Source organism: Arthrobacter sp. 05T47 (assembly GCF_056395825.1).
The window spans coordinates 225,650-336,824 of record NZ_JBFTKG010000003.1; the positions used below are offsets into that span (position 1 = coordinate 225,650).

The following is a 111,175-nucleotide window of genomic DNA, read 5'->3' on the forward strand; positions in this document are numbered from 1 at the left end:
TGCCGAGCCTGCTGATCGTGGCCGGCTGTCGGGGAGGGGTTGGTGCGGGTTGCGGGGCGGGAGCGGGGGCAGCGTGCGGAGACCCTTCGTGGGGGCCTGCGGACGGAGTGGGGCCGGATGCGGCGGTGGTAGCCATGCTGCCAATCTAGCCCGTGCCGCGCCCTCCCGGCTGGCGGGAATCGGCCACGTCTAGTCGAGATCCTGCCAACATGCCGGATTGCCTCAGCGCAGGAGCCGCGCCGCCGCGCGGACAGCGTCCGCGACCTCGGTCAGCGCTACCGATCCGCGACGCCATTGCTGCCAGTAGAGGGCAACGTCCACCTGAGCGCGGGGCGAGAGCCGCTCAAGCGTGCCGTTCGCGAGGTCTTCACCGATTTCGATCTCGGGCATCATGCCCCATCCCATGCCCCAGCGGATGGCATCGCCAAACTCCTGGGAGGCCGGAACGTAGTGCCGCGGCGGCTGAAGGGTCGCGCGGCGGAACCGGCGCAGCCAGCGGTCCTGCAGATCGTCTTTGCGGTCAAAGAGCACGACGGGTGCTGCGGCCAGGGTCGCGGCGGTGACCCCGGCCTCAAACCAGCGGGTGGCGAACTCCGGAGCGCATACCGGCAGATAGCGCATGACTCCCAGCCTGGTGGAGGAGCAGCCGGGCACAGGCTTGGCTGTCTCGGTGATGGCGGCGGCCGCGGCGCCCGCGCGCAGGAGGTCCAGCGAGTGTTCCTGGTCTTCGCGCAGGATCTCCAGCTGGATGTTGCTGCTGGCCGCCGCGAGGCCGGCCAGCGCCCAGGTGTGCAGTGAATCGCTGTTGATCACCAGCGTCAGGCGCGTCCCGCCCCGGGGTTCCGCCGGCTGCAGTTCCTCGGCCAGGTCCGCGGAGAGCAATTCCAGCTGCCGGGCGAACCGAACCACGGCCTGGCCGGACTCGGTGAGTCCGGGCGGACGCGCACGGGTCAGGACGGGCCGGCCGACGGCGGTCTCCAGGGCCCGGATCCGCTGGCTGATGGCCGACGGCGTGACGGACAGGTGGGCGGCTGCGGCGTCGAAGCTTCCGTGCGTGAGGATGGCGGCCAGGGTCCGGGCCTGCTCGGGGGCTATTTCCATCATTAGATCATCTTATGTATGACCAAGAACTTTAACTGGTTTCATCTCCGGCCGGAGCCTACCGTGGAGTGGTGATCCTCCCCCTGTTCTCCGGCCTTTCCGCCGGACTGTCCCTGATCGTTGCCATCGGCGCGCAGAACGCCTTCGTCCTGCGCCAGGGCATCCAGCGCTCGCACGTCGCCATGGTGGTGGCGGTCTGCGCCGTGTCGGACCTCGTGCTGATCCTGCTGGGCGTCGCCGGCATCGGAGTCCTTTTGGACCGGGCGCCCGCCGCGCTGGTGGTGATCAGGTGGGTCGGCGCCGCGTTCCTCCTCGCCTACGGGGCGCTCGCGGCTCGGCGTGCGGTCCGGGGGGAGCAGATGGAGCATCCGGGCGACAAGCCGCCAGGCAGCCGGGCGGCTGTGCTGGGCACCTGCCTGGCCTTCACGTGGCTGAACCCGCACGTCTACCTGGACACGGTGCTGCTGCTCGGATCCCTCGCTGCCGCCCAGGGCCCGTCCGGACGCTGGTGGTTCGCCGCCGGGGCCGGCCTGGGCAGCATTGCCTGGTTTGCCGCCCTCGGCGCCGGCGCGCGTTTGCTGACCACCCTGTTCCGGCGCCGGGCGGCCTGGCGCGTGCTCGACGCCGGCATCGCCGTCGTGATGTTCACGCTGGCAGTGCTGCTGCTCGCCTGAGTGCCCGTGTGCGGAACCGGTCCCGGACCATGGGCCGGCGGGCCCTTGTCCGCCCAGCGTGGCGGGTTCACGATGGGCGGTATGGCAATATCCCCAGCTTCGGCCCGCGAAAGACGGCGTGCGGCCATCGGTACCGCCGTCTTCGCTGTTGCCCCCGCAACGGCCGCCGGCGTGGTGCCGTGGCTTCTGACCCGCTGGGAAGTGGAGGACCCGGTCCCTGGAGGGGTTCCCGCACAGATCACGGGCGCCCTGCTGATCGGCGCGGGCGCCGCGGTGATCGCGAACTCCTTCGTGCATTTCGCCGTGGAGGGCATCGGGACTCCGGCGCCGTTCGCCCCACCCAGGAAGCTGGTGGTTGGCGGACTCTACCGGTACGTGCGGAATCCGATGTATGTGTCCATTGCCGCGGCCATCGCCGGGCAGGGACTCCTGCTCGGTCAGCCGAAGCTCTTCGTGGCCCTGGGCATCGGCGCCGTCCCGGTGGTGGCCTTCGTCCGGCTGTACGAGGAGCCGGCGCTGACCCGGAAGTTTGGTGCGGACTACGAGGAGTACCGCAGTAACGTCCCGCGCTGGCTGCCCCGGCTCACGCCGTGGCGGCCTGAGGATCCGGAACGGGCGCGGGGCTAGGCCGCTATTTGCCTCGTCCGGCCCACTCCAGCAGGCGATCCAGCGGCCAGGTGGTGACGATCCGCTCGGCGGGCACGCCGTTCGAGGCCGCCCGCTCGGCGCCATACTGCAGGAAATCCAGCTGGCCCGGTGCGTGGGCGTCACTGTCGATGCTGAAGAGGCAGCCGGCATCGAGGGCAAGCCGGATCAGCTCGTCCGGCGGATCCTGCCGTTCGGGGCGGGAATTAATTTCGACCGCTACGTCATTCTCGGCACACGCCGCGAACACCTGCGCAGCGTCGAACTCGGACTGCGGCCGGGTGCCCCTCGAGCCCTGCAGCAGCCGGCCTGTGCAGTGGCCGAGGACGTTCATCTGCGGATCCTTGATGGCGCCCAGCATCCGCTCGGTCATGGTGCGCCGGTCGGAGCGGAGCTTCGAATGGACACTTGCCACCACTATGTCCAGCCGCTCCAGCATGTCCGGGGACTGGTCCAGGGTCCCGTCCTCCAGGATGTCCACCTCGATCCCGGCCAGGAGCCGGAAGCCCCCGCCGTCCGCGTTGATGTCCGCGAGCACGTCCAGTTGTTCCAGGAGGCGTTCGGCGCTCAGTCCGTTGGCGATCTTGAGGCTGGGGGAGTGGTCCGTCAGGGCGAGATACTCCCGGCCCAGCGTCCGGGCGGCGTCAGCCATGAGCCCGATCGGGGACCCGCCGTCGGACCAGTCGCTGTGGCTGTGCAGGTCACCGCGGAGGGCGGAGTGCAGTTCCGCGCCGCCGTCCGCGAGGGGCTGCTGCCCGCGTTGCCGCAGGCCCTCAAGGTAGTCGGGCACGCCGCCGTCGACAGCCTGCCTGATGACTTCGAAGGTCCTGTCCCCGATCCCCTTCATGCTTTTCAGCCTGCCGTTGCGGGCCCGGGCCGCGACCTCGTCCGGTTCCAGGGCGCCGATAATCCCGGCCGCCTTCCGGAACGCCTGGATCTTGAACGTGGGGGCCAGTTCCCGTTCCAGCCAGAACGCAATCTCATTGAGGGCATCAACGGCATCCATCCGTCCATCTTGCACCCACCGTGCGCCCGCGCGTGGCCCGCGCGGGGGCGATTTTGGATAACCGGGGGTCTGCCCTTATAGTTTTATAGTCCCGTTCGGAGGAACCCGAGAGGACAAAAACGAAAGGCTTCGGCCCTTAATTTTTGCCCTGATGAGTTCAACCGGATGGCGTTCTGGCCCCCATCGTCTAGCGGCCTAGGACACCGCCCTTTCACGGCGGCGGCACGGGTTCGAATCCCGTTGGGGGTACGCAAGGAACTGGTCAAACCGGATCAAAAAGTCTGGTAGGCTAAAGGCCTTGAAAAATTGCGGAAGCGAAACCGCAGGCGGCAAGAAACGCAGTACAAGCAGTAACAAGCAAGGCCCTGTAGCGCAGTTGGTTAGCGCGCCGCCCTGTCACGGCGGAGGTCGCGGGTTCAAGTCCCGTCAGGGTCGCTCTGATTGCCGGAAGAAATTCCGGCCTTCAAGGTGACACGTCACCTAGGCTCTGTAGCTCAGTTGGTAGAGCGTTCGACTGAAAATCGAAAGGTCACCGGATCGACGCCGGTCGGAGCCACCAGCTAGAACCCCGCAGTTCCCAGTGTTTACAAGGGATCTGCGGGGTTTTTTGTTGTTGCGGAAAGCTGGCGATTCAGTCTGAATCAGGCGGAATCAGCCAAGATCGTGGGCAAACCTCTGGTATCCCTCTGGTAGATGCTCGCACTCTGTGTAGTACCGCTGGCGTAGACTCACGAGCGGCTCGTCTCATTACGTCTCGTGGCGTAGGTCCGTCCCTGCTGGAACGGGAGAGGGCGCGAACATGGCGACAGGCGCTCCCCCATCGACTATTGCCCTTCTAGAAGGCGAACCGACTCCGCAGCTCTCTTTTGCCTAGACCGGAGAGCCTTGGCGCAATCACCATGTCTATGTTGGCCCGGGCGGCTTCCGTCCATTCCGAGCCCGCAACGGCTGCCAGACGTTTGTCCAGCCGCACGAGGACGGAAAAGTGGGTGTACGGGAGCAGGACCGACTCGACGCCGAAGTGGCGCGGAATGCCAACCGTGACACCCAGGAACTGTTCATCGAAACCGGGACGGGCGGAAGGATCCTCCAAATTCAATGCGAGCTGGGCTTGCACCAGGTCATCCATCGCCAGACCGTACCCCTGCCCAGGGCAGAAGGAGGTACATGTCGCGATCACTTTCGGGGCTTCAGTGCTTCTTCTCGAAACTTGATTGGGTCTGGGGTGCCCCGTGCCCTGGAGCTCCGGTGGTGGGAGTCGCAGATAAGTGGATTCGCCGCCAACGGCGCTGCGGCCGATTCCCGATTCGGAGTGCGCTCCAAATTCCTTGGTTTGCGGCCGCCGCGGCGGCACGGACGAATGTATCGTCGGGGCCATAGTGCCTTGCTTTGGGCTACCAGAGACTACGACAATGACCAGCGAGCCGGGCCTCCGCCACCGTTCTGAAGGATTAGCACCCAGAGGACACGGGGCGGGAGCAGGCAGGGGAGATGAGGTTCGGGCCGGCGCTCAAGGGTTGCGATGTCCCAGGTCCTGAACCACTCAAGGTACGCAAGACACTCCAGCCCTCTACGGGGCTTGCAGTTGTATCGGGGATGACCATTTACGCAGGCCGACTATGAGGCTTCGGCCATCTCCAAAAGCGGGTGCCAGGAAAACCAGGTGCAACAGGAACCAATAGTGCACAGACAGTCCAGGCGCTGTGAGCAACAATAGGGCCCCTGCCAGGCAAGACGAGAAGGGGCCCACCAGAGAAATCAGAGCAACCTGCCAGCCGAACAGGGTTCCTACCGGGGAGAGCGAAAAGCGAAAGATGTTGACAGATACGTGGAGATCGACCACGCCCGGGCAGATCCGGGCGGTGACCGCGTGGCCAAGCTCATGGATGACGAAGCCGGCCAAAAGGCAACCGAAGTGCAATGCCAGCCACACACCCATCTCGAACAGATAGGAGTCGGCCGTTAGTAGTGCCGCCACAAGACAGGCGGACATCATTGCCGTGAGTCCCAGCAGGGGCCATTTACACCATGCCAGAACCTGCCGCAGTATCAACTGCGGCGAGGGCCTGACTGGCGCGATACTAGGCAGGATGTGAACTCTGCCGCTGTAGAGACTTTTTGTAGGATTTCAACCGATCGAGCATCACGGCAGTGGCTATTGAAAATACCGTGATGACTACAAAGAGGACAAGGATCGGCAGACCATTGGATACGCCGATTTCCAGTCCGGTGGCTCCGTTTTCCAGCTGATGTGGCTCAAAGAATAGTGCACCAAAAAGTCCGGTTTTTCTTACACCGATCTCGGTAGCAGAGAACATAGTCATGATGAAACTGACGACCACCACGGCCATGGTCAGAAAAAATGACACGGTAATGCCTGTCAGGGATCTAAACAGCCACTTCATTGCGTGAGATCAACTCCATTCTTTTCATTCCCAAAATACTGTAGAACACAACTGCGGCATTCAATAGAGCGAGAATCACAATATTGATGATGATGCTCAGATTAAATATATTCAGACCCAGGGCGACAATCATGATGATAATTAATGCCAGGACAACACCGATGAGAACCGTGAAGGGATTTCCCTTCTCGGGAGGGAAGGCTATGCCGATTAGTGTCGATATAAGGATGTTGCTCAGGCAGAAACCCACAATGGTCAGGATCAGAGTAAATTCTATCCCTTGGAACAATGAGAGGGCCACTACAGGAATCGCTACCGCCATGAAAAGCACGGCTTGGGAGCCAATGAGGCACAAATAGTTATGGCTGAGTTTTCCGGTATGTACTGCCATGCGCCTCAATGGTTCGGAGTTTGAGTAGGCATATATCCCCTGAAAGGTAATCAGAGCCAGGACGAAGGGCGGGATGACAATGTTCTGCAACAGCGTAAACAGTGCGTAGATGATCAAGAATGACACAGCGACTGTGGTCTCGAAACTGCGGACGAGCACGAGCAGGTACGCGCCGAACCTATGCCGGGCCAACCCCGAGGGCAGCACCTTGAAGAACCGTCGGACGGCCACATAGCCCTTGGGGGCGGCGGCAACTATCAGCGCGAGAAAGGCTGTCGATGAGGTGAGGAAAACGAGAATCGCCAGCCAGATACCTTGGTGGGCCTGGAGCGCGGCGTAGACGAGAGGCGGGGCGAAGACGTCATTGTTGTACAAGTAGCTCTCAACGATCCGGTTGCTCAGCTCAGTCGAGTACGGGAAGAGCAGAACCAGCGCGAGTGCGAGAACCATCGGTACCAGAAGGCCGCGGAGACGCGCCAAGCCGGTGACCAGAAGTAGGCGTTCGAGCAGGAAGTAGCCCAAGCTTATGGCAAGGTATGTGGATACGGCCGGGAGCCATATGGATGCCAGGACCTTGGGTATGTAGCTGGCTCCTTCGAGGAGCACTGTTGATAGTGAGAACGCACCGAAGATGAATACCGTCAGACACAATACGATGGTGGATTCGAAGAGGGTGAACGCGAGCGTTCTTTCCTTATTTGTCACCGGCAGCGTGAATGTCAGGCGAAGAAGCTCGTCTGCTTTGAGGAAGAGCACGCGAATCAGTGTGTAGACGATGAGTACCCAGAACCCGACTGATGCGTTGGCTACCTGGAGGACCGGATCCAGCAGTCCTGTTCCGCCAAGATACTGCCGGATTATCACATAGCTCATGAGGCAGAAGCCGGCAAAGGCGAACACCACCAACAGTGCAGCAGACAGCCGGGCGGCCCGGCTTCTGAGCACTCCGCGTCCAAGAACCCGGCGCAGTATAAATTGCCAAAACATCTTAGATAGCAGCAGAACGCTTGTGATTCTCATCTAGGCGATGTCCATTGCTTGAATCAATTCGCGTGTCAGGGCGCCTAGGGATCCACTGGTCTCAAGAATCTCGCGGGTCGGGGACTTCGTGATCAGTGCCCCCATGTTCAGGACCATGACCTCGTCCGCCACATGCTCGAGCATGGCGAAGTCATGACTGCAGAGCAGGACGGACCTGCCGTCGCTCGCAAGGGCCTCAACGTCCTTTTCGAAAGTGTAGACCGCATCCAGATCCACGCCGTTGAGGGTCTCGTCGATCACTGTGAGTTTGCGTTTCAGCGCAAAGGCGCCGATCAACTGGACCTTCTTTCGCATGCCGTGCGAGTAGTCCTCGATGAGATCGTGCTGCCTTCCGTTCATCGAATAACGCTCGAACTGGTCCGCGATATCAGGAAGGTTCATCGGGACGCCGTAAAGGCCGTGGATGAAGCGCAGGTATTCTTCGCCGGTCAGGAACTCGGGGAGGTAGTCGTTGCTCGACAAGTAGATCGAAGCCATTTTTGCACCGCGGTCCTGGCTGCTGCCGGCGTCGATGGTGATCTTCCCATGCTGTATCTTCAGCAAGTCCAGAATGACCTTGATCAGTGTTGATTTGCCGGATCCGTTGGGCCCGATCAGTCCTACAATCTGGTTCTCACGGATATCGAAGGAGACGTCGTGCAGCACCTGCGTGCGGGAGTTATATGAATAGTCGAGATTCTTCACGCTGAGAAGCATTGATTTCCTTTGTTAGCCCACCGTGGTGGCACCCGTAATGCTGGCAGATGCCACCACGACGTTCAGGCTATGAGCGAGTTAGCGGCATTCAACTAGGACGGATACGCCCCACTGGCTCCACTGCCAGTTGCCAGTGAAGCGTCCCTTCCCCTGCGCCAGGCACCAAATTGCCATGGCTGCGAGCAGTACGAAGGCCAGGACCATGAGGACGGCGAGGAGGACGAGGAACCAGGCGTCATACCTCACAATCATGCCGTCAAGCTTAGCCCGCGCCATCGTCATTGTTGCGTCCAGATTGCCTGCAGTTGCTGCGAGCATTGTTCCCCCATTTTTCGGTTTTCATCAAATGCCACGCCATTGTTGATGTGGCAAAGAGGAGCATAGCACCTTTTAATAAATACGGTAGATTAACATTTTGCGAACAACTCTCATGAGTCGATAGCAAAGGTTGGAGACGGCATCGACCGCAGTTCCGGGGACGTGGGGCGGTATATCACTCTTTAACACAATGCCAGATTTATATTGGTCGTCACTGTCGATTCATCCGCCGTATGCCGCCAACATGTGATCTGACCGCACAGTCTAAGAGCAGGGAATACCTGAAAAAGGATTAGGGTTCGGCATCTGTGATCCGGGGCGACTTATTGCGCGTATTCGGGAAGCCGCAAAGGCGACCTGGTCCCGTCAGATATGGTCCGGGCTCACGGCGACGATCGCTTGCTTAAGATCCGGTTAGCTGAAATATCCATTTGTCCCCCAAAGAAAATGTTGCTCGAAATCTAGCCGAAGGGCCGAAGGGTGGTCAAGTCAAACAGACCGTTCCCTGCGCTTGAACGCGCACGGCCATGGAAGACCGTGATCCTTTCGCGGCCGCCTTGGTGCCGTTGCCCGGACCCTATCGATGCTTATGCCTAGCCGGGCGCGATGGTCCGGTTGTCGAGTCCGCGCTAGATTCTGGCGGATTTGTGACGGAACAGGTCGCCGACTTGACACTCCAGGACCTCGCAGAGTGCCGTCAATGTAGAGAACCGGATAGCCCGTGCCCGGTTGTTTTTCAGAACCGAGAGGTTCACCAAACTCACGCCGACCCTGCGGCTCAGCTCCGTCAGGCTCATATCGCGTTCGACAAGCAATTCGTCGAGTCGGCAGTGAATGGCGGAGTAGTCCTCGGCCGGCATCAGACAAGTCCCTCGGTATCCTCTTGCAGCCCACGACCGAACTGGAAGATTCCTGCGACAAGGACAAGGGCAATTCCGGCGAGGAAGGGTGCGACGTTGAAGTTGGACGCGAAGAGAAGAGTTTCGCCGGTGGCTACCTGGCTCGCACCAATGAGCTCTGCGATCCGGCTTCGAGCAGCCGCATCCAGCGTCTGAGCAGCGCTTGCCGAAACGGCGAGGACTATGCCGCTGGCCCCGACAATCCATGCCGACGCCGGGGTAAACAGATTCTCTCTGCGGAGCCGAAAAGCTAGGAGGAAAAGCAGGCCCGCGACAGCGATGAAACTTACCTGATGCAGAACGCCGGCCCAAGCCAAAAGCGCTGCTTCGCCCGATGGAACAAAAGGAAGGGTGGCTTCCATCGCGCTGAATCGTGCGACTGCGTCTGTTCCCAGCCCTGTCGGAAGTTGAGGGGAAGAACGTAGGGGCAGAGTCAACGTCACCGGACCGGTGAACGTTTCAATGATCCCGCAGACAGTCGTGACGGTCGTGACGACAGCTGCCGCGGCACTGGCGATCATGATCACAAGAGCCTCAATCCTGGAGACGATTTTCTTGCTTCTGGCACGCGGGCGCTTCTTGGTCAACTTCACGTCTCCCCCAGTTTTTATCGATGATCGTTAATAACGAATATCGATACCATAGCGGCTTTTTGATGCATGCGCCAGGCCGTGACCATGGGCGGCCTCCCGTCCGGGAAGCGCTCAAAGACCGGCCGTGAACAACTAGGCGCCAATATGAGCTAGGGGCCAAGTCGAAGATTCACCAGTGCTTAGCTCCGAGGGCGGCTCAATTCCGAGGACCAGGCGCATGGATTTCCAGCACTGCCCCATGGTGAGGTCTCGAGCAAGGGCTGGGCTGGTGCGCGCGGACTACCGGGGGCAGGGCGTGGGGCAACAACTGCTGAGAATACTCGGAGCATCGCTGGCGGGAACGGACCTCGAAGGAATCTACGCCTGGGGTAAAAACCCAGGGCTCACCGGCAACGCATGGGAACAGGGGAACGAGCTGACGCTGCGTCAGCTTCGTCTTGATGAATCGGAGATGTCGTCGCCCTATTCCGTCGATGCAAATGTTCCAGTCCTGGATTTCTGCAACATACAGCAGCAGCTGGCTGCAGAGGTCCCGGGTGGTCTGTTCTTGGATGCCACCTACTACGCCAGTCTTTGCTGCGGCCCAAGTTCGGAGATTACCAATTTCGTCGTCCGGTGCGATGGCTCAGTGATCGCCTGCGGATGGGGTATCTCGTCAATCACCGCTGGATCCATAACTGTCAGTGATATTTTTGTCGCTCCCGGGCATACGGTGCGCAGTGTCCTTCTAGCTGTGCACCGAAGCGGAAGCTACGTGACCATGCGCATTCTCGACGGCGGCAACTGGGGGCACCTTGACGATTACGAGACGGAACGGGTTTTTGTGGCATACCTATACAGTCACTTCACCCGAGACGAATCGGGTGTCCGGGGCATTCATCTGAGGACACCCTTCTACTTTTAAGGCTAGGGCTGAGGGGCTACGGTGCCGGGACGGGTACTACCGCTTCCGGGTTGTCTTGTGAGTGGACGTCGAGTGCCTCGGGAAATTTCGTCCAGGACCGAATCGGTGAGAGAAGGATGGGGGTGGCGGACGCGGCGGCAACCAGCGCCCATACCCAAAGCACGGGAATGACGCCGGTTGCGAGTGCCAGGACTCCGCCGCCGATACTGGCCACAGGCATGATACCTAGGGAGAAGAGCCGGTAGGTGGACATAACTCTTCCCATCAGGTGGTGCGGAACGAGCCGGGGAATGATGCCGGCCCCCGCCAACCCGGACAGAATGACGAAGAAGGACCAGCCAAATCCCGAGACACCAATCCACACGACCGGAGCCAGCCCCAGAAAGGGTGCCACAGGGACGAGGATGACGAATCCGGCGCTGGCCAGGCTCGCGGCGATCTTGGTTCTGCCGACGCCGAGACGTCGTGTGATGCGAGTGGCCGTCATGGAAGCGACCAGACCCCCTGCTGCTGACAGTGCGCCCAGCAATACGAATTGATCCATGGGGATGTTCAGGATTTGCAGGGCGAAAATGACTTTGGCAGCGGCGCCGAACATACTTGCGGCATTGACCAGCGCAACGGAGATCATCAAGGAGCGAATCAAGGGATGGCTCAATGTGTAGCCGAGGCCATCGCGTGCCTCGGTCCAGAACTTGTCGGGGGCTTCTGCTCGTGACGACCGATCTTGTGGGAGTCTGCCGGTCATGACCGCTGAGAACAAGTAGGCTGCGCCCGCAATGAAAAGCAGGGCAGGAGCGGACACGACTTTGACAATCAGTCCCACAATCCCAGGCGTGGCTATGGCCAAGCCGCTCTGCACGGACTGCACTTTTGCGTAGCCGTCTCCCAGTTCGCTTCCTTTCAGCAGCGTCGGCATCATAGCGGACTGCGCAGTCGTGAAAACGACGTCAGCTACGCTGACGACGGCAGCGACTGCAAAGAGGTGCCAAATGCTGAGCATTCCAAGGAAATAGGCGATCGGCACCGAGGCAACTGCAGCGGCACGGAAAACATTGACTATGACCAAAGTCGATTTCTTCGACCACCGGTCCACTAGAACGCCGGCCGGCACTCCGAGCAGCAAGAATGCCGCCATGCCCAGCGCGTTCAGAACACTGGTCTGGAACGCCCCGGCGCCAAGAACGCCAACGGCGATAACCGGCAACATCGAACGAAGCACGTCGTCGCCGATTCCGTCGCCGATGCTCGCCATGAACAACTTTCGAAAAGCCGCAGGCATAACGAATTTGGCCTGTCGATCATGCCCTCCCCAGGCGCTGCTTCGATTGGCCGTATTCTTGATGAAAGCTATGAGACGTAAGGTCATACCTGACTATAGTCAGGCTGAACCTGACATTCATGCCAGGAACCCGCTTGTTTGGAGAACGTGTCGATGCCCGGAAATAACCGTCCTCGCGATTTTTGCGCCTTCTGCGGGCTGACGCCGTCCGAGCACCAGCGCCTCGTGGCCGGACCGGGCGTCACCATATGCGAACCGTGCGTGGCCGCAGCCGTCAAGATCCTCAGCGACACCAGCACCCGACGGTTACCCCAATCGATAGGTCCCGTCTGGGAACAAATGTCCGACGGGGAAATACTGCAGCACTTGCCAGAAATTTCTCGGGTAAGCGTCAAAGTCGAAGAGCAACTGCGGATCTGGGTCCGAGCCGCCCGAGAACGAAAGATTACCTGGTCCCAAATAGGAGAGGCTCTGCACATCACTCGCCAATCGGCTTGGGAGCGATTCAAGGACCATCTATGATCGCCCGAAGCAGCAGAAGCGTCGCCCCGCCAATTGCGTCAACTCTGATTAGTACTATCCGGAAATTGCCCGTTTGAAGCTGTGTGCGAGTCAGTAGGAGTGTGTGCGGGTTTCGATGATGGTGCCATTCGGTCGGCCGGTTTCTTGCTTGAATATGGGGACATGGATTTCCGGCCGCCGGTGTTCCATGATCTGAGGCACACGGCCGTCAGCCTGTATCTGTCCGTGACCAAGAACGTCAAGCATGTGCAGCGTATAGCCGGTCACAAGGACGGTACGACGACGATCAACACCTACGGCGCACTGTTCGATGACGACTTCTTCAAGGCCGCGGCCGGGCTGGATTCGCTGATCAAATGACGAAAGCCGGGAAACCTCCTCTGGTAAACCTCTGGTAGGCCGAGGGCGTTCCTTTAACGCCATCGATTGCTCCGTAGGTGCCCTTCTGACGGGTCGAAAGGGCGCTTACGGAGCAGCCGATGATGAGGCGGGCGGCGAATTCCACGGCGGCCGCCGGTTGGGGGCCGGGCCGCCGGCCGGGCTAGACTCGCACGCTGGGGAAAGAACACCAAGGCCGCCGGCAGCCCGGTCCGGGCGGGCGGCGCAATCTCAACCGAAAAGTGATTCTGCAACGTGACTTCGAAGAAAATTGCCCGTCCTCTCACAGCAGCCGCCCTCCTCGCAGCCCTGGCCCTTGCCGGCTGCTCGGCCCCGCAGGCCGGCAGCGCGCCGTCGTCCGCCGCGGCAACGTCCAGTGCCTCGGCGTCCGCTACGCCGACCCCCAGCAAGACCTCCGGGCCGTTCGGCGGTTTCACCAGTGCCGCGGAGGCGTGCGCCAAGATCTCGGAGCAGGCCACCGGTGCCACGCTCCTTCCGATGTCGGCGGCCCAGGGCAAGACGGCGGAACTGGAACAGTCCAAGGCGGAACTGGCCCAGACCGCGGAGCTCGTCCCGGACAGCCTCAAGGCCGATTTCGCCAACCTCAAGGACGTGGCCATTGCCGGCGTCACCGACCAGACTGTCTTCTCCAGCGGCAAGCTCCAGACTGCAATGGCGCCCGTGACAACCTGGATCGCCACGAACTGCAAGTAGCCCGCCCGGGGCGTCGGCGCTGATCCGCCCCCGCTGCTGACAGGCGGACGCTGATCGTGCTCCCCGCCGCACACCGCCCGCTCCCACGGCCCTCACCTGCGACGGCTGTGGGGACGGGCGCTGCAAGATTCCCCCGCGCGGCCCAAGTCAGGGACTAGGGTTGTGTCAAAAGAGAAGGGGGAGTGCGTTATGGAATACCAGAATTCTCAACCCGGGGCCGGACCTGCGGCTCAACCCGGGGCCGGACCTGCGGCCGAACCCGTGGCCGGGCTGCCGGCTGCAGCCGGTGTCCACGTTGCCCGCGCCGAGGCCGAACCCGCGCCCGGGCTGCCCGTTCCGGTGGGCACCGGGCGCACCGTCATTTCAGAAGCCGCCGTCGCCAAGGTCGCGGGCATTGCCGCCCGATCGGTACCGGGCGTCTACTCGCTCGGATCGGGACCCTCTCGCGCCCTGGGCGCCATCCGCGACGCGGTCGGCAGCGCCGACCACGCAGCGGGCGTCCGCGTGGAAATCGGCGAAACCCAGGTGGCCGTGGACATCGACCTCGTCGCGGTGTACGGCACCCCCCTGCATTCCCTCGCCAACCAGATCCGCGCCGCCGTCTACTCCGCCGTGGAGGAACTGGTGGGGCTGGAGGTGATCGAGGTAAATATCGAGATCAATGACGTTTATGTGCCCGGCCCGGCCAAACCGGCCGCGCCCGCCGAGGTCCGGCCGGTCAGGGAGGCCATCCAATGAGTCTGACGGTAGTGGGAATCGCCATCGGGGCCTTCGTGGCTTTCATGTCCTTCCAGTTCGGTGTGTGGGGCTTCCTCGGCGCCCTGTTCTTCATGGGCATCGGCGCGCTCTTTGGCCGGGCGGCCGAGGGGAAGCTGGACCTGCGCAGTGTGCTCGACGCCCTCACGGGCCGGCGTTCCTCTTCATGAGCATCACGGCTGGGACGCCGACCCGCGGCGCCGCGTTGGCCGGGCATAACCGCATCAGCACCCAGGCCCTGACCAGCGTGGCGCGGGCGGCGGCGGGTGAGGCCCTGGGTGTACCGGCGCACGACGTGCGCGCCGCGTGGTCCGACGACGACGGGCTGCTCGCCCTGTCCCTGGTCATGCCCGTCGCCGTCCCGCCCCTCACAGTGGTCCTCCGGGATCCGGGCCGTGTCGCGGGCTTCGGCGGTTCCATTTGGGAGCGTGCCGTGGCCGCCAAGGCCGAAATCCTGAGTCGCGTGACCGAACTGACCGGAGCGCAGCTGAGCCGCGTGGACATCCGCATCAGCGGTGCAACTGTGCGCGGGGGAGGTCGGGTGCATTGAGCCAGGACACCCAGAACGCCGGCATCGGCTCCGGCCCGGACGGCGCCGGCGCGGCGCCGGAGAGCGGACCGTTGGGTTCCGGTGCCGCGGGCATGGACCGGGTGCTGAAACGGGAGATGCACTCCTCGCGGGCCGTCGTCTCCGTGATCGCGGCAGCCCTGGTCATGGCCGTCTGCGCTTATGCGCTGCTCGAGACGGCGGTCCGCGCGATCGGGCAGCCGCCGTGGCTTATCGATCCGCAAACGGCAGCCGAACGGGTGGTCGCCCTCCCGGCGGGTGTCCCGCCGCTTTTGCTCTTCGTCACCGGCGCGGTGATCGCGATGGTGGGATTGTTTTTCTTCCTCAACGCCGTGCTGCCGGGCCGGAAGGCACGGCACCTGCTCCCGGACCGCCGGGCCGCCGTCGTGGTGGACGATGAGGTGATCGCCGCCGCCCTGGCCCGCCGGGCCCGGCTGGCTGCCAACGTGGCACGGGAACAGGTGATGGTGACCGTGTCGCGGAACCGGGTCATGGTCAGCGTCCGGCCAACCTCCGGTGTGCCGCTGCGCCCGGACGCCGTCCTTGAGGCCGTGCGCCGGGAATTGCAGGAAATGGGGCCATGGCCCATGCCAGAAGTGCGGATCCAGGTATCCACCGCCGGGGTGGTGGGGGCATGAACAACACTCCCCGGGTCCTTAACCGCATCCTGATCGGCATCCTTGGCATCAAGGTTTTCGCCGTTGGCATCCTCCTGATTCTGCTTGTCAGCGTCCCCGCCGTCGCCGCGTGGTGGCACGTTTGGGCGGGCGGCGTCTTGATCTTCTGGTTCGATTTGTTTGAACGGACGCAGTTGCCCCGCAGCCAGGAGAGCTGGCTGTGGATTGCCATCTGCCTGGGGCTGGTGGTGGTGCTTGGCCTGATGGTGGCTTGGGTGGCCCAGCAGGGCAAAGGCCGGACCAGCCTGATCGTGGCCGAGGAGGACCCGGGATCCGTTCCTGGCAGCGTCGGAATCGGCGGCGGCGTAGCTGAGCAGGCGATCCGTGCGGCCCTCGCGGACCGGTCCGATCTGGCCGGCGTCACGGTGGGCGCCTACGAAATCCGGGGCGAGCCGGCCCTCAAAATTTGGGTGGAGCCACGCCAGGGGGTCGCCCCGCACGCGCTCGCCGCCGAACTCTCGGCCCTGGTGGAGGCGCTCGACGCCGTGATCGGCAAGCGCACCCCGGTCCTGATCCACATCGGATCCGGGGCGAGATCGCGGTTCGGCCGGGCCGAACGGGTCCGCTGAGGCGGGTCCCGACGGGTCCCACGCAATCTCCTTTGCATAAAGGTTTCATGTAAACGCTTGCATTCCTCGCCATCTGTTGATTACTGTGATGGTCGGCACACAGACTACACGGCCGTTTTTCACCGGTACTCAGCGAGGAGCACTCCAGTATGAAAACCCGCAATTTCCTACTTCCCGTCGCCACGGCAGGCATTTTGGCTATTACCCTCTCGGCATGTGGCGGCGGCGGTGGCGGCACTACTGGCGGCAGCGACGCCGCCTCGCAGGGCCTGGACGGACGCGGCCCCATCACCTACGTTCAGGGCAAGGACAACAGCAACGTTGTCCGTCCGCTGATCGACAAGTGGAACGCAGCCCACCCGAATGAGAAGGTCACCTTCAAGGAGCAGACGGACCAGGCCGACCAGCAGCACGACGACCTCGTCCAGCACTTCCAGGCCAAGGATGCCGGCTACGACGTCGCGAGCGTCGACGTCGTCTGGACTGCGGAATTCGCTGCCAAGGGCTGGCTGCAGCCGCTCAAGGACAAGATGGCGCTGGACACCTCGGCCATGCTGAAGCCGACCGTTGACGCCGCCTCCTACAAGGGCACGCTCTACGCGGCACCGGAATCCTCCGACGGCGGCATCCTGTACTACCGCAAGGACCTGGTCCCCACGCCCCCGAAGACCTGGGACGAGATGGTCAGCATGTGCTCAGTAGCCAAGGCCAACAACATTGGCTGCTACTCCGGCCAGTTCAAGAAGTACGAGGGACTGACCGTCAACGCCTCCGAGGCGATCAACTCCGCCGGCGGGTCCGTGCTGGACAAGGACGGCAAGCCCAGCCTGAACACCCCCGAGGCCAAGGCCGGCCTGGAAAACCTGACCAAGGCCTACGCCGACGGAGACATTCCGAAGGAAGCCATCACGTTCCAGGAAGAGGAAAGCCGCCAGGCATTCCAGGACGGCAAGCTGCTCTTCCTGCGCAACTGGCCCTACGTCTACAACCTGGCCACCACTGAAGGCTCCTCCAAGGTCAAGGACGTCCTGGGCATGACCGCCCTCCCGGGCAAGGCCGGCCCGGGCGCCTCGTCCCTCGGCGGCCACAGCGCCGCTGTCAGCGTCTACTCGAAGAACAAGGCCACGGCCCTGGACTTCCTGAAGTTCCTCACCACGGAAGAGACCCAGAAGTTCTTCGCCACGCAGGGTTCGCTCGCTCCGGTGCTCGGCAAGCTCTACGACGACAAGGAACTCGTCGCCAAGCTGCCGTACCTGCCGGTCCTGAAGACCTCGATCGAGAACGCCGTGCCGCGTCCGGTTACCCCGTTCTACCCGGCCGTTACCAAGGCCATCCAGGAAAACGCGTACTCGGCCATCAAGGGTGAGAAGACCGTAGACGCTGCCCTGTCCGACATGCAGAAGTCCATCGAGTCCGCTAGCGCGGGACAGTAGGTCCATCATGGCAACTGAATTAGGCCCGACGTCGGTCAAGGCACCGACGTCGGGCGGGGCCCCGATCCACCACGCACCCAAGGGTGTTGGGGAGGACAACCGCATCGCGACGCAGGGGCGCTGGGCAGCCTGGCTCCTGGCGCCGACCATCCTCGCACTGTCGGTCGTGATCGTCTACCCGATCATCACCGCCATTGTGATGTCATTCCAGAAGGATGCCGGCCTGGACCCCGCCACGGGTCTCTTCACCGAAGGCGGCCCGGCCGGCCTCTCGAACTACTACAACTGGATTTTCCAGCAGTGCCCGGCTCCTGGCGGCGGAACGGTTGACTGCCCGCCGGGTACCCTCGGCGCACAGTTCTGGTCCGCCACCGGCACCACGTTCTTCTTCACGATCGTCACGGTGGCACTGGAAACGGTGCTCGGCTTCTGGATGGCCGTCATCATGGCACGGGCCTTCAAGGGCCGCAGCCTGGTCCGTGCAGCCGTCCTGGTGCCGTGGGCCATCCCCACCGCCGTCACGGCCAAGCTGTGGCTGTTCATCTTCGCCTTCGAAGGCATCGGCAACAAGCTCTTCAACACCACAGTCCTGTGGACCGGCAGCGAATGGCCGGCCCGGTGGGCAGTGATCATCGCGGATGTCTGGAAGACCACCCCGTTCATGGCGCTGCTGATTCTCGCCGGCCTGCAGATGATTCCCGCGGAGGTGTACGAGGCAGCCAAGGTCGACGGCGCCTCAGCCTGGCAGCGGTTCCGGATGATCACCCTGCCGCTGGTGAAGCCGGCGCTCATGGTGGCCATATTGTTCCGCACCCTGGATGCACTGCGCATGTTCGACCTGCCGTACATCCTGACGGGCGGAGCCAACAACACCACCACTTTGTCCATCCTGGTGATCAACCAAATCAGGCAGGGCTTCAACGCGGCGGCGGCCTTGTCCACCATCACGTTCATCATCATCTTTCTGGTGGCTTTCATCTTCGTACGCTTCCTTGGAGCGAACGTGGTGGAGCAGCAGACCGGCGCAGGTAAGGGGAAGAAATGACCGCCGCGACGAGCGCCGCAACCGAGCTGCGCGCAGAGCAGGACCGGGGGCGGAAGGTCGCGCAGAACCGCGAGAAGTGGGCCCAATCACGGACCTATATCAGTGCGGTCGTGATCCTCTTCTGGTGCCTGGCTCCGGCCTACTGGATGGTGGTGACGGCGTTCCGCGATGTCGGCTACACATACGACACCTCGATCCTGCCGACCCACGTGACGCTGGACAACTTCAAGACGGCGTTCGACACCTCCTTCGGCAACCACTTCGGCCAGGCACTGCTCAACAGCCTCTTCATCGGTACCGTCGTCACCATCGTTTCGCTGGTGATCGGCGTGTTTGCCGCCTACGCCCTGGCCCGCCTGAACTTCAAGTTCAAGTACCTCGTGCTGGGCTTCATCCTGGGAGCGTCCATGTTCCCCGGCGTCGCCCTCATCACACCGCTGTTCCAGCTGTTCACGAACATCGGCTGGATGGGCACCTACCAGGCCCTGATCATCCCGAACATCTCGTTCGTGCTGCCGCTGACCGTCTACACCATGACCTCCTTCTTCCGGGAGATGCCCTGGGAGCTGGAAGAATCGGCGCGGGTCGACGGATGCACGCAGGGTCAGGCCTTCCGGAAGGTCATCATGCCGCTGGCCGCCCCGGCAATCTTCACGACGGCCATCCTGGCATTCATCTCCTCGTGGAATGAGTTCCTGATCGCCAGCCAGCTCTCCAGCGACGCAACGCAGCCGGTCACCGTGGCCATTGCCAGCTTCGCCGGTGCGCAGCCCAACCAGATCCCGTACACCGCCATCATGGCGGCGGGCACCATCGTGACCATTCCCTTGGTCATCCTGGTGCTCGTCTTCCAGCGTAAGATCGTCGCCGGTCTCACCGCCGGTGCGGTTAAATGACAGAGGCGACATGACGGACGAGCAGAACCAGGGCCACGTCCCGGCGACGCGCCGGAAGGTGCGTTCGGGCGAGGACTTCGACATCATCATCGGGTTCCTCGGCTTCTGGGCCGTCGTGCTGCTGGTGGTCACCGTCTGGATGGAGGTGACCGCCCAGCCGGCCCTCTTCTGGGCCCTGGGTCTGCTCGCCATGCTGCTGGCCCTCTACGGGATGATCCGGCTGCGCCGGCGCTTGCCGCGCCGGACGGCCAGCCGGCGCGGCTAGGCAGCCAAGAGCAGGGACTATCTAACTGCCGCGGGGCGGCAGGGCGCAGCACGTCTGCGGGCAGCCGCCAGGCTCCCGCGGACCGTCAATAAGGGGATAAAAGGTGGCACGGACAGAAAGGGCGCAGCGCGGCGGCCATTCCGGCGTCAGCATTGAGGATGTTGCCGCCGCTGCCGGCGTATCCACGGCCACCGTCTCCCGGGCCGTCCGCGGGCTGCCCCGCGTATCCCCGGCGACCCGGGAGAAGATCCTCGCCATTGCCGAGTCCCTGGGCTACGTCGCCTCGTCCTCGGCGTCCGGGCTGGCGACGGGGCGGACCAAAACGATCGGTGTGCTCGCCCCGTTCGTCAGCCGTTGGTTCTTCTCCAAGGCCATCGAGGGCGCAGACCGGGAACTGCACTCCCGCCAGTACAACCTCTCCCTCTTCAACCTCGGGGGCCACGGCAGCCACCGGGAGCGGCTGTTCAGCAAGACCATGGTCTACAAGCAGATCGACGCCCTGCTGGTCCTCTGTATGGCGCTTACCCATGAGGAAATCGATCATCTGCAGAAGATCGACATTCCGCTGGTGGTGGTCGGAGGCCACGTCGAGGAGTGCCCCTATATCGGCATAGACGACTACGCCGCGGCCGCCACCGCGGTCCGGCACCTGATCGGGCTGGGCCACACCGACATCGCGCTCCTGCACGGCGACGACGAAACCGACCTCAACTTCGACGTCCCCAGGGTGCGGATCCAGGCCTTCCACGACATCATGCGCGAGGCCCGGCTGCCCATCCGGCCCGAATGGGATGTGTGGGGGGACTTCACCGTCCGCAGCGGCCAGGAGGCGTTCCGGCGCCTCTGGACCGCCGCCGGGTCCAAGCCCACTGCAATCTTCTGCGCCTCGGACGAGATGGCCATGGGCGTCATTTTTGAGGCCAACAAAGCCGGTGTGCGGGTGCCGCATGATCTGTCGGTCATCGGGATTGATGACCACGACTTCGCCGAGGCCATGGGGCTGACCACGGTGGGGCAGCGCCCGGACCTGCAGGCCGAACTGGGCACCAAGATGCTGCTGGACGAGCTCGACGGCATTCCCGGGGCCGTGCAGTCCGCGGTGGCGCCGCACCAGCTGATCGTGCGGACCACGACGGCGCCGCCGCTGCGCCGGTCGGCCGGCGTGGCCTAGGGATCTGGCCCAAAGCGCGGTCTAGGAAGCGCGGGCCTAGGAAGAGCGGGCCCAGGAAGCGCGGGTCTAGGAAGCGCGGGCCAGCTGCCGGATCGGCACCCAGCGCGAGGCCAGCCGGCGGTAGGCCGCGGCGGCGCCGGTCATGTCGCCCTCCGCCAGGCATTCGATGCCGAGCCGGACGTCCAGCGGCGAATCGTCCGGATAGACCTTGTCCGCCACCCCGCCATAGTCCAGTTCCACCGCCGAATCCGGGTGGAAAAGCTCAAGCCATTCCGTGAGCTGGGTGAGGTCCTCGAGCATGTCCAGATCGGGCGCGGCCAGGGCCAGGTGTGCCACCGCGTAGCTCACCCGCTCCAGCGCCTTGCCGATGCCCGCGCGCATGCGGACGGTCACAATGTGGCCTTCGGATTCGACCACGTCGGTGGGATCCGATTCCTGGAAGAGGCAGAACCAGCTGAAGGGAATGCCCCACGTGGACGCCCGGGTGTGGACCCGGCTCAGGCCATCGTGGGCCCGGACCTCGTCGATGCGTTCCTGGTGTTTGTCCCGCTGTTCTTCCGGGATCAGGAGCTGCGCCAGGGGCCCGTGGATGCCTTCCATCAGGGCATTGGCGGCCAGTCCGGCGCGCAGGACCAGTTGGCTGGGGCAGTACAGCAGCTTGTCGGCCTGTCGCGGGGCAGCCCCCGGGCCGGGATCGGCGGCGTCGCGCGCTGCGCCCGAGGACGCCTGCCGCGCCGGGCCCGGGACGACGCGCACGAGGTCGGTCCGGCCGGTGGGAAAAGGGTCCCCGTCGGAACGGGTGATGCGGCCCAGGGAGGCCAGGAGCTCGGCATTCTCCACGGCGGCACGGGAGGCCTGGCCGGCGCCCGCGGCCCGCAGGGTGACCTGCTGCTGCTCGGGGAACGCCTCGAGGGGCTCGTAGATCCGGAGCGCTGAAGAGAACGGCAGACCGACCTGTCCGCGGTAGATGTTCCCGGTCATTGGATCACGACGCTTCCCTGGGCGGCAGCCACTAGCCCGCCAGTTCCGCAATCACCGGAGCATGGTCCGAGGCGCCCTTGCCCTTGCGCTCCTCGCGGTCGATCATCGCACCGGTGACCCGTGCCGCCAGGGCCGGGGAGCCGAGGATGAAGTCGATCCGCATGCCCTCCTTCTTCGGGAAGCGGAGCTGCGTGTAATCCCAGTAGGTGTAGACGCCAGGTCCCGGGGTGTGCGGGCGGACGACGTCCTGGAAGCCGGCCTCCTCAAAGGCGTGGAAGGCGGCGCGTTCGGGCTCGCTGACGTGGGTCATGGCGTTGGCGCGGAAGAAGTCGATGTCCCAGACGTCCTCGTCCTGCGGGGCGATATTGAAATCTCCCATCAGCGCGATCTGCGCCTGGGGATCTTCCTTCACCCAGGTCCCGGCGTGGGTTTTCAGGATGTCCAGCCAGTTGAGCTTGTAGGGCATGTGCTCGTCATCGAGGGAGCGGCCGTTGGGGACGTAGAGGCTCCAGACCCGGACGCCGCCGCAGGTGGCGCCGATCGCGCGGGCCTCCTGCACGGCGTCCTTGCCGTTCTTGCCGAACACGGGCTGGTCCAGGAACGTGCGTTCGACGTCGTCGAGCCCCACCCGGGAGGCGATCGCGACACCGTTCCACTGGCTCAGGCCAAAGTGCGCCACCTCGTAACCCATGCTCTCGAAAAGCTCCCACGGGAAGTTCTCGTCCTTGCACTTGGTTTCCTGGATGGCCAGGACGTCACAGTCCGTGCGCTGGAGCCAGGCCTCCACACGGTCGGCGCGGGCACGGAGGGAGTTCACATTCCAGGTAGCAATCTTCACAGTCCCTAACTTACCGAACTTGGCCCCCGGGCGAAGCAGCCGGCCGATTCTGTCCTCTGGAAATTAGTAGGAAGTCCGAGTATATTCGGCTTCAGAGATGATCTGGGTCACATGCAAAGGAGCAGTTGGTCATGGTTCGAGAGCTATCCCATTACATTGGCGGGCAGCGGGTGGAAGGCACCTCCGGCCGGTTCAGTGATGTGTACGATCCCTGTACGGGCGAGGTCCAGGCACGGTTGCCGCTGGCAAGCGCCGAGGAAGTGCGCAACGTGATTGCCAACGCGGAGAAGGGGCAGGTGGAATGGGCTGCGATGAATCCGCAGCGCCGCGGCCGGATCCTGCTCAAGTTCGTGGACCTGGTCAACGAGCACATCGATGAACTCGCCACCCTGCTCTCATCTGAGCACGGCAAGACCTTCCTCGATGCCAAGGGCGACATCCAGCGCGGCATCGAAGTCGTCGAATTCTCCGCCGGCGCCCCGCACCTGCTTAAGGGCGAGTTCACCGACAGCGCCGGAACGGGCATCGATGTCCATTCGATGCGCCAGCCGCTGGGCGTCGTTGCCGGCATCACGCCGTTCAACTTCCCGGCCATGATCCCGCTTTGGAAGTCCGGACCGGCGCTCGCCGCAGGCAATTCCTTCATCCTCAAGCCCTCCGAACGGGACCCGTCTGTTCCGCTGCGCCTGGCCGAGCTCTTCACCGAGGCAGGCCTTCCCGACGGCGTCTTCAACGTGGTCAACGGGGACAAGGAAGCCGTGGATGCACTCCTGGAGGACCCGCGGGTCCAGGCCATCGGTTTCGTCGGCTCCACGCCCATTGCGCAGTACATCTACGCGACCGCCGCAGCCAACGGCAAACGCGCCCAGTGCTTCGGCGGCGCCAAAAACCACATGGTGATCATGCCGGACGCGGACCTGGACATGGCCGCGGACGCCTTGATCGGCGCCGGCTTCGGCTCGGCCGGAGAACGTTGCATGGCCATTTCGGTTGCAGTGCCCGTCGGCCGGAAAACCGCCGACGTGCTGGTGGAGAAGCTGCAGGAACGGATCGCGGACCTCAAGGTCGGCCACAGCCTCGCCAAGGACTCGGACTTCGGCCCGGTGGTTGCGGCTTCCGCGAAGGAACGGATTGAAGGCTACATCGCCTCCGGCGTCGAGGAAGGCGCCAGCCTTGTGACCGATGGCCGCGGACTGAAAGTCGAAGGCTACGACGGCGGCTTCTGGATCGGCCCGACGCTCTTCGACAACGTCACCAAGGACATGAAGATCTACAAGGAAGAGATCTTCGGCCCGGTCCTCAGCGTGCTCCGCGCCGAAGACTACGACGAAGCACTCCGGCTTTGCAGCGAACACGAGTTCGGCAACGGCGTGGCCATCTTCACCCGCGACGGCGACGCCGCCCGCGACTTCGCCAGCCGGGTCCAGGTGGGCATGGTGGGCATCAACGTGCCCATTCCGGTGCCGATCGCCTACTACACCTTCGGCGGCTGGAAGGCGTCGGGCTTCGGGGACCTCAACCAGCACGGCGCGGACGCCTTCCGGTTCTACACGAAGACCAAGACCGTCACCACCCGCTGGCCCTCGGGCGTGCGCAGCGGCGCCAGCTTCGTCATGCCGGAAGGCAGCTGATGAGGGCGGAAGTTGCGCGGGGAGTGGCCAGTGGAGCAGCGGCCGCCGAACGCGTGCCCGGGGAAGCAGAGGAAGTCCTGTTTGAGCGGCGCGGCAGCCTCGGCGTCGTGACCCTGAACCGGCCCGCGGCCGTCAACGCCCTGACGGCCGGGATGGCTGCCGCCATGCTGGAGCAGCTCGCGCTTTGGGCCGACGACGACGCCATCGCCGCGGTGCTGGTCCGCGGCGCCGGCGACCGGGGCCTCTGCGCTGGCGGCGACATCGTCGCCATCTACCGGGACATGCTCGACGGCGGGGATGCCACCGCGGACTTCTGGGCGGTCGAGTACCGGCTGAACCTGCTGATCTCCGAATACCCCAAGCCGTACGTGGCGTTCATGGACGGGCTGGTGCTGGGCGGCGGCGTGGGGATCTCGGCGCACGGCTCGGTGCGGATCGTCACCGAACGTACCCGCATGGGCATGCCCGAAACGACCATCGGCTTCGTGCCCGACGTCGGCGGCACTCTGCTGCTCGCCGGCTCACCCGGAGAGACCGGCACGCATGCGGCCCTGACCGGCGACCACCTGAGCGGCGCGGACGCGCTGTTCCTGGGCCTTGCCGACACCTTCGTGCCCTCCGAGCGGTTGCAGGAACTGGCGGCAGCGCTCGAAAACGAAGATGCGGGGGCCGCCGTCGGCCGCTTCGCCGAGCCGGCTCCTGCGTCAGTGCTCGCCGCACAGCGTGAATGGATCGACCCCTGCTACTCCAGCGACGATGCTGAGGAGATCCTGGGCCGGCTGCGCACGGTAGGCGGAGAAGCCGCCGGGGCCGCCGACACGATCGAGGCGAAGTCGCCGACAGCGGTGAAGGTGGCGCTGGAGTCCCTGCGCCGCGTCCGCGGGCTGAGCCTGGCGCAGGCGCTCGAGCAGGAGTACCGCGTGGGCCTGCACTTCCTCGCCGGACCGGACTTCCGCGAGGGGATCCGCGCCCAGGTGGTGGACAAGGACCGTAACCCGCACTGGAAGCCCGCCGTCCTCGCGGAGGTCACTCCTGGCGACGTCGCTGCCTACTTCGCCCCGCTGGACGGGCGCGAACTGAAGCTCTCTCCGAAGGAGAAGAACACGGAGAAGAACAGGGAGAAGAACAATGTCTGACGCAGGAGCCCCTGGTACGGGGACCATCGCCTTCCTGGGCCTGGGGCACATGGGCGGGCCCATGGCCGTGAACCTGGTCAAGGCCGGCTACCGGGTGACCGGCTTCGACGTGGTTCCGGCGGCCCTGGACGCCGCCCGGGAGCACGGCATTCCCACCGTCGGGACCGCAGCCGAGGCCACCGCGGGCGCAGCTGTCGTGCTGACGATGTTGCCCAGTGGCAAGCACCTTCTGGACGCCTACCGCGGCACCGGCGGCGGGCCGGGCCTGCTTGAAGCCGCCGCCCCGGGCACTATGTTCCTGGACTGCTCCACCATCAACGTGGACGAGGCCCGCGAGGCCGCGGAACTCGCCGTCGCGGCCGGGCACCGGGCAGTGGACGCGCCCGTCTCCGGAGGCGTTGTGGGAGCCGAGGCCGGGACGCTGACGTTCATGGTCGGCGCCCTGCCCGAGGACTTCGAGGCCGTCAAACCGATGCTGGAAGTCATGGGCAAACGGGTGGTCCACTGCGGCGCGCACGGAGCGGGCCAGGCGGCCAAGATCTGCAACAACATGATCCTGGGCGTCTCGATGATCGCCGTCAGCGAGGCTTTTGTGTTGGGCGAAAAGCTCGGGCTGACCCACCAGGCGCTGTTCGACGTCGCTTCCGCCGCCTCCGGGCAGTGCTGGGCGCTGACCACCAATTGCCCGGTGCCGGGGCCGGTCCCGGCCAGCCCCGCCAACCGGGACTACCAGCCAGGCTTCGCCGGGGCGCTGATGGCCAAGGACCTGAACCTGGCCCTCAACGCGCTCCAGAGCACCGGCGTCGCGGCCCGGCTCGGTCCGCTCGCCGCCGAAATCTACGATACGTTTGCCGCGGAAGGCGGCGCCGGCCGGGATTTCTCCGGCATCATCACCGACATCCGAGAAAAGTCGGAAGCAGGCAAGTCCGAAGCAGGCGAACCGGGGTCCGGCACCGCCGGGCAGTAGCCTCCCGGCGTCGCGGGCTTAAGCCCGCCACCGAGAACAAGGGTCCGGCGCCGGGCCCGCAACCAGCACCACCGAAGGGGACCACTTTCATGACGGAACAGTACGCGAACATCCTGGTGGAGCGCCGCGGCCGGGTGGGCCTGGTGACGCTCAACCGTCCCGAAGCCCTCAATGCCCTGAACCAGGCCACCATGGTCGAGCTGGTGCGGGCCGTCACCGCCATGGATGCGGACCCGGGAGTTGGTGCCGTGGTGGTGACCGGTTCGGCGAAGGCGTTCGCCGCCGGCGCGGACATCAAGGAAATGCAGTCCAAGGGCTACATGGACATGTACGCGGCGGACTGGTTCCGCGGCTGGGAGGACTTTACCCGGCTCCGCATCCCGGTGGTGGCAGCCGTGTCCGGCTTTGCCCTGGGCGGCGGCTGCGAGCTGGCGATGATGTGCGATTTCATCATCGCGGGCGACAACGCCAAGTTCGGCCAGCCCGAAATCAACCTCGGCGTGCTCCCGGGCATGGGCGGCTCGCAGCGGCTGACCCGGGCGGTGGGCAAGTCCAAAGCCATGGACATGATCCTGACCGGACGCTTCATGGACGCCGAGGAAGCCGAACGCGCGGGCCTGGTCTCCCGCGTGGTCCCGGCCGCCGACGTCGTCGAGGAAGCGCTGAAGGCCGCCGAAGTCATCGCCTCCAAGTCCAAGCCCGTGGCGATGGTGGCCAAGGAAGCGGTGAACGCGGCCTTTGAGACCGGGCTGGCCCAGGGCGTGCTGTTTGAACGGCGGGTGTTCCACTCGCTGTTCGCCACCGAAGACCAGAAGGAAGGCATGGCCGCCTTCACCGAGAAGCGCCAGCCAGAGTTCAACCACCGCTAGCCCCACGTGCCCTTCGCTCCGGGGGGCCGCCGCGGGGCCGGCAGGAAGGCAGCCATGAACACCGGATTCCTGGGCGTCGCTGCGTCCCCGGCGGAGGTTAGCGCCTTAGTCCCGGGCGACGCGCTGGTCCCCGCCCCGGACGTGGTGATGGACCGCGGCTTCGACCTGCCCGGCCCGCCCGGCGCCGTCTGGCCCTGGATCATCCAGCTGGGCAAGGAGCGCTCCGGCTGGTACCTGCCCCGGTGGGTCGAAGCCCTGATCCCGGCCAGGCGCCGGGCCCTGCGGACCATTGACCCGGCGCTCCAGGACCTCAGCGCGGGTGACGTCATTGCGGACTGGGGCGGGCCCGGAGCCACCTTCGAGATCGTGGCGGTCGACCCGCCGCGGGCACTGGTGCACCGATCGCAGCGCGGCGCGCTGGCCGTCAGCTGGGCGATCATGCTGCGGCCGGCGCCGGACGGGGTGGCCGGAACCCGTGTTCACCTCCGGCTCCGGCTTGCCGGCGTCAAGCGCCGGCGCCTCGTGGAGCTCGGCGGCGGCCTGTTCGACCTCCTCACCATCGCAGGGCTCGCGGCCGGGCTGCGGGAGCGGCTGAGCCGCTAGCCGGATGCAACCGCCAGCCGGATACAACCGCTAGCCGGATACAACTGTGGGCGGGGCGGCGGCCCACAGGCCAAGGCGGCCGTCACGTGAAGATGTCTGCGACGTACCTGCCGTGCGTGCGTTCCACTTCGTCCATCCACGCCTCGGCGTCGGTCTTTGAGGCACCGGTCGCTTCCTGATAGATCAGGATGCACGTGTCCCGGACCTGCGGCGCCATGTGCTTGCCGTCGCCGCAGACGTAGACCGTGGCGCCCTGCCTGACCAGTTCGACGACGTCGGCGCGGTCCGCCCACAGCCGGTCCTGGACGTACTTCAGGCCGTCTTCGGGCGCTGTGGAGAAGACCGGCCGCAGGTCGAGGCTGGCCTGCTCGGCCCACGACGCCAGTTCCCCGCGGTACAGGAAGTCGGTGTCCGGTGCCCGGCAGCCGAAAAACAGCAGGGCGGGCGCCGGCGTCGTGTCCTCCGCCTCGGCCCGCAGCGCCCGGTCCTGGACGAAGCCACGGAACGGTGCCAGGCCGGTCCCCGCACAGACCATGATGAGCGGGACCTCCAGGGACGATGGCGGGTGGAAGGCCGCGTTCGAGGGGCGGACCGTCACCGCGACCCGTGACCCCGGCCTGGCCTGGGCCAGATAGGTGGAGGAGGCTCCCTCGAAGACGCCGCGGCCAGACCAGGCCGGAGCCTGGATGACGGCAAAGGTCAAGGTGGCGTGGTCGGGGCTCCACAGCGGGGACGAGGAAATGGAGTAACGCCGCGGGGTCAGCTGGGTCAGCAGTTGCAGGAACGAGGTGAACGACAGCTGGCAGGACGGATACGTTTCCAGCAGCTCCAGGAGTGAGACCCGTTTGTCGAGGATCTCCGCCGCGTACCGCGCGCGGTCCTGGGCCAGGGCCTCAAGTTCGGTGCGGTGTGCCGGATCCGCCGCGACATCCGCCAGGTCCTCAAGCTGGATCCGGGTGGCAGGAATTGCGAGCTCGACGTAGCTGCCGAGCAGTTCGCCCACGGCCACGGGGGCGCCCGTGGGCAGGAACGTGTCTCCCCGCTCCATGCTCAATTGGACGTGCGAGTCGTAGTCGAGGTTGAACCGGGCCAGGGCGCGCTGCACGAGGTCGCTGGGATTCAGCGGCAGCACGGCCAGGTAGTCCCCGGTCCGGTAGCTCATCCCCTCGGGCAGGGCGATCTCGACGTGCCGCTTGGACCGGGCGCCGGGTTTGGCCAGATCGACCAGTTCCCGGTTCGCCACGACGGTGCCCAGGGCCAGCCCGTTCTGGCGCAGCAGCGGGTCCCTGACGTTGCCGACGAACTGCAGTTCAAGCTGGGGCTGCGCGGTTGGGTTGCTGGTCCTCTGCCCGAGGGCGGCGTCCACGGCCGGCCAGAATCCGGCATACCACTCTTCAAAATCGCCGAAGAAGTCCCCGCGGGCGTTGGCTTCGCCCCGGGCATAGATCCGCGCGGCACCGGCCGCCTCGAGCCGGGCGTCGAGGGCTTTGGGCACTTCCTGGTACGTTCGCGCCCAGTCCTTGTTGCCGTTGCCGAAGACCGCATACCGCACACCGGCGAGGCTGCCCGGCTGCAGGCCCTCGGTCCAGGCCACGAATTTCCGCGCGTTGTCTGGCGGCTGCCCCTCGTAGGAGGACGTCACGATGGCGACGAGCCCCTCCGACGGCAGCCCGCCGGCCGCCTCGTCGAGCGGACCGATGGTGGGGCTGTAGCCGCGCCGTCCGGCGTCGTTGGCGATGCGCTGGGCGAAGTCCTTGGACGTGCCTGCATTGGAACCGTAGAGCACGCGGATGGGAACGCCGTTGGGCGTTGCGTCCACCGCTGCAGCTTCCGCCTGCGCGGCTTGTTCGACGGCGGCCTGCGGTCCGGCCGCGATGGCGATGTCCCGCCGGCGCACGTGGATGAACAGCCCTTCAGGCTTCATGGTCAGTGTGTGCTTGATGTGCAGTTCATAGCCCGGGTCCGCGGACGTGACCTCGAATCGCTGCAGGAGTTTGGCCAGGAACAGCATGGCCTCCTGCAGGGCAAATCCCCGGCCGATGCAGGAGCGCTGCCCGTTGCCGAAGGGTTTCCAGGCGTTGGCGGGGATTTCCGCGGCCCGTTCCGGGGAGAACCGGTCCGGGTCGAACATCTCGGCGTCCTCTCCCCACGCCACCTTGTCCCGGTGCAGCCGCGGAATCAGGACCAGGATGGGCTGGCCGGCCGGGAGGTCATAGCGGCCGCCAAGCGTGGTGTCCTGGAACGGCGCGAGGTTGAACGCCGGTGCGGTGGGCCACAGCCGCAGCGTCTCCTTGAGGATCTGGTCCAGGTATCCCAGCCGGGGGAGGTGCTCGAACCGGGCGCTCTCGGTGCCGAGCACCTCGTCCACCTGGGCGCGTGCCTTGGCCAGGACGGCGGGATGGCGGAGCATTTCGTAGAGGGCAAAGGAGAGCAGGCCGCTGGTGGTCTCATGCCCGGCCACGAGGAACGTGACCATCTGGTAGCGGATGTTTTCCTCGTCCAGCCGCTCGCCGGTCACCGGATCCGCGGCGTTGAGCATGGTGTCCAGGATGTCTTCGCTCCCCGCCGGGCTGGGGTTGCGCCGGCGTTCGCTGATCATCTGGTCGGCGACCTCGAACATGAGCGCATGGTCTTCTTCGAGCTGGTGGCGCCTGCGCAGCATGATCTTGTTCTGGACCGGGAGCCTACGCGCCCGGCTTCCGGATTCGACCAGGGACCGGACCATGGCCCCGACGAAGGGATGCAGCTCTTCGCGGTAGAGGCTGTTGAAGCGGTAGCTGAACGAGCACAGGGCAATGGTGTCCAGGGTCAGCCGGGTGGTGTTGTCCGGGACGTCGATCCGGGCCGTGGGGCCGAGCCGCTCCCACTTCAGGAGCAGCTGCTCGGCGATGTCGTCCATGCCGCTGAACATCCGCTTAAGCGCCGCGGGCCCGAACGCCGGCATCAGGATCCGGTGCGCCTTTTGCCAGTTCGGTTCTTCTGTCCTGGCGGTGAACAGGCCGTCGCCGATGAAATCCCGCACCTCCCGAAGGGACACGCCCAGCACCTTGCCGAAACGGGACTCGTCGCACACTTCGTTGACGAGCTCCTGGGAAGAGATGGCGATGACGCTGCGGTTGAAGAACTGGATGCGGACTATGGGGCCGTACCGCTCGGCCACCTCGACTATTCCCAGAATCCCCTTGCTGGAGTCGATGTCCGGCAAGTTGCCGACCACCGGCTTCGGGGGAGGCTGCGGTATGGGGACGCTGGGCGAAGTCATGGCCCCTCCTAGGCGATTGCCAATCGACGCTCCGTGAGCACTAATTGCTGCCTGGCCGGACGGCACTGTCCGGCTCCGAACCACGATACTCCCGTCGGATTCAGGGCAACATAGGCTCCCGCCGCAGTGTGGTCCTGGCGGCAGTCGCAAGGTTGTGACGGATGATTTCCCTGTGACAGATGATGCTCATGATTCCCTGCTAGCATCCGGTCGATGGGCAGAGGACAACTTCACCGGACAGTAGGACTGGTCATCGCAGTGATCGCCGGCACGGCCGCGGCGCTCCTGTGGGCCGCCGTCGCCGCGGGCGGCCACGCCCAAGTGGAGGGCCCGCCGCACGACGTCGTCCTCGGTGTGTGGAACCTGCTCTACAGCACGAACGCTCCTGAGGCCCGGATCCTTGGCGCGGCGGTTGCGCTGGCTGTGCTCCTGGCCGCCGGCGTCGCGCTGCTGGAGCGCCGGATCAGCACCCGGTCACGGAGGTCGGCGAATGTGCGGATCGCCCCGCTGGCCCCAAAGATCGTGATGGAGGCCACGCGCGGACTCTATGCGGGGCCGGTCACCGTCACGGTGCTAATCCCGGCCCACAACGAGGAAGTCTCGCTGCCTTCCACGATCGCCTCGCTGCGGGCGCAGTCCCACAGCCCCGAGCGGATCATCGTCGTGGCGGACAATTGCACCGACAGCACCGTGCAGATTGCCCGCGACGCCGGCGTCGAGCTCTATGAATCGGTCGGCAACACGAAGAAGAAGGCAGGCGCGCTCAACCAGGTGCTCACCCGGATTCTCCCCTCCCTCGGGGCCAATGACGTGGTGATGGTCATGGACGCCGACACCGCGCTCGACGACGGCTTCCTCGACGCCGCCGTGAGGCGCTTCGTGGATGACCGGGCCCTGATGGCGGTGGGCGGCCTGTTCTACGGCGAGGAGGGCCATGGTGTCCTCGGCCAGTTCCAGCGCAACGAATACCTCCGCTATGGCAGGGAGATCAAGCGCCGGCGGGGGAGGGTGTTCGTGCTGACCGGTACCGCGTCGCTCTTCCGGCCGGTGGCCCTGCGCACCATCGCGGAGCAGCGCGGCGAGTCGATTCCCGGGACGAAGGGCGACGTTTACGACACAGCGGCGCTGACCGAGGACAACGAGCTGACCATCGCGCTCAAGTCCCTCGGCGCCCTGATGATCTCCCCGACGGCGTGCACCGTGGTTACCGAACTCATGCCCACTTGGTCCACGCTGTGGTCCCAGCGGCTGCGGTGGCAGCGGGGGGCGCTGGAGAACATCGGCGCCTACGGCGTCACGGCCCAGACCACGCGCTATTGGGTGCAGCAGCTGGGAATCGGCTACGGCGTGATCGCCCTCAGCGCCTACCTGCTGCTGATCTTCCTCATGGTCTTCTCCCTGGACGTGTGGGTCTGGTTCCCGTTCTGGCTGGGCCTTGGCGGGGTGTTCATGATCGAACGCGTTGCCACGGTCTGGAAGGGCGGCTGGCGGGCCCGGATCCTGGCCCTGACCCTCTTCCCCGAACTTTTCTTCGACATGTTCCTGAACATGGTCTACGTCAAGGGCATCATCGACATTTCGCTGGGCCGGACCGCGAACTGGAAACACGTCACCCACACCCCTGCCGCCGACACTGTCAAGGAGTCAGCATGAGCCTCACCGGCGTGCCCGTCCCCACGGGCCTTCTCTTCCCGCAGACCCTCCTGAACACGGAGTGGTTCGCCATCCTGGCGACCTTCGTCGCGATCAATACCGTCATGTACGCGGCCCTGGCCGCGGCGAAGGTGCTGCCGAAGATCTACCGCCCCAGTTGGCTGCGCTCCCGGCATGAGCGCGGCGAAACCCGCAGCATCCACCCCGACGCCCCGCGCTGACACACCGGCAACCCGGTGGTCCCAGCCGGGCGGCTGCCGCAGTACGGGCCATTCGTTGGCCTCGACGAGGGCCAGCACGGGACGTTGTCCGGCCGGCCTGATACCTGCATGCGGCCTTGACGTTCCGCGGTGCCATGGCGGCCAGACTCTGGGCACCGGACACGGATTTTCTGTCTAGGTTTTTTCAACCCATTGGGCACGCCACTCTGGTGGGTCGAATGCCTCGCTCCAGTAGGCCGTCTCCTTGGCTATTTTGCCCTCGCGAAATTCAAAGATGAACACCGTTTCGTACTGTGGGCCGCCGTAGTCCAACAACGCCTCGGCGACTACCAGCTCCCCGCCGCTGGTCAGCCGGCGCGGGGTGATGGTTGGCAGCTGTGGGAAGGCATTGTAGATTCCCCTCCGGTTCTCGGCGCCGCGCACGAGTTCTCCGGATTGTGGCCAGTGCATGACCGCGTCGTCATGAAACAACTCGTCCATGACCGCAACCTGACGGTCATTGATACAACTGATCAGCCGGTTGACTACCTTCTCGTTTGCATTCGTTTCATCCACAGTCTTGACCTGATTTCTGGGGGAGCATCAGTTTCTGCATTGGGCTCGTGTCATGGAGGGGCGGATGTGGCCCCTGTATGAATCCTGTCGTCTTCATGGTCGGAGGATCAGCCGATGGCGGCCAGTGCCCAAAGTCCCCCCGTCCCCGGACCTGCCGTGTCCAGGGGGCACTTCGGCGCCGATGCCGTAGCTCCAGCCAGAGTCGAGGGCGCTCGAGCCCGTCGAGCTGGCCGGGCTCGAGCGCTCCTGGTCGCCGAAGCCGGACTGGCCGAAGACCTCGGAGTTGAGCACCGCCGTCGCCCGCTTGGCCAGGGCGCGCCCGTCCGGCGTGAGCTCGATCAGGGTGGTCCGGCCGTCCGTGGGATGCGGCGAGCGGACCACCAGCCCGGCGTCCTGGAGCCGGTCCACGGCATTGGTGACCGAGGTGGGGTGGACCTGGAGCAGTGCGCTCGCCTTGTTCATGGGCAGTGCCCCGCTGCGGGCGAAGCTGAGCAATGCCAGCAGCTCGTACCGGGCAAAGGTCAGCCCAAAGGGCTTGAGGACGGCCTCGATCCGGCCCAGCAGTATCTGCTGGGTCCGCATGATGGCAGTGATGGCGGCCATCGGGGCAGCGACGTCGGACCAGCCGTGGCGCTCCCAGTTCAGCCGGGCGTCGGCGATCGGATCCCGCGGGAGAGGTGTTCCCATGCTCAACCCTGAGCCTTGAGCCCGGGGAAATCGGAGTCGGAGTACTCGACGCCGAAGCCCTCGGGAACGGGTCCGCCGCCGTGCCGCAGTTCCTCGCTGTGCCGCAGCTCCACGCGCCGGATCTTGCCGGAGATCGTCTTGGGAAGCTCGGCAAACTCCAGCCGTCGGATGCGCTTGAACGGTGCCAGGTGCTCCCGGCAGTACCGCAGGATGTCCTCGGCCAGCTCCGGGCCGGGCTGGTGCCCGGCCGCCAGGACCACAAACGCCTTCGGCACTGACAGCTTCAGCGGGTCGGGGGAGGGGACGACGGCGGCCTCCGCCACCGCCGGGTGTTCAATCAGCACGCTCTCCAGCTCGAAGGGGGAGAGGCGGTAGTCGGAGGACTTGAAGACGTCGTCGCCGCGGCCCACATACGTGATGATGCCGCGCTCGTCCCGGCTCGCCATGTCCCCCGTGTGGTAATAGCCGTCGCGGAAAGCCTCCGCCGTCTTGTCCGGGTCGCCGTAGTACGCCTTCATGAGCCCCACGGGGCGGGGGTCCAGGCGCAGGCAGAGCTCGCCGTCGTCGGCCTCCTCGCCGGTGGCGGGATCCACGAGCACCACGTCATAGCCGGGCAGCGGCTTGCCCATGGCGCCGATCTTGATCGGCTGGCCCGGGGTGTTGGCGATCTGCACGGTTGATTCGGTCTGGCCGAAGCCGTCGCGGATGGTCTGGCCCCAGGCGCGGTGGACCTGGTCGATCACCTCGGCGTTGAGCGGTTCGCCGGCGGACACCACCTTGGTGGGCGGGTTCTTTAGCAGGGTGAGATCGGCCTGGATGAGCATCCGCCAGACCGTGGGCGGGGCGCAGAAGCTGGTCACGGATTCGCGGTCCATCTGTTCCATGAGCGCCCGTGCGTCGAAGCGTTCGTAGTTGTAGATGAACACGCAGGCCTCGGCGATCCAGGGCGTGAACACGTTGGACCAGGCGTGCTTGGCCCAGCCCGGCGATGCCACGTTCAGGTGCACGTCGCCCGGTTCCATCCCGATCCAGAACATGGTGGAGAGGTGCCCCACCGGGTAGGAGGTGTGCGTGTGTTCCACGAGTTTGGCCTTGGACGTGGTGCCGGAGGTGAAGTAGAGCAGGAGGGTCTCATCGGCCAGGGTGGGGGCGTCCGGGGTGAAGTCCACGCCGGCGGCGGCAGCGGCCGCATACTGCAGCGAGTCCGGGGCCCCTGCGGGATTCCCGGCCGGATTGGCCGCGCCCGTGCCGATTTCAATCAGCCTGTAGTCACCCGCGACGTCGGCGAACTTGGCGATGTTGGCACTTCCGACGGCGGCCCAGGCCGCGCTGCCGCGCTCCACCCGGTCCTGGAGGTCGGCGGGGCCCATCAGGGTGGTGGTGGGGATCATGACGATGCCCAGCTTGATGCCGGCCAGCATGAGTTCCCAGAGCTCCACCTGGTTGCCGAGCATGATGATCATCCGGTCCCCGCGCCGCACGCCCTGGCCGCGCAGCCAGTTGGCCACCTGGGAGGAGCGCCGGGAAAGGTCCGCGAAGCTGCGCCGGGTGGCGGATCCGTCCTGTTCGACGATCACCAGCGCCGGCTTGTCCGCCTTGGCCGGGTCTGCCGCGAGCTGGTCGAACCAGTCCAGCGCAAAGTTGAATTCCTCGAAGCGCGGCCACTGGAACTCGCTGCGGGCGGCCTCGTAATCCCCACGGAGGGCCAGCAGCCGGTCCCGCGCGGCCCGGAATTCTTCAGTCACGGTCATGGTGCACCTTTCGAAGTCCTCTGGCGCAGCCCTTCCGGAAAATCCGGCGCCGGCGCCGTTGCCTGGGATCCCGCCGGCCCGGCGGGCGCCTGCCTAGTGATCCCCGTCACTGTGCAATATACTAGGACATCCAAGGGTTTGGAAGAGCGGCGCTGCTCTGCGGACAGCGCATGAGGAAGGGATACGTGCCCGTGCAGCCACAAGGACGTGCCGGCGGAGCGCCAGTGCTAACGGAATCAAACACAGCCGTAGCAGACACCGCATCAGCTGCAACACCGGCGGACCCGGCGCCGCCGCCGTTTCCGGACGCCGACCTCATGTACATCGTGGACCTGCTGCCGCCGGAGGAACAGCTCCGCTACCAGGAGGTCCGGGAGTTCCTGCAGTCCCGGGTCCGGGCCGCGTCGATCGACTACTGGAACCGCGAGGAATTTCCCTTCGGCCTGCTCGCGGAACTCGGCAAATACGGCCTGGGCGGGCTGCAGACCGACGGCACGTCCAAGCTCTTCAAGGGGCTCATGTACGTCGAGGTGGCCCGCGCCGACGTATCCCTCTCGGCGCTCGTGGGCATCCACAACGAGCTGATCGTCGGCATGATCGATGAGCTGGGCTCGGAGGAGCAGAAGGCACGCTGGCTCCCGGGCCTCACCGCGTTCACCCAGCTCGGAGCCTTCGCGTTGACTGAGCCGGACCACGGCTCGGACATCGCAGGCGGCCTGGAAACCACCGCCCGGCTGGAGGACGGCGAATGGGTCATCAACGGTGCCAAGCGGTGGATCGGCGCCGGCACCATCGCGGACTTTGCCCTCGTGTGGGCCCGGGACGTCGCCGACCAGCACATCAAGGGCTTCATCGTCGAGACCGACCGTCCCGGCTACACAGCAACGAAGATCGCCAATAAGATCGGCCTGCGCATCATGCAGAACGCCGACATTGTCCTCGACGAGGTCCGCATCCCGGCGGCCAACCTGCTGCCCGGCGCCACCGACTTCTCCAAGGCCAACGAGCTCCTGCGCGACTCGCGGGCCTGGGTGGGCTGGCAGGGCGCCGGCATCCAGCTGGCCGCGTTCGACGTCGCGCGCGCCTATTCGCTGCGGCGCCGCCAGTTCGGCAAGGAACTGGCACGCTTCCAGCTCATCCAGCAGCAGCTCGCCGAGATCCTGGGCAACGCGACCGCGTCCCTGGCCCTGATGGCCCAGCTGGCGAGAATCCAGGAGGACGGCAAGCTCGAGATGGTCCAGGCCGCCATGGCCAAATCCACCACCACGCGGCTGGCGCGCGCCTCGGTGGCGATGGGCCGGTCCCTCATGGGCGGCAACGGCATCAGCAGCGACTACGAGATGGGCAAGCTCTTCGGCGACGCCGAAATCCTCTACACCTACGAGGGCAGCTACGAAATCAATTCACTGATCGTGGCCCGGGCCGTGACGGGAAAGTCCGCCTTCGTCTAGGCTCCCCGCGTGGTCTGGGCTTCCCGCGCGTCAGCGGCGCCGGGCGCCTGTTCCCGGGCGGCGGCGGTGGGGTGGCCGTACCGGGACGTGCGGTTGCGGCCACCGTTTTTGGCCTCGTACAGGGCCCGGTCCGCACAGTCCAGGAGGGAGCCGGCCTCGGCGTCGCGCTGCTCGCAGACCCCGGCCGAGATCGTCAGGTAACCGACCTCGCCGAACGGCTCGGACGCGATGGCCTTCCGGGCACGTTCGGCGGCGAGCAGGGCCTCGGCGCCGTCGGTCCCCGGGAGCAGCCACACGAACTCCTCGCCGCCAAACCGGGCCACGATCTCCTTCGTGCGGGCGACCGTCCGGAGCCGCGCGGCGACCTCCGCCAGGACGACGTCGCCCATCAGGTGGCCGTAAGTGTCGTTGATCCGCTTGAAGTGGTCGATATCCAGGACGATCGCGCTCAGGTAAGTCCCGCGGCTACCGGCCAGCGCAATCTGTTCGGCGAGGTGCCGTTCCAGGGACCGCCGGTTGGGCAGGCCGCTCAGGGCATCGGTCGTGGCCTGCTGCTCCAGGTCCGTCCGGGCCTCCGTGTTGCCGATGGCGATTTCGACGAGCTCCGCGAACTGGGCCAACCGCTCCATCATGGCTTCCGTGACCCCGGTGCGCGACTTCGAGGTCAGGGTCACCGCGCCCCACAGGCCGCCGCGGACGCGGATCGGCGCCGCCGCGGCGGACTGGAAGCCGCCGGCGCGCATCTGCTCCGCTGCCGGTCCGCCCTCCGCCCCGTAAACGACGAGGGCCGGTTTGCCGGTCACGGCCACCCGGACGGTGGCGGATTCGTCTGTCGGGGCGAAGATCTGCCGCCGGCTCAGCGTCGGCGGGAGCGTCGGGGCCATCGCAACGATTTCCGCCGAGGACGCGCCGGTGAAACGAACGACGGCGGCCGAATCGACGTTGAACAGCTCCCGGACGATCGCGGCGACCCGCTCCGAGATGGCCTCGGGGGCTGCGTTGCGGGCGACTTCGGTCGCCAATTCGTGCAGGGCCTGCCACACCTGCTGTTGCTGCAGGCGCTCGGTGACGTCGACCGCCACCACCATGCCGGCCGCGGCGCCGTCGTCGTCGGAATAGACCGGGCCGGCCTTCAGCCGGTATGTGCGGTGGCCGATCTGCCGGCTCCAGGAGACCTCGCGGCCGGCCAGGGCCGCACGGTAGCGGGGCTCGAGCTCGCTGGCGAGGTCGCCCTTGAGCACGTCCTGGATGCGCTGGCCTTCGAGCTCTTCCCTGCGGTAGCCGAAGGTCTCCAGCTCCTGGCCCTCGGCGATCAGGTAGCGCAGCTCGGCGTCGAAGAGGAGTACGAAGACGCCGGGAACGCTGCGCGCCAGCGCCCGGTACCGGTCCATGTCCCGTTGCCGGCGCCGGTCGGCCAGCACCCGTTCGGTGATGTCGGTGATCACGACGAAGTAGCCCTGTACCGCGCCATCGCGGGCATCGGGGGTGTACGTGACCTGGGTGTGGCGCGACTCGCCTTCAGAATCCACGAGGGTCCGCTCAAACTGCTGCGCCTCTCCGGCGAGCACCCGCTCGATGAGCGGCCGGGTCGTTTCGAAGGCCACATCCCCGATCACGTCCCGGACATGCAAGCCATTGAGCTGCTGGGGTTCGAACCCGAACCACTCGCAGTAGGCGTCGTTGGCCAGGCGGTTGCGCAGTTCGTTGTCCCAGTAGCCCACGAGGGCCGGTATCCCGTTGAGGACGGCCCGCAGCTGCGCCGGGATCTCAGGCAGTGGCGACGGATCGGCATCGTCCCTGCTGAGCGGGCTGCAATTAGTCATTGCCCCAGTATCCATTGCCGGTCACGGCATCGGAAAACCAACAGGCGAAGCTGCCGGAAAAACTGTCAGGGCATGAACCGGTAGCCGATTCCGGCCTCGGTGAGCAGGTGGCGGGGGTTGGCCGTGTCCGGTTCCAGCTTGCGCCTCAGCTGGGCCATGTAGACCCGCAGGTAGTTCGTCTCCTTCGCGTACGCCGGCCCCCAGACCTCGGAGAGCAACCGCTGCTGCGTGATCAGCTTTTCCGGATTCCGGACCAGCACGTCCAACATTTTCCACTCCGTGGGGGTCAGCCGGACGTCGTGTCCGTCCCGGACCACCCGGCGCTTTCCCAGATCCACCGTGAAGTTCTCCGTGCTGACCACGGCCTCGTGTTCCGGTTCCGTGGTGCGGCGCAGCAGCGCGCGGAGCCGGGCCAGGAGTTCATCCAGGCCAAAGGGTTTGGTGATGTAGTCGTCCGCGCCGGCGTCGAGGGCCTGGACTTTGTCCTCGGAGCCGTGGCGGGCGGACAGCACCAGGACGGGAACGCTGCTGAATGCGCGCAGCTCCCGGATCACCGCCGTGCCGTCCAGATCCGGCAAGCCCAGGTCCAGGATCACCACCGACGGCGGCTCCTGCCTGGCCTTGAGCAGCGCGGACCGGCCGTCCGCCGCCGCGGAAACGTCGTAGCCGTGGCCCTGCAGAGTGATGCGCAGTGCCCGCAACAGATGCGGATCGTCGTCGACCACCAGGACGGCGGTCATGGCGCGTCCCGCCCGGCCGCCGACGGCGACGGTGCCGGGGACGATGCTGGGGACGGCGGCATCGGGCGTCCATGGTGGCGGCCGGTCAGTGCCGATTGCGGTTCCAGCGGGGCCTGGCCCGTTTGGGCGTCGAAGGGTTCGCCGCTGGAGAGCGGGAGCGTGATGACCATGGTCAGGCCGCCGCCCGGCGTCGGCTCAGCCGTCAGGCGTCCGCCCATCGCCTCGGTGAAACCCTTCGCCACCGCAAGGCCGAGCCCGACGCCGGCGGCCTGGGCGGCGTCGTCGAGGCGCTGGAACGGGCGGAACATGTCCAGCACCCGCTCCGCCGGGACGCCGCGGCCGTGGTCGATGATGCGCAGCTCGCCGGCCGGGCGCCCGGCGAGCGTCGCCTGGCTCAGCCCGCCGGCGGTTCCCGCCACCACGATGTCGGAGTCGGGTGCGTACTTGACTGCGTTTTCGACAATGTTCGCGACGACCCGCTCCAGCATGCCCTGGTCGGCGTCGATCTCGGGCATGTTGGCGGGAAGCTCCACGCGCACCCGGCCCGGCGGGACGCCGTGCAGGGCGCCCGGGATGACTTCGTACCAGCGGAGGGGACGCAGCTGGGGGCTGGCCGAGTCCGAGGTGATGCGGGACATGTCCAGCAGGTTGCCGACCAACAGGTCGAGCCGGTCGGAGCATTCCTCGATCGTGGCCAGCAGCTCCTGCTCCTCCTGTGGGGAATAGCGGGCCCCGGGCTGCCGGAGGCCGCCGACGGCGAGCTTGATCCCGGCCAGCGGGGTCCGGAGATCGTGGGAGACCGCGCGGAGGATGGAGGTGCGCATGGTGTTGCTCTCGGCCAGGCGCATCATTTCGCGCCGGCTGGCCACGAGCTGCTGGCGCTCCAGCTGTGCGGCCACGTGCACGCCGAACGCGGCGAGGAGCCGCCGGTCGCTGGCCGGCAGGATCCGGCCGTAGAGGACCAGCCGGGTGGTGGAGTCGATGTCCTCGATGTTCTCGCCGTCGGGACCTTGACCATCTTGACCTTGACCATCTTGACCTTGACCATCTTGGCGTTGGCCGTCCGGGCGGTGGCCGTCGGCCGGGACCTCGCCGGCGGAGGCCAGGAGCCGCCAGTCTCCCTCGCCGTCGGCCGCCTGGCCGAACAGGGCCGTCCCGCGGACCTGGAAGACTGTCCTGGCCTGCTCGAGCAACGCCTGGACAGTATCGTCCGAGCCGGCCGCCCCACGGGTGAGGTCACTGAGGGTGGTGGCCTCGGCCCTGGCCCGGGCGGCCTCCTTCGAACGGCGGGCGGACAGGTCCACCACCACGGCCACGGCCGCCGACACCCCGAGGAAGACGAACAGCGCCAGGAAGTTCTGCGCGTCGCTGATGGTCAGGTTGCCCAGCGGGGGAGTGGAGAAGTAGTTCACCAGCAGGCTGCTCCACAGAGCGGCCAGGACTGCAGGCCACAGGCCGCCCACCAGGGCGACGGCCACGGAGCCGCTGAGCTGGACCAGCATGGCGGTGGCCAGGCTGTGGTCCGGATTCACGATGGAGAGCAGCAGTTGCAGGACCGCAGGCACGAGCACGGCCAGGATGAAACCCACGGCAACCCTGGCCCTGCCCAGATCGCGGGGGCGCGGCACGCCCGTGCCCTGGCCGCCGAGCGGATGCGAGACCATGTGGACATCGATGTCCCCGGAGCCGCGCACCACCCGGGTGCCAACACCGCCGCCCAGGAGGCCGCCCAGCAGGCTGCCCAGCAGGCTGACGATGTTTTTGTGCCGGGAGATGCCGACCACGATTTGGGTGGCGTTGACGCTGCGGGCGAAGTCCAGCAGGGCGGTGGCCGGGTCCTCTCCGGCCACGACGTGGTAGCTGCCGCCCAGGTCCTGGACCAGCCGCCGTTGCCGTTCCAGCGCCTGCGGCGACTCCGAGGCGACACCATCGGCGGCGCGCACATGCACTGCCAGGAGGTCCCCGCCGCTGACGCGGGTCAGGATGCGCGCCCCGCGCCGGATGAGCGCCTCGCCCTCAGGTCCGCCGGTCAGGCCCACGACGATGCGCTCGCGGGCGGGCCAGCTGTCCTGGATCCCGTGCTCGGCCCGGTACTTCGCCAGGCCCTCGTCCACCCGGTCGGCCAGCCACAGCAAGGCGAGCTCGCGCAGCGCGCTGAGGTTGCCGAGCCGGAAGTAGTTGGAGAGGGCCGCGTCGATCTTGTCCGCGGCGTAGATTTTTCCGTCGCTGAGCCGTTGGCGCAACAGCTCGGGCGGGATATCGACCAGATCGATCTGGTCGGCGCGCCGCACGACCTCGTCCGGGACCGTCTCTGCCTGCCGGACATCTGTGATGGCGCTGACGACGTCGCCGAGGGACGCCAGATGCTGGATATTGACAGTGGAGAGGACATTGATCCCGGCGGTGAGGAGTTCGTCCACGTCCTGCCAGCGCTTCTGGTTGCGGCTGCCCGGGACGTTCGAGTGGGCGTATTCGTCCACCACCGCGGTTTCGGGGGCGCGGGCCAGGACTGCGTCCACGTCCATTTCCTCGAAGTCCGCGCCCCGGTAGCTCAGCGCCCGGGGCGCAATGACCTCCAGGCCCGCCATGAGGGCCCTCGTGTCGGCACGGCCGTGGTCCAGCGCGAAGGCGACGGCAACGTCGTCGCCCCGCTCACCGAGTCTGTGGGCTTCCTCCAGCATCTCGTAGGTTTTGCCCACTCCGGGCGCGGCCCCCAGGAAGATCCGCAGCGTTCCACGTGCCATGTCGTCATTCTGTCACTTGGAGGCGGACACGGGCGACGCGGCGGCAACTGCCAGGTTCAGCGCGGTCACGTTCACGGCGGGCTGCCCCAGGAATGCCGCGGGGCCGGTACTGGTTTGCCGCGCCACGAGCTCTGCCACGGCCTCGGTGCTGAGGCCGTGTGCGGCGGCCACACGTGGGACCTGGAGGCGGGCGTAGGCCGGGGAGATGTCCGGGTCCAGTCCGGAACCGCTGGCGGTGACGGCGTCGGCCGGGACCTCTGCTTCGGGGACAGATTCTGCCTGTGCGACGGCTGCGCGGTTGGCCGCGATCGCCTCCGCCAGTTTGGAGTCGTTGGGGCCAAGGTTGCTGGCCGAGGACGACGCAGGGTCCCACTTTACGGCGGAGGGCCGGGCATGGAACCAGCGCGGGTCCTGGGCGCCGGCGTCGTCGGCCGGCGCCTGGGCGATCAGGGAGGACGCGGCGGGGTGTCCGGCCGGGTCCTTGATGATGGAGCCGTTGGCCTGCGCCGGAGCGATCAGCTGGCCCGCGCCGAAGACGGCCAGGGGATAGCAGAGGCCAAGGACCACGGTGGCGAGCGCGAGGAACCGCAGCGCAGTCCCGGCCTGCCGGAGATAGCCGGTGAGTGTATTCATGGGGAGTTCCTAGCCGATTCCGGGGATGAGGGCGATGACGAGGTCAATGATCTTGATGCCGATGAACGGCGCCACAAGGCCGCCCAGGCCGTAGATCAGCAGGTTCCGGCCGAGGGCTTTGTTGGCCGAAACCGGGCGGTATTTCACGCCGCGGAGCGCCAGGGGCACCAGCGCGATGATGATGAGGGCGTTGAAGACCACGGCGGAGAGGATCGCCGAGGACGGCGAGGCCAGGCCCATGATGTTCAGCAGCCCCAGCCCGGGGAATACCCCCGTGAACAGGGCCGGGACAATGGCGAAGTACTTCGCGACGTCGTTCGCCACCGAAAAAGTGGTGAGGGCACCGCGGGTGATGAGCAGCTGCTTGCCGATCCCGACGACGTCGATCAGTTTGGTCGGATCGGAGTCGAGGTCCACCATGTTGGCTGCTTCCTTGGCCGCGGGGGTGCCGGAGTTCATCGCGACGCCGACGTCCGCCGCCGCGAGGGCGGGGGCATCGTTGGTGCCGTCACCGGTCATTGCGACCAGGCGGCCCTGGGACTGTTCCCGTTTGATGACCGCGAGCTTGTCTTCCGGCGTCGCCTCGGCCAGGAAATCGTCCACCCCGGCCTCGGCGGCGATTGTGGCGGCCGTAATGGCGTTGTCTCCGGTAATCATGACGGTCCGGATCCCCATCTTCCGCAGCTCGGCGAAACGTGCGTGCATGCCTGGCTTGACGACGTCGGCCAGGTGGATCGCGCCAAGGACTTCCGCGCCGTCGGAGCCGGCCCGGGCCACAAGCAGCGGGGTGCCGCCCTGTGCGGCGATGGCGTCGACGTGCCGGAGCATGTCGGCCGGCGTGGATCCGCCGCGGTCTGCCACGAAGGCCGACACCGCCGACGCAGCGCCCTTGCGGATCTGCCGGGCATCGGTGTCCAGCCCGCTCATGCGGGTGCTCGCGCTGAACTCGACCACTTCGAAGACTCCCGCGCGCGCCTGCAGCTGCGCGAGGCTGGGTCCGGCCAGCCCGCGGCTGGCGGCGAGGTCGGTGATCGACCGGCCCTCCGGTGTTTCATCGGCCAGGCTGGACAGCCACGCCGCCTCGGCAAGGGCAGCGGGTTCCGTGCCGTCCGCCGGGAGGAAGTCAACGGCCCGGCGGTTGCCGAAGGTGATGGTCCCGGTCTTGTCGAGCAGGAGGGTGGTGATGTCGCCGGCAGTTTCCACCGCCCTGCCTGAGGTTGCCAGCACGTTGTGCTGCACCAGGCGGTCCATGCCGGCGATGCCGATGGCCGGGACCAGGGCCCCGATGGTGGTCGGGATCAGGCAGACGAGAAGAGCGACCAGCACGATCGGCGACGGCGTGGCCCCGGCGAGGGACGCGAATGGCGCGAGCGACATGGTCACGGCCAGGAAGACGATGGTGAGAGAGACCAGCAACACGTGCAGGGCGATCTCATTCGGGGTCTTCTGGCGTACCGCGCCTTCCACGAGCTTGATCATCCGGTCCACGAATGTCTCGCCGGGGGCGGCGGTGATCCGGATGAGGATCCGGTCCGAGAGGACCCTGGTTCCGCCGGTCACGGACGACCTGTCGCCGCCGGATTCGCGGATCACGGGCGCGGATTCGCCCGTGATCGTGGATTCGTCCACACTGGCGACGCCGTCGATGATTTCACCGTCGGAGGGGATGACGTCGCCCGCCTCGCAGACCACCACGTCACCGACGCGCAGCTCCGTGCCCGGGACATCCTTGAAGGACCTGTCGGCCTGCCGGAGCCGCGCCATGACGCCTTCCCGGCTGGCGCGCAGGCTGTCGGCCTGTGCCTTGCCGCGGCCTTCGGCGATGGCCTCGGACAGCGTGCCGAACAGCACCGTGAGCCACAGCCAGACAGTGACGGCGACGCTGAAAACGGAGGGACGGAACACGCAGATGATGGTGCAGAGCAGCGCCCCGGCTTCGACGACGAACATGACCGGGGAGTGGACCATCTGCCGCGGGGCAAGCTTCTTCAGGGCCAGCGGCAGGGCCGTGGCCACGCTGGCAGCGGTCAGTTTCGCGGGGGCCTTGGTGTGGTGCTTGTGCTCGCCCGGGGTGCCGAGCAGGTTGCCGTCAACCAACGTGGCGGCGGTTTTCGAAGGGGTCGGGGTCATTGGAGGAGTCCTTCTGCGAGGGGGCCAAGTGCCAGCGCCGGGAAGTAGCTCAGTGCTGTCAGGATGACGGTGACGCCGAGCAACAGGGCCGCGAACAGCGGTCCGTGGGTTGGCACGGTGCCGGAGGAAACGGGGACTTTGCCCTGCCGGGCCAGCGAGCCGGCAAGGGCCAGGACCAGCGCGATCGGCAGGAAGCGGCCCAGCAGCATGGCCACGCCCAGCAGGGATGAAAGGTATGGGCCGGAGCTGGTGATCCCGCCGAACGCGGAGCCGTTGTTGTTGGCCCCCGATGTGAAGGCGTACAGCACTTCGCTGAACTGATGCGGTCCGGAGGCCGGGGCATTGGCCATGACGTCAGGCAGCAGCACCGTGACTCCGGCGAGGGCGAGCACCAGCACCGGGGTGACCAGGATGTACATGGCGGCAAGCGTCATTTCCGTGGGCCCGATCTTCTTGCCCAGGTATTCGGGGGTGCGCCCCACCATCAGGCCCGCGATGAACACCGAAATGATCGCGAGGACCAGGATGCCGTACAGCCCCGAGCCGGTCCCGCCGGGGGCAACTTCGCCAAGCATCATGTTCACCATGGCCATACCGCCGGCCAGCGGGGGCAACGAATCGTGGGCGACGTTGACGGCGCCGGTGGAGGTCAGGGTGGTCGACGCTGCGAAGATCGCGCTCGGAGCGCCGCCGAAACGCTGTTCGAAGCCTTCGCCCAGCCCGCCCGCGGCAGCGGTGGCGGCACCCTGTGCGCCGGCGACCGCCCAGCCGGTCATCGTCGTCGACATGAGCCACAGCGTGCCCATGACGGCGACCACCGTGAAGCCCTGGCGGCGGTCGCCGACCATGCGGCCGAAGGTGTACGGCAGCGCCGACGGGATGAGCAGGAGCAGGAACACCTGGAACAGGCTGATGACGGCGTTGGGGTTTTCAAAGGGGTGGGCGGAGTTGGCGTTGAAGTAGCCGCCGCCGTTGGTTCCCAGGATCTTGATGGCTTCCTGGGAGGCCACGGGGCCGCCGGGAATGAGCTGGGAGACACCGGTGGCCTGGTTGGTGACCTCGGTTGGCCAGAAGTTCTGGACCACGCCGCCGAGGACCATCAGGATGGCCGCCACGAATGCCAGGGGCAGCAGGACCCGGAAAGTGGTCCGGGCGAGGTCCACCCAGAAGTTCCCCAGCCGGTCGGTGCGGGTCCTGGCGATGCCGCGGATCAGGGCGACCGCGACGACCATGCCGACGGCGGCGGAGAGGAAGTTCTGCACGGCCAGCAGCGCCATCTGCACGAAAATGCCGACGGTCGTTTCGGGGACGTACGCCTGCCAGTTGGTGTTGGTGACAAAGGAGATGGCGGTGTTCATGGCCACCCACGGGTCGACGCCGGGCAGGGCCCCGGCCCCGGGCAGGACGGCCTGGGCGCGCTGGAGCCCGAAGACGGCCAGGATCGACACAGCCGAAAAGACCAGGACGCTGCGCAGGTACACGGACCACGTCTGTTCGGTGCCTGCGTCGACACCGGACAGGCGGTAAAGGATCCGCTCCGCCCGGGTGGACGTGGTGGATTCATAGACGCGGGCAAGGTAGAGGCCCAGCGGTTTGTGGACGGCGGCGAGGGCAAGGACCAGGGCCCCGAGCTGGAGGAGGAAGGAGGCGGTGTTGAACGTCATGCCCGGCTCACCACTTCCCGGGTTGGATCAGGGCTGCCACCAGATAGCCGAGCAGGCCCAGCCCGGCGAGCAGCAGTGCCAGCCACATGAGTGCGTCGGCGTTCACTGCCTTCCCTCCCGACGTTCGCCGGTCCCGCCGACCATTCGGGGGAGCAGTTGCCCTATCCACATCACGAACCCCATGGAAGCCATGAAGATCCCGATCACAGCCATGTCGGCCATTGCGCGTTCCTTTCCTCGGTACCCCGCTGCGGGGGACAGCACCAGTCAAACCCCGCCAAAGGCGCGAAGCGCCGGTTTTAACGCTTCTTTGATGGTTATGGCCCGGATCTTGACGCGGCCTTAGCGCTGCCCCGCCGCGGGCTGGGGCATACCCGAACCCCGGCCCGGACGGGCCCCGCGCAGCCGCGTTAAGCAGCCGCGTTAAGGAAGCATCAGGATTGCCCGCCGGAGGGCTGCAGAGGTTGCGGGCGCTGGTACTGTCCCGGATGGAAGCGGTGCTGTGCGCCGCGTGGAAAGGACATCATGACCACCCTCAGCCGGCCCCCGGCAGACCCGTCGGCGCCGAGGCCCGGCGCAGGAGAGCACTTCAGGAACTGGCTGCTGTTCGGCCTCCAGGATGCCAAGGGAGTCCATCAGGGCCCCGGGGCCGTGAGTGACAGCCACCTGAAAAAGCACACGTGGTGGCAGGTCATGTGCCTCACCGGCGTGGACTACTTCTCCACCCTCGGCTACCAGCCCGCCATCGCCGCGCTCGCGGCCGGCGTGATCTCCCCGCTGGCCACCCTGGTGCTGGTTGCCGTGACCCTGCTGGGCGCGCTGCCGGTGTACCGCCGGGTGGCCGGGGAAAGTCCGCGCGGCGAAGGCTCCATCGCCATGCTGGAGCGGCTGTTGCCGCGCTGGGGCGGGAAACTGCTGGTCCTGGTGCTCCTCGGGTTCGCCGCCACGGACTTCATGATCACCATGACGCTTTCCGCCGCCGACGCGACGGCGCACGCGATTGAGAACCCGTTCGCCCCCGCCTGGATGCAGGGCCAGAACGTCGCGGTGACGTTGTTCCTGCTGGCGCTGCTGGCAGCGGTGTTCCTGCGCGGCTTCAAGGAAGCGATCGGCGTCGCGGTCGTCCTAGTCGGCATCTACCTGGGCCTGAATGTCGTTGTCGTGATCACGACCCTCTTCGAAACGTTCACCCATCCCGTTGCCGTGGATGACTGGTGGGTGGCCTTGACCACCCAACACGGCAGCCCGCTGATGGTCGTGGGGATCGCGCTGCTGGTGTTCCCGAAACTGGCCCTGGGCCTCTCGGGGTTCGAGACCGGCGTCGCCGTCATGCCGCAAATCCGCGGCCGCGCCACGGACACCGAGGAGAACCCCGCGGGCCGGATCCAGGGCGCCCGCCGCCTGCTGACCACGGCCGCCGTCATCATGAGCGCATTCCTTGTCACCACGAGCTTCACCACGGTGGTGCTCATCCCGGCGCAGGACTTCCAGCCCGGCGGCCCGGCGAACGGGCGTGCCCTGGCATACCTCGCCCACGAATACCTCGGCAACGGCTTCGGCACCGTCTATGACCTGAGCACCATTGCGATCCTGTGGTTCGCCGGCGCTTCCGCCATGGCCGGGCTCCTGAACCTCGTGCCGCGCTACCTGCCCAGGTACGGCATGGCCCCTTCATGGGCCCGCGCCGTGCGGCCGCTGGTCCTGGTCTTCACACTCGTGGGGTTCATGATCACCTGGCTGTTCGACGCCGACGTCGACGCCCAGGGCGGCGCCTATGCCACCGGCGTCCTGGTCCTGATGACCTCGGCGGCGGTCGCGGTGACCTTGTCCGCGCGGAGCCGGCGGCAGCGCAAGCGCAGCATCGGGTTCGGCGTCATCGCCGTCGTGTTCATCTACACCACGGTGGCCAACATCTTCGAGCGGCCCGAAGGCATCCGGATCGCGGCGTTCTTCATCCTCGGGATCATCGTGATCTCGCTGCTTTCGCGCCTCCGGCGCTCCTTCGAGCTCCACGCCACGCACGTGCGGATGGATACGCCGGCCCTGGAATTCCTGGCCGCGAACGAGACCGGACCCATCGCGATCATCGCCCACGAGCCGCTGCGGCTCACCGCCGAGGCGTACCGGGACAAGCTCACTTCCGCCATCGAGGTCAGCCATCTCCCGGTGGATTTCCAGGCGCTGTTCCTCGAAGTCGTGGTGGATGATTCCTCGGACTTCGAGACCGCACTCGAGGTCCGCGGGGTGGTCCGGCACGGGTATCAGGTCCTGGAGGTCCACGGGCCCGTGGTGCCGAACACGATCGCCTCCGTGCTGCTGCACATCCGCGACGTCACCGGCCTGATGCCGCACATCTACTTCCGCTGGACCGAGGGAAACCCGTTCACCAACCTCCTGCGGTTCCTGGCCTTCGGCGAGGGCGAGATCGCCCCGGTGACCCGGGAAGTCCTGCGCGAGGCCGAACCGGACGTCACACGCCGCCCCTGGGTCCACGTCGGCTGACCCTGCCGGGAACGCGCAGGCCATGGAACACCAGCGCCCGGGAACACCAGCGCCCGGGAACACAAACGCCCCTCCGGAGGAGTCCTCCGGAGGGGCGTTGTGGTCTTCGGGGAAAGTGTCCCGGCCGGGCGGCCGGGGCAAATCCTGAGTACTTAGAGCGGGCGGATGTTCTCAGCCTGCGGGCCCTTCGGGCCCTGCGTGACGTCGAATTCAACCTTCTGGTTCTCGTCCAGCGAGCGGTAGCCGCTGGTGGCGATTGCCGAGTAGTGGGCGAAAACGTCGGCCGACCCGTCATCCGGGGCAATGAAGCCAAAACCCTTTTCGGCGTTGAACCATTTAACTGTGCCTGTAGCCATGCCTTTATCCTTCTGAAATGCTGCTGATCTCCGGCGGCCATGAGGCCAACGGCTGCGGAGACATTCGTCCGCTGTCCCCAACGTACGGTGCGACGGGCCGCGGTGCAAGGGTCTAATGCGGGTCTTCGTCTCGGTAGTTTGCATTCGTCATGCCGAAGCCGAGGCTTCGAACAGCGCAATCAGGTCCCGGCTGATCTGGTATGGCGACGTCTCGCTGGGGCTGTGGCCGCCGCGGTAGACCGCTATCCGTGCCCCGATCGACTGCGCGAAGTGGCGGTGCAGTGGCAGGGGCCAGAGGTCATGTTCGCCGACGGCGACGAACTTCGGCACCGTCGCCGCGGCCAGGACCCGGCGCAGATCCGGGGTGTGCTTCATGAGGCCGATGATGTCCACCACCGAGGAGCGGCGCGTGAACGCGAACCGGCTTCTCACAAACCGCAGCCGCTGGGGCGCCACCCTGGCCACGTTGCTCCGGATGCCCCAAATCATCAGGGCGGTGCCGACCCTGCTGTTGACCAAGCCGCTGAACCAGCCGATGAACCGTAGCCCGCGGAAACACTGCCCGGGCTCCGGCGGGCAACTGATCAGGGTCAGGCTCAGGAACTTCTCCGGCCGTTGCCTGAAGGCCAGTTGGGCGACGGTTGCGGCGAAGGAGTAGCCCACGACGTGCGCCGAGCCTTCCGCGGCGTCCAGCATGGCCAGGAGGTCGTCGCGGAAGAGCTCGTAGTCGTAGCGGCACCGCGGTGGAACGAGGTTTTCGGGCCCGGCCCGGGCGGATTCATACTGTCCGGCAATGTCGCAGCTGAGCGCAAAATATCCGGCCGCGGCGAGTTCGGGCAGCATCAGGACGAAGTCTTCCTTGGAACCGGTGGCGCCCGGGATGAGCACGACGCGCGGATTCCCGGGATCTCCGGTGGCAATGGTCGCCAGGGTGCCGCTGGGCGCCTCGAACTCCCCCCGCACCACGCCGTCGGGGAGGAGGGACCAGTCGAAGTCGGGCAATGCGGCGTCCCGGCGGGCGGCGCCATCCACCAGCCCCGAACCGAAACGCTCTGGCTCTGGGTGGGGCGTGCCGTGTGGGTTGCTGCCAGCAGACACCATGAACTTAACATAGCCCCTTCGTCGGGTCAGCCGGCCAGGCTGCCGGCGGTTGCCGCAGGGAGCGGGGCGTCCACGTGCCGCACCGTTCCGGCGGATCCGTCCACGGTCACCCGCTGGCCGGTCCGCAGCCGGGTGGTCGCGTCCGGCACGCCCACGACGGCCGGGATGCCGTATTCGCGGGCCACCACGGCGCCGTGCGAGATCACCCCGCCCATTTCCATCACCAGGGCGCCGGCGGTCATGAACAGCGGTGTCCAGCCCGGGTCGGTGGAGGGTGCCACAAGGATTTCCCCGGGCTCGAGGCGGGCTCCCACCGGATCCAGGATGACCCGGACCGTTCCGGTGGCGGTGCCTGCCGACGCCGGTGTCCCGGTGAGGGCGCCTGAAGCGGGGGACTTGGCCATGACGGCGGCCTCCACGTCCGTTCCGTCGGAGAGCAGGAGCCGGGGAATCCGGCGTCGGCGCAGTTCGACGTCGTAGAGCCGGCGGCGGTCCGTGACGATGCCCTGGAGATTGGCGCCCCGCAAACCCACGCGGACCTCGTCGGCTTCCAGGAAATACACATCGTCCGCAGCGGCGATCGCACCGGAGCGGGCCAGTTCGGTGCCGATCGCGTTGAATTGGCGGTGCATCTCCGCCAGCGCGAGGACGATGTAGAACTTGGGCAGTTCGCGCAGCCCGGACAACTGCCGGGTCCGGTGCAGGCAGAATTCCACCAGCCGGGCGCGGAAATGGCTCCGGGCCCGGGTCCGTTCCACCAGGGTGCGGATCCTGGCCTCGGCATGTTCCTCGGCGCGGGCGAACTGCCGGTCGGGGGCCTGCTCGGGGTCCTCCACGTGCAGATAGTTCGAGAGCATGCCGAGGATGTGGTCCGGTTTCTCCGACCACCGCGGCATGCCGAGGTCGATCTCCGCCACGGCGCGGTGGCCATAGCGCTCCAGGAACCCGTGCAGGCCAGTCTGTGCCACCCCGGGCAGCGTGCCGGCCGCGTACATGCCGGCGAGCTCTTTCGGGCCGTGGGCCAGGAACGCCTCACGGGACGCATCATTCGAGCGGATCGTGACGGCCAGCTGCCAGAGTTCAAGGTCCATCTCGGTGGTGACGTTGTTGGGCAGCCCCCGCAGAACAGCCTCGAGTTCCCTCGGTTCGGCGATGCCGCGCAGCAGCCTGCGGGCCCCGGCCAGCAGGAGGTAGCCCACGGACGGCCCGGGCAGTGTCGCCGTGATCAGCCCGTCCACGGTTTGGTCCAGGATGCGCTGGGTATGGTCGAGCCGGCCGAAGGCGGTGGCCGGCTCGGGAAGGGCGAGCTCGGCTTCGAGCTGCTTTCCGTAGTCGAAGGCGTGGCGCAGTTCGGCGGCCGGCCGCACGGCGGCCCTCACCATGGATGGAACCAGCCGGACCGTCAGGCCCAGGCCTCCCAGTGCGCTGGGTCCGCGCGCTGCGGGCTTCCGTGCCGCGGGGCTGTCCGCTCCCGGCTTTCGGAGTGTCCTGCTCGCGGCTGCGCCGGGTCGTGCCCGCCTCGGCCGCCGCTCGCGCACGCCGAACCGCGGATCCTCCAGGAGCGCCGGGAAAACCGCGCCCGACCTCCCGTCAGCGAGCGGGAGTATCCGCAGCAGGTAGCGGCGGCCGTACTTGCTGCGCACCATGGCCGTCACGTCCACGTACATGCGCAGTCCCGGGTTGACGTACTGCCATGGCCCGTTGCGGTTTCGCATGGAGCCCAGCGCGGAGAGCCCCATGGGGGTCAGCGGCCGGGTCAGGCCCTGGAGCAGGCTGCCGCACAGGTACACGCGGGGTTCGACGGCGGCCCCCGACTCGGCGCCGAGGGGTTCCGCGGCTGCCGGGTCCGGCAGCGGATACAGCGTGGTGATGGGCCGCGATTGTGTCACCCAGATCTTGCCCGCGCCGTCGATCACCCATTCCACATCCTGGGGTGCGCCGAACAGCCGCTGGATGGTCTCGCCCAGGGCCGTGAGTTCGCGGATCCGGGCGTCGTCCAGGCTCGGACGCCGCCTTCCTGCGGTCCCATGCAGTGAGCGGAGCAGGACGCGTCCGGTGGCCGTGTCCGCGACGAAATGGTCCGGGTTGACGCTGCCGGAGACCACTGCCAGGCCCGGACCGGCGCTCGCATCGATGACCGTTTCGGTCCGCGTGCCCGTCACGGGGTTGGCCGTGAACAGCACGCCGGCTGTGGTGGCGCCGATGTAGTCCTGGACGACGACGGCGAGCCCGGCGTCGCCGTGGCTGATCCCGTTCGCGGAGCGGTAAGCCACGGCCCGTTCGGTCCACAGTGAGGCCCAGCAGCGCCGGGCCGACTCGACCACGGCGTCGGCCCCGGAGATGTTGAGGAAGGAATCCTGTTGCCCGGCGAAGCTGGCGAAGGGCAGGTCCTCGGCAGTGGCGGAGGACCTGACCGCCACGGTGGCCCTGCGGCCCAGCCCGGCATACGCGGCGCGGAGCGCGGCGTCGACATCGGCGGGAATAGGCGCGGTCACGATCATTTCCCGAGCCTGCCTGGCCAGTTCGCCCAGATCGGTTCCGGGGTCCAAGCCCGTGTGGCCTGGGCTGCCATTTTCTGGTGATTGCGGTGCTTCCTGCTGTGCGGCGTCCAGACGTGCGGCCAGTGCGTTCAGTTCTGCCGGGGCAGCCTTCCGGTAGGCGGCCGTGGTGAGGCAGAAGCCGCGCGGCACCGGGAATCCGGCCGCCGTGAGCCTGCCGAGGTTCAGGGCCTTGCCGCCCACGAGCGGCAGGGGAGCGGATCCCAGTTCGCTAAGATCCACGACGAGGCTTTCCGGTGCCCTGCCCTCTGCAGAACCCATATCCCTGCTCCCACGTCCCGTCCGCATGCCTAGGCCGCGTATTCAAGCCACGTCAATCAGCCAAGTTAGCCAAGATTCCAAGCCGCGGCCGGTCCGGTCCCCGGTCGCGTGTCCGGTGCGGCGCCTGTTCGGCTTCCGGGCCGGCGCGGCCACCTGTACCGGGCGATACTGCAGGCCTACTGGCCGGCGTCGTCCCCGCCGGTGTCCTCCCACATGACATCGAGGTTGCGGAAGACCGGCGGCCCGTCGCACAGGGCGGCCATCTTCGCGGCGAACTCGGAGGTCTCGGGCCGGTTGGAGTTCTCCATGGCCGACTCGTAGGACTCGAATTCAACGATCGTGAGGTAGGTGCCGGGGCGGTCGCGGTCCGCGGTAGCAAAGATGCGGCCGAACGTGGGGGCCGTGCTTCCCTCCGTTCTGGAGGGCCGGCCGAGTTCTTCAATCTCCTCGATGCGGGAGGTCTGAAATTCGATGATCTGCACAAACCTGGCCATGACGGCTCCTCGACGGCGGCGGATGCTGATGCGCTTCACGCTAGACCCTCGTCCTTGACCGTGCAAGGGCGGGCGCAAGGGCAGGTGGAAGAGGCACCTGTAAGGCAGGGACAAGCGGCGGCGCAGCAACCGGCGCCGCCGCCGTCGAGGGTCCTGCTACGGGGTCAGCAGGACCTTGATGGCGCGCCTCTCGTCCATGGCGCGGTAGGCCTCGGGCGCCTCTTCAAGGGGCATGACCGAGTCGAATACCCGGCCCGGATTGATGGTGCCGTCCAGCACGTCCGCCAGCAGTTCCGGGATGTAGGTCCGGGCCGGGGCCATGCCGCCGCCGATCGAGATGTTCGTGTCGAACAGGAAGCGCAGCGGGGCCTCGGCGCCGCCGGTGGGGACGCCCACAAAACCCAGGGCGCCGCCGGGACGGACACTGTGGAGGGCCTGCTCCATGGATTCCTTGGTCCCCACGCACTCCAGCACCGAGTCGGCCAGGACGCCGCCGAGCAGTTCGCGGACCTTGGCGACGCCTTCGTCCCCGCGTTCGGCGACGATGTCCGTTGCCCCGAATTCGCGGGCGATCGCCTGGCGGTCGGCGTGCCGCGACATGGCGATGATCCGCTCCGCGCCGAGGCGCTTGGCGGCCAGCACGCCGCAGAGCCCGACGGCGCCGTCGCCCACCACGACCACCGTGCGGCCGGGGCCGGCCTTGGCCGCGAGGGCCGCGTGGTGGCCGGTGGCCATGACGTCGGAGAGCGTGAGCAGGCTGGCGCGGAGGGCGTCGTCCGGGTCGGTGACGCCCGGGACCTTGACCAGCGTGGACTCGGCGAGCGGCACGCGGACGGCCTGGCCCTGGCCGCCGTCGATAGCCAGGCCGGTGTCATCCTTACCGCCCCAGCCGGCCAGGTGGTCGCAGGCGACCGTAACGCCGTCCAGGCACTGGGGGCACGCGCCGCAGCTGACCACGAACGGAGCGATCACGAGGTCGCCCACGGCAAGGTCTGTGATGTCCTCGCCGATGCTTTCAACGGTACCGATGAACTCGTGCCCGATCGCCGACGGCTTGTGGGTCGGCTTGACCCCGCGGTACGGCCACAGATCCGAGCCGCAGACGCAGGCGGCGGTGACCTTCACGACGACGTCGGTGGGCAGCTGGATGGTGGGGTAGTCGCGGTCTTCGACTCGGATGTCGCCGGGACCGTGGATGATGGTGGCGCGCATGGGTGCTCCTCGCATTGTGGTGGATGGGCTGGGAACGAGTTTAGTCCTCCCTGCCCGGCTGGCCATGTCGAGCCCTGCCTGCGTCCCTGGCCGAGGACGGCGCTAGCGCATGCCCTCTCGGCGGATCGCGGTGGCGATCGCCGCGGCCCGGGTTTCCACTCCGAGCTTGGCGTAAATGTGCGCCAGGTGCGTCTTCACGGTGGCCTCGGAGATAAACAGCCGCTGGCCGAGCTCACGGTTGCTGAGGCCTTCGATCAGCAGGCTCAGCAGCTCCGCTTCGCGCGGCGTCAGGATCTCGTCCGGGTTCCGCAACTGCTGGAAGAGCCGCGATGCCACCGGGGCGCTCATCACACTTTTGCCCTGGACCGCCCCGCGGATCGCGGCGAAGATCTCCTCCGGCGCGGCATCCTTGAGCAGGTAGCCCATGGCGCCGGCGTCGACGGCGCGGACAATGTCAGCGTCCGAATCGTAAGTGGTGAACACCAGCACGGCCTGCGTGCTGTTGCGGCGGCGCAGATGCTTGATGGCCTCGATGCCGTCCATGCCCGGCCCCATGGCGAGGTCCATCACCACCACGGCCGGGCCGAGCTGGTCCACCTGGACCAGCGCCTCCTCGCCGGAAGCCGCCTCGGCCACCACCTGGATATCGGGCTGCGTTCCCAGCAGTGCCCTGAGCCCGCTGCGGACTACCAGATGGTCGTCCACCAACAGCACGGTAATCGGACTCACTGTTCCTCCGCTGCAGGCAGTTGCGCGGCCACGATTGTCCCAACGCCTGGGGTGCTTTCCACCGAGAATACGCCGCCCAGTTGCTCCACCCGCTGGCGCATGGCCCGGAGCCCGTAGCCTCCGGCATCCGACGGCGGTGCCAGCGACTGCGGGTCGAAGCCGGCGCCGTCGTCGTAAACATCCAGGGTGACGGCGCCGGGCAGGAAGCCCAGCGTCACTGTGGCGCTGGCCGCCGCCGCGTGGAGCTTGGTGTTGGCCGCGGCGCTCTGGACCACGCGGAGCAGCGCGTGCCGGACGTCCGCGGGAACAGGGCGCGGCTCGCCCGTGACCAGCAGGCGCGCGCCCGGGACGTACTGGGACGCCGCCTGAAGCAGGGCATCGGGCAGCGGTGCCGTGTCCAGCCCGGGGGAGGCGAGCTCGTGGACCAGGCTGCGGGTGTCCGCCAGGTTCCGGCGCAGCATTCCGCTGGCATTCAGGACGTCCGAGCGGGCCGCCGGGCTGGGCCACGACCTGTTCGCGGCTTCCAACAGGAGGAGGCTGCTGGCCAGGCCCTGCGTCACGGTGTCGTGGATTTCCCGGGACACTCGCTCGCGCTCCTCGATGGTGCCGGCCCGGCGCTCGCTGGCGGCCAGCCGGCCCTGGGCCAGCGACACCTCGGCGTGCAGCCGGCGCTGCTCGGCGGTGTCCTGCTCGATCCGGTCGTAGATCAGCGTCAGCATGACGCCGACGGCCAGCGGCCCCAGGAGCATGGCAATATCGCTGCCGCCGCTGAGCCGGAACAGCCCCACTGCGGTGGCCGCCGCCGTCGCGCCGCCCGCCAGATAGGCGACGGTGCCGCTGAAGGCGGTCCGGCACAGGAAGAACAGCGCGAACGAGCACCATGCGAAGCTTGGCGCCGCGATCACCAGCACCGCCCACAGCGCCACCAGGACGAACATCCACACCGCCCACGGCCGGCGCCGCTGCGAGAGTACGGCGATCACGGCGTACAGCGAACACACCGCCGCGGCGAGGGCCAGCACCCACAGGTTGTCCGCGGGGCTGTGCCGCATCACGTAACGGACCGCCGACGCCACCAGCAGGACGGCAAAACCAAGATGGACGACGGCGTCAATCCGGCCCAGCGGCCCGCTTCCGGCAGCGGTGTTGTGCGGGACGGGCGCGGGGTCCGGTGCGGGGAGGGCTGGTGGAGAGGAGGGCGTGGGGAGGGCTGGCGGAGTGGAAGTCATGGGGTCCGGTTCGGGTGGGGGAGTGCTACCCACCATGCTAGGCGGGCCTGCCGTTCCTGGTCTCTCATCCATTCGGCTGATACGCCCAGCCCGATGGGGGAGGCTGCGGCAGACTAACGCCCGATGCCCTGCCAGGGTCCCGGGCGGAAGCATGGATTTCAGGCCCGGGGCACGAATCCGGGCAGTCCCCAGAACCTGATTCCAAGGAGTACCCGTGAAGATGTCCAAGAAAATCGCCGCATCCGCTGCTGTGGGAGCGCTGCTCCTGACGGGCGGGCTGACGGCCGCGGCCAACGCCGGCACCTCAGCCGTTGCTCCTGCGGAGGCGGCCGCTCCCGCCGCCGCTCCCGCCGTCGACATCCAGCCGGTTCCCGAAACCGTGGTTGCCCAGAACCGGATCAGCGTCGGCGCCTCCGCGGACGCGGTCAAGGCCGCGCTGGCCAAGTGCCAGGCGGACAAGCTGCCGTTCGTCACGGTGGCCGTGGTGGACAGGTTCGGGACCGTGCAGGCTTTGCTCCGCGGCGACAACGCTGCCGAGCACACCATTGAAGCGGCGCAGCAGAAGGCCTACACGGCTGCAGCCTTTGGCACGCCCACCAGCGAACTTGCCAAGCGCATTAACGGCAACGGTCCCAGCATCGCGGACCTCCCCGGCACACTCTTCCTGGCCGGCGGAGTCCCGCTCAAGGTCAACGGGGTCTCCGTGGCCGGGATCGGCGTGGGCGGCGCCCCGGACGGCATGCTGGACGAAGCGTGCGCAACGGCCGGCGCCCAGGCGATCGCTGCCGGGACCTCGAAGTAGGCTCCGGGTTCATGAAGCGGTTCCGGACATGGCGGCGGGTGCGGAAGGCATCCGTGGCATTCATCGCACCGGCAGTCCTGGCCGCCTGCCTGGCATCGTGCCGGGCCGGCGGAGATCCCGGCCCGCTGGAGTCACCGCCGTCGTCAGGTCCTTCAACGGTGACGGCGCCTTCAACGGTGGCGGCGCCGGCCGCCAGTACGCGTCCCGCCCTGTCACCAGAGGCGCAGGCTGACCTCGACCAGCGACTGATCCGGGCCGCAAAGTCCAATGATGCCGGGGCCGTGGCGGAGCTCATCCGGGCCGGGGGCAACGTCAACGCCAAGGACGCCATCCAGGACTCGGCGTTCCTCTACGCCGGGGCGGAGGGGTTCAACGAGGTGCTCCGGCTGACGTTGGCCGCCGGCGCGGACGTGCGGAGCACCAACCGCTACGGGGGAACGGCACTGATTCCGGCGAGTGAACACGGGCACGCTGACACCGTACGGATCCTGATCGCTGCGGGCGTGCCCGTGAACCACGTCAACAATCTGGGCTGGACGGCCGTGCAGGAAGCCATCCTGCTCAACAATGGCGGGCCACCCCAGCAGGAAGTCGTGCGCCAGCTCCTCGATGCCGGCGCGGACCCCGGCATCCGCGACCCCCAAGGCCGCACAGCCCTGGACAACGCGGAACGGCTGGGGTTCCGGGCCATCGCGAAGCTGATCCGGGAACGGAGCCAGCCGCGGTGAGTGCGGAATCTCCCCACCTTCGCGGCTCCGGTCCGCCCGGCGACGCGGAACACGCCGGTGGAGTGCGTCAAAAGGTGGGGATATTCGGCGGCGCCTTGGTGTCCGCGGCCCAGTCCCTTAGGCGGCCGAGTCCTTAGACGGCTTCGAGGACGCTGACGTAGTTCGCGATGCCCACACCGCCCATGTTCTGCACCGCGGCCCGGCGCGGGTTGGCCAGTTGCATGGCTCCGGCGGTGCCGGTGAGCTGCATGGCGGCGATGACGTGCTGGGAGACGCCGGTCGCGCCGACGGGGTGGCCTTTGGCCTTGAGCCCGCCGGAGACGTTGACCGGCAGCTTGCCGTCCTTGAAGACCCAGCCTTCCTCGAGCGCCCGGGCGCCCTGGCCGCGTTCGGTCAGGCCCATGGCCTCGTACATCAGCAGTTCGGCGATGGTGAAGCAGTCGTGGACCTCGGCGAAGTCGAGGTCATCCAGCCCGACGCCGGCCATCGCCAGGGCGCGCTGCCAGGAGGCGCGCGTGGCGGCGAATTCGGTCGGGTCCCGGCGCTCGGCCGGGAAGAAGTCGTTCGCCTGGCCGAAGCCGGCGAGCCGCACCGGGGCGGTGGTGCCGCCGGTGGGGGCAACGCTGAGGACGACGGCGGCGGCGCCGTCGGACACGGGGGAGCAGTCGGTGCGGCGCAGCGGGTCTGCCACCATCGGGTTCTTGTCCGAGACGGTGCGGCAGAATTCCTCACCGAGGTCCTTGCGGAGCTGGGCGTAGGGGTTGTCGACGCCGTTGCGGTGGTTCTTCGCCGCGATGGTGCCCAGGACGTCGCCGAGGGAGCCGTCGCCGAGACTTCCGTCGCCGTAGCGTTTCCCGTAGTGCTTGGCGACCTCGGCGAAGAGTCCGGTGAACCCCGTGGTGGAGGCCTTGCCGGCCATGTCGTAGTCCGCGCCGAGCAACGCCGCGCCCACGACGTCGGCCCCGGCCTGGGTCATCTTTTCGGCACCGATGACGAGCAGGGTCTTGGCGGTGCCGGCCAGCAGGGACTTGGTGCCCTGCTGGAACGCGGCGGAGCCGGAGGCGCAGGCGTTCTCGACCCGGGTGGACGGGACGTTGGCCAGCTGCTCCGAGACCTGGAGCGCGAGGGAGGAGGGGAAGGCCAGCGGCATCATGCCGGAGTTGAACTGGCCCAGGTAGATTTCGTCGATCTGGCCCGGCTCGATCCCGGCGTTGCCGATCGCCTCCGTGGCCACCTGCACGATCAGGGATTCCAGGGTCTCGTCCGTGAGTTTGCCGAAGCGGCTGTGTCCCCAGCCGGTGAGCAGGACGTCCTTGCCGAACTGTTCCTTCAGGCTCATGCCGTGGCTCCTTCGAATGCTGTTGTCTCTTCGGTTACTTCAAGTGCTTCGAGGGCGACATCGAACGCCGCCTCGGTCTTTTCGCGGATCTCTTCGACGGTGACGCCGGGCGCGAGGCGGGTGAGCGTGAGCTGCCGGCCGCCGCCTGTTTCGTTTTCAGGCTTGTCCAGGTCGAAGACCGCGAGGTCGCTGATGATGCGGTCCACGCAGCTCAGGCCGGTGAGCGGCAGCGTGCATTCGGTGACGATCTTGGCGGTGCCGTCCTTGGCGTTGTGCTCGGTGAGCACCACGACGCGCGGGGTGCCGGCCACCAGGTCCATGGCGCCGCCCATGCCCTTGACCATCTTGCCGGGGATGGTCCAGTTGGCGAGGTCGCCGTTCCCGGAGACCTGCATGGCGCCCAGGATCGCGACCTTCACGTGGCCGCCGCGGATCATACCGAACGAGGTTGCGGAGTCGAAGATGCTGCCGCCGGGCAGGACCGTGACGGTCTGTTTGCCGGCGTTGATCAGGTCCGCGTCTTCCTCGCCCTCATAGGGGAACGGGCCCATGCCGAGCAGCCCGTTCTCGCTCTGCAGGACAACGCGGACGCCGTCGGGCAGGTTGTTGGCCACCAGCGTGGGGATGCCGATGCCAAGGTTGACGTAGTCGCCGTCGTTCAGTTCTGCGGCCGCGATTGCAGCCATTTCATCTCGGGTCCAAGCCATGGTGGTTCTCCTAAAACGTGGGGTTGGGGGCGGCGCTCAGGCCCGGTTAGACGGCGACGGCGGATGCGGCGTGCGCCGCTTCCGCTGCCGCTTCAGGGCGGGCGCGGACGGTCCGCTGCTCGATGTCCTTGACCCGGGCGCTGGCCTGGACCAGGCGCTGGACGAACACGCCGGGGGTGATGATGTGGTTCGGGTCCAGCTGGCCGGGCTCGAGAATCACCTCGGCCTCGGCGACCGTCACCGCGCCGGCCGTCGCCACCACCGGGTTGAAGTTCTGCGCGGTGTAGCGGTAGATCAGGTTGCCGTCGGTGTCGGCCGTGTGTGCGTGGACCAGCGCGACGTCGGCCTTGATTGCGCGCTCCAGGACGAACGTCTCGCCGTCGAACTCCGCGAGCGGCTTGCCTTCGGCGACGAGGGTGCCCACGCCGGTCTTGGTGTAGAAGGCCGGGATGCCGGCACCGCCGGCGCGCAGCCGCTCGGCCAGGGTGCCCTGCGGGGTGAACTCCACCTCCAGCTGGCCGGCGAGGTACTGCTCCGCGAAAAGCTTGTTTTCCCCGACATAGGACGCGATCACCTTGCGGACCTGGCCGCCTTCGATCAGTACGCCGAGGCCCTTGCCGTCCACGCCCATGTTGTTGGATACCACCGTCAGGTCCTTCACCCCGGAGTCCCGCACGGCCTCGATCAGGTCAGCGGGGATCCCGCTGAGGCCGAAACCGCCGACGGCGAGCGTCATACCGTCCCGCAACACGTCCTGCAGCGCGGCCGCCGCCCCGGATTTCACCTTTGACATTGCATCTCCTCATTGAGCTCTTCTTGATTCCACTTGGTCCCACGTTGCAATCCACTTTGTGGACTCCATGTCTGATGAAGGAGCCTATGGTGTGTCGCGGACCACTGTCAATGCGAAAAATTCCCGCAAAATGGCGGAGTTTTACAGTGTGGACGCTATGCTTGCGAGTATCCACTATGTGGATATTCGCACGATGAGTTCCCGAAATGACGTGAGGTCAGAAATGAATGCGACACCGATCCAGGGCGCCCAGGTGGTCAGCCGGGCAGCCAGCCTGCTGCGCCTGGTCGGCCGGAAACCCGAGGGCTGTCCGCTGGTGGAGCTCGTGCGCGAATCTGGACTGACCCGCCCCACGGTGCACCGCCTGCTGAGCTCCCTGGCAGCCGAGGGCCTGCTGGACCAGGATCCGGGCAGCGGCAACTGGGTCCTGGGCCCGGAGATCCTGCTGCTGGGGTCCGTGGCCTCGGCGCGTTTCCCCCTGGAAGAGATCGCAAGGCCGAGTCTTCGCCGCCTCGCCGAAGAGACCGGCGAGAGCGCGTTTTTCTCCATCCGCCGCGGCAACGAGACGGTGTGCCTGCTGCGGGAGGAAGGCAGCTTCCCGGTCCGATCGTTCGTGCTGCACGAGGGCGTCCGGTTTCCGCTGGGCGTGGCCTCCGCGGGCACCGCCATTATGGCGTTCCTGCCGGACGAAGAGCAGGAAGAACTGCTCGGGAACTGGGCAGTCCACGCCGGCAGCTTTGCGGCCGCGCACACCGAAGCGCTCGTCAGGGAGAACCTGGAAGCGACGCGGCAGGCCGGCTATTCGGTCAACCCCGGACTGGTCCTGGAAGGCAGCTGGGGGATGGCCGCGGCGGTCTTCAACCAGCGCGGGCTTCCGGCCTGGGCGCTCTCGCTGACCGGCATCGAGCCGCGCTTCCGGGAAGACCGGCGCCCGCAGCTGGGGCGGCTGCTCATGGACGAGGCCCACCGCATCTCGACGCTGCTGCAGGCCTAGCGGTCAGCAGGAGCCCGGCGTCGCGGGTCACAAGCCGTCCCGGGGCACATTGGCGCGGACACGCCAGAGTGGGGCGCTTCAGCAGGTTATCCGGGGCTCAAAGTGCCCCCGGATCGCCGCCGCGCCACGAGGCTCTGGCTCAAAGTGCCCCTGGAACGACGGCTATTTCCACCAGGTGTCGAAAATCGTCACCGGGACGGTGCGCTTGTGGCGGGTCCGCAGGTACATCGCCTCGATCCGTTCGGCAGCGGCGTCGGGTACGTCGCGGCCCTCGAGGTAGTCATCGATCGTGTCGTAGCCCAGGCCGAGCTCGTCCTCGTCGGTGCGGCCGGGCTTGCCGTCCAGCAGGTCCGCGGTGGGGATCTTTTCCCAGATCCGGGCCGGAGCGCCGAGATCGGCCAGCAGCGCACGGTTCTGCCGCTTGTTCAGTCCGAACAGCGGCAGGATGTCTGCTCCGCCGTCGCCGAACTTGGTGAAGAAGCCGGTCACGGATTCGGCGCCGTGGTCCGTGCCGATCACCAGGTAGTTGTGCTCGCCGGCCAGGGCATACTGGGCGATCATCCGGGTCCGGGCCTTGGTGTTGCCCTTGTGGAAATCGGAGATCTCCGCGCCTACGGTCTTCTGGAACTCGTCCTCGAAGCCGTCCACGGCCGCGGAGATGTTGAACGTCCATTCGGTCTTTGCGCGCACGAAGTCCAGGGCAGCCTGGGCGTCGTCCTCGTCGTGCTGGACACCGTAGGGGAGCCGTACCGCCACGAAGTTGGCCTCGACGCCCTCGGCCTCCAGCTCCTCGACTGCCAGCTGGGCCAGCCGTCCGGCCAGGGAAGAGTCCAGGCCACCGGAGATGCCCAGGACGAAGCCCTTGGTGTGGGTGGCCTTCAGGTATTCCTTGAGGAACGCCACGCGTTTGCGCACCTCCCCGGCGGGGTCGATCCGGGGCTGCACGCCCATTTCCTCGATGATCTTCGCCTGGAGTTCACGCATGCCTCACAGCCTAGCCAGCGCTGTCAACAACCCTCAACTGTTGCGGCCGGCTCGGCGCGGGCTGCGGATCCGGGTGGCCGCTACGTTTTCGGACACGCGCTGCCCGGGTCCCCTGCGCAGCGGTCCGAAGCCGGCGCACCTGGCCGGAACCGCCGTGAAAACGGGGCCCCGCCGAGCCCGCCCACTCGAATCGGACTAGCGCTCGTCCTGCCGCGCCGGCCCAGTCGAGCCGCGGACCGTCAGGTGGGTGGGCATCACGGACCGGTTCCGGATGCCGCCGCCGGCGAGCGGGTTCAGCTGGGCCAGCAGCATGGAGACCGCCACGCGGCCGGCCTGTTCGATCGGGGAGGCCATGGTGGACAGCGGCGGATTGCAGAAGTCCGCGCCAAAGATGTCGTCGCAGCCCACGATGCTCATGTCCTCGGGTACGCGGATGCCGCGCTCGCGCAGGCGCTGGAGCATGCCGATGGCGATCAGGTCGTTGAACGCGATGCATGCCGTGACGCCACTGTGCACCGCGGCGTCCGCTGCCGCCGCGCCGGACTGTGTCTTGGGGGCGAACGGGCCGAGCCGGCGGACCTGCACGCCGCGCTCCTCGGCCGCCTCGGACAGCGCAGTCCACCGCCGTTCGCTGGATTGCGATGTCAGCGGGCCCGCCACATAGGCCACGTGGGTGTGTCCGAGTGAGATCAGGTGGTCCAGGGCCTGGCCGGTGGCGGACGGAGTGTCGATCAGAACCGCGGGAACGCCGGGAACGTCACGGTTGATGGCGACCATGGGCATCTTGGCCGCCGCGTCCAGGAGGGCGTCGTCGGTGAGCCGGGATGCGGCGACGATGATGCCGTCGGCGCTCTTGCGCAGCTGCTCCACGGTGCTGGCCTCGACCTCGTCGGATTCCTCGGTGTCCACCAGCAGCTGGGTGTACCCGGCCGCCTTGAGCTGGAGCTGGGTGCCCCGGATGAGGTCGAAGTAGAACGGGTTGGTGATATCTGGGACCAGGACCCCCACCGCGCCGGTGCGGCCGGAACTGAGCGCTTTCGCCTGGCTGTTGGGCGTGTAGTGCAGCTGGGCCGCGGCCGCCTCGATCCGCTGCCGCGTCCTGATGTTGACGCGGTCCGGGGTGGAAAGCGCCCGGGAAACGGTGGAGGCCGCCACACCACAGAGCGCGGCGATGTCATGGATGGTGGCCGGGCGGTCCACTGCTGCTGGTTGCGTCGTAGCCACGGCGCTCCTCTCTGAACGTGGTGGCCGGGCCGTGATGGCCGGGTCGGATGGGCGCTCCTGTGACTGTCGCCACAGAGCCGCTCAGCCAAGAATGCCACAGATTGTCAAAGTTTGGCAATCGGTTGTCAATCAATGGCGGCCCTAGCTAGACTGGGCCTTACACCGTTTGTGAACTGCGTCACCGCGCTGGAGCCGGCTGGAGCCGGAAGCTGCCCGCGGCGGCCGCGAAACCCAGGAGATCCGCGTGAGCAAAACCCCAACAGTCTGGCCACTCTCAGGCTTCGGCGACGAAATAGATCCGGATCCGGCAGTTCAGGCCGCCGTGCTGCTGGCACTGGGCGCCAGCCACATCGAGGTGCGCAGCGCGTGGGGCACCAACGTCTCCGAACTGGAGCCAGAACAGGTTGCCCGGCTCAAGGAAATCCTCGATGAGAAGGGCCTGAAGGTCTCGGCCGTGGCCAGCCCCATCGGCAAAGTGGACATCAGCTTGCCGGTGGAGCACGAACTCGAACGGCTCCGCCAGATCATTTCCGTGGCCAGGGGGCTGGAGACCAAGTACGTCCGCATCTTCTCCTTCTTCCGGGCGGAAGACCGCAGCGCTGAAGACATCCGCGGGGACGTCCTGGTCCGCATGGGCGCCCTTGCGGCGCTCGCCGAGGAATCCGGCGTCGTCCTGCTGCATGAAAATGAAAAGGGCATCTACGGCGATACCCCGCAGCGCGTTCTGGACATCATGGAGTCGGTGAACTCACCCGCGCTGCGTATCGCATGGGACAACGCCAACTTCGTCCAGGTGGGCGTTAAGCCCTTCACCGAGGGCTACGCCATGCTCCGTCCCTACCTCGAGTACTTCCAGGTCAAGGACGCGCTCGCCACCACCGGTGAAGTGGTGCCCTCCGGCCAGGGCGACGGCGAGCTCGACGCCACCATCGCCGCCCTCGCGGCGGACGGGTACTCCGGCTTCGCCTCGCTGGAACCGCACCTGGCCAGCGCGCACGAGCTGGGCGGCTTCTCGGGTCCGGTGGCGTTCGGCGTCGCGGCGCGCGCCTTCGCGGCGCTCGCGGCAAAAAACGGGGTTGAACTCTCTTGAATAAGACGGCGGCGGTCATCGGCTGCGGCGATGTTTCCGCAGTGCACTTCGAGGCGGTGGCAAAGCTCGACGGCGCCACGCTGGTTGCTGTCTGCGACTCGGATCCGCAGCGGCTGGCCGCCGCGGAGGCCGCGTACGGGGTCCCCGGATTCGCCGACCACCTGAGCCTGGTTGAGGCGGTTCGGCCGGACGTGGTGCACATCTGCACCCCGCATGACCAGCACGCCTCGGTGGCGGCGGACTGCCTGGAACGCGGCGTCAACGTCATCGTCGAGAAGCCGCTGGCGCATACCCTGGCGGAGGGCAGGCGGCTGGTTGAGGCAGCCTCGGCAGACCGGGCGAAAATCGCGGTGTGCTTCCAGAACCGCTACAACGCGACGGCGCAGGCCATGCACGCCCTGCTGTCCTCGGGCGAGTTGGGGGCCGTGGTGGGGGCGTCCGCAACGGTGATGTGGCAGCGCTCCGCCGAGTACTACCAAACCCGGCCGTGGCGGGGGACCTGGGCCGGCGGTGGCGGCGGGCTGATGATGAACCAGGCCATCCACACCGTGGACCTGCTGCAATGGCTGGTGGGCGACGTGGTCACCGTGACGGGCAATACGTCCACGCGGTTCCTGGGCGGCACCATCGAGGTCGAAGACACCGCTGAATTCGTTGCGGAGCACGCCAACGGTGCCCGCAGCGCGTTCTATGCCACCCTGGCCAATGCCTTCAACGCGCCGGTGACACTCGATGTGGTGACCGAGAATGCCGTGCTGAGCCTGCGGGGAGACCTCACGGTGACGCATGCGGACGGGCGGGTGGACCTCATCCCGGAGCGCCAGAGCGAATCCGGCGGCCGGTCCTATTGGGGTGTCTCGCACGAGCTGCTGATCAACGACTTCTATGGCCGGCTGGACGAGGCGGAGCCCTTCTGGATCAGCCCGGCAGAGGCCGAGAAGTCGCTGCGGATCATCAAGGATGTCTACCGGCAGAGCTACCCGGAGTCCGTGGCGCAGGTTTCCTGAGCCTTCAAATACAACCGGTTGCGCTTCCCTTGTGCCCCATTTGAGCTGTCCCTTTGCACATTTTCAAAAGTAATGTTGCAACTCCTTTGACAATCGGTTGCCAAGATCGGCAACACTGCGTACTCTGAATCTCACAAGGCCGGTGTGGCTCACGCCACACCGGCCTGATTCGTAAACATCAGGTCCCACAGATTCAAAGGAGCCAACAATGAAGTTAGGTCCCAAGGCGGCAGCGTCCGCCCTCATCCTCAGCGCGGCGATGGCGTTGACCGCGTGCGGTGGCACCGCCAATTCCGGCGCGGCCTCAGGCACTGCGGCAACAGCCCTGACGATCGGCACCATCCAGGACGTCCGGTCCTGGGACCCCGCCCAGGCACACGTCGGACACGTCCTCCAGCCCTACCAGGCCGTCTATGACACCCTGATCCTGCGCCAGCCGGACGGAAAGCTCAGCCCGATGCTGGCCACGGCGTGGAAGTACAACGCCGCCAACACCAAGCTGACCGTGGATCTGCGCACCGATGTCACCTTCAGTGACGGGGCCAAGTTCGACGCAGCGGCCGCCAAGGCCAACATGGACCACTTCAAGAAGGCCAACGGCCCGCAGATGGCCCAGCTTGCCTCCGTCCAGGACGTCGCTGTTGTGGACGCGGACACCATTGACATCAACCTCACTGCCCCGGACCCGGCCCTGGAATACTTCCTCAGCCAGGCCGCGGGCCTGATGGGCAGCCCCAAGGCGCTCGGCACCGAGGGCATCAAGACCGAACCGGTCGGATCCGGCCCCTACGTGATGGACAAGGCAGCGTCCGTCAAGGACTCCCAGACGGTGTTCACGGCCCGCAAGGACTACTGGAATAAGGACCTGCAGAAGTACCAGAAACTCACGTTCAAGATCCTGACCGACCTGACTGCCCGCACCAACGCCCTGGTCTCCGGCCAGGTGGACGCCACCATCCTGGACCCGAAGACCGGCAAGCAGGCCGAGGGCGCCAAGATGCAGCTGGCCGCCAACGAGGTCGACTGGCAGGGCCTGCTCCTCCTGGACCGGGACGGTGCCAAGAACCCCGCACTGCAGAACGTCAAGGTCCGCCAGGCCATCAACTACGCCTTTGACCGCAAGACCATCCTGGACCAGGTCATGCTGGGCCAGGGAACCCCGACGTCCCAGCCGTTCGGCAAGGCCAGCGGTGCCTGGACCGAAGCGCTGGAGAACTACTACACCTACGACCCGGCCAAGGCCAAGCAGCTGCTGAAGGAAGCCGGCTACGAAAGCGGCGTAACCCTGGAAATCCCGAGTGTTCCCGGCTTCGAAACCCAGATTTCGGTGGTCCAGCAGCAGCTCGCAGACGTTGGCATCACCCTGAAGGTGGGCGCCGCGCTGACCAACACCTTCACCTCCGATGTTGCCGCGCAGAAGTTCACCACCATGTACTTCTCCCTCTTCCAGGGCCAGCCGACGGTTGCCGTCAACCAGATCATCTCCACCAAAGCGCTCTACAACCCGTTCAAGAACGCGACGCCGGAGCTGGACGCCAAGATTGAGGCCGTGCGCGCCGGCGGTGCCGACGCGGGCAAGCTGGCCCAGGAGGTCAACAAGTACGTGGTGGAGCAGGCATGGTTCGCGCCCCTCTTCCGGGTGAACCAGATGTATTACCACAACGCCAAGGTGAACGTAACGCCGCAGATCCAGCAGGCGGTCCCGTCCATCTACAACTACTCACCGGCCAAGTAGGACCCCATGATTAGGTTCATTGCGAAAAGGCTGGGCAGCGGGCTGGTGGTGCTGGTTGTTGTCTCGGCACTCACCTTCTTCCTGCTGTATACCTCCAGCGGGAGCATCGGCCGGAACATCCTGGGCGACCAGGCCACCGCTGAGCAGGTGGCGCTGAAAGAACACGAGTTGGGGCTGGACCAGCCACTGCTGGTCCGCTACCTCGCCTGGGTTCTCGACGCCTTGAGCGGCAACCTTGGTGCTTCCTGGTTCACCTCGGAACCGGTGGCCAACTCCCTGGCCAGCCGGATCCCGGTGACCATGACCATGGTCTTCGCCGCAATGATCCTGATCGCCATTTGTGCGGCACTGATCGGTGTTGCCGCAGCGGTCAAGCGCGGCTGGGTGGACAGGGTGGTCCAGGTTGGCGCCATCATCGGCGACTCCATTCCAGGGTTCGTCATCGGCGTCATCCTGGTCACCATCCTGGCCATCCAGCTGGGCCTCTTCCCGGCCACCAGCACCATCTCCCCGGACGCGGGGGCCGACGCGTGGGTCTATTCCATGTCGCTTCCGGTGATTGCCCTGCTCATCAACGGCGTCACCGGCGGCGCGCAGCAGATCCGCAGCGCCGTCATCAAGCAACTCGAGCGTGACTACGTCCGCACCCTGCGCAGCCGCGGGATCGGCGAGCGCGAAATCCTGTTCAAGCACGTCCTGCGCAGCGCCGCCCCGGCCGGCCTGACCGTCCTGAGCCTGCAGCTGATCGGCATGCTTGGCGGCGTGGTGATCATCGAGCAGATCTTCGCCCTTCCCGGCATGGGCCCGCTGGCAGTCGCCGCTACCGGCCAGTCGGACCTCCCGGTGGTGATGGGCGTCGTGATGTACACGGTCGTCGTCGTCATTGTCGTGAACCTGTTGGTCGACATCCTCAATGGCTGGCTCAACCCGAAGGTACGTGTGTCATGAGCGATTCTGTAGAAACCGCGGCCACCGCCGCCGCACCCCAAGCCCCGATTCATGCAGGGCAGAGCGGAACGGTGGTCCGTTCCACCGTCATCCGGCGCCTGTTCAAGAACCCCCTGGGCATCGTGGCCACGACCATCCTGCTGGTGGTCGCGCTCCTGGCCATCCTGGCTCCGGTCCTGGCGCCCTTCGACCAGAACTACGCCAACATTGCCAAGACGCTCGCCGCCCCGGATTCGGTCAACATCCTGGGCACGGACAGCGCCGGGCGCGATGTCTGGAGCCGCCTGTTGTTCGGTGCGCAGCTGACCCTGCTCTCCGCCCTGCTCTGCGCCGGAGTGGCCATTGGCATCGGCCTGCCGGCCGGCTTGATCGCCGGCTACTACGCCGGCAAGTTCGAGGCCGTCTCCAACTGGGTGGTCAGCATCCTGATGAGCCTTCCCGGGCTGATCGTGCTGTTGACCATCCGGGCAGCCTTTGGCCCCTCGGTGTGGATCTCCATGATCGCCTTCGGCATCCTCATCAGCCCGTCCTACTTCCGGCTGACCCGCACGGCCGTCCAGTCGGTCCGCAACGAGCTGTACGTGGACGCCGCCCGGGTCTCCGGACTTTCGGACCTGAGCATCATCGCGCGGCACATCTTCTCCGTGGTGCGGGCCCCCATCATCATCCAGACCGCGGCCATCGCCGGGGTGGCCATCGCCATCCAGTCCGGCCTGGAATTCCTCGGCCTGGGCGATCCCACCAGGGCAACCTGGGGCGTCATGCTCTCCGAGGGCTTCAAGAACGTCTACCTGAACCCGACCCTGCTGTTCTGGCCGGCGCTTGCCATGGCACTGACCATCGGAGCCCTCGTCCTGCTGGGCAACGCCGTCCGCGACGCCCTCGAGGACGGCGAAAAGATCAGGCACCGCAAGAAAAAGGCAACGCTGGAAGGCTCGACGGCGGCGCCCGCCGCCGCGCGCACAGTACGTGCCGCTGGCGGGAGGCCCGCGGTCGCCGTCGAAACCGGAACCGAGCACCACCTGGTCAAGGTGACCAATCTCGGCGTCGGCTATCCCCAGGCGGACGGTTCCATCAAGAAGGTAGTGGACGACGTCTCCTTCCACGTGGACCGCGGCGAGATCCTGGGCATCGTGGGCGAATCCGGCTCGGGTAAGTCCCAGACCGCCTTCTCCATCCTCGGGCTGCTCCCGGACAATGCCCGCATTGTGGCCGGCTCCATCCAGTTCGACGGCAACTACACCGTGGTCCCGGGCGAAGAACGGGTCAGCCAGGAACGCCTGTCCAAACTGCGCGGCAAGCGGATTTCCTACATTCCGCAAGAGCCCATGAGCAACCTGGACCCCGCCTTCACCATCGGCTACCAGCTGGTGACGCCCATGGTGCGCGTCCTCGGGATCTCCAAGGCCGAGGCGAGGAAGCGGGCACTGAAACTGCTCACGGACGTCGGCATCGCCAACCCGGAACGGACCTTCGCCGCCTACCCGCACGAAGTCTCCGGGGGCATGGCCCAGCGTGTGCTGATCGCAGGAGCCATCAGCTGCGAGCCGGACCTGGTGATCGCCGATGAGCCCACCACGGCCTTGGACGTCACGGTGCAGGCCGACGTGCTGGACCTCCTGCGCGAGCTCCAGCAGCGCCTGAACATCGGCGTGATCCTGGTGACCCACAACTTCGGCGTGGTCGCTGACCTCTGCGACCGTGTGGCGGTCATGCAGAACGGCCGGCTCGTGGAGGAAGGATCCGTGCGCGACATCCTCCGCAATCCGCAGGAACCCTACACACAAACGCTCCTGGCATCGATGCTTGAAGGCAAGGAACCCATGTCCATGCTCGTTTCAACCCGGCAGAAAGAGTCAGTCGCATGAGCACCACGGATAGCGCGCCGCTGCTCGCGGTGGACCAGCTGGTGGTGGAGTACCCCAGCAAACACTTCCGGGCCAAGCCCTTCCGCGCCCTGACGGACATCAACATCACCATCGGCCGGGGCGAAACCCTGGGCCTGGTGGGGGAGTCCGGTTCCGGCAAGACCACCCTGGGCCGGGCCATCCTGGGACTGGCACCGGTGACCGGCGGGAAGATCAGTTTCGACGGCAAGGACATCAGCCACGCCACCCGCAAGGACCGGCGGGTCCTCAGCCGGGATCTGCAGGTGGTGTTCCAGGACCCGTACACCTCGCTGAACCCCGCCCTGGAGATCGGCGACATCCTCGCCGAACCCCTCGGCGTGCAGGGCATGGAGGCCGCGGCAGCCAAAAAGCGCGTGAAGGAACTGCTGGACCAGGTGGGCCTGCCCTCGGATGCCATCAACCGGCTGCCGCGCGAATTCAGCGGCGGGCAGCGCCAGCGGGTGGCGATCGCCCGCGCCCTGGCGCTCTCGCCCAAGCTGATCGTCTGCGATGAGCCGGTCAGCGCACTGGACCTCTCTACCCAGGCCCGCGTGCTGGACCTGTTCCTGCAGATCCAGAAGGACACCGGAGTGTCCTACCTGTTCGTCTCGCACGACCTCGACGTCGTCCGGCACATCAGCCACCGCGTCGCCGTGATGTACCACGGCGAGATCGTCGAACAAGGCCCGGCCGGCGTCGTCACCACCGATCCGGACCACCCCTACACCCAGCGGCTCCTGCTGGCGTCCCCAGTACCCGATCCGGACCGGCAGGAAGAACGCCGGGCGGATCGCCACCGGCTGCTGGAAATCCAGCGGCAACAGAGAGAACAGGCAGGTGCCCTCGCCTAGCGCTGCGCGCATGCACCAAGGAGAGGCATCAACTGACTGACAAGGCGGCCCTGAGGGGCCCGGAAGACCACGGAGGAATACAGTGTCCACAATTGGCGTACAAGCGATGATGCTCAAAGACAGCTTCACCGAACTCGGAGCGTTTGAAACGCTCCGCAAGGTCAGCGCAATCGGCTACAACGCCGTCGAGATCTCCCAGATCCCGATGACGCCGGAGAACGTCGCTGAACTGGACCGTTCCCGCAGCGAACTGGGCATGGACATCGCCGCCTTGTCCGTGGCCATGGAGATCCCCCAGGGCCGCCCCGGGGATTCGCTGGCCGAGCACTTCGAGAAGATCGTGGAGGACGCCAAGCGCCTGGACACGAAGCTGCTGCGGATCGGCATGCTGCCGTTCCCGGCGATGAAGTCGATCGGCGCAGTCATCGACTTCGCCAAGCAGGCCAACGAATACGCCGAACGCCTGCAGGAACAGGGCCTGGGCCTGTATTACCACAACCACCACATCGAGTTCGCGAAGTTCGACGGAAAGTTCATGCTGGACGTCATCGCCGAGAACTCCCCGGCCATGGGCATGGAAATCGATGTCCACTGGGTGCAGCGCGGCGGCCTGGACCCGGTACGCACGCTGGAAAAGTATGCCGGCCGCACGGCCATGGTCCACCTGAAGGACTACCGGATCGGCGAATTGCCGGAATCCTCCTTCGGGCTGCTGGATTCCGGGGACTTCATGGGCTTCATGGACCAGTTCAAGAACGTGGTCCAGTTCGCCGAAGTGGGCGAAGGCAACCTGGACTTCCCGTCCATCATTCCCGCCGCGCAGGCCGCCGGTGCCCGCTACCTGCTGGTGGAGCAGGACGAGCTCTACGGGCGCACCGTGTGGGACGCCCTGCAGACCTCCTACGACAACCTCGTGGCCATGGGCCACTCGAACCTTTTCTAGACCACCCCCAATGACTACGGAGAATCACCACATGAGCAAGAAAGTACGCCTCGGCATCATCGGCCTGGGCCAGCAGGGCGGCCTGTACGCCAAGTTGATCACCGAAGGAAAAGTCCCGAACATGGTGATCGGCGCGATCTGCGACACCGATCCCGCCAAGAAGGAACTGGCCGCGTCCCAGTACCCGGACGCGCCCTTCTACGAGGACTACATCGCCATGCTGGAAAGCGGCGACGTCGACGCCGTCGTGACGTGCGTGCCGCACTTCCTGCACCCGGAAATGGGCATCGAGACCCTCAAGCGCAACATCCACGCCCTCGTGGAGAAGCCGGCCGGCGTGTACACCAAGCAGGTCAAGGAGCTCAACGAGTTCGCCGCCAGCAAGCCGGAGCTGTCCTTCGCCATCATGTTCAACCAGCGCAACAACCCGCTGTACCAGAAGCTCAAGGAGATCGTTGACAACGGCGAGATCGGCGCCATCCGCCGCACCAACTGGATCATCACCAACTGGTGGCGCCCCCAGGGTTACTACAACTCCAGCGAATGGCGCGCCACGTGGGGCGGCGAGGGCGGCGGCGTGCTGGTCAACCAGGCGCCGCACCAGCTGGATCTCTGGCAGTGGATCTGCGGCGTGCCGAAGTCCGTCTACTCCAAGGTTGCCTACGGCTTCCGCCGCGACATCGCCGTGGAGGACGAGGTCACCGCCGTCGTGGACTACGGCAACGGCGCCACGGGCGTCTTCGTGACGGCCACGCACGACCTCGTGGGCACCGACCGCTTCGAGATCCTGGGCGACCAGGGCAAGATCGTGGTCGAGAACTCCAAGACCGCCACGGTGACCCGCCTGCACAAGCCCGAGCGCGAACTCAGTGAGAGCCTGGACATGGGCGATGTCCTCAAGCTCTTCATGGGCCAGATGGACACGGAGGAGTTCTACACCACCGAAGTCCTCGAGTTCGAGTCCGCCTGGGGGGCGCAGCACGCCGGTGTCCTGGAGAACTTCGCCGCCAACATCCTGGACGGCACACCGCTGCTGGCCCCGGGATCGGACGGCATCAAGGGTGTCCGCCTGGCCAACGCCATCCACCTCTCCAGCTGGACCGGCACGGAGGTAGCGCTGGACTTCGACGAGGACGTCTTCCTCGCCGAGCTGAACAAGCGCATCGTGGACGAAGGCAAGTTCCCCGAACGCGCCTAGGCACACCCCGCCCAACTGACTGGCAGCTGCGGCCGTTTTGAGCGCTCAAAACGGCTCCTGCTGCCAGTTAGTTGGGCTGATGCTCGTTAGGATGGGGCGGTGACTGAACCCAAGACCCCGGACGCGGCCGCATCGGCAGCTCCGGCCAAAAAGCCCTCCCGTGCGGGAAAGTCCAGCGCCACCATCTACGACATCGCCAAGGTTGCCGGCGTCAATCCCTCCACCGTCTCCCGGGCGCTCAGCAAGCCCGGCCGGGTCAGCGCCAAGACCCAGAAACTCATCGAGGACGCCGCCGCCGAGCTGAACTACCAGGTCAACCCGTTCGCCCGCGCCCTGCCCACCGGCCGCACCAACACCTTCGGCCTGATCGTCGCGGACATCACCAACCCCACTTTTTTCGACATCATCCGCGGGGCGGAAACGACCGCCACGCTGCGGGACTACACGCTGGTCCTGGCCGAGTCCGCCGAGTCCGCGGACACCGAGCTGACGGCGGCACGCCGGATGATGGCCACCGTGGACGGGCTCATCCTTGCCAGCCCCCGCATGGACGACGACCACATCCGGGCCATCGCCCGGGACAAGCCCGTGGTGGTCATCAACCGCGAGGTCGACGGCGTGCCGTGCGTGGTCCCGGACGTGAACAAGGGCATCAGCGAGGCTGTCCGCAGCCTGGCCGCCAACGGGCACCACAAGGTTGCCTTTGTTGCTGGGCCGCCGCAGTCCTGGATGTCCGCGCGCCGCTGGGAAGGCGTGCAGGCCGCCTGCGAATGGTCCCGGCTCGAGGCCGTGCGGCTGGAATCCAGCAAACCCACCGTCGACGGCGGCCGCCAGGTGGCGCGCGACGTCCGCGCCAGCGGCGCCACAGCGGTGCTGACCTACAACGACCTCCTGGCCATCGGCCTCATGCAGGAACTCCAGGCCGCCGGCCTGGTAATCCCGGACCAGATCAGCATCGTGGGCTTCGACGACATCTTCGGGGCCGATTTCACCACGCCGCCGCTCACCACCGTGCGCTCGCCGCTGGGGGAGTGCGGCTCGGGCGCCGCTACCTTGCTGCTGGATCGCCTGCACGGCGAACACCCGCACGGTACGGCAGCGCCTGCGCCCACGCTGCGCGTCGAGACCGAGCTGGTGCTCCGGGGCTCGAGCGGACGGCTGCTGCCCGCGGGCTAGACCCACCGCCGCAGTCACTCGCAACTTGGTGGCAATTTATGGCAACCGGTTGACAAATGCTCGGGGTGGGCCGGACCATTGAGCTATGTCACAGTCGATTGCCGCCAACCCAGACCGGCTCCTGCCCGCGGATCCCGGAACGCGCAGCATTGCGCGGGACCTCCTGCAGCGCGTCCAGGACCTCCCCATCATTTCCCCGCACGGGCACGTTGACGCCGCCGTCATCGAGCACAACACCCCCTTCCCGGACCCGGCAGCGCTGCTGGTCAGCCCGGACCACTACGTCACCCGGCTAATCCACGCCAGCGGCGTCCCGCTGGACCGACTGAGGGGTTCGGCCGCCGCGGAAGCGGACTCCCGCACGGTCTGGCGCGAGTTCTGCAAGGCCTGGCCGCTGTTCGACGGGACGGCCTCAGGCTACTGGCTCCGCACCCAGTTCGACAGCGTCTTCGGCCTCCGGCAGGAGATCAGCGCCGAGACCGCCGACGCCAGCTACGACGCGATCTCCGCCAAGCTGCTGGAACCCGGCTTCCGGCCCCGCCAGCTGTTCAAGGACTTCAACATCGAGGTGCTGGCCACCACGGATGACCCCCTGGACAGCCTCGCCAGCCACCGGGCGATCGCCGAGGATCCCACGTTCCATGGCCGCGTCCTGCCCACCTTCCGCCCGGACGCCTACCTGAACATCGCGCACCCCACATGGTCCGCGAACGTGGACCGGCTCATCGCGGCAGCGGGCGACGGCGCCACCGGCTATGCCGGCTACATCACCGCCCTGGAGAACCGGCGTCGTTACTTCGTGGAGCACGGCGGGGTCTCGGCCGACCACGGCGTCCGCACTCCCGCGACGCTCAAGCTCGACGCCGCCGACGCCGCCAGGCTGTTCGACCGCGCCCGCGCCGGCCAGGCCACGGCGCAGGACCGCGAGGACTTCGAGGCCCACATGATGTACCAGATGGCACGGATGTCTGTGGAGGACGGCCTGGTCATGACCATCCACCCGGGCTCGTTCCGCAACCACCACGAGCCCACGTTCGAGAAGTTCGGCCCGGACACCGGCCACGACATCCCGTTTGCCGTGAACTACACCGAGGCCGTCCGCCCGGTGCTGCAGGACTTCGGCACCGCCAAGGACTTCCACCTGGTGCTCTTCACCATGGACGAGACCGTGTTCTCCCGCGAACTCGCGCCGCTGGCCGGCTTCTACCCCTCGGTCTACCTCGGCGCCCCGTGGTGGTTCCTGGACGCACCGGACGCCATGCTGCGCTTCCGCTCCGCCGTGACCGAGACCGCCGGTTTCTCCCGCTCGTCCGGCTTCATCGACGACACCCGCGCGTTCTGCTCCATCCCCGCCCGCCACGACGCCTCCCGCCGGATCGAGGCCTCCTTCCTGGCCAGGCTGGTCGCCGAACACCGCGTCAGCGAGGACCGCGCCCATGAACTGATTGTCGACATCGTGGACGGCTCGCCGCGGAGGGTCTTCAAGCTGTGAGTACCGATCTGACATCCGCACCCGAATCCGAGGTGGATCCCGCCATGGACCTTCCCCAACTGAACCGCAGCCTGCGCCCCTCCGCCAAGGCACCCGTGCGGATCATCCACCTGGGACTGGGCGCCTTCCACCGCTCGCACCAGGCCTGGTACACCCACCAGGCGTCCGACGCCGCGGACTGGGGCATCGCGGCCTTCACCGGCCGCCGCCCCGACGCCGCGCTGACGCTGGCCGAACAGGACGGGCTGTACACGGTGGTGAACCGCGCCGACGATGGCGACTCCTTCGCCGTGGTCAGCAGCATCGTCGAGGCCGTGGACGGCGCCAACGTGCAGCGCCTCGCGGACCTGGTCGCCGCCCCGGCCACCGCCGTTATCACCTTGACCATCACCGAGGCGGCGTACCGGCTCCGCGCCGACGGGCAGCTTGACCGCACCGCACCCGACGTCGCCGGGGACCTTGCGCTGCTGGCTTCCGGCGGCAACCCGACGACGCCGCTGGGCCGGCTGGTGCTGGCACTGGCCTCCCGCCGGTCGGCAGCCGCCGGACCGCTCGCCGTCGTCTGCTGCGACAACCTGTCCAACAACGGCACTGTGGCGCACAACGCCGTGGTGGGCATGGCCGGGGCGTGGGACGCAGACCTGGCCGGATGGATCGACGCCAACATCAGCTTCGTCAGCACCTCGGTGGACCGCATCACACCGCGGACCACCGCCGCGGACATAGCCGCCGTCCAGTCCGCCTGCGGCTACCGCGACACCTCGCCCGTGGTGGCCGAGCCCTTCTCCAACTGGGTGCTCAGCGGGGATTTCCCCGCCGGACGGCCGCGCTGGGAAGACGCCGGTGCCGTCTTCGTGGCCGAGATCGAGCCGTACGAGAACCGCAAGCTGTGGCTCCTGAACGGCGCGCACTCGCTGCTGGCCTACGCCGGCCAGCTCCGCGGCCACACCACCGTGGCCGAGGCCCTGGCGGACCCGCTGTGCCTGCGGGCTGTCGAAAAGTTCTGGGACGAGGCGGAGGCAAACCTGTCCGGGACCGAAGCCATGGCCGCGGAACTGCAGCTCCCCGCCTACCGCGCCGCCCTGCTGCAGCGATTCAGCAACGCCAGGATTGCCCACCACCTCGCACAGATCGCGATGGACGGCAGCACCAAGCTACGGATGCGCGCGGTTCCCGTCCTGCGGGCCGAGCGGGCCGCGGGCAGGACCGGCGCGGCCGCCGCGCTGATGATCGCCGCCTGGATGGACTACGGTGCCGCCTCCGACGCCTTCCAGGACCCCCTGGCCGAGGAGGTGGCCGCGGCCAACCGGCTCGCCGGCACCGAGCGGATCCGGGCCCTGCTTGCCCTGGTGGATCCGGCCCTGGCCGCTGACGGCGCCGTCGTGGACCTCATTGAAGACCTGTGCGGAACGTTCGGGGAGCGGGCTGTCTCCCTGTAGCGCCCTCCGTGCATGCACTACTGCCCGGCTCCCGGTCACGGGGAGCCGGGCAGCAGTGTTTCCAAAACTTTCAACTAAATTTATGGCAACCGCTTGCCAACTGATTGCCAAGTGACTAGGATTACATCCAGACGAATGGGGCCACCGGATGGCTCGCCGGCACCGCTGGCCCAACCGGAAGGCCCGCCCCCGCAACGATGCGTAAGGAACTCCCACGATGCTCAAGCCCCAGGCCAGTGAAACCCGCGAGATCGTCAACCTCGACGGCCTGTACCGCTTCAAGGTGGACTTTGACCGCTCCGGCCACCGGGACGAATGGTTCAAGGCGCCGCTGGACTCGGCCCTGGAAATGGGTGTCCCGGCCAGCTACAACGACGTCTTCCCCGACAAGGCCGTCCGCGACCACGTGGGCTACGTCTGGTACCAGCGCGAGGTCCGCGTCCCGCGCGGCTGGGCCGGGGAGCGCATCCACGTCCGCCTCGACTCGGCAACGCACGAGGGCATGGTGTGGGTTGACGACACTCTGGTGGCCCAGCACGCCGGCGGCTACATGCCGTTCAGCGCGGACATCACCGAGCACGTCACCTCCGGCCAGGTCTTCCGCCTGACGATCTCCGTCAACAACGAGCTCACACAGGCCACCATCCCGCCGGGCACCATCACCGTCACCGAGGACGGCCGCCGCCAGCAGAGCTACCTCCACGATTTCTACAACTACGCCGGCCTGCACCGCAGCATCTGGCTCTTCAGCACCCCGGCGGTAACGGTCGATGACATCACCGTCGTCACCGGCTTCGAAGGCACCACTGGCAGCGTCGACTACACGATCGGCACCGCCGGTGGAACCGGCAGCGAATCGGTCACCGTATCGCTCCGGGACGCCGACGGCGCCGAGGTCGCCCGCGCCGACGGCGCCACCGGCACCCTGAACATCGCCGACGTCGTGCTGTGGAAGCCCGGCGCCGCCTACCTGTACAGCCTCACCGCGGAAATCCGCGACGCCGGCCAGCTGCTGGACAGCTACACCCTGCCGGTCGGCGTCCGCACCGTCGAAATCAGCGGCAAGGAATTCCTCATCAACGGCGAACCGTTCTACTTCACCGGCTTCGGCATGCACGAGGACCACGTGGCCATTGGCAAGGGCCACAGCAACGCCCAGATGGTCAACGATTTCCAGCTCCTGGACTGGGTGGGCGCCAACTCCTTCCGCACCTCGCACTACCCGTACGCCGAGGAAGTCATGGAGTTTGCCGACCGGCACGGCATCGTGGTGATCGACGAGACCGCCGCCGTGGGGCTGCACCTGGGCTTCGGCGCCGTCTTTGGCGGCATCGCCAAGAAGACCTACGTCGACGGCGGAGTGGACGCCAACACCGCCGCCAACCACCGGCAGGCGATCTCAGAACTCGTCGCCCGCGACAAGAACCACCCCTCCGTGGTGATCTGGTCGATCGCCAACGAACCCAACGGTTCCGAAGAGGGAGCCCGCGAATACTTCGCACCCCTCGTGGAACTGACCCGCAGCCTGGACCCCACCCGGCCCGTCGGCTACGTCAACGTCATGTTCGACACCCCGGACAAGGAACTGCTCGGGGACCTCTTCGACGTCATCATGCTCAACCGCTACTACGGCTGGTACCTCAACAACGGCGACCTCGAAACGGCCGAACAGAGCCTCGAGAAGGAACTGCGGGAGTGGGAAGCCAAGTACGGCAAGCCCATGATCATGACCGAGTACGGGCCGGACACCATGCCCGGCTTCCACTCCATCTATGAACAGCCCTGGAGCGAGGAATACCAGGCCGCGTTCCTGGCCATGTACCACCGGGTCTTCGACCGCGTGGACGCCATGGTGGGCGAACAGGTCTGGAACTTCGCGGACTTCCAGACCTCCAACGGCATCATGCGCGTGGACGGCAACAAGAAGGGCGTCTTCACCCGGGACAGGCGGCCCAAGCCCGCCGCCTATGCCCTGCGCCAACGGTGGACGGCACTGGCCGGCACCAAGAACACCACCCCCGAGGCGTAGGCCTTAACGCACATTTTTTGGCCGGACCCAGGTCCGGCACCGGGTAAAGGAGCCCAATCACATGAAAAAGCTTTCCAAGCTCAGCATCGTCGGCTATGGCGCCGGCGATGCCGCCAACAACCTCGCCTTCACCACCGCCACGATGTTCCTCCTCGTCTACTACACGGACGTGGCCGGGATCTCGGCCGCGGCCGCCGGAACACTGCTGCTGGTGGTGCGGATCTTCGACGCCTTCGCCGACGTCTTCGCCGGCCGCGTCGTGGACCGGACCTACAGCAAACGGTTCGGCAAGTTCCGCCCGTTCATCATGTTCGGCTCCATCCCGCTGCTCCTGCTGAGCGTCGCCACCTTCTCCGTTCCCCAGCTCGGGGAATCCGGCACCCTGCTCTACGCCTACGTCACGTACGCCGCCCTGGGCCTGGCCTACAGCCTGGTCAACATCCCCTACGGCTCGCTGGCCGGCGCCATGACCCAGGACCCGGGGGAGCGCGCCAAGCTGGGCTCCGCCCGGATGATCGGCGGGCTGCTGGTCGGCTCCGCCCTAGGCATCTTTGTGGCTCCGCTGATCAAGCCCGGCGCGGACCTGCAGGGCACGTTCACCGCCATCACCATCGCCTTCGTCGTTATCGGGGCGGGCCTGTACCTTTTCACCTTCCTGACCGCCAAGGAACGCGTCCACCGCGCAGTTCCCAACGTCACGTTCAAGCAGAGCATGGAGACCCTCAAGGGCAACCGGCCGTTGCTCATGCTGTGCGTGAGCTCCTTCTTCTTCCTGACCGGCTACCTGGCCCTCACCTCCGTGCAGTTGTACTACCTCCGCGATGTCCTGGGTCGGCTGGACCTGTACCCGGTGCTGTCCATCATCCAGCTCGGCCTGACCTTCGTGCTGGCCGGCTTCATGCCCAAGCTGGTCCGGACCATCGGCAAGAAGCGGGTCTACATCTTCTCCTCGCTGTTCACGGTGGTTGGCGGAGCCATCATCTTCTTCACCCCCGCAAGCCAGGCCTTGGTCGGCTTCAGCGGCCTGGTGATCAGCCTGGTGGGCGTGCTCGCGGTCAACATCGTGGTGTGGGCACTGGAAGCCGACACCGTCGAGTACGGAGAGTGGAAGACCGGGGTCCGGACCGAGGGCATCACCTACGCACTGTTCTCCTTCACCCGCAAGACCGGTCAGGCCGTCGGCGGTGCCCTCGCCGCCTACGCGCTGGCCCTGGGCGGCTACAAGTCCGGCGCCGTCCAGACCGCCGACGCCGTCTTCGGCATCCAGATCGCGGCCGGCGCGCTGCCGGCGGTCATGACCATCCTGGCCGTGATCGTGATGGCCAAGTACACGCTCACCGACGCCATGCACGCCCGGATCCTCACCGAGATCCAGGCCCGCCGCGGCGACGGCACCGTTTCGGCCGACGCCGACGCCGACGCGGACGCCGACGCCCACGCCGGCACCGTCACCGGTTCCGCCGATGCCGCTCCGCTGACGTCCAGCAAATAAGACACCCGGCGATTAAGACACCCCGAAAGACCAGAAAAGGACCTGTTGTGAAAATCATTGCTGCTGAAGTCTTCGTGACCAGCCCCTCCCGGAACTTCGTGACCCTGCGGATCACCACCGAGGACGGTGTGACCGGGATCGGCGACGCGACCCTGAACGGGCGGGAGCTCGCGGTCGCCGCATACCTGAAGGAGCACGTCGCGCAGCTGCTGATCGGCAAGGACCCGCACCGGATCGAGGACACCTGGCAGTTCCTGTACCGGTCCTCGTACTGGCGCCGCGGCCCGGTCACCATGGCCGCGATCGCCGCCGTCGACATGGCGCTGTGGGACATCAAGGGCAAGGTCGCCGGGATGCCGGTCTACCAGCTCCTGGGCGGGGCGTCCCGCAACGGACTGCGCGCCTACGGCCACGCCTCCGGCGCGGACCTGCCCAGTCTCTTCGACTCCGTCCGGGAGCACCTGGAACTGGGCTACAAGTCCATCCGGATCCAGACCGCGGTCCCGGGCATCAAGGCCGTCTACGGCGTCGCTGCCCAGGCCCAGGCCTCCGGTGAACGCTACGACTACGAACCCGCCGGCCGCGGGGCGTTCCCGCAGGAAGAGGACTGGGACACCCGCGCCTACCTCCGCCACCTGCCCTCCGTATTCGAGGCCGTGCGCAACGAGTTCGGTCCGGAAATCCCGCTCCTGCACGACGGACACCACCGGATGACTCCGATCCAGGCCGCCAAGCTCGGCAAGGCGCTGGAACCCTATGACCTGTTCTGGCTCGAGGACTGCACCCCGGCGGAGAACCAGGAAGCGCTGCGGCTGGTCCGCCAGCACACCACCACCCCGCTGGCCATCGGTGAAATCTTCAACACCGTCTACGACTACCAGACCATCATCAAGGAACAGCTGATCGACTACGTCCGGGCCGCCTCCACCCACTTCGGCGGCATCAGCCCGCTGAAGAAGGTGATGGACTTCGCCGCGCAGTACCAGATCAAGTCCGGCTTCCACGGCCCCACCGACATCTCCCCGGTCGGGTTCGCCGCGCAGCTGCACGTCGGCCTGGCGATCCACAACTACGGCATCCAGGAATACATGCAGCACTCGGACAAGACCAACGAGGTCTTCGAGCAGTCCATGACCTTCAAGGACGGCTACCTGCACCCGGGCGACAAGCCCGGCATCGGCGTGGAATTCAACGCCGAAGCCGCCGCCGCCTTCCCGTACCAGCAGGCCTACCTGCCCTACAACCGCCTCGTCGACGGCACCGTCCATGACTGGTAAACCGGGCATGACGACTGACGAGACCACGACAGGCCACCAGAAGCCCGCCGTTGCCGGCCGCCACATTGTGGTGATGGGTGTCTCCGGCTGCGGAAAGACCACCATCGGCGACCTCGTGGCCCGCGAACTCGGCGTCCGCTTTCTCGACGGCGACTCCCTCCACCCCGTGGAGAACGTCGCCAAGATGGCAGCCGGAACGCCACTGACGGACGAGGACCGCTGGCCGTGGCTTGCCACCGTAGGCGCCGAACTCGCCGCCGCCGGGCCGGCCGGCCTGGTGCTCGCCTGCTCCGCGCTCAAGCGCAGCTACCGCGACGCGATCCGAGCCCAGGCGCCCGAGACCGTCTTCCTGCACCTGCACGGCAGCAGGGACGTGCTCGGCGGCAGGATCGAGGGCCGCACCGGCCACTTCATGCCGGCCGCGCTGCTCGACTCCCAGCTCGCCACGCTCGAGCCGCTCGAAGCTGACGAGGCCGGGACCCTCGTGGACATCGCAGGCCCGGTGGAACACGTCGTCGCCGCCGCCCTCGCCGGCGTCGCGGACCGGACCGGGGCGACTGCTGGGGCCCCGGCACCGGCAGCGGTTCCCGCCGCCGGCACGTTCGCCGTCGACCTTCAGTCCGCGCCGTTCAACCTCGACGACGACGCCATCGCGTGGGTGGAGTCCACCATCGCCGGCATGTCGCTCGAGGAAAAGATCGGCCAGCTGTTCATCAACCACAACAACGACTACGCCCCGGAGTACCTCGACGGGATCCTGGAGCAGTACCACGTGGGCGGCATGCGGTATCGGCCGGGGCCGTCGGCCGCCGTGCAGGAACACATCCGCTACGCGCAGTCCAAGACCCGGGTGCCGCTGCTGATCGCGTCGAACCCCGAAATGGGCGGAGCCGGCAGCTGCGATGACGGGACTTTCGTCTCGACCCACCTGCAGGCAGGCTCCCACCCGGACAAGAACATCGCCCGCCAGATGGGTCGTGTCGCAGGTGTGGAGACCGCCGCGCTGGGCTGCAACTGGGCCTTCGCGCCGATCGTGGACATCCACTACAACTGGCGCAACACCGTGGTCTCCACCCGGTCCTTCGGCAACACCCCGGAGATCGTGGTGGAACGGGCCAAGGAATACTTCGACGGCATCAGCGAATCGCCCACCGTGTGCGCCATGAAGCACTTCCCCGGCGATGGCATGGACGAGCGCGACCAGCACGTAGTCACCTCCTACAACACCCTCGGCTACGAGGAGTGGAACAAGACCTACGGTCACGTGTACCGGGAGATGATCGGCCACGGCGTGCAGTCGATCATGATCGGGCACATCGGTGCACCGGACTTGTCACGGCATTTCCGGCCCGGGATGGCGGCGGAGGACATCCTGCCCGCCACCCTGGCGCCGGAACTGCTCCAGGACCTGCTCCGCGGCGAGCTCGGCTTCAACGGGCTCATCCTCACCGATGCGTCCCAGATGATCGGCCTCACGCAGGCCATGAAGCGCAGCGAGCTCGTCCCGGCCACCATCGCGGCCGGCTGCGACATGTTCCTGTTCTTCCGGAATCCGGCCGAGGACTTCGGGTACATGCTGGAAGGTTACAAATCCGGGGTCATCACGGAGGCCCGCCTGCTTGACGCCCTGCGACGGATCCTGGGACTGAAAGCCTCGCTCGGGCTGCACAGGATCGCGCGGGAATCCCTCGTCCCGCCGGGCGAAGCCCTGCGGCTGATCGGGAGCCCGGCCCACCGGGAGGTTGCCGCGCAGATCGCCGACAAGACCGTCACCCTGGTCAAGGACACCGCCGGCAACCTGCCCGTCACGCCGCAGACCCACAAGCGCATCCGGCTCTACGGCATCTCCGGCGGGTCGGACTTCACCCGGGCGGATCCGCTGGCCTACCTGGACGTTGTCCGGGACGAGCTCGAAAAGGCCGGCTTTGAAGTTCACGTCTTCAAGACGGCCGATCAGCGCGAGGCCGCCGGCGAGACCGGGGTCAACTTCATGTCTGTCATCTCCGAGGAAGCCACCGCGGACTATGCGCAGAAGTACGACGCCGCGTTCGTATTCGCCAATGTGAAGGGCTTCGCCCAGGAAGCGGCGATCCGGATCAAGTGGTCCACGCCCATGGCGGCCGACATTCCCTGGTACGTCACGGAAGTCCCCACCGTCTTCGTCTCGCTCAACCAGCCCAACCACCTCATTGACGTGCCGATGGTCAAGACAGCCATCCACGCCCACGCGGGCACGCCGGAGGCCATCCGGGCCGCGATCGAGAAGATCCAGGGCAAGTCGGAGTTCCAGGGCACCTTCAACGAGAACGTCTTCTGCGACTCCTTCGACACCCGGCTCTAACGCGGCGTTTCCTAACGGCCGCTGCGCAAAATATCCTGCGATACGGGAATCCCCGTAGCGCAGGATATTTTGCGTAGCGCCAACCAGAATGCGCCGCGAAATCCCCTCCCGCGACACCCCGGGCAGGCGTACCGTGGGGCCATGGAGAAGACCGGATGCGCGGTGGTGGGCGGCGGCCCCGCGGGGATGATGCTGGGCCTGCTGCTGGCCCGGGCCGGGGTGCGGGTGACGGTGTTGGAGAAGCACGCGGATTTCCTGCGGGACTTCCGCGGCGACACCGTGCACCCGTCCACCATCCGGCTCATTGACGAACTCGGCCTCGGCCAGGAATTCCGCCGGCTGCCGCAGAGCCGCCTGAAGAATGTTGTTTTCCCGGTCGCGGGCGGCCCGCCCGTGACCATGGGCGACTTTGATGCCCTGCCGCCGCCGTACAACTACATCGCCATGATGCCGCAATGGGATTTCCTGAACTTCCTCGCTTCCGCCGCGGCCCAGGAGCCGGGGTTCACGCTGCTCATGAGCCATACCGCCACCGGCCTGGTCCGCAACGGGGGCCGCGTCCGGGGAGTCCGCTTCCGCACCCCGGACGGCGCGCAGGACGAACTCTTGGCCGACCTGGTGGTGGCCACCGACGGCCGCCATTCCGCGCTGCGGACCGCGGCCGGGATGGCGCCCAAAGAGTTCCCGGTGCCCTTTGACACCTGGTGGTTCCGGCTGCCCCGCTATCCCTCCGAAACGGGTGAGGTGGCGGGCCTGGTGCCGGCGTTCGGCCCCGGCGAGGCGCTGCTGGCCCTGTTCCGCACCGACTACTACCAAATGGGCTACCTCGCCGCCAAGGGCACCGACGCGCGGATCCGCGCGGAAGGCGTCGAGGGCTTCCGACGGCGGGTCGCGGGACTCCGCCCTGACCTTGCGGACCGCGTCGACGCCATCGAATCCCTCGATGACCTCCACTGGCTGGACGTGCGGCTGAACCGGCTGCATTCGTGGCACATCAACGGAATGCTGTGCATCGGGGACGCCGCGCATGCGATGTCCCCGGCTGGCGGCGTCGGCATCAACCTCGCCATCCAGGACGCTGCGGCCGCCGCAGAGTACCTCGCCCCCGCGCTGCTCCGGGGCCGGGTGACCACGGCAGACCTGGAGAAAGTGGAACGGCGACGGCGGCTGCCCACGGTCATCGTGCAGACCGTCCAACGCATCATGCAACGCGCGATCTTCGCCCCGATCATGACCGGAAAGCGGACGAAGTTCCCGGCAGCGGCACTCTTCATCGCCCGCCGTGTTCCGGCGGTCCGGACCATCATTCCGCGCTTCATCGCCTTTGGGCCGCGCCCCGAGCACGCACCAGCCTTCGCGCGGCGAGCGGAAGCCCAACCCCAGCCCTAGCTGTACTGCGCCGGCCCTGCGCCGTCACACGGGCTCCGGCTGGGAACCAGCGGCGGGCCAGCCACTAAACTGGGACCCATGACTGCCACCCGTGACTTCGCAGCCGACGCTGCCGCTGCCCGTGCCCGCCTCCTGGAACTGATCAAGGAACTGGCCGTCGTCCGCGGCAAGGTCATCCTCTCCAGCGGCGCGGAAGCCGACTACTACATCGACCTGCGCCGCATCACCCTGCACCACGAGGCGTCCAAACTGGTGGGACAGGTCATGCTCTCGCTGCTGGAGGACGCCGGGATCGATTTCGAGTGCGCCGGCGGGCTCACCATGGGGGCAGACCCGGTGGGCACCGCCGTCATGCACGCCGCCGTCGACGCCGGGCGCCCCGTGGACGCGTTCGTGGTCCGCAAGGCGCAGAAGTCCTACGGCATGGGCCGCCAGGTGGAAGGTCCCTCGGTGGAGGGCCGCAAGGTCCTGGTCCTGGAAGACACGTCAACCACCGGCGGTTCCGCGCTGACCGCCGTCGAAGGTGTCCGGAAGGCCGGCGGCAACGTGGTGGCCGTCGCCGTAATCGTGGACCGTGACACGGGGGCCAAGGAAAAGATCGAAGCCGAAGCCGGTGTTCCGTACCTCTTCGCCTTCGGCAAGGACGAGCTGGGCCTGAGCTAGGCGGTCCGCCTTTAGCCCGCGCGGGTGGACGGTGGGTAGACCGTGATTTATCATTTGTCGAATACCGTCCGTTCCATTTCACCTGGAGAACACGCGCCATGCTCCCGTCCGATAAGTCCCCGATCAGCGGTGCGAATCTGGGCGCCGAAGGCCAGGGCGCCGACGTGTCAGTCGGCACGGTCGACCAGATCCAGAACCTGATCCTGGACAGCGCGGACTTCGAAGCGTTCCTGAATGAACTCGCGCGTTTTTCCGCGCACCAGGTGGCGGGCTCCGGCGACGACGCCCTGTGCGGAATTACGCTGCTGCGGGACCGCAAGGCCGCCACGATCGGGTGGAGCAGTGACTCCGCCCGCGAAGTGGACGAGATCCAGTACTCGCTGTCCCAGGGCCCGTGCCTGACCGCGGCCAAGGAGGAACGGGAAGTCTACGTCCCGGACCTCTTCGAGGAGGACCGCTGGGGCCCCGACTACGCCGCCGCCGTCGCCTCGCACGGCCTGCGCTCGGTGCTCTCGGTGCCTTTCCACCTCCAGGGCGAAGCCCAGGCGGCGCTGAACCTCTACTCCGATGTCCCGCGCAAGTTCGACGGCGACGTAGCGGCCCGGGCCCGCGGCTACACCCGCGAGATCTCCCAGGCGCTGCGGCTGGCCGTCCGGTTCTCGCTGCACACGGACAGTGCCACCAACCTGCGGGCCACGCTCGAATCCCGGACCGTGATCGACATGGCCATCGGAATCGTCATGGCGCAGAACCGCTGCGACCAGGAAACCGCGGTCCGGATCCTCACCGACGCGTCCAGCAACGGCAACGTCAAACTGCGCGATATCGCCGCATCCCTGGTGCAGTCTGTCGGCGGAACGGCAACCCGGACGCACTACGAAGAGCCGGGCAGGCGACAGCCAGCCTGAACCGGAAGTCGCCTATGACTTGTGCGCAGCCACAGGCGGGGATACGCTGGGGGCGGTTGAGCCGTCGGCCATAGACACCCTTCTTTGGAGTACCTATGGACCAGTCGCTGCAAGCCCACGTTAAACTCGATGTCGTTTCCGACGTCGTCCGGATCATTGTCCGGGGGAGCCTCACGCAAGCCTCCCGCCCCTCCCTGATGCACATCATCCAGCGCGTTCGCCGCATGGGAATCAACTCGCACATCCGCGTCGACCTCGGCCTGGCCGCCGTCGTGGAATCGACGGCGCTGTCGGGCTTGCGCAACGATCTCAACGCGGTCGACGGCGGGAGCGCCGGCCAGGACGCCGCCGGCATGACCGCCCCCGGCGGCGTCTCCCTGGAACTGACCCCGCGCGGCGATGATTCGGGCGCGCTGCCCACCCTGGACATGTCCGGAGAGTTCCTGGCCTCGGTCGACCCCTCCGGCACGCGGCAGCTGACCCGGTACTCCGACGACGAACTCCTCGCCGCGAGCGACTCCGTGTTCGGCCTGCTGGATGACCCCACTGACATGGCCCGTTCGGAACTCCTGGCCACCTATGACGAGATCGGCATGGAGATCAGCCGCCGGGAGGTCGGTCGCGAGGCGGAGCCTGCCTAGCCATTTAACGGGCGGCAAGGGAGCCAACGGGAGCCCAGGCTGCTGCCCTGTGGGACTGCCGTTTGGACCGGTTTCTCTTCCCCGCCCGTGCGTGGATACGGTAGAGATGTGCCGGCCGAGATGGAACCGAACCATCCGCGAGGCCCCGGTTCTGCCGAGGCCCGCCTGCTCCGCCGCGCCGTCGAACTCAAACGCGTTTCACGGCGCACGTTCCTGATCGGCGCGGGGTCCGCGTCGCTGCTGGCGGCGGACATGCTGTTCACCCGGCGCGTGCAGACCGAGCGGCGGACCACCCGGATCATCGAAGTACCGGATGACGTCGCCGAACGGTATTTCCCCTACGCCAGCTGGATCCTGTTCCCCGGCTACAAGACGAGCTGGGAAGAGGCCCAGTGGATCCTGAACGCACTGCGCGGGTCCCTGAACAAGCGGGGCCAGCTCGCCGCCGTCGGATATTCCAACGAGGGGCTGGACATCGACGAGGTGGTCATCGCCGTGATCGAGCACGCCCGCGCCCACAACCTCACCACGCTCTACTTCTACGGCCACAGTTTCGGCGGCATGGTGGCAACCCAGGTGGCCGCCCGGCTGCGCGAGCTGCACGGCGTGGAAGTGGCTTTCATCCTGCTCGATTCCAGCCCTGCGAGCCGGCATGACGTGCTGGACCAGAGCTGGTTCGAGGGCGTGGTGCTGCTCTACGAGAGCGGGTTCCGCTTCCCCACAGTGCTGCGCGGCGGCTACGAGCTCGGCGAGCGGATGCTGCACAAGGATGAACGCAGTTGGGGCCAGATCGTGGACCAGACCCTGGAGCAGCTCTCGCCGATCGCGCCCTCCAGCGTGCTGATCCAGTCCGAATCGGCCTACATCTACCACTTCGAGGCCAGCCGCTTCGTTGGCAAGCTCGGCGGGACGAAGATGGCGTTCATCGGCAACCCCCGGGACAAGACCGTGGACTACGAGACCGCCCGGGATACGTGGTCACTGACCTTCCAGGCCAACATGGTCTCGGATGACCTGCGCACGGACGGAGCCAGGCCGGAGCACGCGAGCCCGGGCTGGAGCCCGTTTATCTACCGGCCCATCATCGAAAAACTCCAGGACGAGCTCTTCCCGCTGCCGGGCGGCGGCGGGAAGATGACGGCGTTCTGAGGGGGTTGCCTAGATCTGGTTTTTGAGGTCCGCCACGGAATTCAGGATCTGGTTCGGCCGGAACGGGTACGCGGCGATGTCGTCCCGGTGCGTGATGCCGCTGAGCACCAGCACCGTGTGCAGGCCCGCTTCCATGCCGGCGATGATGTCGGTGTCCATGCGGTCACCGATCATCGCTGTGGTCTCCGAGTGCGCGTCGATCTGGTTCATCGCCGAACGGAACATCATCGGGTTGGGCTTGCCCACAATGTACGGTTCGCGGCCCGTCGCCTTGGTGATGAGCGCCGCGATGGCCCCGGTGGCGGGCATGGGGCCGTCCTTGGACGGGCCGGTGGCGTCCGGGTTCGTGGCGATGAAGCGCGCCCCGGCCAGGATCAGCCTGATGGCCATGGTGATGGCTTCGAACGAGTAGGTGCGGGTCTCGCCGAGCACCACGAAGTCGGGGTTCTGGTCGGTGAGGATGAAGCCTGCCTCGTGGAGCGCCGTCGTGAGCCCCGCTTCACCGATTGTGTACGCGCGGTTCCCCGATTCCGAGCCGCGGACCTGGTCCTTGAGGAACTGGGCGGTGGCCAGGGCCGAAGTCCAGATGTTCTCCTCCGGGATTTCCAGTCCGGAAGAGCTCAGCCGCGCCGCGAGGTCCCGGGGCGTGAAGATCGAGTTGTTGGTCAGCACCAGGAACCGCTTGGAGGTGTCCACCCAGCGCTGGATCAGTTCCGAGGCGCCCGGGATGGGCTGGTTCTCGTGGACCAGCACGCCGTCCATGTCCGTCAGCCAGCACTCGATTTCCTGGCCGCTGCGGTACATCGAAGCATAGGAACGTGTCTCTCCTGAGTCGGTCGCCTGCTCGTCGCGTTGATCTGCCATGGTGTCCTCCGCCGTAAGTGTGCCGCTACCTGGGTCCCAGTCTAATGTTGAGGCGTGACTGAACCCGAGATCCCCGGCGACGCCGGCGTAATGCCTGTGCCAGCGACATCAGCGGAGCCGGCAGCAGAGGCAGAGGCAGAGGCCGAACCGAAGGCGGAGGTCGGCGTCGGCCCCTGGGAAGGCGACCTTCCCCAGGGCGAGCACTGGGATCCGGACCTCCTGGCCGACGGGGACCGGCGCAATGTCGTCGACAAATACCGGTACTGGAAGCACGAGGCGATCGTGGCGGACCTGGACTCCAAGCGCCACAGTTTCCACATCGCGATTGAGAACTGGCAGCACGACATGAACATCGGCACCGTGGTCCGCACGGCCAACGCGTTCCTGGCCAAGGAAGTCCACATCATCGGACGACGCCGGTGGAACCGCCGCGGGGCCATGGTCACCGACCGGTACCAGCACGTCCGCCACCACCCCACCGTGGAGGACTTCGTGGCCTGGGCCCAGGGGGAGGGGCTGGCGATCATCGGAATCGACATCTTCCCGGACTCCGTCCCGCTGGAGACCTACGAACTGCCCAGGAACTGCGTCCTGGTCTTCGGCCAGGAGGGCCCGGGCCTGACCCCCGAGGTCCACGACGCGGCCGTGGACACCCTGTCGATCGAGCAGTTCGGCTCCACCCGGTCCATCAACGCCGCCTCCGCCGCTGCGATCGCGATGCACGCCTGGATCCGCCGCCACGTGTTCGGCCAGCTCCCGGGATAGGGTCGGGTCCGCCGAAACGCCCCGCGAGACTGCACTTCGCGGCAGTGTTTTCGCCTCACATTGCCGTGAAATGCAGTCTCGATGGCGCCTGCGGTCACGACCTGTGGAAAACGCTCACGGCGCGGGGCCGAAACGGTCACAATGGGCCATGCGCCGGGCACCGCTTCCCATTCATCTGACCACCGGTTCCTTCTCGCTGCGCGCCGCCGACAAGGCCGGCGTCACCCGCACCCGCACCGAAGCCCGGGACCTCGTTACGGTCTCACGCGGGATCCGGTTGCCCGTGGACGCTGCACCCTCGGGCGCCGCGGCCCTGCGGGCCTACACCGAGCTGGACGACGAGTCCGTGCTCAGCCTCGGATCAGCGGCGCGGCTCTGGGCGGCCCCTCTGCCGGGCCGGCTTGAGGAAGATTGGCGCATCCATCTCGCACGACGGCGGGGCCTGAGCGCGCCCCGCCGGGTCAACGTCGTGGGGCATGTGCTGACGTTGTTTCCGGACTAGGCGGTGGAGCTCGACGGCGCCCGGCTCACCTCGCCCGCCAGGACGTGGCTGGACCTGGCCTCGGTACTGGGTGTGGACGAACTCGTCGCGGTGGGTGATGCCCTGGTGTGCTCCCACGGCCCCGAGTTCCCCGTGCCCCGCGAACCCCTGTGCGGCATCGAGGAATTGCGCGCCATGGTGGCGCGACATCCCGGCTGCAGGGGCGTGCGCAAGGCCCGCGCCGCCGTCGAACTGATCCGTGTTGGGGCTGACTCGCCGCCCGAAACCCGGCTGCGCCTGACGCTCCTTCACGCCGGCCTGCCCGAGCCGGTCCTGAACCTGGTTGTGCGGGGTGGAGCAGGCGCTCCGGTGCTGTGGCCCGATGCCGCCTATCCCGAGCGGCGCATCGCGCTCCAGTATGAGGGCGCACACCATAACGGGGAGGACCAATACCTGCGCGACATCCGGCGGGCGGACACCGCCGCGTTCTGCGGGTGGCTTGAGGTGCGGGTGTCCCGGCTGGATCTTGCCGGCGAGCATCCCGCGGCCGTCCGGAAGGTCCGGGCAGCGCTGGAGAGCCGGGGCTGGCGCGCGAGATGACAGTTCGCGGCAATGCCGGGCGCGCACACTGCCGCGAACTGCAGTCTGGGCCCGCCACGGGCCGGGCCGCCGCGAGCTCACGGGGTAGGGCGCAACCGGCGGGGCGCGAGTGTTACAGGGGCACAGTGACCGGAGACACGGCCCCGGCGCAGGAATGACTAGGATGGTTCGTAGCCGACGAGGTTCCTTCCAGAATCACCAGCCCGTAGACGAAATTCACTTTAGGAGTCAGCATGCCCATTGCAACCCCAGAGATCTACTCCGAGATGATCGACCGCGCAAAGACGGGCGGCTTCGCCTTCCCAGCTGTCAATGTCACGTCCTCCCAGACCCTGAACGCCGCCCTGCGCGGGTTCGCCGAGGCCGAGTCCGACGGCATCGTCCAGGTTTCCACCGGCGGTGCGGCTTACTGGTCCGGTGCCTCCACCAAGGACATGGTTGCTGGCTCCCTGGGCTTCGCGGCCTTCGCCCGCGAGGTGGCCAAGAACTACGGCGTCAACATCGCCCTGCACACGGACCACTGCCCCAAGGACAAGCTGGACGGCTTCGTGCTTCCGCTGCTCGCAGCGTCCGAGGCCGAGGTCAAGGCCGGCCGCAACCCCCTCTTCAACTCCCACATGTGGGACGGTTCGGCCGAGACCCTGCAGGAAAACCTGCGGATCGCCCGTGAACTGCTCGAGCGCACCGCGGCCGCCAAGATGATCCTCGAAGTTGAGATCGGCACCGTCGGCGGCGAGGAAGACGGCGTCGAGAACGCCATCAACGACAAGCTCTACACCACGGTCGAGGACGCCCTGGCCACCATCGACGCGCTCGGTTCCGGCGAAAACGGCCGCTACATCACCGCGCTGACCTTCGGCAACGTGCACGGCGTGTACAAGCCGGGCGGCGTCAAGCTCCGCCCGGAGATCCTCAAGGACATCCAGGAGCAGGTGGGCGCCAAGATCGGCAAGGCCAACCCGTTCGACCTCGTGTTCCACGGCGGCTCCGGCTCCTCGGACAAGGAGATCGCCGACGCCGTCTCCTACGGCGTCATCAAGATGAACATCGACACCGACACCCAGTACGCCTACACCCGCCCGGTTGTGGACCACATGCTGCGCAACTACGACGGCGTGCTGAAGGTCGACGGCGAGGTCGGCAACAAGAAGCTTTACGACCCCCGCGTCTGGGGCGCCTCCGCCGAGGCCGGCCTGGCCGCCCGCGTGGTCGAGGCAGCCCAGCAGCTGGGCTCCACCGGCAAGACCTTCTAGCCATGTCCGATGAGTTCCGCAAGAACCTGATGGGTCCCGAGCCCACGCTCCTGCCTGCCGAGTCTGAGATCTATCAGCACCTCGCGCTCGGCCAGGAAGCCGTGGACCTCGTGGCGAAGCACCCCACGTCCTCGCTCCTGTGGGCCATCCTGGCCGAGGAGGCGTGGAACGAAGGCCGCACCATCGATTCCTACGCGTACTCGCGGGTGGGCTACCACCGCGGCCTGGACTCGCTGCGCCGCAACGGCTGGCGCGGCGTCGGGCCGATCCCGTGGGAGCACGAACCCAACCGCGGCTTCCTGCGCTCGCTCTACTCGCTGGGCCGTGCGTCCGCGGCGATCGGCGAGGCCGAGGAGCCGGAGCGGATCGAGAAGTTCCTGAAGGATTCCGATCCCGGCGCGAAGGCGGCCATCGAAGCCGAAGGCTGATCTGGGGTTGAACCAACGACGGCGGGCTCCCACCTCAAGGTGGGAGCCCGCCGTCGTTGATGCTCAGATGCGGGTGCGGGTGGTTGGGCCCACGCCCGCTGGGTTCCCTGGCCGAGCTTGCGAGGTTAGGGTCCGGGTGGGGATTAGCTGGCTTTGGCCAGGCCCGTGCGGGCCATGGCGTCCGCGTACGCGGTGCGCATTTCGGCCAGGTACTCTTCCTGGCGGGCCGGGGTGCCGGCGAACGCCCGGCCGCTGAGCGAACGGACCTTGTAGGTCTTCAGGCCGCGGCGCCAGATCATGGGCACTTCGGTCTTGAGCAGCAGGTTGGCCAGGCGGTTTGCCTCGGTGCCGTGCGCCACGATCACGGAGGCGCGCGGCACGAGGGCCAGGAACTTCAGCAGCGGCTTGAGGCCCGCCGAAATCTGGTCCGGCGTGAACTTGCCGTTAGGCTCGCCCGGGACGTGCCACGGGTGGACGTTCCACGGCATGACGAATTCGGGGCGCAGGCCCAGCTTCCACTGGATACCGAGCATGCGGGTGGCCGCCTCGTCATCGCCGGCGGTGATGAAGCCTGACGCATCCGCGGTGCCGATGTTCGAGTACAAGCTGATGATGCGGCACTCGTCGACATCGTGCATGGGGTCCACGTAGGGGACAGCGGTGCCAGCTTTGGTTGCCTGGAGGACGTCGAGGAGCTCGTTGACGGGGGCGACGCTAGGTTCGTACCGGCGGCTCAGAAGCTCTTCGCGGAAATTTTCGGTGGCCAGGGCTGTCATATGGTGCTGGGTCTCCTGCGGGATTGGCAAAGCTGCCACACCACCGCGGAGACGCCTGATTCAGGGCATGCTGAGCAACGGTGTGGTTTGAAAATGTGGTGTGGACCGATTCCTGGTCGATCCTTATCAGTCTATCAAGCCCCGCGAAATGCAGCGCCGGGTCCGGCCTGCCGTCCGGTGGTGCTACCAGAGCCGCTTGGTGGCGCGGCGGGCCCCCTCCCCTAGGGACTCCAGCTTGGCGTAGGCGATTTGCGGGTGCACCCGGCCGCCCAGCCCGCAATCTGTGGAGGCAATCACATTTTCCCGCCCCACGAGGTCCGCGAAGCGCACGATCCGGTCGGCCACGAGGTCCGGGTGTTCCACGACGTTGGTGGCGTGCGAAACGACGCCGGGGACGATTGCCTTCCCCTCGGGAAGCGTCGTGTCTTCCCAGACCCGCCACTCGTGCTCGTGCCGGACGTTGGCGGCCTCGAAGGAGTAGCTGCCGGCATTGATCTGCAGGACCGAGCCGACGATGTCCGCGAACGGGATGTCCGTGGTGTGGGGACCGTGCCAGGAGCCCCAGCAGACATGCAGCCGGATCTGCTCCTGCGGGAGGTCGCGCAGGGCCCAGTTCGTTGCCTCGACCCGGAGCTGGATGAACTTCAGGTAGTCCGCCAGGCTCGGTTCGGGGTTGATCTGGTCCCAGCTCTCGGCCAGGGACGGGTCGTCGAGCTGGACCGTCAGGCCGGCGTCGATGATGGCTTTGTACTCCTCCCGCATGGCGTCGGCGCAGGCGTACAGGAGTTCCTCGTCGCTCCGGTAGTACTCGTTGGCCACGCGGGCGCACGACCCGGGGGAGAGGGAGGCGACGAACCCCTTGGCGAGGCCTGCCGCGGCCAGGCCGGTCTTCAGGTTGGCGATGTCGGAGGCCACGAGCGCCTGGCCCGTGTACGTCAGCGGTCCCGCGATCTTCGGCTGGGTGACGGACTTGCGGTGGGCCAGGATCCCGGAGGAGGGGTCGTTGTACGCTTCATCGAACTTCTGCCGGTCCCGGCGGTCGGGGAAGGAGGTCAGGACGATGTGGCCCGGCGAGGAACGGTGCACCTTGGCGTCGGCCCAGCGGTCCACGTCGGTCGGTTCCAGGCCGCCGAGCCGGGAGAAGGAGTAGTTCCACCAGGCTCCGTAGTCCACGGAGCTGGACATCGTATGCCCGTACTCGCCGTCGTTGGGGATGTCGATCCCCAGATCCTTCTGGCGCTGCACGACATCCACCACCGAAGTTTCGAGAAGGTCCAGGAATTCGGGCGAGATGCCGTCGGTCTCCTTGGCCTCGTTCGCCGCGATCAGCTCGGTGGTGCGGGGCAACGAGCCGGCATGGGTGACGCGGATGTGGTCGGCGTTCGGGGAAACGGTGCTCCGGGTAACGGTGCTCCGGGTAACAGTGCTCGGGGAGATGGCGTTCTGGGACATGGCGCTCTTTCCTTTCCATCGGTCCTGGCGGTAGCACCGTTGCCGGCCACGGCTGCCGCGGCGAAGCGGGCCGTGTCCGGCAGGGTTGCTCCGGCGTCAACGGTCCAGGTCCCTCGGCCGCTCGGGATGGTTACTCCCACTCAATTCCACACTGGCTGCTCTTGCAAGTGGCGCCCGCAAGTCATGCCCGCTATGTGGCGGCCGCGACCTGGGTGGATGATGCAGCTATGAAGAAGAACGAATCCTCCGCTGCCGCCGTCGACGCCTTCGAAGGCGTGGCCGCAGACCTGGCCGGCGCGGGAGCAGCCCTGGGCCAGACCTTTGGCGCCCGGGCCCTGATGGTCAACAAGAAGGCCATGGCCTGCCTCAACGGAGACGCGATGGCCTTCAAGCTGGGCAGGGATTCGCCGGATCACACCGGCGCCCTCGAACTCCCGGGCGCGCGGCTCTTCGATCCCTCTGGCATGGGCCGGCCCTTCAAGGACTGGGTGGAAGTGCCGGCGGCGTCGGCGGGGGCGTGGCCATCGCTCGCGGAAGCCGCCTTGGCGTTCACCGCGGGCTAGCCGCCGCGTCCACACAAGGACCAAAAACGATATCGGCCACCAATTTCGGCTAAACTTGGGTGGTAAGAGCCCCGGAACTCTGGCGTTGGTAAAGAGCACAGCGGTAGATTCGGGGCATTCTCATGAACGGCGCTGAGCTGCGGTGATCACCTGGTGCATCAACCAGAGCTCGGCCCGAACGAATGGGGGAGGATCCCATGCCAGCAATCGTGATCGTCGGAGCCCAATGGGGCGACGAAGGCAAAGGTAAGGCCACTGACCTGCTTGGTGGCCGCGTCGACTACGTCGTCAAGCCCAACGGCGGCAACAACGCCGGGCACACCGTCGTCGTAGGCGGTGAGAAGTATGAGCTCAAGCTCCTTCCGGCCGGCATCCTGAGCCCGAACGCGATTCCGATCATCGGCAACGGCTGCGTGGTGAACCTGGAAGCCCTGTTCCAGGAGATCGACGGACTGGAAGCCCGCGGCGCGGACACCTCCAAGCTGCGCGTCTCCGCCAACGCGCACCTCGTGGCGCCCTACCACCAGGTCCTGGACAAGGTCACCGAGCGGTTCCTCGGCAGCCGCGCCATCGGCACCACCGGACGCGGCATCGGCCCGGCCTACATGGACAAGGTGGCACGCCTGGGCATCCGCGTCCAGGACGTCTTCGACGCCTCGATCCTGCGCCAGAAGGTGGAAGGCTCGCTGCGCCAGAAGAACGAACTGCTGGTCAAGGTCTACAACCGCCGCGACATCGAGGTGGACGAGATCGTGGAGTACTTCCTGTCCTTCGCCGAGCGTCTGCGCCCGCTGGTCATCGACAGCACCTATGTCCTGAACACCGCCCTGGACGAGGGCAAGGTGGTCCTCATGGAGGGCGGCCAGGCCACGTTCCTGGACGTCGACCACGGCACGTACCCCTTCGTGACGTCCTCGAACCCGACCGCCGGCGGCGCGTCCGTGGGCTCGGGCATCGGCCCCACCCGGATCTCGCGCTCCATCGGCATCATCAAGGCCTACACCACCCGCGTGGGAGCCGGGCCGTTCCCCACGGAACTGTTCGATGAGATGGGCATGTACCTGCAGAAGACCGGCGGCGAATTCGGTGTCAACACCGGCCGTCCCCGCCGCTGCGGCTGGTACGACGCCGTCCTGGCCCGCCACGCCTCCCGCGTCAACGGCTTCACGGACTACTTCGTCACCAAGCTGGACGTCCTCACCGGAATCGAGCAGATCCCGGTCTGCGTGGCCTACGACGTCGACGGCGTGCGGCACGACGAAATGCCCATGACCCAGACCGAGTTCCACCATGCCAAGCCGATCTTCGAGTTCTTCGACGGCTGGACCGAGGACATTACGGGCGCCCGCACCCTGGAGGACCTGCCGGAAAACGCCCGGAACTACGTCCTGGCCCTGGAAAAGCTCTCCGGCACCCGGTTCTCCGCGATCGGCGTCGGCCCGGACCGCGACCAGACGATAGTGGTCAACGACCTCATCAACGACTAGCGCCCCACTGACGGGCTTACGACGGCGGCGGGCCACCCTGGACGGGGCGGCCCGCCGCCGTCGCAGTTAAGTTCCTATGCCGGGCTGCTCCGCGGACGTGAAACGCAGCGACAGCCAATTCTCCCGGCAGGCCCTGGCGGTGGCTTCGGTGTCACCCAGGCGGGCGAGTCGGATGATTTCGGCGTGCTGCGCCACCGATTCCCGGGCGGCAAAGGAGCCGAAGCGCATCCGCTCCACGCGGCGCAGGACGGGGGTGGTCTGTTCCAGGAGTTCCCTAAGCACGAGGTTGCCGCCGGCCGTGACAAAGACGGCGTGAAAATCGTCATCGGCCTCGAGCGCCGACTCCACGTCGGCGTCCCGTAGGGCCTGTTCGAACCGCGCGTTGGCCTGGGTCATCGCGTCGAGGTGTTCCTTGGCCAGGACCGGGACGGCCAGGCGCGCGGCCAGCTCGTGCAGCCCGGCGACCACCTGCTGCGTGCTGAGGGTGGACGCCTGGTCGTAGGGGGCCACGATGGTCGCCTTGCCGGGCAACGCGATGACCAGGCCTGCCCGTTCCAGCCGGAGCAGCGCCTCCCGGATCGGTGTCCGGCTCACGCCCAGCCAGGCCTCCAGCTCTGTGTCTTTCAGCCGTTCGCCGGGCTCGAAGGTGCCGTCCACAATCGCGTTCCGGATCGAGTCAAAGACGTTGTCCCGCAGCAGCGGCCGCTTATGGACTCCGGAGAGCGGGGGTACGGGCATGCAACATATCGTATATCGCTCTTGTCCTTCCGGAGCCGATGTCGGAGAATGCAATATATTGCATTCTGCACGTTTAGAAAGCCGTTCCCACCGCGAGCGAAGGACTGTCGATGGCCATCACCGATTTTGAGCGCTACCCCCTGATGTTTGGACCGAGCCCCGTCCACCCGCTGCCGCGGCTCAGCGCGCACCTGGGCGGAGCGCAGATCTGGGCGAAACGGGAGGACGTCAACAGTGGTCTCGCGTTTGGCGGCAACAAGACCCGCAAGTTGGAGTACTTCGTCCCGGAGGCCCTGGCGCAGGGCGCGGACACGCTGGTCTCCATTGGTGGCTACCAGTCCAACCACACCCGCCAGGTCGCCGCGGTGGCGGCGAAACTCGGCCTCAAGGCCCGCTTGGTCCAGGAAAACTGGGTCGACTGGCCGGACCCGCTGTCCGACCGTGTGGGCAACATCCTGCTCTCGCGCATCATGGGTGCCGATGTCCGGCTGGACAGCGCGGGCTTTGACATCGGCATCCGCAGCAGCTGGGAGAACGCGATCGAGGAGGTCAAGGCCGCCGGCGGGAAGCCGTACGCGATCCCCGCGGGCGGGTCCGACCACCGGCTCGGCGGCCTGGGCTTCGCCAACTGGGCCTACGAGGTGCAAGAGCAGGAGCGGGAACTTGGCATCTTCTTCGACACGATCGTGGTCTGCACCGTCACCGGGTCCACCCACGCCGGAATGATCGCCGGTTTTGCCGGCCAGGACAAACCGCGCCGCGTGATCGGCATCGATGCCTCGGCCACCCTGGCGAAGACCCACGACCAGGTTGAGCGCATTGCCCGGAACACGGCCGAGCTGATCGGCGTGGGCAGGGAGCTCCGCGACGATGAAATCAACGTCATGGAGGGTTGGGCCGGGGACCTCTACGGAATCCCGGTGGATTCCACCCTGGAAGCCATCCGCCTGGGCGCCTCGCTCGAGGCCATGATCACCGACCCCGTCTACGAGGGCAAGTCCCTGGCCGGGCTGATCGACCTCGTGAAAAGCCGGGAGATTCCGGCCGGCAGCAACGTTCTTTATGCCCACCTGGGCGGGCAGATCGCCCTCAATGCCTACAGCGGGCTCTTCCGCTCCTAAAGAGCTGTTGCGCTCACTTAGGGTCGTTCTGAGTGCGTGTCATGTCTCATGACCTTGTGGACACTTCATGTCTCAGGACTTCGTAGACGGTTGATGTCTCAGGACTTCGTGGACGGGTGCTTGGTGGGGCCGTTGCGTCCGATGTAGACGGTTCCTTTGGGCGGGCGGGGGTGGCTGGTGATTTCGGTTCCCCGTGCGTCGAAGAACATGATGGTTTCCTCGTCGTGGAGGACGTGGACCTGTTCTCCTGCGTGGTTCGTGCCGATGTAGAAGTGCATGCCGATAACGGTGACTTCGCCCTGACGCCCTACTTTTCGTTGCACGCTCTGGCGGGGTGTGGGTTTGCGGGTTTCGGGGGCAGGGGGCTCGGGCGGCAGGGCTGTCGCGGTGGCGTTCCAGGCTTCGGCCGGGGTCGTGCCGGGCGGCAGTGCCTGGTGTTCACGCTCGGTGTTGTAGTACGTGTCGAAGGCATCGACACGGGCCTGTAGTTCCGCGATGGTCCCGGCGTGGGTATGGCGGTTCAGGTAGGTGTGCAGGGTCCGGTGGAAGCGTTCGTTCTTGCCCTGGGTGGTGGGCTTGTAGGGTTTGCCGGTGATCGGCACGACGCCCAGGGTTTTGAGGTATTCCACCAGGGCCCCGGTGCGGCCCATCCGTGTGGGATTGAACGCTGCCCCGTTGTCCGACAGGAACTTCTGGGGCACTCCGTGGCGATCGATAGCCATCCGCACCACCCGGATGGCCGCCTCGGATGTCTCCGCGTCGGCGACCAGGGATGCCAGTGCCAGGCGGGAATGATCATCGATGAGCTGGAAAATGGCCACCTTGGTTCCGCCGGCCAGCAGCCACTGCGTGGAGTCGATCTGCCAGCATCCGTTGGGTTCCGGATAGACGAATCTTTGGTAGGCGCTGCGCGGTTTCTTCCTCGGTTCCGGGACCACGACCCCGGCCCGGGTGAAGATCCGGGCCAGGGTGGCACGTGATGGCGGTTGGACCCCTTGGCGTCGCAGTCTGGCCGCGACGCTCAGCGGTCCGTGGTCATAGCCGAGGCTCTTGAGGGACTCCCTGGTGGCAAGAGCCAGCTGCGCCAACGAGGCATCGATCTGGGCCGGGCTGGTCACCGGCCTGGTCGAGGCCGTTTCCATGGCTTTGATCGGCCCCACCGCCGCAGCCGCGGCCCGGATCTTGTAAAACCAGGCCCGGGACACCTTGTGACGCCGGCAGAACTGTGTGACCGCACCCCTCTCAGCGTCCTCAGGCCATGTCGCCACCAAGTGCCGGATCTTGATATCGGGCTGCATTCTGCTCATGTTCCGAGCAAAACCGGTCCGGGTGTCCACGATGTCCTGAGACACACTGTCCACGATCTCTTGAGACAGAAACGTCCATTAAGTCATGAGACTCCACAGCTGTTCTGAGTGCTTCAGAACAGCCCTAAGTGATAGGGCAACGGGTGGGCGGTAGCGGCGCACGACGGCGGCGGGTTCCCTTGCAAGGGGGGCCCGCCGCCGTCGTCGTTAAGCCCGCAAAGCCGGGCTCAAAAAAGAAAATCAAGAAATTTCCGATTGGTGCGTAACCTTTCGGGCTCGCCCAGCGATTACCTCTTTGTAAGCGCCGCCGGAGTTCGGACCCCCCACCAGACACCGGCTGGCCTTCCACCGTAAGCGCCGACCGGCGCCTTCCCCCCATCTGGTCTCCGGTCGGCCCTTTACCGTAAACGCTTGCCGGCGCCCGCCCCCATCGGGCGCCGGCCAGCCTTCTATGGCGAGAGCGGGCTGTCGACGGCCCCCATGCGGCTTCAGCCCGCGTTCCACCCAAAAAACAAAGGATGTATTTCTGTCATGAAGAGTGTTAGCAAGACCACAAAGATCGCTGTCGGCGCCGCAATCCTGGCAGTCGGAGGCTTCTCCGGCATCGGACTGGCCAACGCGGCCCAGATGTCCGGCTCCCAGCAGTCCGAAGTGAACCACGCTACGCCCGCCACGCCGGCAACCCCGGCTGTGCCCGCCACTCCCAAGCTCCCGGCCAAGCCCGCTGTTCCGGCCGTGCCCGCCGTTCCGGCTGCGCCGTCCACTGACGACGTCACCAAGGGCGACGGCTCCGCCAAGGGCGACGCCGACGTCGACGGTACCAAGGGTGCCGGCGAAGGCTCCGTCGACGCAGACCAGGACGGCGCCACCGTCAAGGGCGATGCCAGCGTCAAGGGTGCTGCCGGCGAGGCACGCGCCAAGGCCAACGTCAAGGCTGCAGTTCCGGCCACCCCGGCCGTCCCCGCGGTCCCGGGCGCCAACGGCGTGCCGGCAACCACGGCCGTTCCGGCGACCCCGGCCGTCCCGGCCAAGCCGTCCGTCGATCTGCCCCAGCACGACCAGTAATTCCGGCTGTTCAGCCTGGACCCGGCACGGGTCCGCAAGGAAGGAAGGAGCCCTGATTTTGAAGGGCTCGGGGGTGCGGCCGCTAGACTTGCGGGGGGCCGCACCCCAGTAGTAACGGAAGGACAGCCTCTTGGCACAGCAGCTAAGCGACGACGACTTGTCAGCCGCTTTAGCTGGTGACCCATCAGGGTTCAGTGCGGTCTACGTGGCTATTTCCCCAGCCGTCCTGGGCTATTTCCGGGCCCGGGGCGTGGACGACGCCGAGGCCCTGACCCAAGACGTGTTCGTAGACGTCCTGCCGAAACTGGCCGGCGTCAGCGGCGGCCACGCGGGTCTGCGGACATTTATTTTCTCGGTGGCCCATGCGCGGCTGGTCGACTACCGGCGGCGCGCGGAGCGCACGCCGCATCTGGCCGAATACGACCCCCTGAACGACGCGCGTTATTCGGCATCCGCCGAGGACGAGGCGCTCGGATCCCTGGGCGGCATCTCTGCCACTCTCGCGAGGCTCAATGAGGAGCAACGGGAAGTGCTGGTCCTGCGCATCGTCGCGGACCTCTCCATCGAACAGGTGGCCGGCATCATGGACAAGACCCCTGGTGCCATCAAGCAGCTTCAGCGCCGCGGGCTCAGTGCCCTGCGCGAACTCGTAACCGAAAAGGACCACGCAGCATCATGACCGGCACCCGCGATCCCCAGGAGGATGGCAGCATCCAGGCGATGCTGAGCGACTCCGGCCTCGAATCCGCGGCCGAGCTCCGGAGCGCGCTGGAAGAGCTCCGCGCCGTGGTCCCGGATGAGGCTCCCGCCCTCCGCGCCGATCTCGCGGCCCTGCTCGCCGCCGGCGCAGCCGCCCCCGCCGCCCCTGACTCAGCCGCGACGACGGCGCTGCCCGCTGTCGTGTCTGCGACGAAGGCGCTGCCCACTGTCGTTTCCGCGACGGATTCCGACCCTGAAGCCAACGAAGTGCTGCCGGCAGGTGTCACCAGCCTCGCCGAGCGCCGCGGCCGGAAGCGCCGGCTGGCAATCGTGGGCGGCGCCGTGATCGGTGCGATGAGCCTGGGAGCCGGAGCCGTGGCGGCATCCAGCGAGGATTTCCGGCACAGCGTCAGCCAGACCGTCGGCGTCATCTTCCAACCCGCGGGTCACGCCACTCCAGCCCCGGAACCCGTCCGGCCGTCGCCGTCATCGGTCCCGGTCCTTCCCGCGCCAGGCCCAACGTACCGTGACGTGGCGCCCGGCGCCGCGCCTACGGGGACATCATCGCCAAGCAGCTCAAGCCAGCCGGGCTCCGCGGCAGCCGGCCACACGCCCCCGGCCGCGCCGCCCGCCGTCGGCCGCGGTGGCATTCTGCCGACACCCGGCCAAAGGCCCAGCGCGCCGGGGCTGCCGACACCGCCCGGCCTTGGCGGCGGAAACCGCGGCGGCAACGGGGGAGGCGGCGAGAAGCTGCCCCGCGTTCCCGGCCACGTCACCCCGACACTGCCGGGAGTCCTCCCGACCGACGCCCCCTAAAGCGCAAACCGCCTTTTAACCCAGTTGCGCTATCACTTAGGGTCGTTGCCAGCGCGGGGACCGACCCGAAGTGATAGCGCAACGGCGGGTGGAAACGGGCATGCTCAATCTTCACGCAGCGGTCCATCACGACGTCGAGTCCGGCGGCTTCGGCCTCCTTGGCAACGTCCTCATGCCACGAGCCCAATTGCAGCCACAGCGTCTTGGCGCCGGCCGCGATGGCCTCGTCCAGGACACCTGGCAGGTCATCGTGCTTGCGGAACACGTCCACGATGTCCGGGGTTTCGGGCAGGTCCGCCAGGGACGCATACGTCGGCTGGCCCAGGATTTCCTTCACCACGGGATTCACGAAATAGACCTTGTACCGCGTTGAGGACTGCAGGTAGGTGGCTACGAAGTAGCTCGCGCGCGACGGCTTGTCCGAGGCGCCCACAATCGCGATCGATTTCGCCCGCCGCAGCAGGTTCAGCCGCTCCGGCGCCGAGGGGCCGGCCCAGGTCCTGGTCTCTTCCGTGCTCATGAGCGTGCTCCGATCGTGCAGGCGGCTGCTTCATCCGGGCCGGCTGACAAGGCTTCCGCGTCGGCCTCCAGGTCGGTTTCGACGGCTTCCAGGTTGGCCGCGTCCAGCGCCTGGTCCAGGTCCCAGAGGATGTCGTCGATGTCCTCGAGGCCCACGGAGATGCGGACCAGGTCCTCGGGGACGCCGGCGGACTCCAGCTGCTCGGGGCTGAGCTGCTGGTGGGTGGTGGAGCCGGGGTGGATCACCAGGGTCCGGGAATCGCCTACGTTGGCCAGGTGTGAGGCCAGCTGCAGGGCTTCGATGAACTTCTGGCCCGCGGCACGGCCGCCCTTCACGCCGAAGGAGAACACCGATCCGGGGCCCAGCGGCAGGTACTTCTGCGCCCGCTCGTAATGCGGGTGCGAGGGCAGTCCGGAGAAGTTCACGTAGGCCACGCGCTCGTCCGCTTCCAGCCATTCGGCGACGGACTGCGCGTTCTTCAGGTGCTCGTCCAGCCGCTGGGGGAGCGTTTCGACGCCCTGCAGCAGCTGGAAGGCCGACTGCGGCGAGAGCGCCGGGCCGATGTCACGCAGCTGCTCGCAACGCAGCTTGGTCAGGAAGCCGTATTCGCCGAAGTTCCCCCACCAGGACACGTTCCCGTAGGAGGCCACGGGCTCGGTCATGGTGGGGAACTTGCCGTTGCCCCAGTCGAAGCGGCCGCTCTCCACGATCACCCCGCCCAGGGTGGTGCCGTGGCCGCCGAGGAATTTCGTGGCGGAGTGGATCACGATGTCTGCACCGTGTTCGATTGGGCGCACAAGGTACGGCGTGCTCAAGGTGGCGTCGACGACAAGGGGGATGCCGGCGTCGTGCGCGACTTTGGCGAGTCCCGCCAGGTCCTGGACCTCCGAGGACGGGTTGGCCACCACCTCGACGAAGATCGCTTTAGTGTTTTCCCGGACTGCGGCGGCGTAGTCCACCGGGTCGGTGCCCGCGACGAACGTGGTGTCCACGCCGAAACGGCGCAGCGTGACGTCGAGCTGGGTGACCGTGCCGCCGTAGAGCTGGGAGGCGGCGACGATGTGGTCCCCGGCCTGGGTCAGCGCGGCGAAGGTGATGAACTCCGCGGCCATGCCCGAGGACGTGGCCACGGCGCCGATGCCGCCCTCCAGGGACGCGATGCGCTCCTCGAACGCGGCCACGGTGGGGTTGCCGATCCGGGAATAGATGTTGCCGTACTTCTGCAGCGCGAACAGGTTCGCGGCGTCCTGGGTGTCCTTGAACACGAACGACGTCGTCTGGTAGATCGGCACGGCACGCGCGCCGTGCTCGGCGTCGGGGGTGCCGCCGGCGTGCAGCGCGCGGGTGCGGAAACCGAACTTGCGGTCAGCCATCAGGCGGCCACCTCAACGTTTGCCACCGGGGTCTGGGACAGGTCCAGCTCGGTACCGTTCTTGCGGGCCAGGTCCGCCTCGAGTTCGCGGACGATCGGCAGGACGTCCTGGCCGAACGCGGCGACTTCCTCCTGGAAGTGCAGGTATCCGGTGAGGAACAGGTTCACGCCGATCTTCTTGTATTCAACGATCCGCTCGGCGATCTGCTCCGGGGTGCCGATCAGCTGGGTCTTGAAGCCGTCGTTGTACTGGACCAGGTCCTCGAAGCTCGAGTCGGCCCACATGCCCTTGCCGTCCTTGGTGGAGGCTCCGGCTTCCTGTACGGCGGCGCGGAAACCCTCGACGGCGGGCTTATGCGCCTTTTCGACGATCTCGCGGAGGGTGTCGCGGGCTTCCTTCTCCGAGTCGCGGGCGATGACGAAGCCGTTGAGGCCGAACCTGGGGGCGGGCAGTGAACCCTCGCGTCCGTTTCCTCCTGCCGCGGCGACAACCCCGGCGATGTTGTCCTTGAACCCTTCGAGGTCCTTGCCGTTGGAGAAGTACCAGTCGGCCACGCGGCCGGCGGTGGCCTGCGCGGCCGTGGAGTTTCCGCCGAAGAAAATCTCCGGGTGGGCCCGGCCCGGCACGTCCACCGGGGCCGGGCTCAGGGTGAAGTCGGAGATGTTGTAGTACTTGCCGGACTGGCTGTATTCCTGCTCGGTCCAGAGCCCGCGGAGGACCTTGATGAATTCCTCGGTGCGGACATAGCGCTCGTCGTGCTCGAGCCATTCGAGGCCGAAGTTCTCAAACTCCGCCTTGAGCCAGCCGGAGACGATGTTCACAGCGGCGCGGCCGTTGGAGATGTGGTCAGCGGTGATGATGAACTTCGCCAGGACGCCGGGGTGCCACATGCCCGGGTGGACGGCGGAAATCACCTTGAGGCGCTCGGTGGCGGCCAAGAGCGCCAGGCTGAACGAGGTGGCCTCGTGCTGCTTGTCCGCGCCGTAGGAGGCGGCGTAGCGGGTCTGGGTCAGGGCGTATTCGAAGCCGGAGTTTTCCGCGATCCGGGCCAGCTTCTTGTTGTAGTCGAAGTCCCAGGAGGTGCGCTGCTCGATGGTGGAAACCACCAGGCCGCCGGAGACGTTGGGAACCCAGTAGGCGAACTTGAGCGGTTCGGAAAGCCGGGCGACGTTGCTGATTTCAGTCATGAAAGGTCCTTTACTTCCGGGGCATTTCGGGTGCGCAGCACATTCTGGATGCCCGCGATGGATGGTTCGTTCTGGAGCGACGTGGTGTCCCCGAGCGTGGTTCCTTCGAACAACTGGGTCAGCAGCCGGCGCATGATCTTGCCGCTGCGCGTCTTGGGCACATCGGGAACGACGACGACGTCGCGCGGTTTCGCGATGGGGCCGATCTGCTTGGCGACGTGGGCCTTGAGAGCGCCGTGGATATCAGGGGTGTCCGCCGAATTTTTCAGCACCACGAATGCGACGATCGCGTGGCCTGTCGTGGCGTCCGCGACCGGGCAGACCCCGGCCTCCACCACATCCGGGTGGGAGACGAGCGCCGATTCGATCTCGATCGTGGAGAGCAGGTGTCCGGAGACATTGAGCGTGTCGTCCACCCTCCCGAGGATCCAGATGTCGCCGTCGTCGTCATACTTCGCGCCGTCACCGGCGAGGAACCAGCCCTGTTCGGCGTACTGGCGCCAGTAGGAATCGAAGTAGCGCCGCGGGTTGCCCCAGACCGTGCGGGCGATCGCGGGGCCGGGGGAGTCCACCACGATGAAGCCCTGGACACCCGGCGGAACCGTATTGCCGGCCTCGTCCACGATGCGGGTGCTGACGCCGGGCAGCGGGCGGGCGGCGCAGCCGGGCTTGAACGCGGTGTCCGTCGGGGCGGGGGAGAGGATGGTGGCGCCGGTTTCGGACTGCCACCAGGTGTCCACCACCGGGGCGGTGCCAGAGCCGATGTTAGCCCGGAACCAGCGCCAGGCCTCCGGGTTGATGGCCTCGCCCACAGTGCCGAGGAGGCGGATGGAGGAGAAGTCGTACGTGTCCGGGACGCCGTCGGGGAACCAGCCCATGAGGGATCGGACCAGGGTGGGCGCCGTGTAGTACTGCGTGACCCCGTAGCGTTCGATGATTTCGAAGTGCCGGCCCGGGTGCGGGGTGTTCGGCGTGCCCTCGAAGATGACCTGCGTGGCGCCGTTGGAGAGCGGGCCGTAGAGCTCGTAGGTGTGCGCGGTGACCCAGGCGAGATCGGCCGTGCACCAGTGCACGTCCTTGTCCCGGAGCGCGGGGTCGGGGTTGCTGAACAGGTGCTCGAAGCTCCAGGACGCCTGCGTGAGGTAGCCGCCGGAGGTGTGGACCAGGCCCTTGGGCTTACCGGTGGTGCCGGAGGTGTACATGATGAACAGCGGCGTCTCGGCGTCGAACGCTTCGGCTTCGTGGACGTCGGAGGCGATCCCGACGGCGTCGTGCCACCAGAGATCGCGGCCCGCGGTCATCGGGACGGTGCCGAGGTCCTCGGCCGGGGTGGTCCTGTTGACCACCAGGACGTGCTCGATCGCGTTCTCGCCGGAGACGGCGGCGTCCGCGTTGTCCTTGACCGGCACGGCGGTGCCGCGGCGGAACTGTCCGTCGGTGGTGACCAGGAGCTTGGCGCCGGTGTCCTCCACCCGGAACTTCAGGGCCTCGGCGGAGAAGCCGCCGAAAACCAGGGAGTGGACGGCGCCGATGCGGGCCACGGCGAGGGTGATGATCACGGTTTCGGGGATAACCGGGAGGTAGATGACCACGCGGTCGCCCTTGGTGATGCCCAGGTCCAGGAGGGCGTTGGCGGCTTTGGACACCTCGCGCTGGAGTTCGGCGTAAGTGACGGCACGGCGGTCGCCGGGCTCGCCCTCGAAGTGCAGGGCCACCTTGTCCCCGCGCCCCGCCGCTACATGGCGGTCGACGCAGTTGTAGGCGACATTGAGCCTGCCGCCCTCGAACCAGGTGATCTGCGGGCCGATGCCGGCCTCGACGTCGGCCGGGACGCGCCGGTGCGCGTCGTGCCAGGGCTTGCCGTTGTATGCGGGGCTGCCGGCGGTCGGGCCGCCGGGAGCGTCCGCCCAGTCGAGGCGGAGGGCCTGTTCTTCCCAGAACGCAACCGTCTCTGCCTGGACGGTTCCTGCGGTGGCTGTGCCGCTGTGGCGGGGGGTGGTGCTGCGGTGACGCGCCGGTCCGTCGGTGGGGACGCCGTGCACTGCGCCGTCCGTGGGCTCGGTCAGGGACCATCCCGACGAGCCGCGAGAGGAGCCGGGCGCGTCACGCAGCCCTGCTTCGATCGCCGTCGCGTCCGAAGAGGTTTGTGGGGTTGCCTCGGACGCAGTCCGGACAATCGTGGGCAAGGCGGAAGAATTCTCAGGGGTCATTTTTGGCACTCCATCGGTCCTGGCAGTAGCACCCTGGGTTCCTCCAGCTCCATCGAAAGAGCGGGTCGACCGAATGGTGAGGAACAGTGGCGTGGGAATGGTCGTCCCACGTCACCCGGGGTTGCTGCGGCTTCATCGATCCAGGTCTCTTGGCCGCTCGGGATGGTCCCTACCTACTAGAACGTCAAATGCAGGATTTCACAAAATCCGCTCCACCAGCGCTGTAATATTCGTTCACCGCATCGGTGCAGGCCGTGGAATCAGTCATTTATTCGATCATTGTCCGGAATGGTTGCAGGAGTAAGGTGGATGCATGGCCTACGTTAACGATCCGGCAGTCATTGACCGCCTCATGCGAACCAAAGGCACATGGGCGGTGGTCGGCCTCACCACCAATGAATGGCGCTCCGCATACGAAGTCTCCCTGTACATCCGGGACAAAATGGGCATGGAAATCATTCCGGTCAACCTCCCCGGCGACGACGTCCACGGGGAGAAGGGATACCGCTCCC

106 protein-coding genes and 3 tRNA genes (2 of these 109 cut by a window edge) are annotated in these 111,175 nt (G+C 66.8%); 63 read left to right on the forward strand and 46 right to left on the reverse strand.

The features are described from left to right. Both AC1DEY_RS04795 and AC1DEY_RS04800 read right to left on the reverse strand, forming a co-directional pair. A protein-coding gene (locus AC1DEY_RS04795) for a DMT family transporter (protein ID WP_476866978.1) crosses the window boundary here: on the reverse strand, window positions 1-136 show its beginning. 845 nt of this gene lie to the left of the window's left edge; 136 of the gene's 981 nt are visible here — the first part of the coding sequence; it begins with the start codon at window positions 134-136; the stop codon falls past the left edge of the window. 86 nt (window positions 137-222) lie between these two features. Continuing rightward, entirely contained in the window at window positions 223-1,104 is an 882-nt protein-coding gene (locus tag AC1DEY_RS04800) for an ArgP/LysG family DNA-binding transcriptional regulator (protein ID WP_476866979.1), read from the reverse strand. 68 nt (window positions 1,105-1,172) lie between these two features. Here AC1DEY_RS04800 and AC1DEY_RS04805 point away from each other — a divergent pair, with 68 nt between their 5' ends. Together AC1DEY_RS04805 and AC1DEY_RS04810 are read left to right on the forward strand one after the other, a co-directional pair. Continuing rightward, the gene (locus AC1DEY_RS04805) at window positions 1,173-1,775 is read left to right on the forward strand and encodes a LysE/ArgO family amino acid transporter (RefSeq protein WP_476866980.1); all 603 of its coding nucleotides are present in this window, start codon (window positions 1,173-1,175) and stop codon (window positions 1,773-1,775) included. 81 nt (window positions 1,776-1,856) lie between these two features. After that, window positions 1,857-2,402 carry a methyltransferase family protein gene (locus tag AC1DEY_RS04810; RefSeq protein ID WP_476866981.1) on the forward strand — a complete coding sequence of 182 codons (546 nt, stop codon included), beginning with the start codon at window positions 1,857-1,859 and terminating at the stop codon, window positions 2,400-2,402. 4 nt (window positions 2,403-2,406) lie between these two features. On the opposite strand, the gene AC1DEY_RS04815 is transcribed toward AC1DEY_RS04810, so the two are convergent. Then, the gene (locus tag AC1DEY_RS04815) at window positions 2,407-3,426 is read right to left on the reverse strand and encodes a PHP domain-containing protein (protein WP_476866982.1); all 1,020 of its coding nucleotides are present in this window, start codon (window positions 3,424-3,426) and stop codon (window positions 2,407-2,409) included. A gap of 176 nt (window positions 3,427-3,602) precedes the next feature. Between AC1DEY_RS04815 and AC1DEY_RS04820 the strand changes: the two genes are divergently transcribed. The 3 genes from AC1DEY_RS04820 (at window position 3,603) to AC1DEY_RS04830 (ending at window position 3,985) form a co-directional block, all read left to right on the forward strand. Further along, a tRNA-Glu gene (locus AC1DEY_RS04820) sits at window positions 3,603-3,675 on the forward strand. 112 nt (window positions 3,676-3,787) lie between these two features. After that, window positions 3,788-3,861: transfer RNA gene (locus AC1DEY_RS04825), tRNA-Asp, on the forward strand. Between the two features lie 48 nt (window positions 3,862-3,909). Further along, a tRNA-Phe gene (locus tag AC1DEY_RS04830) sits at window positions 3,910-3,985 on the forward strand. 276 nt (window positions 3,986-4,261) lie between these two features. On the opposite strand, the gene AC1DEY_RS04835 is transcribed toward AC1DEY_RS04830, so the two are convergent. The 8 genes from AC1DEY_RS04835 to AC1DEY_RS04870 all read right to left on the reverse strand — a co-directional run bounded on the left by AC1DEY_RS04835 (window position 4,262) and on the right by AC1DEY_RS04870 (window position 9,769). After that, on the reverse strand, window positions 4,262-4,555 hold the full coding sequence (locus tag AC1DEY_RS04835; RefSeq protein WP_476866983.1) for a hypothetical protein: 294 nt from the start codon (window positions 4,553-4,555) through the stop codon (window positions 4,262-4,264). A 441-nt stretch (window positions 4,556-4,996) separates the two neighbouring features. Continuing rightward, on the reverse strand, window positions 4,997-5,422 hold the full coding sequence (locus AC1DEY_RS04840) for a hypothetical protein (protein ID WP_476866984.1): 426 nt from the start codon (window positions 5,420-5,422) through the stop codon (window positions 4,997-4,999). Between the two features lie 85 nt (window positions 5,423-5,507). After that, entirely contained in the window at window positions 5,508-5,831 is a 324-nt protein-coding gene (locus tag AC1DEY_RS04845) for a hypothetical protein (protein WP_476866985.1), read from the reverse strand. After that, on the reverse strand, window positions 5,815-7,242 hold the full coding sequence (locus tag AC1DEY_RS04850) for a hypothetical protein (protein ID WP_476866986.1): 1,428 nt from the start codon (window positions 7,240-7,242) through the stop codon (window positions 5,815-5,817). Before AC1DEY_RS04850 ends, AC1DEY_RS04845 begins: the two co-directional genes overlap by 17 nt. Then, the gene (locus AC1DEY_RS04855) at window positions 7,243-7,959 is read right to left on the reverse strand and encodes an ATP-binding cassette domain-containing protein (RefSeq protein ID WP_476866987.1); all 717 of its coding nucleotides are present in this window, start codon (window positions 7,957-7,959) and stop codon (window positions 7,243-7,245) included. It abuts the gene before it with no gap. 78 nt (window positions 7,960-8,037) lie between these two features. Then, window positions 8,038-8,277: a hypothetical protein gene (locus tag AC1DEY_RS04860; protein WP_476866988.1), complete on the reverse strand. Its 240-nt coding sequence runs from the start codon at window positions 8,275-8,277 to the stop codon at window positions 8,038-8,040. Between the two features lie 629 nt (window positions 8,278-8,906). Further along, entirely contained in the window at window positions 8,907-9,137 is a 231-nt protein-coding gene (locus AC1DEY_RS04865; RefSeq protein WP_476866989.1) for a helix-turn-helix domain-containing protein, read from the reverse strand. Then, window positions 9,137-9,769 (reverse strand): hypothetical protein, encoded by a 633-nt coding sequence (locus tag AC1DEY_RS04870; RefSeq protein WP_476866990.1) that lies wholly within the window; start codon window positions 9,767-9,769, stop codon window positions 9,137-9,139. The genes AC1DEY_RS04865 and AC1DEY_RS04870 overlap by 1 nt, the downstream gene beginning before the upstream one ends. Window positions 9,770-9,986: 217 nt before the next feature. Between AC1DEY_RS04870 and AC1DEY_RS04875 the strand changes: the two genes are divergently transcribed. Beyond that, complete coding sequence (locus tag AC1DEY_RS04875; protein WP_476866991.1) at window positions 9,987-10,673, forward strand: hypothetical protein; 687 nt, start codon at window positions 9,987-9,989, stop codon at window positions 10,671-10,673. Between the two features lie 16 nt (window positions 10,674-10,689). Here the strand turns inward: AC1DEY_RS04875 and AC1DEY_RS04880 are convergent, their stop codons facing one another. Next, window positions 10,690-12,042 (reverse strand): MFS transporter, encoded by a 1,353-nt coding sequence (locus tag AC1DEY_RS04880; RefSeq protein WP_476866992.1) that lies wholly within the window; start codon window positions 12,040-12,042, stop codon window positions 10,690-10,692. A gap of 66 nt (window positions 12,043-12,108) precedes the next feature. Between AC1DEY_RS04880 and AC1DEY_RS04885 the strand changes: the two genes are divergently transcribed. From AC1DEY_RS04885 to AC1DEY_RS04945, 13 genes are all read left to right on the forward strand, one after another. Beyond that, window positions 12,109-12,477 carry a ClpX C4-type zinc finger protein gene (locus tag AC1DEY_RS04885; RefSeq protein WP_476867082.1) on the forward strand — a complete coding sequence of 123 codons (369 nt, stop codon included), beginning with the start codon at window positions 12,109-12,111 and terminating at the stop codon, window positions 12,475-12,477. 162 nt (window positions 12,478-12,639) lie between these two features. Continuing rightward, a complete protein-coding gene (locus AC1DEY_RS04890; RefSeq protein WP_476866993.1) occupies window positions 12,640-12,837 on the forward strand; it encodes a tyrosine-type recombinase/integrase in 198 nt (65 codons plus the stop codon). Window positions 12,838-13,110: 273 nt separating this feature from the next. Further along, window positions 13,111-13,569: a hypothetical protein gene (locus AC1DEY_RS04895; protein ID WP_476866994.1), complete on the forward strand. Its 459-nt coding sequence runs from the start codon at window positions 13,111-13,113 to the stop codon at window positions 13,567-13,569. Between the two features lie 189 nt (window positions 13,570-13,758). Continuing rightward, window positions 13,759-14,307 carry an Asp23/Gls24 family envelope stress response protein gene (locus tag AC1DEY_RS04900; RefSeq protein ID WP_476866995.1) on the forward strand — a complete coding sequence of 183 codons (549 nt, stop codon included), beginning with the start codon at window positions 13,759-13,761 and terminating at the stop codon, window positions 14,305-14,307. Then, complete coding sequence (locus tag AC1DEY_RS04905) at window positions 14,304-14,495, forward strand: hypothetical protein (protein ID WP_390201824.1); 192 nt, start codon at window positions 14,304-14,306, stop codon at window positions 14,493-14,495. The genes AC1DEY_RS04900 and AC1DEY_RS04905 overlap by 4 nt, the downstream gene beginning before the upstream one ends. Beyond that, window positions 14,492-14,875: a hypothetical protein gene (locus tag AC1DEY_RS04910; RefSeq protein ID WP_476866996.1), complete on the forward strand. Its 384-nt coding sequence runs from the start codon at window positions 14,492-14,494 to the stop codon at window positions 14,873-14,875. Before AC1DEY_RS04905 ends, AC1DEY_RS04910 begins: the two co-directional genes overlap by 4 nt. After that, window positions 14,872-15,531, forward strand: a complete 660-nt coding sequence (locus AC1DEY_RS04915) for a hypothetical protein (protein WP_476866997.1) — start codon at window positions 14,872-14,874, stop codon at window positions 15,529-15,531. Before AC1DEY_RS04910 ends, AC1DEY_RS04915 begins: the two co-directional genes overlap by 4 nt. Continuing rightward, window positions 15,528-16,139 carry a hypothetical protein gene (locus AC1DEY_RS04920; protein WP_476866998.1) on the forward strand — a complete coding sequence of 204 codons (612 nt, stop codon included), beginning with the start codon at window positions 15,528-15,530 and terminating at the stop codon, window positions 16,137-16,139. Before AC1DEY_RS04915 ends, AC1DEY_RS04920 begins: the two co-directional genes overlap by 4 nt. A 149-nt stretch (window positions 16,140-16,288) precedes the next feature. Beyond that, complete coding sequence (locus tag AC1DEY_RS04925; protein ID WP_476866999.1) at window positions 16,289-17,572, forward strand: ABC transporter substrate-binding protein; 1,284 nt, start codon at window positions 16,289-16,291, stop codon at window positions 17,570-17,572. A 7-nt stretch (window positions 17,573-17,579) separates the two neighbouring features. Next, on the forward strand, window positions 17,580-18,617 hold the full coding sequence (locus AC1DEY_RS04930; protein ID WP_476867000.1) for a carbohydrate ABC transporter permease: 1,038 nt from the start codon (window positions 17,580-17,582) through the stop codon (window positions 18,615-18,617). Beyond that, window positions 18,614-19,513: a carbohydrate ABC transporter permease gene (locus AC1DEY_RS04935; protein ID WP_441408132.1), complete on the forward strand. Its 900-nt coding sequence runs from the start codon at window positions 18,614-18,616 to the stop codon at window positions 19,511-19,513. The genes AC1DEY_RS04930 and AC1DEY_RS04935 overlap by 4 nt, the downstream gene beginning before the upstream one ends. A 10-nt stretch (window positions 19,514-19,523) precedes the next feature. Then, window positions 19,524-19,778 carry a hypothetical protein gene (locus AC1DEY_RS04940; protein WP_243181375.1) on the forward strand — a complete coding sequence of 85 codons (255 nt, stop codon included), beginning with the start codon at window positions 19,524-19,526 and terminating at the stop codon, window positions 19,776-19,778. Between the two features lie 103 nt (window positions 19,779-19,881). Further along, a complete protein-coding gene (locus AC1DEY_RS04945) occupies window positions 19,882-20,949 on the forward strand; it encodes a LacI family DNA-binding transcriptional regulator (protein WP_476867001.1) in 1,068 nt (355 codons plus the stop codon). 66 nt (window positions 20,950-21,015) lie between these two features. On the opposite strand, the gene AC1DEY_RS04950 is transcribed toward AC1DEY_RS04945, so the two are convergent. Together AC1DEY_RS04950 and AC1DEY_RS04955 are read right to left on the reverse strand one after the other, a co-directional pair. Further along, window positions 21,016-21,930, reverse strand: coding sequence for a DUF8083 family protein (locus AC1DEY_RS04950; RefSeq protein WP_476867002.1), 915 nt, complete (start codon window positions 21,928-21,930; stop codon window positions 21,016-21,018). Window positions 21,931-21,961: 31 nt separating this feature from the next. Next, entirely contained in the window at window positions 21,962-22,768 is an 807-nt protein-coding gene (locus AC1DEY_RS04955) for an exodeoxyribonuclease III (protein WP_476867003.1), read from the reverse strand. Between the two features lie 131 nt (window positions 22,769-22,899). Between AC1DEY_RS04955 and AC1DEY_RS04960 the strand changes: the two genes are divergently transcribed. The 5 genes from AC1DEY_RS04960 to AC1DEY_RS04980 all read left to right on the forward strand — a co-directional run bounded on the left by AC1DEY_RS04960 (window position 22,900) and on the right by AC1DEY_RS04980 (window position 27,974). Next, window positions 22,900-24,399, forward strand: a complete 1,500-nt coding sequence (locus AC1DEY_RS04960) for a CoA-acylating methylmalonate-semialdehyde dehydrogenase (RefSeq protein WP_476867004.1) — start codon at window positions 22,900-22,902, stop codon at window positions 24,397-24,399. Beyond that, window positions 24,399-25,535 carry an enoyl-CoA hydratase/isomerase family protein gene (locus tag AC1DEY_RS04965; protein WP_476867005.1) on the forward strand — a complete coding sequence of 379 codons (1,137 nt, stop codon included), beginning with the start codon at window positions 24,399-24,401 and terminating at the stop codon, window positions 25,533-25,535. Before AC1DEY_RS04960 ends, AC1DEY_RS04965 begins: the two co-directional genes overlap by 1 nt. Beyond that, window positions 25,528-26,502 carry a 3-hydroxyisobutyrate dehydrogenase gene (mmsB, locus tag AC1DEY_RS04970; RefSeq protein WP_476867006.1) on the forward strand — a complete coding sequence of 325 codons (975 nt, stop codon included), beginning with the start codon at window positions 25,528-25,530 and terminating at the stop codon, window positions 26,500-26,502. The genes AC1DEY_RS04965 and mmsB overlap by 8 nt, the downstream gene beginning before the upstream one ends. Window positions 26,503-26,591: 89 nt before the next feature. Next, window positions 26,592-27,371 carry an enoyl-CoA hydratase gene (locus tag AC1DEY_RS04975; RefSeq protein WP_476867007.1) on the forward strand — a complete coding sequence of 260 codons (780 nt, stop codon included), beginning with the start codon at window positions 26,592-26,594 and terminating at the stop codon, window positions 27,369-27,371. A gap of 54 nt (window positions 27,372-27,425) precedes the next feature. Further along, the gene (locus AC1DEY_RS04980) at window positions 27,426-27,974 is read left to right on the forward strand and encodes a hypothetical protein (RefSeq protein WP_476867008.1); all 549 of its coding nucleotides are present in this window, start codon (window positions 27,426-27,428) and stop codon (window positions 27,972-27,974) included. Between the two features lie 82 nt (window positions 27,975-28,056). Here the strand turns inward: AC1DEY_RS04980 and AC1DEY_RS04985 are convergent, their stop codons facing one another. Further along, complete coding sequence (locus AC1DEY_RS04985) at window positions 28,057-31,236, reverse strand: bifunctional cytochrome P450/NADPH--P450 reductase (protein ID WP_476867009.1); 3,180 nt, start codon at window positions 31,234-31,236, stop codon at window positions 28,057-28,059. 213 nt (window positions 31,237-31,449) lie between these two features. On the opposite strand from AC1DEY_RS04985, the gene AC1DEY_RS04990 reads away from it, so the two are divergent. Further along, window positions 31,450-32,889 carry a glycosyltransferase family 2 protein gene (locus AC1DEY_RS04990; RefSeq protein WP_476867010.1) on the forward strand — a complete coding sequence of 480 codons (1,440 nt, stop codon included), beginning with the start codon at window positions 31,450-31,452 and terminating at the stop codon, window positions 32,887-32,889. Then, window positions 32,886-33,110, forward strand: a complete 225-nt coding sequence (locus tag AC1DEY_RS04995; RefSeq protein ID WP_476867011.1) for a hypothetical protein — start codon at window positions 32,886-32,888, stop codon at window positions 33,108-33,110. The genes AC1DEY_RS04990 and AC1DEY_RS04995 overlap by 4 nt, the downstream gene beginning before the upstream one ends. 174 nt (window positions 33,111-33,284) lie before the next feature. On the opposite strand, the gene AC1DEY_RS05000 is transcribed toward AC1DEY_RS04995, so the two are convergent. The 3 genes from AC1DEY_RS05000 to AC1DEY_RS05010 form a co-directional block, all read right to left on the reverse strand. Beyond that, window positions 33,285-33,665 carry a nuclear transport factor 2 family protein gene (locus tag AC1DEY_RS05000; protein ID WP_476867012.1) on the reverse strand — a complete coding sequence of 127 codons (381 nt, stop codon included), beginning with the start codon at window positions 33,663-33,665 and terminating at the stop codon, window positions 33,285-33,287. A gap of 93 nt (window positions 33,666-33,758) precedes the next feature. Beyond that, window positions 33,759-34,352, reverse strand: coding sequence for a MarR family winged helix-turn-helix transcriptional regulator (locus tag AC1DEY_RS05005; RefSeq protein WP_476867013.1), 594 nt, complete (start codon window positions 34,350-34,352; stop codon window positions 33,759-33,761). A gap of 2 nt (window positions 34,353-34,354) precedes the next feature. Continuing rightward, window positions 34,355-36,103, reverse strand: coding sequence for an AMP-binding protein (locus AC1DEY_RS05010; protein WP_476867014.1), 1,749 nt, complete (start codon window positions 36,101-36,103; stop codon window positions 34,355-34,357). A 317-nt stretch (window positions 36,104-36,420) separates the two neighbouring features. On the opposite strand from AC1DEY_RS05010, the gene AC1DEY_RS05015 reads away from it, so the two are divergent. Beyond that, window positions 36,421-37,554 (forward strand): acyl-CoA dehydrogenase family protein, encoded by a 1,134-nt coding sequence (locus AC1DEY_RS05015; protein WP_476867083.1) that lies wholly within the window; start codon window positions 36,421-36,423, stop codon window positions 37,552-37,554. Here the strand turns inward: AC1DEY_RS05015 and AC1DEY_RS05020 are convergent. The 7 genes from AC1DEY_RS05020 to AC1DEY_RS05050 form a co-directional block, all read right to left on the reverse strand. Then, window positions 37,551-39,377, reverse strand: coding sequence for a sensor domain-containing diguanylate cyclase (locus AC1DEY_RS05020; protein ID WP_476867015.1), 1,827 nt, complete (start codon window positions 39,375-39,377; stop codon window positions 37,551-37,553). The genes AC1DEY_RS05015 and AC1DEY_RS05020 overlap by 4 nt on opposite strands. 65 nt (window positions 39,378-39,442) lie before the next feature. Further along, window positions 39,443-40,117: a response regulator gene (locus AC1DEY_RS05025; RefSeq protein WP_441408117.1), complete on the reverse strand. Its 675-nt coding sequence runs from the start codon at window positions 40,115-40,117 to the stop codon at window positions 39,443-39,445. After that, on the reverse strand, window positions 40,114-42,861 hold the full coding sequence (locus AC1DEY_RS05030; RefSeq protein WP_476867016.1) for a DUF4118 domain-containing protein: 2,748 nt from the start codon (window positions 42,859-42,861) through the stop codon (window positions 40,114-40,116). The genes AC1DEY_RS05025 and AC1DEY_RS05030 overlap by 4 nt, the downstream gene beginning before the upstream one ends. Before the next feature lie 12 nt (window positions 42,862-42,873). Beyond that, the gene (kdpC, locus tag AC1DEY_RS05035) at window positions 42,874-43,494 is read right to left on the reverse strand and encodes a K(+)-transporting ATPase subunit C (RefSeq protein WP_476867017.1); all 621 of its coding nucleotides are present in this window, start codon (window positions 43,492-43,494) and stop codon (window positions 42,874-42,876) included. A 9-nt stretch (window positions 43,495-43,503) separates the two neighbouring features. Continuing rightward, window positions 43,504-45,624: a potassium-transporting ATPase subunit KdpB gene (gene kdpB, locus AC1DEY_RS05040; protein ID WP_476867018.1), complete on the reverse strand. Its 2,121-nt coding sequence runs from the start codon at window positions 45,622-45,624 to the stop codon at window positions 43,504-43,506. Next, on the reverse strand, window positions 45,621-47,288 hold the full coding sequence (kdpA, locus tag AC1DEY_RS05045; RefSeq protein ID WP_476867019.1) for a potassium-transporting ATPase subunit KdpA: 1,668 nt from the start codon (window positions 47,286-47,288) through the stop codon (window positions 45,621-45,623). The genes kdpB and kdpA overlap by 4 nt, the downstream gene beginning before the upstream one ends. A gap of 7 nt (window positions 47,289-47,295) precedes the next feature. After that, a complete protein-coding gene (locus AC1DEY_RS05050) occupies window positions 47,296-47,394 on the reverse strand; it encodes a potassium-transporting ATPase subunit F (RefSeq protein ID WP_441408112.1) in 99 nt (32 codons plus the stop codon). A 419-nt stretch (window positions 47,395-47,813) separates the two neighbouring features. Between AC1DEY_RS05050 and AC1DEY_RS05055 the strand changes: the two genes are divergently transcribed. Next, a complete protein-coding gene (locus tag AC1DEY_RS05055; protein WP_476867020.1) occupies window positions 47,814-49,790 on the forward strand; it encodes an APC family permease in 1,977 nt (658 codons plus the stop codon). 152 nt (window positions 49,791-49,942) lie between these two features. On the opposite strand, the gene AC1DEY_RS05060 is transcribed toward AC1DEY_RS05055, so the two are convergent. From AC1DEY_RS05060 to AC1DEY_RS05090, 7 genes are all read right to left on the reverse strand, one after another. Then, window positions 49,943-50,146 (reverse strand): cold-shock protein, encoded by a 204-nt coding sequence (locus AC1DEY_RS05060; RefSeq protein ID WP_009357211.1) that lies wholly within the window; start codon window positions 50,144-50,146, stop codon window positions 49,943-49,945. Between the two features lie 147 nt (window positions 50,147-50,293). Beyond that, on the reverse strand, window positions 50,294-51,247 hold the full coding sequence (locus AC1DEY_RS05065; protein ID WP_476867021.1) for an alpha/beta fold hydrolase: 954 nt from the start codon (window positions 51,245-51,247) through the stop codon (window positions 50,294-50,296). 26 nt (window positions 51,248-51,273) lie between these two features. Further along, complete coding sequence (locus AC1DEY_RS05070) at window positions 51,274-54,066, reverse strand: PEP/pyruvate-binding domain-containing protein (RefSeq protein ID WP_476867022.1); 2,793 nt, start codon at window positions 54,064-54,066, stop codon at window positions 51,274-51,276. A gap of 176 nt (window positions 54,067-54,242) precedes the next feature. Beyond that, window positions 54,243-54,599 (reverse strand): hypothetical protein, encoded by a 357-nt coding sequence (locus AC1DEY_RS05075; protein ID WP_441408108.1) that lies wholly within the window; start codon window positions 54,597-54,599, stop codon window positions 54,243-54,245. Between the two features lie 117 nt (window positions 54,600-54,716). Next, window positions 54,717-55,772, reverse strand: a complete 1,056-nt coding sequence (locus AC1DEY_RS05080) for a zinc-dependent alcohol dehydrogenase family protein (RefSeq protein WP_476867023.1) — start codon at window positions 55,770-55,772, stop codon at window positions 54,717-54,719. A 102-nt stretch (window positions 55,773-55,874) separates the two neighbouring features. Then, window positions 55,875-56,501 carry a response regulator gene (locus AC1DEY_RS05085; protein ID WP_476867024.1) on the reverse strand — a complete coding sequence of 209 codons (627 nt, stop codon included), beginning with the start codon at window positions 56,499-56,501 and terminating at the stop codon, window positions 55,875-55,877. Continuing rightward, window positions 56,498-57,730, reverse strand: coding sequence for a sensor histidine kinase (locus AC1DEY_RS05090; RefSeq protein ID WP_476867025.1), 1,233 nt, complete (start codon window positions 57,728-57,730; stop codon window positions 56,498-56,500). The genes AC1DEY_RS05085 and AC1DEY_RS05090 overlap by 4 nt, the downstream gene beginning before the upstream one ends. Before the next feature lie 220 nt (window positions 57,731-57,950). On the opposite strand from AC1DEY_RS05090, the gene AC1DEY_RS05095 reads away from it, so the two are divergent. Continuing rightward, entirely contained in the window at window positions 57,951-58,532 is a 582-nt protein-coding gene (locus AC1DEY_RS05095) for a GlcG/HbpS family heme-binding protein (protein WP_476867084.1), read from the forward strand. 53 nt (window positions 58,533-58,585) lie between these two features. Continuing rightward, complete coding sequence (locus AC1DEY_RS05100) at window positions 58,586-59,260, forward strand: ankyrin repeat domain-containing protein (protein ID WP_476867026.1); 675 nt, start codon at window positions 58,586-58,588, stop codon at window positions 59,258-59,260. 133 nt (window positions 59,261-59,393) lie between these two features. Here AC1DEY_RS05100 and AC1DEY_RS05105 read toward each other — a convergent pair whose 3' ends face one another. From AC1DEY_RS05105 to AC1DEY_RS05115, 3 genes are read right to left on the reverse strand one after another with little or no spacing between them, the layout of a single operon-like run. Next, a complete protein-coding gene (locus tag AC1DEY_RS05105; protein WP_476867027.1) occupies window positions 59,394-60,599 on the reverse strand; it encodes an acetyl-CoA acetyltransferase in 1,206 nt (401 codons plus the stop codon). Continuing rightward, entirely contained in the window at window positions 60,596-61,306 is a 711-nt protein-coding gene (locus tag AC1DEY_RS05110) for a CoA transferase subunit B (RefSeq protein ID WP_476867028.1), read from the reverse strand. The genes AC1DEY_RS05105 and AC1DEY_RS05110 overlap by 4 nt, the downstream gene beginning before the upstream one ends. Window positions 61,307-61,352: 46 nt before the next feature. Then, on the reverse strand, window positions 61,353-62,099 hold the full coding sequence (locus tag AC1DEY_RS05115) for a CoA transferase subunit A (RefSeq protein WP_476867029.1): 747 nt from the start codon (window positions 62,097-62,099) through the stop codon (window positions 61,353-61,355). Window positions 62,100-62,322: 223 nt separating this feature from the next. On the opposite strand from AC1DEY_RS05115, the gene AC1DEY_RS05120 reads away from it, so the two are divergent. Beyond that, window positions 62,323-63,093 (forward strand): IclR family transcriptional regulator, encoded by a 771-nt coding sequence (locus AC1DEY_RS05120; RefSeq protein ID WP_476867030.1) that lies wholly within the window; start codon window positions 62,323-62,325, stop codon window positions 63,091-63,093. A 162-nt stretch (window positions 63,094-63,255) separates the two neighbouring features. On the opposite strand, the gene nadE is transcribed toward AC1DEY_RS05120, so the two are convergent. Then, entirely contained in the window at window positions 63,256-64,077 is an 822-nt protein-coding gene (nadE, locus tag AC1DEY_RS05125) for an ammonia-dependent NAD(+) synthetase (RefSeq protein WP_476867031.1), read from the reverse strand. 195 nt (window positions 64,078-64,272) lie between these two features. Beyond that, complete coding sequence (locus tag AC1DEY_RS05130; protein WP_476867032.1) at window positions 64,273-65,301, reverse strand: LacI family DNA-binding transcriptional regulator; 1,029 nt, start codon at window positions 65,299-65,301, stop codon at window positions 64,273-64,275. Between the two features lie 244 nt (window positions 65,302-65,545). Between AC1DEY_RS05130 and AC1DEY_RS05135 the strand changes: the two genes are divergently transcribed. The 20 genes from AC1DEY_RS05135 to AC1DEY_RS05230 all read left to right on the forward strand — a co-directional run bounded on the left by AC1DEY_RS05135 (window position 65,546) and on the right by AC1DEY_RS05230 (window position 90,958). Further along, entirely contained in the window at window positions 65,546-66,391 is an 846-nt protein-coding gene (locus AC1DEY_RS05135; protein ID WP_476867033.1) for a sugar phosphate isomerase/epimerase family protein, read from the forward strand. Then, window positions 66,388-67,398, forward strand: coding sequence for a Gfo/Idh/MocA family protein (locus tag AC1DEY_RS05140; protein ID WP_476867034.1), 1,011 nt, complete (start codon window positions 66,388-66,390; stop codon window positions 67,396-67,398). Before AC1DEY_RS05135 ends, AC1DEY_RS05140 begins: the two co-directional genes overlap by 4 nt. 208 nt (window positions 67,399-67,606) lie before the next feature. After that, window positions 67,607-69,133: an ABC transporter substrate-binding protein gene (locus AC1DEY_RS05145; RefSeq protein ID WP_476867035.1), complete on the forward strand. Its 1,527-nt coding sequence runs from the start codon at window positions 67,607-67,609 to the stop codon at window positions 69,131-69,133. A gap of 6 nt (window positions 69,134-69,139) precedes the next feature. After that, window positions 69,140-70,081 carry an ABC transporter permease gene (locus AC1DEY_RS05150; RefSeq protein WP_476867036.1) on the forward strand — a complete coding sequence of 314 codons (942 nt, stop codon included), beginning with the start codon at window positions 69,140-69,142 and terminating at the stop codon, window positions 70,079-70,081. Next, complete coding sequence (locus tag AC1DEY_RS05155; protein ID WP_476867037.1) at window positions 70,078-71,949, forward strand: dipeptide/oligopeptide/nickel ABC transporter permease/ATP-binding protein; 1,872 nt, start codon at window positions 70,078-70,080, stop codon at window positions 71,947-71,949. The genes AC1DEY_RS05150 and AC1DEY_RS05155 overlap by 4 nt, the downstream gene beginning before the upstream one ends. Then, complete coding sequence (locus tag AC1DEY_RS05160; RefSeq protein WP_476867038.1) at window positions 71,946-72,821, forward strand: ATP-binding cassette domain-containing protein; 876 nt, start codon at window positions 71,946-71,948, stop codon at window positions 72,819-72,821. Before AC1DEY_RS05155 ends, AC1DEY_RS05160 begins: the two co-directional genes overlap by 4 nt. An 82-nt stretch (window positions 72,822-72,903) precedes the next feature. Beyond that, window positions 72,904-73,764 (forward strand): sugar phosphate isomerase/epimerase family protein, encoded by an 861-nt coding sequence (locus AC1DEY_RS05165; protein ID WP_476867039.1) that lies wholly within the window; start codon window positions 72,904-72,906, stop codon window positions 73,762-73,764. Between the two features lie 31 nt (window positions 73,765-73,795). Next, entirely contained in the window at window positions 73,796-74,962 is a 1,167-nt protein-coding gene (locus tag AC1DEY_RS05170) for a Gfo/Idh/MocA family protein (protein WP_476867040.1), read from the forward strand. A gap of 99 nt (window positions 74,963-75,061) precedes the next feature. Further along, the gene (locus tag AC1DEY_RS05175; RefSeq protein ID WP_476867041.1) at window positions 75,062-76,138 is read left to right on the forward strand and encodes a LacI family DNA-binding transcriptional regulator; all 1,077 of its coding nucleotides are present in this window, start codon (window positions 75,062-75,064) and stop codon (window positions 76,136-76,138) included. Between the two features lie 85 nt (window positions 76,139-76,223). Then, entirely contained in the window at window positions 76,224-77,630 is a 1,407-nt protein-coding gene (gene uxaC, locus AC1DEY_RS05180) for a glucuronate isomerase (protein WP_476867042.1), read from the forward strand. 44 nt (window positions 77,631-77,674) lie between these two features. Further along, window positions 77,675-79,069 carry a mannitol dehydrogenase family protein gene (locus tag AC1DEY_RS05185; protein WP_476867085.1) on the forward strand — a complete coding sequence of 465 codons (1,395 nt, stop codon included), beginning with the start codon at window positions 77,675-77,677 and terminating at the stop codon, window positions 79,067-79,069. A 217-nt stretch (window positions 79,070-79,286) separates the two neighbouring features. Beyond that, window positions 79,287-81,098: a beta-glucuronidase gene (gene uidA, locus AC1DEY_RS05190; RefSeq protein WP_476867043.1), complete on the forward strand. Its 1,812-nt coding sequence runs from the start codon at window positions 79,287-79,289 to the stop codon at window positions 81,096-81,098. Between the two features lie 61 nt (window positions 81,099-81,159). Continuing rightward, window positions 81,160-82,590: a glucuronide transporter gene (gene uidB, locus AC1DEY_RS05195; RefSeq protein WP_476867044.1), complete on the forward strand. Its 1,431-nt coding sequence runs from the start codon at window positions 81,160-81,162 to the stop codon at window positions 82,588-82,590. A gap of 47 nt (window positions 82,591-82,637) precedes the next feature. After that, window positions 82,638-83,867 (forward strand): D-mannonate dehydratase ManD, encoded by a 1,230-nt coding sequence (gene manD / locus AC1DEY_RS05200; protein ID WP_476867045.1) that lies wholly within the window; start codon window positions 82,638-82,640, stop codon window positions 83,865-83,867. Window positions 83,868-83,874: 7 nt separating this feature from the next. After that, window positions 83,875-86,208 (forward strand): gluconokinase, GntK/IdnK-type, encoded by a 2,334-nt coding sequence (locus AC1DEY_RS05205; protein ID WP_476867046.1) that lies wholly within the window; start codon window positions 83,875-83,877, stop codon window positions 86,206-86,208. A 141-nt stretch (window positions 86,209-86,349) separates the two neighbouring features. After that, entirely contained in the window at window positions 86,350-87,597 is a 1,248-nt protein-coding gene (locus tag AC1DEY_RS05210) for an FAD-dependent oxidoreductase (protein WP_476867047.1), read from the forward strand. A 78-nt stretch (window positions 87,598-87,675) separates the two neighbouring features. Further along, window positions 87,676-88,260, forward strand: coding sequence for an orotate phosphoribosyltransferase (gene pyrE / locus AC1DEY_RS05215; protein ID WP_441408081.1), 585 nt, complete (start codon window positions 87,676-87,678; stop codon window positions 88,258-88,260). Between the two features lie 98 nt (window positions 88,261-88,358). Beyond that, window positions 88,359-89,168 (forward strand): GAF and ANTAR domain-containing protein, encoded by an 810-nt coding sequence (locus AC1DEY_RS05220; protein WP_476867048.1) that lies wholly within the window; start codon window positions 88,359-88,361, stop codon window positions 89,166-89,168. A gap of 95 nt (window positions 89,169-89,263) precedes the next feature. Beyond that, on the forward strand, window positions 89,264-89,809 hold the full coding sequence (locus AC1DEY_RS05225) for a hypothetical protein (protein WP_476867049.1): 546 nt from the start codon (window positions 89,264-89,266) through the stop codon (window positions 89,807-89,809). 120 nt (window positions 89,810-89,929) lie between these two features. Beyond that, window positions 89,930-90,958 carry a thioesterase domain-containing protein gene (locus tag AC1DEY_RS05230; RefSeq protein WP_476867050.1) on the forward strand — a complete coding sequence of 343 codons (1,029 nt, stop codon included), beginning with the start codon at window positions 89,930-89,932 and terminating at the stop codon, window positions 90,956-90,958. A 9-nt stretch (window positions 90,959-90,967) separates the two neighbouring features. Here AC1DEY_RS05230 and AC1DEY_RS05235 read toward each other — a convergent pair whose 3' ends face one another. Continuing rightward, the gene (locus AC1DEY_RS05235; RefSeq protein WP_441408077.1) at window positions 90,968-91,822 is read right to left on the reverse strand and encodes an HAD-IIA family hydrolase; all 855 of its coding nucleotides are present in this window, start codon (window positions 91,820-91,822) and stop codon (window positions 90,968-90,970) included. 90 nt (window positions 91,823-91,912) lie between these two features. On the opposite strand from AC1DEY_RS05235, the gene AC1DEY_RS05240 reads away from it, so the two are divergent. The 5 genes from AC1DEY_RS05240 (at window position 91,913) to AC1DEY_RS05260 (ending at window position 95,349) form a co-directional block, all read left to right on the forward strand. Then, window positions 91,913-92,587: a TrmH family RNA methyltransferase gene (locus tag AC1DEY_RS05240; RefSeq protein WP_476867086.1), complete on the forward strand. Its 675-nt coding sequence runs from the start codon at window positions 91,913-91,915 to the stop codon at window positions 92,585-92,587. Between the two features lie 148 nt (window positions 92,588-92,735). Then, the gene (locus AC1DEY_RS05245) at window positions 92,736-93,089 is read left to right on the forward strand and encodes a hypothetical protein (protein WP_476867051.1); all 354 of its coding nucleotides are present in this window, start codon (window positions 92,736-92,738) and stop codon (window positions 93,087-93,089) included. 3 nt (window positions 93,090-93,092) lie between these two features. After that, window positions 93,093-93,668, forward strand: coding sequence for a hypothetical protein (locus tag AC1DEY_RS05250; RefSeq protein WP_476867052.1), 576 nt, complete (start codon window positions 93,093-93,095; stop codon window positions 93,666-93,668). A 233-nt stretch (window positions 93,669-93,901) separates the two neighbouring features. Continuing rightward, a complete protein-coding gene (gene fbaA, locus AC1DEY_RS05255) occupies window positions 93,902-94,921 on the forward strand; it encodes a class II fructose-bisphosphate aldolase (protein WP_441408075.1) in 1,020 nt (339 codons plus the stop codon). A gap of 2 nt (window positions 94,922-94,923) precedes the next feature. After that, window positions 94,924-95,349 carry a DUF3151 domain-containing protein gene (locus AC1DEY_RS05260; RefSeq protein WP_018776136.1) on the forward strand — a complete coding sequence of 142 codons (426 nt, stop codon included), beginning with the start codon at window positions 94,924-94,926 and terminating at the stop codon, window positions 95,347-95,349. Window positions 95,350-95,492: 143 nt separating this feature from the next. Here the strand turns inward: AC1DEY_RS05260 and AC1DEY_RS05265 are convergent, their stop codons facing one another. Together AC1DEY_RS05265 and AC1DEY_RS05270 are read right to left on the reverse strand one after the other, a co-directional pair. Then, entirely contained in the window at window positions 95,493-96,125 is a 633-nt protein-coding gene (locus AC1DEY_RS05265) for a uracil-DNA glycosylase family protein (protein ID WP_476867053.1), read from the reverse strand. 183 nt (window positions 96,126-96,308) lie between these two features. After that, window positions 96,309-97,577, reverse strand: coding sequence for a cobalamin-independent methionine synthase II family protein (locus tag AC1DEY_RS05270; protein ID WP_476867054.1), 1,269 nt, complete (start codon window positions 97,575-97,577; stop codon window positions 96,309-96,311). A 227-nt stretch (window positions 97,578-97,804) separates the two neighbouring features. On the opposite strand from AC1DEY_RS05270, the gene AC1DEY_RS05275 reads away from it, so the two are divergent. Both AC1DEY_RS05275 and AC1DEY_RS05280 read left to right on the forward strand, forming a co-directional pair. Then, on the forward strand, window positions 97,805-98,140 hold the full coding sequence (locus tag AC1DEY_RS05275) for a hypothetical protein (protein ID WP_476867055.1): 336 nt from the start codon (window positions 97,805-97,807) through the stop codon (window positions 98,138-98,140). Window positions 98,141-98,337: 197 nt separating this feature from the next. Further along, the gene (locus AC1DEY_RS05280) at window positions 98,338-99,627 is read left to right on the forward strand and encodes an adenylosuccinate synthase (protein WP_441408071.1); all 1,290 of its coding nucleotides are present in this window, start codon (window positions 98,338-98,340) and stop codon (window positions 99,625-99,627) included. Window positions 99,628-99,693: 66 nt separating this feature from the next. Here AC1DEY_RS05280 and AC1DEY_RS05285 read toward each other — a convergent pair whose 3' ends face one another. Next, a complete protein-coding gene (locus AC1DEY_RS05285) occupies window positions 99,694-100,365 on the reverse strand; it encodes a GntR family transcriptional regulator (RefSeq protein ID WP_476867056.1) in 672 nt (223 codons plus the stop codon). 110 nt (window positions 100,366-100,475) lie between these two features. Here AC1DEY_RS05285 and AC1DEY_RS05290 point away from each other — a divergent pair, with 110 nt between their 5' ends. Continuing rightward, complete coding sequence (locus AC1DEY_RS05290; protein ID WP_476867057.1) at window positions 100,476-101,486, forward strand: 1-aminocyclopropane-1-carboxylate deaminase; 1,011 nt, start codon at window positions 100,476-100,478, stop codon at window positions 101,484-101,486. A 98-nt stretch (window positions 101,487-101,584) separates the two neighbouring features. On the opposite strand, the gene AC1DEY_RS05295 is transcribed toward AC1DEY_RS05290, so the two are convergent. Further along, window positions 101,585-102,784, reverse strand: coding sequence for a DDE-type integrase/transposase/recombinase (locus tag AC1DEY_RS05295; RefSeq protein WP_476867058.1), 1,200 nt, complete (start codon window positions 102,782-102,784; stop codon window positions 101,585-101,587). A 540-nt stretch (window positions 102,785-103,324) separates the two neighbouring features. On the opposite strand from AC1DEY_RS05295, the gene AC1DEY_RS05300 reads away from it, so the two are divergent. The 3 genes from AC1DEY_RS05300 (at window position 103,325) to AC1DEY_RS05310 (ending at window position 105,373) form a co-directional block, all read left to right on the forward strand. Further along, window positions 103,325-103,858 (forward strand): hypothetical protein, encoded by a 534-nt coding sequence (locus tag AC1DEY_RS05300; RefSeq protein WP_476867059.1) that lies wholly within the window; start codon window positions 103,325-103,327, stop codon window positions 103,856-103,858. Between the two features lie 130 nt (window positions 103,859-103,988). Further along, the gene (locus AC1DEY_RS05305) at window positions 103,989-104,537 is read left to right on the forward strand and encodes an RNA polymerase sigma factor (protein ID WP_441408067.1); all 549 of its coding nucleotides are present in this window, start codon (window positions 103,989-103,991) and stop codon (window positions 104,535-104,537) included. After that, entirely contained in the window at window positions 104,534-105,373 is an 840-nt protein-coding gene (locus AC1DEY_RS05310) for a hypothetical protein (RefSeq protein WP_476867060.1), read from the forward strand. The genes AC1DEY_RS05305 and AC1DEY_RS05310 overlap by 4 nt, the downstream gene beginning before the upstream one ends. On the opposite strand, the gene AC1DEY_RS05315 is transcribed toward AC1DEY_RS05310, so the two are convergent. Genes AC1DEY_RS05315 through acs form a run of 4 tightly spaced genes read right to left on the reverse strand, consistent with a single transcriptional unit; the run spans window position 105,330 to window position 110,663 of the window. Next, window positions 105,330-105,893: a CoA-binding protein gene (locus AC1DEY_RS05315; protein WP_476867061.1), complete on the reverse strand. Its 564-nt coding sequence runs from the start codon at window positions 105,891-105,893 to the stop codon at window positions 105,330-105,332. The two genes, AC1DEY_RS05310 and AC1DEY_RS05315, sit on opposite strands and share 44 nt — an antisense overlap. Continuing rightward, window positions 105,890-107,266 (reverse strand): O-acetylhomoserine aminocarboxypropyltransferase/cysteine synthase family protein, encoded by a 1,377-nt coding sequence (locus AC1DEY_RS05320; RefSeq protein WP_476867062.1) that lies wholly within the window; start codon window positions 107,264-107,266, stop codon window positions 105,890-105,892. The genes AC1DEY_RS05315 and AC1DEY_RS05320 overlap by 4 nt, the downstream gene beginning before the upstream one ends. Continuing rightward, complete coding sequence (gene sfnG, locus AC1DEY_RS05325) at window positions 107,266-108,453, reverse strand: dimethylsulfone monooxygenase SfnG (RefSeq protein ID WP_476867063.1); 1,188 nt, start codon at window positions 108,451-108,453, stop codon at window positions 107,266-107,268. Before sfnG ends, AC1DEY_RS05320 begins: the two co-directional genes overlap by 1 nt. Next, the gene (gene acs, locus AC1DEY_RS05330) at window positions 108,450-110,663 is read right to left on the reverse strand and encodes an acetate--CoA ligase (protein WP_476867064.1); all 2,214 of its coding nucleotides are present in this window, start codon (window positions 110,661-110,663) and stop codon (window positions 108,450-108,452) included. Before acs ends, sfnG begins: the two co-directional genes overlap by 4 nt. A gap of 313 nt (window positions 110,664-110,976) precedes the next feature. On the opposite strand from acs, the gene AC1DEY_RS05335 reads away from it, so the two are divergent. After that, window positions 110,977-111,175, forward strand: the 5' end (the start) of a protein-coding gene (locus tag AC1DEY_RS05335) for a CoA-binding protein (RefSeq protein WP_476867065.1). It continues 227 nt past the right edge of the window; only the first 199 of its 426 coding nucleotides appear in the window; the start codon lies at window positions 110,977-110,979; its stop codon lies off the right edge, out of view.

What these genes read in the sequence shown, in the direction of transcription:
- AC1DEY_RS04995 (WP_476867011.1), top strand. Translation starts at nt 32,886, where the DNA reads ATGAGCCTCACCGGCGTGCCCGTCCCCACGGGCCTTCTCTTCCCGCAG.
- AC1DEY_RS04910 (WP_476866996.1), top strand. Translation starts at nt 14,492, where the DNA reads ATGAGCATCACGGCTGGGACGCCGACCCGCGGCGCCGCGTTGGCCGGG.
- AC1DEY_RS04835 (WP_476866983.1), bottom strand. Translation starts at nt 4,555, where the DNA reads ATGGATGACCTGGTGCAAGCCCAGCTCGCATTGAATTTGGAGGATCCT.
- uxaC (WP_476867042.1), top strand. Translation starts at nt 76,224, where the DNA reads ATGTCACAGTCGATTGCCGCCAACCCAGACCGGCTCCTGCCCGCGGAT.
- AC1DEY_RS05070 (WP_476867022.1), bottom strand. Translation starts at nt 54,066, where the DNA reads ATGGGTTCTGCAGAGGGCAGGGCACCGGAAAGCCTCGTCGTGGATCTT.
- AC1DEY_RS04885 (WP_476867082.1), top strand. Translation starts at nt 12,109, where the DNA reads ATGCCCGGAAATAACCGTCCTCGCGATTTTTGCGCCTTCTGCGGGCTG.
- AC1DEY_RS05065 (WP_476867021.1), bottom strand. Translation starts at nt 51,247, where the DNA reads ATGGTGTCTGCTGGCAGCAACCCACACGGCACGCCCCACCCAGAGCCA.
- AC1DEY_RS05230 (WP_476867050.1), top strand. Translation starts at nt 89,930, where the DNA reads ATGGAACCGAACCATCCGCGAGGCCCCGGTTCTGCCGAGGCCCGCCTG.
- AC1DEY_RS04890 (WP_476866993.1), top strand. Translation starts at nt 12,640, where the DNA reads ATGGATTTCCGGCCGCCGGTGTTCCATGATCTGAGGCACACGGCCGTC.
- AC1DEY_RS05240 (WP_476867086.1), top strand. Translation starts at nt 91,913, where the DNA reads ATGCCTGTGCCAGCGACATCAGCGGAGCCGGCAGCAGAGGCAGAGGCA.
- AC1DEY_RS04965 (WP_476867005.1), top strand. Translation starts at nt 24,399, where the DNA reads ATGAGGGCGGAAGTTGCGCGGGGAGTGGCCAGTGGAGCAGCGGCCGCC.
- AC1DEY_RS05235 (WP_441408077.1), bottom strand. Translation starts at nt 91,822, where the DNA reads ATGGCAGATCAACGCGACGAGCAGGCGACCGACTCAGGAGAGACACGT.
- AC1DEY_RS05015 (WP_476867083.1), top strand. Translation starts at nt 36,421, where the DNA reads ATGTACATCGTGGACCTGCTGCCGCCGGAGGAACAGCTCCGCTACCAG.
- AC1DEY_RS05220 (WP_476867048.1), top strand. Translation starts at nt 88,359, where the DNA reads ATGCTCCCGTCCGATAAGTCCCCGATCAGCGGTGCGAATCTGGGCGCC.
- AC1DEY_RS04920 (WP_476866998.1), top strand. Translation starts at nt 15,528, where the DNA reads ATGAACAACACTCCCCGGGTCCTTAACCGCATCCTGATCGGCATCCTT.
- AC1DEY_RS05095 (WP_476867084.1), top strand. Translation starts at nt 57,951, where the DNA reads ATGTCCAAGAAAATCGCCGCATCCGCTGCTGTGGGAGCGCTGCTCCTG.
- AC1DEY_RS04880 (WP_476866992.1), bottom strand. Translation starts at nt 12,042, where the DNA reads ATGACCTTACGTCTCATAGCTTTCATCAAGAATACGGCCAATCGAAGC.
- pyrE (WP_441408081.1), top strand. Translation starts at nt 87,676, where the DNA reads ATGACTGCCACCCGTGACTTCGCAGCCGACGCTGCCGCTGCCCGTGCC.
- AC1DEY_RS04925 (WP_476866999.1), top strand. Translation starts at nt 16,289, where the DNA reads ATGAAAACCCGCAATTTCCTACTTCCCGTCGCCACGGCAGGCATTTTG.
- AC1DEY_RS05300 (WP_476867059.1), top strand. Translation starts at nt 103,325, where the DNA reads ATGAAGAGTGTTAGCAAGACCACAAAGATCGCTGTCGGCGCCGCAATC.
- AC1DEY_RS04800 (WP_476866979.1), bottom strand. Translation starts at nt 1,104, where the DNA reads ATGATGGAAATAGCCCCCGAGCAGGCCCGGACCCTGGCCGCCATCCTC.
- AC1DEY_RS05210 (WP_476867047.1), top strand. Translation starts at nt 86,350, where the DNA reads ATGGAGAAGACCGGATGCGCGGTGGTGGGCGGCGGCCCCGCGGGGATG.
- AC1DEY_RS05090 (WP_476867025.1), bottom strand. Translation starts at nt 57,730, where the DNA reads ATGACTTCCACTCCGCCAGCCCTCCCCACGCCCTCCTCTCCACCAGCC.
- AC1DEY_RS05310 (WP_476867060.1), top strand. Translation starts at nt 104,534, where the DNA reads ATGACCGGCACCCGCGATCCCCAGGAGGATGGCAGCATCCAGGCGATG.
- AC1DEY_RS04860 (WP_476866988.1), bottom strand. Translation starts at nt 8,277, where the DNA reads ATGCTCGCAGCAACTGCAGGCAATCTGGACGCAACAATGACGATGGCG.
- AC1DEY_RS05080 (WP_476867023.1), bottom strand. Translation starts at nt 55,772, where the DNA reads ATGCGCGCCACCATCATCCACGGTCCCGGCGACATCCGAGTCGAAGAC.
- AC1DEY_RS05145 (WP_476867035.1), top strand. Translation starts at nt 67,607, where the DNA reads ATGAAGTTAGGTCCCAAGGCGGCAGCGTCCGCCCTCATCCTCAGCGCG.
- AC1DEY_RS04935 (WP_441408132.1), top strand. Translation starts at nt 18,614, where the DNA reads ATGACCGCCGCGACGAGCGCCGCAACCGAGCTGCGCGCAGAGCAGGAC.
- AC1DEY_RS04905 (WP_390201824.1), top strand. Translation starts at nt 14,304, where the DNA reads ATGAGTCTGACGGTAGTGGGAATCGCCATCGGGGCCTTCGTGGCTTTC.
- AC1DEY_RS05160 (WP_476867038.1), top strand. Translation starts at nt 71,946, where the DNA reads ATGAGCACCACGGATAGCGCGCCGCTGCTCGCGGTGGACCAGCTGGTG.
- AC1DEY_RS05260 (WP_018776136.1), top strand. Translation starts at nt 94,924, where the DNA reads ATGTCCGATGAGTTCCGCAAGAACCTGATGGGTCCCGAGCCCACGCTC.
- AC1DEY_RS04865 (WP_476866989.1), bottom strand. Translation starts at nt 9,137, where the DNA reads ATGCCGGCCGAGGACTACTCCGCCATTCACTGCCGACTCGACGAATTG.
- AC1DEY_RS04930 (WP_476867000.1), top strand. Translation starts at nt 17,580, where the DNA reads ATGGCAACTGAATTAGGCCCGACGTCGGTCAAGGCACCGACGTCGGGC.
- mmsB (WP_476867006.1), top strand. Translation starts at nt 25,528, where the DNA reads ATGTCTGACGCAGGAGCCCCTGGTACGGGGACCATCGCCTTCCTGGGC.
- AC1DEY_RS05155 (WP_476867037.1), top strand. Translation starts at nt 70,078, where the DNA reads ATGAGCGATTCTGTAGAAACCGCGGCCACCGCCGCCGCACCCCAAGCC.
- AC1DEY_RS04850 (WP_476866986.1), bottom strand. Translation starts at nt 7,242, where the DNA reads ATGAGAATCACAAGCGTTCTGCTGCTATCTAAGATGTTTTGGCAATTT.
- AC1DEY_RS04815 (WP_476866982.1), bottom strand. Translation starts at nt 3,426, where the DNA reads ATGGATGCCGTTGATGCCCTCAATGAGATTGCGTTCTGGCTGGAACGG.
- AC1DEY_RS04855 (WP_476866987.1), bottom strand. Translation starts at nt 7,959, where the DNA reads ATGCTTCTCAGCGTGAAGAATCTCGACTATTCATATAACTCCCGCACG.
- AC1DEY_RS05060 (WP_009357211.1), bottom strand. Translation starts at nt 50,146, where the DNA reads ATGGCTACAGGCACAGTTAAATGGTTCAACGCCGAAAAGGGTTTTGGC.
- AC1DEY_RS04985 (WP_476867009.1), bottom strand. Translation starts at nt 31,236, where the DNA reads ATGACTTCGCCCAGCGTCCCCATACCGCAGCCTCCCCCGAAGCCGGTG.
- acs (WP_476867064.1), bottom strand. Translation starts at nt 110,663, where the DNA reads ATGACCCCTGAGAATTCTTCCGCCTTGCCCACGATTGTCCGGACTGCG.
- kdpB (WP_476867018.1), bottom strand. Translation starts at nt 45,624, where the DNA reads ATGACCCCGACCCCTTCGAAAACCGCCGCCACGTTGGTTGACGGCAAC.
- AC1DEY_RS05105 (WP_476867027.1), bottom strand. Translation starts at nt 60,599, where the DNA reads ATGAGCCTGAAGGAACAGTTCGGCAAGGACGTCCTGCTCACCGGCTGG.
- AC1DEY_RS05030 (WP_476867016.1), bottom strand. Translation starts at nt 42,861, where the DNA reads ATGGCACGTGGAACGCTGCGGATCTTCCTGGGGGCCGCGCCCGGAGTG.
- AC1DEY_RS05265 (WP_476867053.1), bottom strand. Translation starts at nt 96,125, where the DNA reads ATGACAGCCCTGGCCACCGAAAATTTCCGCGAAGAGCTTCTGAGCCGC.
- AC1DEY_RS05110 (WP_476867028.1), bottom strand. Translation starts at nt 61,306, where the DNA reads ATGGCTTGGACCCGAGATGAAATGGCTGCAATCGCGGCCGCAGAACTG.
- AC1DEY_RS05055 (WP_476867020.1), top strand. Translation starts at nt 47,814, where the DNA reads ATGACCACCCTCAGCCGGCCCCCGGCAGACCCGTCGGCGCCGAGGCCC.
- AC1DEY_RS05005 (WP_476867013.1), bottom strand. Translation starts at nt 34,352, where the DNA reads ATGGGAACACCTCTCCCGCGGGATCCGATCGCCGACGCCCGGCTGAAC.
- AC1DEY_RS05295 (WP_476867058.1), bottom strand. Translation starts at nt 102,784, where the DNA reads ATGCAGCCCGATATCAAGATCCGGCACTTGGTGGCGACATGGCCTGAG.
- uidA (WP_476867043.1), top strand. Translation starts at nt 79,287, where the DNA reads ATGCTCAAGCCCCAGGCCAGTGAAACCCGCGAGATCGTCAACCTCGAC.
- AC1DEY_RS04980 (WP_476867008.1), top strand. Translation starts at nt 27,426, where the DNA reads ATGAACACCGGATTCCTGGGCGTCGCTGCGTCCCCGGCGGAGGTTAGC.
- AC1DEY_RS04840 (WP_476866984.1), bottom strand. Translation starts at nt 5,422, where the DNA reads ATGATGTCCGCCTGTCTTGTGGCGGCACTACTAACGGCCGACTCCTAT.
- AC1DEY_RS04810 (WP_476866981.1), top strand. Translation starts at nt 1,857, where the DNA reads ATGGCAATATCCCCAGCTTCGGCCCGCGAAAGACGGCGTGCGGCCATC.
- AC1DEY_RS05150 (WP_476867036.1), top strand. Translation starts at nt 69,140, where the DNA reads ATGATTAGGTTCATTGCGAAAAGGCTGGGCAGCGGGCTGGTGGTGCTG.
- AC1DEY_RS04845 (WP_476866985.1), bottom strand. Translation starts at nt 5,831, where the DNA reads ATGAAGTGGCTGTTTAGATCCCTGACAGGCATTACCGTGTCATTTTTT.
- AC1DEY_RS04960 (WP_476867004.1), top strand. Translation starts at nt 22,900, where the DNA reads ATGGTTCGAGAGCTATCCCATTACATTGGCGGGCAGCGGGTGGAAGGC.
- nadE (WP_476867031.1), bottom strand. Translation starts at nt 64,077, where the DNA reads ATGCGTGAACTCCAGGCGAAGATCATCGAGGAAATGGGCGTGCAGCCC.
- AC1DEY_RS05185 (WP_476867085.1), top strand. Translation starts at nt 77,675, where the DNA reads ATGGACCTTCCCCAACTGAACCGCAGCCTGCGCCCCTCCGCCAAGGCA.
- AC1DEY_RS05020 (WP_476867015.1), bottom strand. Translation starts at nt 39,377, where the DNA reads ATGACTAATTGCAGCCCGCTCAGCAGGGACGATGCCGATCCGTCGCCA.
- AC1DEY_RS05275 (WP_476867055.1), top strand. Translation starts at nt 97,805, where the DNA reads ATGAAGAAGAACGAATCCTCCGCTGCCGCCGTCGACGCCTTCGAAGGC.
- AC1DEY_RS04900 (WP_476866995.1), top strand. Translation starts at nt 13,759, where the DNA reads ATGGAATACCAGAATTCTCAACCCGGGGCCGGACCTGCGGCTCAACCC.
- AC1DEY_RS05290 (WP_476867057.1), top strand. Translation starts at nt 100,476, where the DNA reads ATGGCCATCACCGATTTTGAGCGCTACCCCCTGATGTTTGGACCGAGC.
- AC1DEY_RS05115 (WP_476867029.1), bottom strand. Translation starts at nt 62,099, where the DNA reads ATGTCAAAGGTGAAATCCGGGGCGGCGGCCGCGCTGCAGGACGTGTTG.
- AC1DEY_RS05320 (WP_476867062.1), bottom strand. Translation starts at nt 107,266, where the DNA reads ATGGCTGACCGCAAGTTCGGTTTCCGCACCCGCGCGCTGCACGCCGGC.
- AC1DEY_RS05010 (WP_476867014.1), bottom strand. Translation starts at nt 36,103, where the DNA reads ATGACCGTGACTGAAGAATTCCGGGCCGCGCGGGACCGGCTGCTGGCC.
- AC1DEY_RS04875 (WP_476866991.1), top strand. Translation starts at nt 9,987, where the DNA reads ATGGATTTCCAGCACTGCCCCATGGTGAGGTCTCGAGCAAGGGCTGGG.
- AC1DEY_RS04975 (WP_476867007.1), top strand. Translation starts at nt 26,592, where the DNA reads ATGACGGAACAGTACGCGAACATCCTGGTGGAGCGCCGCGGCCGGGTG.
- AC1DEY_RS04940 (WP_243181375.1), top strand. Translation starts at nt 19,524, where the DNA reads ATGACGGACGAGCAGAACCAGGGCCACGTCCCGGCGACGCGCCGGAAG.
- AC1DEY_RS05205 (WP_476867046.1), top strand. Translation starts at nt 83,875, where the DNA reads ATGACGACTGACGAGACCACGACAGGCCACCAGAAGCCCGCCGTTGCC.
- AC1DEY_RS04950 (WP_476867002.1), bottom strand. Translation starts at nt 21,930, where the DNA reads ATGACCGGGAACATCTACCGCGGACAGGTCGGTCTGCCGTTCTCTTCA.
- AC1DEY_RS05120 (WP_476867030.1), top strand. Translation starts at nt 62,323, where the DNA reads ATGAATGCGACACCGATCCAGGGCGCCCAGGTGGTCAGCCGGGCAGCC.
- AC1DEY_RS05225 (WP_476867049.1), top strand. Translation starts at nt 89,264, where the DNA reads ATGGACCAGTCGCTGCAAGCCCACGTTAAACTCGATGTCGTTTCCGAC.
- AC1DEY_RS05280 (WP_441408071.1), top strand. Translation starts at nt 98,338, where the DNA reads ATGCCAGCAATCGTGATCGTCGGAGCCCAATGGGGCGACGAAGGCAAA.
- AC1DEY_RS05025 (WP_441408117.1), bottom strand. Translation starts at nt 40,117, where the DNA reads ATGACCGCCGTCCTGGTGGTCGACGACGATCCGCATCTGTTGCGGGCA.
- AC1DEY_RS05285 (WP_476867056.1), bottom strand. Translation starts at nt 100,365, where the DNA reads ATGCCCGTACCCCCGCTCTCCGGAGTCCATAAGCGGCCGCTGCTGCGG.
- AC1DEY_RS05315 (WP_476867061.1), bottom strand. Translation starts at nt 105,893, where the DNA reads ATGAGCACGGAAGAGACCAGGACCTGGGCCGGCCCCTCGGCGCCGGAG.
- sfnG (WP_476867063.1), bottom strand. Translation starts at nt 108,453, where the DNA reads ATGACTGAAATCAGCAACGTCGCCCGGCTTTCCGAACCGCTCAAGTTC.
- AC1DEY_RS04990 (WP_476867010.1), top strand. Translation starts at nt 31,450, where the DNA reads ATGGGCAGAGGACAACTTCACCGGACAGTAGGACTGGTCATCGCAGTG.
- AC1DEY_RS05170 (WP_476867040.1), top strand. Translation starts at nt 73,796, where the DNA reads ATGAGCAAGAAAGTACGCCTCGGCATCATCGGCCTGGGCCAGCAGGGC.
- uidB (WP_476867044.1), top strand. Translation starts at nt 81,160, where the DNA reads ATGAAAAAGCTTTCCAAGCTCAGCATCGTCGGCTATGGCGCCGGCGAT.
- fbaA (WP_441408075.1), top strand. Translation starts at nt 93,902, where the DNA reads ATGCCCATTGCAACCCCAGAGATCTACTCCGAGATGATCGACCGCGCA.
- AC1DEY_RS05270 (WP_476867054.1), bottom strand. Translation starts at nt 97,577, where the DNA reads ATGTCCCAGAACGCCATCTCCCCGAGCACTGTTACCCGGAGCACCGTT.
- kdpA (WP_476867019.1), bottom strand. Translation starts at nt 47,288, where the DNA reads ATGACGTTCAACACCGCCTCCTTCCTCCTCCAGCTCGGGGCCCTGGTC.
- AC1DEY_RS05245 (WP_476867051.1), top strand. Translation starts at nt 92,736, where the DNA reads ATGCGCCGGGCACCGCTTCCCATTCATCTGACCACCGGTTCCTTCTCG.
- kdpC (WP_476867017.1), bottom strand. Translation starts at nt 43,494, where the DNA reads ATGAATACACTCACCGGCTATCTCCGGCAGGCCGGGACTGCGCTGCGG.